Here is a 97,372-nt window from a genome sequence, read left to right as displayed (position 1 = left end):
GAGGACGATTTTTTTTCTTTGCATGATCTCGGTTGATTCGTTTTTTGCTACTCATAAACTGGTTCAATTATGGCTCAACTGCTTACCCGGTCAAGGTTTCATCCTATTTTACCTCTTGCAAGTCTACCCCCTTGACAATTTGCACTTTTTCTTAACTTGTCACAAATGGTCAACCGTCAACCGTCAACCGTCAACCGTCAACAGACTACTTTTGCGGGCGCTGATATTTACTCAATAAATCAGCAAAGCGTTTGTAATCCAAAGGCTTCCTCAAATACTCCGCCGCTCCCAATTCTAAACCATGATTTTGATCGTCCAAAAAAGTCAACATAATCACCGGAATATTAGCTAACTCCGGATCGGCTTTCAAGGCCGAGAGAACCGCCCAGCCGTCCATACTCGGCATCATCACGTCTAGAGTAATCGCATCAGGTAGCGACTCCTTAGCTAACTCAAGCCCTGCCTCACCGCTAGCTGACGAGAGTACCCGAAATCCTTGTTTCGACAAGCAGCGGGCGATCAAATCTCGCGAGTCAGGATCGTCGTCAATTACTAGCACAGTCGCAGCATCAGGAAGTTCCAGCGCTTGCGATCGCACTTCTTGCTGCGCCGTTTCTTCCGGTGTTCGATCGCCCTCGGCTTCTTTCTCGATTTTAATCGCCATCGGCAAGCGAATCGTAAAAGTAGAACCGCAATCAAACTGGCTCTCAACTGTAATATCCCCGCCCATCATCTGGCAAAACTTTCGGCTAATAGTAAGCCCCAAACCCGTGCCACCGTACCTGCGGGTAGTCGAATCGTCCGCTTGTGAAAAAGCTCCAAACAGCCTCGAAATCTGATCGTCAGTCATGCCGATGCCCGTATCGGTGACTTGAAACACGATCGAATATTTGTGAAATTCAGAGGCAATATCCGAGATATCCTCGGAATTCTCCACCGGCAAAACTTCCGATTCTTCCTTCCAAACATTAATTGTAATTTTGCCTCGATCGGTAAACTTAGCAGCATTGCTGGCCAAATTCAACAGCGCTTGCCGCAGCTTCGCCGAATCAGCGTAGATCGTACCAATATCGCGATCGCAATTGACACTCAAAGTATTGCCATTTTTCCCCACCAGCGGTTGAACAGTAGTCATAACCTGATCGACTAAATTCAAGACATCAAAAGTCTCCAGGAAAAGAGTCATCTTTCCTGCTTCTATTTTAGAAATATCCAGGATGTCACTAATAATGTTCAGCAACTGCTTGCCTGCCATATTAATGCTTGCCAAATCCATCACAAACTCTTCTTCGCCGAGTTCAAGAGCCTCTTCTTGCAGCAGCTCGCTGTAGCCAATAATCGCATTTAAGGGCGTCCGCAATTCGTGAGTCATATTTGCCAAAAACGTGCTTTTCGCGCGGTTAGCAGCTTCCGCAGCGTTCTTAGCAATTTCCAATTCACCCGATCGCTCTTCTAGCTGTCGTTGCCGCACCTCCAAACCTTTGAGCAAACTGCTAATTTGCTGAGCCATTGTATTGAGAGTAGAAGATAGAACTCCGATCGCATCATTAGACACCACAGGCGATCGAGCCGTCAAATCACCGCTCGCAATCAGTTGGGCAGTTTCCCGGAGCAAACCCAAATTCCGAATAATCGCCGACACCGACACACAAGCAACTATACCTGCGATCGAACTCAAAACCAAAGCCCCCACCAGCCAACTCTGAGTGCGACTCGCCACAGCCATAGTTTGCTCGGCCAGCACCGCCATTGTTGCCTCCGCAGCCCCCGCTGGAGCTGATGCTGCCTGCATCGCCAGCAAAGAGTTCTTCATCTCCAAAGAACCCATCCACCCGACTCCCACCGCCATCCAAGCGATCAGTACCATGATCACAAACAGCCCGAGCAAAGAAGCCCTAGTACCCACAGAAATCTGCTTCGGACTTAGTGCGGCCGCCCAAGGGTAGCTTTTGAGAAAAGGATCCGGCTGTACAGGTGCCCCGGAATTCCAAATCTCCTCAATTTGACCGTCCGATCGCACCTGACCAATCCGCACTGTTTTCCAGGTATGCTGAGTTTTGGCATCTATTTTTACCATGCCAGAAGGCGCTGCAAACTCAATATTTTTAGCAGCCGCCCTGACTTTAATTACATCTATCGAACCAGCTTTTTCTACTGCTTTCTTCCACAGATAAACCCCCAAATAAGCCGCTTCGATTGGGTCATCCGTGACACGATTTTCCCCGTATCTCGCTTTATAATCCTTAACAAATTTCTGATTTTCCGCTGTATCAACAGTTTGAAAATAGTTCCAAACCACCCAATGTCCGGCAATATTGGACGGCCCTATCGCCCGTATTTCCTCTTCTGCCACGCTAACCGACATCACCGGCAAATCCTCCGGTTTCAAACCAGCTTCCCGCAGACGAAGGAAAAAAGCCACATTGCTGTCGCCGTTAAGACTGTTGAGAATCGCATCCGGTTTCACTGCTAAAATATGTGCGATCGCCTCGTCCACCTCCCTCGAACCCAGTGGCAGATACACTTCCCCCGCCAACTCTCCTCCGAGTGCAGCCAGTTGAGCTTTCACAATCAAATTTGCCGTCCGGGGAAAAATATAATCAGAACCCAACAGGAAAATTTTCCGCTTCCCCTGAGCCAGCAAGTAATTCACCCCAGGTACAATCTGTTGGTTCGGGGCCGCACCAGTGTAAAAAATATTCGGACACTGTTCTAGCCCTTCATACTGTACCGGATAAAAGAGCAACCCATTGCCGTACTCAAAAGCCGGCAGTACCGCCTTGCGACTAGCCGAAGTCCAACAACCAAATACCACCGCCACCTGCGATTCTTGGAGCAATTGCTTAGCTTTTTGAGCAAAAGTCTGCAAATCGCTGGCTCCATCTGCTATCACCGCTTCCAAGGGGCGTCCGAGTACCCCTCCCGCCGCATTAATTTCCTCAACAGCCAACAGCGTCGCATCTTTTACAGAAATTTCGCTGATGGACATAGTTCCCGTCAGCGAATGCAACACGCCTATTTTGATCGGCTCACAAGTTTGGCCGGCTGCTTCGAGGGGGTTACTGCTGCTTGCTCCCATAGGGTTTTAGATACTTTTTACTAATAACAGAAATTTTAGTTCAATCCTGCGGGAAGTTAGTCCGGAGGCTAACTCTGGTTTAGCAGATTATTTCACCCGATCGCCACACAACTTGACAATTGCTGCATCTTGTTGATTTTAACGGTCAAACCTTCCTGCATTGACTTAATTCTGCACTAACCTGTCACCGATTTTTCTCTCAATCTGTGACGGAGGTCTAAGCAGCCTCATCAAACAAACGGTAGAACCCACTTGTGCAATGCAGCAGAAAAATTATCCCCCTCTTCCCTCTTACACTCTCCCACGCTCTCATCCATCTCCTCTCCCCAACTCATTCACCGCCTAGCTGCGTGCGAGTCACCAACTAATAGCACCTACTCAGACACTATTCCCATTCCCATATCTTGCTTCCGGGAGATGTAACTCTCGGTAGATTGCTCTTAGTATAATACTCAAACCTCAAAACTCACCCACTCTTCCCCAGCCCCTATCACCCTTCAGGCAGAGGGAACTCTCCGTGCTTTACCTTAGGATCGAGGTAAGGTCAACTTTGAATTAGCCTTGTTGAAAATATTTTTGGCATAAATTAGGGTTGTCAGCAGTTGCCAAAATACCTAGATTTACCTAGAAATAAAAGTTAATTCAAGGGTGGTCAGTAGATTTAAGATAGATGTTAATATATAAAAATCAAGTCAGGCGAACCCGACAACTATCGAACTCAATGACCAGCATCACTTACTGCAAAGCACTTTCTACACCGATAGATGAGTTGAACGCGATCGGTAAAACTCAGCTAGAAATGTTTTTGAGCGCTTACACACCAATATTTCACAAAGCAGTATGTGAAACTGTCAACTTTATGATGTTAGGAGAAGGATTTAACAAGTCATACTGGAACACGCACCTACAAAAAACTTACGGTATTAGCAAACGTCATGCCAATGGTGTAATCTCATCGGCTAAGGGTGCTGTTGATAGCGCCAAGGAGTGCCGGATTTCACACATAAAAACCTTAGAAAATCAAGCTAAATCTTGTGAAGCTTGGCTAACAAAAGCTGAGAGAAAACTCAAATTAGCTCGGAAGTTTTACGCTAAAAAGAACTGGCAAAATAGTAAAAGCGGTTGTGCATTTCCGTTATCTAGTGACCTAAAGTATAGACAAACTAACTGGCAAAACCTACGCTTTCAGATACACAATAAAAAACGTAAGCTGACCAGGTATCGGCAAATATTAGCCGTCCTAAAATCAATCCCTGTGCGGGTTCGTGTCCCCAAGAATCAAGCCTTTATCGTGGGTTCCAAAGATGAATCTTATGGTAATCAAGTGTGTCAGTGGGATGGGGATAATTTAATAGTTAGAGTGCCAGCTTGTTTAGAATCTAAGTTTGGTAAAAATGTAGATTCGTATATTGGCGATTTCCCTCGCAATATTAACCGATTACCAGCTACGGGCGCTAAAACTTGGCACTTCTATTATAAATCTGGTAAATGGTGTGTTGCTGTTAGTTTCACGCCCTCCAATGTTGAGCAGGTATCGCGTTCTGTAGATTATGGTTGTATTGGTATCGACATGAATCCCGGCTCGATTGGTTGGGCGTATATTGATACCGAAGGTAACTTGAAAGCACAGGGTAAAATTCGACTACAAACTGGTTTACGCAAGGGTCAACAGCAAGCTCAAATTGTTAAAGCTTGCCGAGAATTATCGGCATTAGCTATCAAGTTTCAATGTCCAATAGTCTGCGAGGAATTAGACTTTACCAGCAAGAAAGAGCAACTTAGAGAACGTGGCAAGAAATATGCTCGGATGCTATCAGGTTGGGCTTATTCTGAGTTGTTTAAGTTGTTAAACTCAATTCTTTCTAACAGAGGTATTGAGCTTTTAACGGTCAATCCTGCTTATTCTAGTATTATTGGTTTAGTCAAATATCTGAGGATGTATGGTTTGGCTAGTGATGAAGCAGCGGCGTTAGTTATCGGCCGTAGGGGAATGAGATTGTCGGAAAAAATACCAGGCTCCTTAACCGCCTTTGTTGAGGTGAACTCAACAAAGCACGTTTGGAGCCTGTGGAATCAACTGAATAAAAAAATCAAGCAATCTGGAATAATAACTAATAGACATAGTTACTATTCTAACTCTAACTGGGATTTCCTGGGCAACCTTGACATTGAGGAAGCGTAAGCGATAGGAAAGAATGCTTAAGAACCTTAAACCGCTGAGTCTTGCTAGGTTTACCTAGATTTTTAAAAGCGGTGAAAACTAATGAATATTGAAGAAAACCAGATCCACACTGTAAGTGGCAGCGAAGTTACATTACCAAAATCAAGGGAAAAATTGCTGGGCGAGGAAACAGAAAAAGCCCTCGGCCAGCAGAAACAAGAAAAAGCTCAAACTATGCGCGCTGTGGAACAGTTGAAAGAAGAACTTCAGCACAAAATAGATAAAGAATGTCATCACAAGGTAGATTAAAACTAATAACGTTTTTTTAGGGTGTGGGTAAGATGAAGTCTTGCCCACACTCTTTTTTTGAAGTCAGTTGTTAGTTGTTAGTTGTTAGTTGTTATTTGTTAGTTGTTAGTTGTTAGTTGTTAGTTGTTATTTGTTATTTGTTATTTGTTATTTGTCATTAGCGCGAGCGTCCTCGCTCGCGAACGTTTGTGAGTTGTCATTAGGAACGAAAAGTTAATAACTTACACAAGTTTGTGGGATGGGCGTCCCGCCCGTCCAGAAAGAATGGGCTCTCCCGCCCATCCCACAAGAACAATAAAAATTGTAAGTTATTTAATTCTCATTCCTTAGCGCGAGCGTCCCCGCTCGCGAACGTTAATTTCCCAAATCAGGATTTAAGTGTTTTGGTTTATGCTTCTGACAAAAAACTGATTTTGACTGCCAAGTACGACCAGCAATCAAATCAGATTGAAGACAAGTCTTGACTTGGTTAAAAAGCGGAATTTATAGCAGCGCGACGCTTTAATATTCCGCAGTTGTTTGAAGTCGAAGGAATCTCAATTTGAGACGGAACTGTTGTGTAGTTGGGAAAATAATTACCATGAGTAGCAGCGATAATTACAAGCGACAAATCATGAGCGATTTGGCTCAGGGCGATCGCGAAATGATGCCTGAGACAACGGGTGAAGAGTACGAAAATTTTGACGATTTTGCTCAGAGAACTTCCCCGGATCAGCGCAAACAATTATTCGGGCGTTCTTTTAATCACGAGTCTCTTCCGCCGGCACAGTTGGAACCGGAATTGCAAAAGGCGATCGCCCAAATCAAGCCGAACGAACTGGACGACGTGGCTCGGGAGTTCTTCAAGCAGTTGGACAAGAGAGGATTGAACGATCGCCAGTTGGAAAAGCAATTAGGACTTTCTACCCACCACGCGAGTCGCATGACTGCTGATGATGTTACCAAGCTTGCCTCGTTCACCTATCACAATCACCCGGATATTTTCCGAGAAGTGCTGGCAGAACAGCCTAGTTTGATGAAGTTTTTGGGAAATCCAGTGGTTGCGGGTATTTTGGGGATAGTTGCTGCTAAATGGCTCAACAGCCGGAAATGATTGAGGAAGGACTGAAGTCCTCACTACAAACCTTTAGAGATTGTTTGTAGCGAGGACTTCAGTCCTCTCTCATTTGATGAGGACTGAAGTCCTCACTACAGACTATTCGCTCCAATATCATACTAAATTTCGAGATTTTAAATCTTAATTATGCCGCTGGTTGCTGTTAGGGTGAGTAGGGAGCATCTCATTGTTGCAAGAAGCGTTTTTTATTGTAGTGCTGTCCCCGCTCGCGTGTTTGTATAAACACGCGAGCGGGGACAGCACTATAAATGCAAAACTGAGATGCTCCCGGTTAGTAAAACCCACTGCCAATTGCCCACTCCGAATTTGCGATCGCCAATTGCTAATTATTGCTTAGATATAAAAATAGCTGCACAGCACTAAACTGCGGTACACCTGACACTCCGCAAAATTAAATGTAGGATTAAGTCTTGCCGTAAACCAGGAAAAAAGATGAACATATCCACTATTTGGCGAAAATTCCGCAGCCAGCAAGCCTTCTGCTTGGCTGCACTGCTTGCGGGTTGCCTTGTATTTATCGGTTGTTCCCCCGCCCAGTCAGCGGCTGGCAATTCAGTCGATCCCAAGTTTAAAGAGCAAGTCTTGCAGGTGATCCGCGAAAACCCCCAAGCAATTTTAGATTCGGTACAAGCGTATCAGCAACAGCAGCAGCAGTCTCTCAAAGCAGCGCAGGAGTCATTTTTCCAGGAGATGAAAACAAATCCCAAATCGGCGATCGGGGATTCTCCTAGCACGGGTTCGGCTTCGCAGCAGATTGTACTTTTAGAATTCTCTGACTTTCAATGTCCGTTTTGCGCGCGCGCTCACGATACCGTTAAGCAGTTTATGGCAAAACACCAGGACAAAGTTACTTTAGCTTACAAGCATTTTCCCTTGAGTTCAATTCACCCTCAAGCGCTACCAGCAGCTAAAGCAGCTTGGGCTGCCCAACAGCAGGGAAAATTCTGGGAATATTACAGCGCTTTGTTTGAAGGGCAAAAACAGTTAGGCGAGGAATTTTACGGATCGATCGCCCAAAAGCTCAATCTCAAGTTAGATAAATTCAACAGCGATCGCAACAGCCCCGCCGCCGAAGCCGCGATTCAGAAAGACGTGCAACTGGCTCAAAAACTGGGAATCGAAGGCACTCCATTCTTTATTCTGAACGGCAAAACATTCTCCGGTGCGCTGGAGCTTTCTGAGATGGAAAAGATTCTCGCCAGTGTCTCCAAATAACAAGGTAAAAGATACGACAAACTTAGTTTTTCTGTCTTTTTCACTTTTTCGTTGCAATTTCAATTTGGAGTCGTTAAAGATGCATTCCCAGACTAAAGTCTGGGAACAATCAAAATTTAACTGATTAGCGGAATTCCCCATCCGTCTACACGGTGGGGATGGATAGCGCGGCTGTTGGAACTCCCCGATCCAACAGCCAATTAGCTTTGCCTTCGACCTAGAATATTTATTTACTGATTTAAGTTTTTCGTAGTAAGATAGAGACATGAAACACGCAGTCAAGGTACGAATTTATCCTAACGATGAGCAGCAAGTAGCGCTATCAAAAGCATTCGGCTGTGCCCGTTGGTTTTGGAATAATTCGTTAGCCATGACCAATCAACTTTATAAAGAAACTGGTAAAGGGCTATCCCAGGAAGGGAGAAACGACCGTCTACCTGCTCTCAAAAAAGAGTTTGGATGGTTGGCTGAACCTTATAGCCAAGTGTTGCAATCGGTGTCGCTAAACTTGTCTAGAGCGTTTATCAATTTCTTTGAGCGACGGGATAAGGAATGAAAATTTAATAACACAAGCAAGGTATAATAAACAAATGAGTGATTGCAAAGGATGTAACATTTCATTTTGTGGTCAAAACTCATCCTTAGGAATGAAAATTTAATAACACAAGCAAGGTATAATAAACAAATGAGTGATTACAAAGGATGTAACATTTCATTCTGGTGGTCAAAACTCATCCTTATTCGATGTTCACCTTCTTTGTTTTCCTAATAATTGGTTAGTTAATTTCCTTCATTTTGTTCAGGTAAATTTATGTATTACTCCTCTGAAATTACTGCTCAGATGCGGAAACTTTATCAATCTCTATCTGAAAAAGATCGACGAAGATATGCAGCAATAGAAGCCGAAAAACTTGGTTATGGTGGAATTAGTTACATATCCCGAATTTTGGCAGCAGACAGAAATACAATAGCCAAAGGCATTAAGGAATTAAAAAGTGAATCAGAGACTACTTTTGAGGGACACAGAATTCGTCAAAAAGGAGGAGGAAGAAAAACTAGCGAGTCTCTGATACCTGGCTTGAATGAAAGTTTTTTAGAAGTGTTAAAACATTATACAGCAGGCAGCCCAATGGATGAGAAAATTAAATGGACTAATCTCACTCAAGAAGAAATAGTTGAAGGTCTGAAAGTTCATGGCATAACAGTCAGTGTAACGGTTGTCAAAAAATTATTAAAAAAGCACGGATATGTGAAACGTCAAGCTCAAAAAAAACAAACAACAGGAATAACAAAGAATCGTAACGAACAATTTGAAAATCTTGCCAGAATCACTGAAGAGTATGAGTTACAGGGAAATCCTATCATTAGCATGGATACCAAAAAAAAGGAATTTATTGGAAATTTATATCGCTCAGGAACTCTGTATACTACCGAAACAGTTACCACACTTGACCATGACTTTTTCAGTTTGGCTGAGGGCAAAATAGTACCTCATGGAATTTATGATGTGCAACATAACCGAGGATATTTAACCCTAGGTATTAGTAAAGATACGAGTGAATTTGCTTGTGAATCGATTAAATCATGGTGGATAAATTACGGAATCTATCTCTACCCTCAAGCAAGTTCAATCTTGATTAAATGCGATGGAGGTGGCAGTAATAATTCTAATCACTATATCTTTAAATCGGATTTGCAAAAATTAGTCAACGTAGCTCCATATAGAAATCAGAATAGCACATTATCCTCCCTATACATTGGAGTATAATCCAATAGAGCATCGCTTATTTCCTCATGTAACGAGAGCTTGTCAAGGAGTGATTTTTACTTCTGTTGAGTTTGTCAAAGAGCTCATGAAAAAAACCCACACAAAACCGGACTTTCTGTGGTGGTAAATGTGCTTGATAAAATTTATAAAACTGGTAGAAAAGTAGCAGATGGATTTAAGAATACAATGAAAATTATTTTTGATGAATATTTGCCAAAATGGAATTACCGTGCTGTTCCGACAAATGAGTAGATAATGAAGTTATTAATTTTTCAGTCCTAAGGATAGGGATTTTGTTGATTTAGTAATTAGCCTTGGCAAACCGCCTCAAATTCTTTGGCTAACCTGTGGCAACATTACGAATAAAGATTTGCATCGTATTTTTACTCGTGCTTTTCCTGACGCAATTGAGCTATTTAATAATGGCGAAAATATTGTGGAAATTGGTAGGATAAAATATAGCCTTTCTCAAAAAGATGAGGTATGACAGACAGCTTACATAACCTCCCAGACAAAGAGGGCTCGCATCCCAACAACGTCCGCGAATCTTTCTGAGAACCGCTATAAATTACTTTCGAGTTTTCCAATTATCAATCTCCTTGGTCACAAACTTCTCTAAAAATGTGTTTTTAGTCATTAGTTAATAGAGTTAATAGTGAAAAACTAATAACTAATGACCAATGAATAATTAATCTAAAAATCCCATTAAGGTCGAGCTGTCGTCAATGTCGTTGGAAGCAATTGGCCGGTTGCCTCCCATGGTGGAGTAAACTTCATCAATGTGCAGATTGCTGATCGCAATAGGGCGCGCACCGGACATACTGAACATTTCGCTGACTTGCATGGCGCTGGAGCCGATCGGGCGTCTGCCGAGTGTAGCCACCACTTCAAAGTCGCTGGCTTCGATCGGGCGATTGCCTACAGTGCCGTAGGTTTCGCTGATGTGCAGGGTGCTAGCGCCGATCGGGCGATTCCCCGAGATCGAGACTGTCTCGCTGATGGTAAAATCGTTTGGGCCGACGGGGCGGTTGTCATGTAGGAGTTGCGGCTGATAAAGTTGAATGCCCGCTGATTTGGCTTCGCTGGCGGGTGGTAGGGCCTTGGTAGTGCCTTTGCCGCCGCGGGGGCTCGCTTTGACTTTGTCTTTGGGTGTGAGAGCCATAATTTTTTTTCCTTGCTGATTACTGGGTTCGGACAACTGCTTTTCTGGGCTTTCTGCTTTCTATTTGAACCGATAATTAAAATAATATTATAAAGTTTAACTATTTTCTTAACGAAATTGCAGAATCTCTGAATTTTTGTTAAAATTTATCGGTAATAGCGACATTTTCCTATGGTAACTGCGGCAGCATCTTTTCAATTGCAAGCGCCCTTCGATCCCACGGGCGACCAACCGCTAGCGATCGCCCAACTCGTCAAAGGCATCCAAGCGGGCGATCGATTTCAAACCTTACTCGGTGCCACAGGTACGGGCAAAACCTTCACCATTGCCTCGGCGATCGAAAAAATCGGTAGACCCACCTTAGTCTTAGCACACAACAAAACCCTGGCCGCTCAACTGTGCAACGAACTCCGCAATTTTTTCCCCAACAATGCAGTCGAATACTTTGTCAGTTATTACGACTACTACCAACCTGAAGCATACATCGCCGTCAGCGATACTTTTATTGAAAAAACCGCAGCAATTAACGATGAGATCGATATGCTGCGACACTCCGCCACGCGATCGCTCTTTGAACGCCGCGACGTAATTGTCGTAGCATCAATTAGCTGCATTTACGGTTTGGGAATGCCCGCAGAATACCTGAAAGCTGCTATCCCTTTGCAAGTAGGAATGGAAGTCAACCAGCGGCAAATATTGCGAGATTTAGTCAACGTCCAATACAGCCGCAACGACCTAGATTTAGGTAGAGGCAAATTTCGAGTCAAAGGCGATGTTGTAGAAATCGGCCCCGCCTACGAAGATCGAATTATTCGCGTCGAATTCTTCGGCGACGAAATCGATGCCATTCGCTACGTTGACCCCGTAACTGGTAAAATCATCCAAAGTACAACGGCTTTAAATATTTATCCTGCGCGCCACTTTGTGACTGCTGATGATAAATTAGAGGCAGCTTGCCAAGGAATAGAACTCGAATTAGAAGACAGGCTGCTAGCATTTGAAAAAGAAGGGAAACTATTAGAAGCGCAGCGGATAGAACAGCGCACCCGCTACGATTTGGAAATGCTGCGGGAAGTTGGATACTGTAACGGAGTAGAGAATTATTCGCGGCATTTAGCAGGCCGAAATGCCGGAGAACCGCCCGAATGTTTGATTGATTATTTTCCGAAAGATTGGATGTTGGTAGTAGATGAATCCCACGTCACAGTGCCGCAAATTCGGGGAATGTACAACGGCGACCAAGCGCGGAAAAAAGTATTGATCGAACATGGTTTTCGCTTGCCAAGTGCTGCTGACAACCGCCCTTTGAAAGCAGAGGAGTTCTGGGCAAAAGAGAATCAGTGCATCTTTGTTTCTGCGACTCCGGGGAATTGGGAAATGGAAATCTCGGAAGGGAGAGTTGCCGAGCAAGTAATTCGCCCTACGGGAGTCGTCGATCCGACAATTTTCGTGCGCCCGACGGAAGGACAAATTGACGATTTGTTGGGGGAAATTAAGCAGAGAGTCACTCGGGACGAGCGAGTTTTGGTGACGACTTTGACGAAGCGGATGGCGGAGGATTTAACTGAATATTTGCAGGAAAGGGCGATTAGAGTCCGGTATTTGCACTCGGAAATTCAGTCGATTCAACGCATCGAAATTATCCAAGATTTGCAGGATGGCAAGTTTGATGTGTTGATTGGCGTCAACTTGTTGCGGGAAGGTTTGGATTTGCCGGAAGTGTCGCTGGTGGTGATTTTGGATGCGGATAAAGAGGGGTTTTTGCGATCGGAACGTTCTTTGATTCAAACGATTGGGCGGGCGGCGCGCCACGTGCAGGGACAGGCTATTTTGTATGCGGATAATTTGACTGATAGCATGGTTAAGGCGATCGACGAAACGGATCGGCGCCGGGGGATTCAGCTAGCGTACAATAAGATGCACGGGATTACGCCGCAGCCGATCGCGAAAAAGCGATCGACTAATGCGATTCTGGCGTTTCTGGATGTGTCGCGCAAGCTGAACTCGCAGCAGTTGGAGGAGGTTTACGAACAGGTGGATGAGTTATCTTTGGACGAGATTCCTCAGTTAATCGGGCGGTTGGAGACGCAGATGAAGGCGGCGGCGAAGAAGTTGGAGTTTGAGGAGGCTGGTAAGTTGCGCGATCGAATTAAGCATTTGCGGGATAAGTTATTGGGACATTAGACATCGACCATATTTACCGTGGAACAGGCATCTTGCCTGTTCAAAATAGGCTTTTGATGTATATTAAACTCGGCGGTTGAAACCGCGTCTACACGAACAAAACCCGCCTTCGCGGGTTGAAGAATGGGGAGCAATGAGCAAATTTCAGTTATTCGATGCAGTATGTTTAACCGAAGCAGTCGCCCTCGGTGATGGCGAGATTGCACCGCCAGAAACAGCCGGGGCAATTGTTGAGGTATTCAAAAACGGTGAAGCCTATTTAGTCGAGTTATTTGGCGGATGGGTGAAAGCAGAAGTTGGCGGAGATTTTGTTACCGCAACTCAGGATGAACCAGAATCATTTATGGAAACGATAGGTGTTGAAACGGTTTATCCGCATCAGTTGCGATTATACAACTGACGCATGGGCCCAGAAACCGGGTTTTTGTGAAAATACTTCGTTGTGGCGAGTAAATTCGTTAAAAACCCGGTTTCTTTGTCGGAGTGCATAAATTCCGATCGACCTATTATATCGACCTATTATATAGATGAATGGGAAGGGCGATCGCATTAAGAATTTGCGCGATCGACTGTTAGGTTATTAATGGATAATTTAAAAGCCGAACATTAGCTTGAGTCCATTTGCGATCGGCTGATACTCTTCTGCGGTTAAACTGCCAAGATACCGCAATATTCGCCGGATATCTACAGTGCGTACTTGATCCAGCAATACTATCGAGTCGGCAGTTAGATTTCCCACTCCTGCCCGAAGACTTGGGTATAAAATTGGATTTTGTGCAGTCCAATCTCCTGATTGTCTGGTAATCGGCACAACAATCACAAGCTCAAAACGGATCGTACCTGTGTCGCTTGGGCTCCCCACTACTACAGCAGGGCGTCTTCCTTGTTGTTCGTGCAGTGCAGGCGTTTGAGGAGGGAAATCAACGAGTAAAATATCGCGGATGTTGAATGTATTAGTCACGCTTATTACTTTACCCTTTCGTCTTCAAGAATAACGGCACCTACTCCCGGTATATAGCGCACGGGTTGGCCAAGTTTCATCGGATCTACATCTCCCCAATCATATGGAGGAATTTCATTATCGACGAGGTAAAGTTGACGCCAAGGTGATTTTGCTAATGCTTCTTCGGAAATGTCAGGAAAAAACATGAGCACTTCTGCGATACCGACTGGAAAACCATTGAGTTTGCTCAAGCCATCTATAATGGCGGCTAGGACGGATAACTCTAGGTGGCTGAGGTTTTCTGCTTTTTCGATCAGTTGGTATACGGTTTCAGGATTGAGTGTTTCGCCGACAGCTTCGATTAAGTTTTCGGGGGTGAAGCCTCGACATTTCAAGTATTCGGCTAGTTGTAAGCGAATTGTACTCATGGGTTTAGTGGAGAAAGATTTTAGGGTGAAGGGCGATCGCCTTTTACCATTGTCTTATTTTTTGGATGGTAAGGGCGATCGGCTTTTTGTTAAATTCCTAGTCTATCCGTAACATATTCGCGATCGTGACAATCTGCGTGTGATGAACCATCGTTATCCCAAGGATTTGGCTGACAATCAAGTTCGTACTTCAAGTCATCTATTTCCTGTCGCTGTTCTTGGATAGTTTCGTCCTTGTCATCAAGCAGACTGCGGATACACTCTGCCCAAGCGGGGTTTAACTCCTCCAAAGCAGAGAAGATCGGAGTCAGGCTATGCTTGGCATACAATAGTCCATCTTGTGGGTTATAATTGTCGAACATATATTTCAAAAGTTGGGTTTAGTTGTGTGGGTCTGACGTTTACAGGTCAAATCAACTTAGCTACCTAGCTAAAACGAGGGCATTGTCTGAATTAGTAGTTCAGGCGGGCCTTTTTCGTATCAGGATAGGATTCGGTATTGCGAAAAATCCAAGATTGCAAAAAATACAAGACATTAGAGAGTTCTTATACTTGGCAATTTGAGGAGTTTTTGTCTTCTTTTGTCTTTTAAGACTTTAACACTGGCCAGCAGAATTGGCAACTATATTTTGTGCCGAATATCGATAAATATAAACCTCTCTACCTGATATCAGCGTCAATCCAATCTGGGAAATTTTCCCAATATTGGGAATAATGACTTGAAAGATTGTTGAGTTAGGTATGCTAAAGTTTAGATCGCTCCTCTATCCCATTTCCTCTGCGTCAAGGGCGATCGCCCAAAACACCACCAAAAACCAACTACTTGCTCAATACCACAGCATCCGTACTGCTAGCAAAAGCCGGATGAATAAACTCCTCCTTCTCGAACAGCGTGATGAAACCCTGATCTACAGCTAGCTGCATCACTTCCGTCAAAAATCCTCTGAGGGTATCTAATACTTGAGTGCGATCGCATTCAAACACCTTTTCCCAGCACGAAGTCCCAAACTCGATCCAAGTGCAGTTAATCTTATTGTCGATCGGTAGCAACATAATAGTAAACCAACTCTCACCAAAGTCTATTTCTATTGGTTTACCTTGCGATAGCTTCGCAATTTCCTTGGGAAAGTAATTGTCAATCATCATACAGACATCTGGATCTAAAAACACCTCTTTTTGAGCATCACCTATTTCTATGAAAACTTTATGGTTGTATTCAAAACAGAAACATCGCCATCCCATTTCAAAATGAGAAAGCTCTCCTAATGGATCTTCTGGAGGTTCTGCCCAGTCTTCTAAGAAACGCTCTCCTAATTTAAAATTAAATTTTTGACCGCTATTCATGGCTGCTACTCCTATGTTAGAACTTCGCGCTCTCCCGATTATGCAAAAGTATGAAAATATATGATATTCGATCGCACTTACAGATTTTTGCTCAAACGCTTCGACTATACACAAGTTTGTAAAGAATTTTTAAATAGATCGCCACTTTTCGGTATTTATGTTAGTGTAAGGCCAAGTCAGGGAAGCACAAAAAAATGATTGCTGTTTGGTTTGATGAAAAATTTAGCAAGCTGACAATATTACCCAATAATTGTATACTATGAAACGGAATTTATTAATCCTGACTTTAGGCGCGATCGCACTTTTTGGCTTGCCCAGTTGCTCAACAAACGCCAGTACCTCCACGGCTACAACGGTTGCAACGGCAGCAGCGCCAACTGATGCCTCGCTCAAAATCGGAGGTTCAAGCAGCACAATAGGTGTGATTCAGACGCTAGCGACTAATTATGAATCCACCTCCCAAAACACCAAAATTACTCAGTTAGAGCCGGGACAATCTGAAACAGTGATTGCAGGAGTCAAACAACAACTTATTGATATTGGTGCAATTTCTAAAACATTAAAGCCCGAGGAAAATGATGGCACATTAGAGTTTCGTGAAGTCGCCCACGATGCCCTTCTCGTTGCTACTCATCCCAGCGTCAAAGGGGTGAAAAACCTGACCACTAAAGACCTCAAAGCCATTTACAGCGGCACCTTGACCAACTGGAAAAAACTGGGCGGGCCCGATGCTAAGATTGTGGTACTCGATCGCCCAGAAGATGAATCTGCCAAACGCCTCCTCCGCAAACACTATCTCGGAAAAGATTTGAAGAGTTCACCGCAAGCAGTAGTGTTCCGCAAAGAAGGAGAATTAATCGAGGCGATTCAAAGCACTCCCTACAGCATCGGTACTTTTTCCCTGGCTTACGCCATTTCCCATAAACTACCCGTAAACCGTCTTAGTCTCAACAATGTTGAGCCTACAGCCGAAAATGTCAAAGCAGGCAAATATCAAATGGTACGCCCGATCGAAATTCTTTGGCATAAAAATGCTTCGGAGTCTACTCAAGGACTGATTAAATACATTTTTAGCCCGTCAGGAACCACTGCTTTGGAGAAGTCTGGGTTTGTTGTTAGTAAATAGCATCAACTTGAGCTGCGAACCTAGTGTCAGCTTACTGATGAGTTAACAATCTTCTCGATCCTTCTCTATCCAGCTTTGTTAAGAAGGGACTAGACGATCGATTCCCCCTTTTTAAGGAATATTTACTGGTATCGAGAGTGCGCGGTAAGCTAGATTTATTAAACAACTTGACGTTTAAATTGACACTACATGGTTTTAGCTACACTCAATCCTAGGTTGAAGTAGATATGTTACAGGGCTTCAGATATGTGCGACTCCCAATCTCAGTCAAGCTGTTGTCTCCTTTGTTGGTGGCATTCGTTAGCCTGTGGACTTTCGGAACCCTGGGCTTTGGTTATTTTGCCAGAAAGAACTTAGAACAAACGGCGCACAAGGAGATAGAAGATAGGGCTACTTTACTCCAACAAGATCTGAAGCAAAAGCAAGAATTGCTCTACTTAAAAGCTCGTTGGGTGAGCGAGGACAGGAATGTAATCAGGGCCGTTGCTGCGGGCGATCGCCCTTTATTGCTCCGTACCATGTTACCAATCCAGGCATCCTTAAAACTGGATTTGATCAGAATCGTAGACACAAATGGTGAACTCTTAGTATCTTCGCAGCAGGGAGCACTGACACAAGCAATATTAGAAGATACTGCCATCAATCGTGCGGCTCGTGCTGGACTAAGTTTATCGGGCATTCTGCTGGCAGAAAAAGGGGCTGTACCCTCCCTGGTGGGATTGATCTCGATCAAATCTTCTACACAAATTTTGGCTGGTTTGGTTGTGGGGGGTGCGATTGACGACGCACTACTTCAGCAAATTCGCGGTAACACATCCATGCACTTAGTTGCATTCCAGGGCGATCGCATAACTGCTTCTACTTTACAGCTTAATCGCGATCGACCCTGGCAAGCTCCCCAGCCTGAATCTCTACCTAAAGTCGCAAAGATTGCAGGCGAAAACTACTTGATTAAAACGATCGGGCTACCAGGATTCGATCGCGCAACCCTCAAAATCGCCGTACTCAAGTCTGTCATACAAACCGAACAAGCAGAACAAAAGTTGTGGTTTGTGGTGGGTGGCTTTGGGCTGCTGGGAAGTTTCCTGGTGACGGGAGTGACACTCTGGGGATTTCGCATCACCCAATCTCTGGGGCGTCGGATTCAAAGCCTAACCCAAGCAACCCAGCAATTAGCCCAAGGCGACTTAACGACTCGCATTCCAGTCAACAACGAAGATGAAGTGGGGATTCTGGCACAATCATTTAACGTTATGGCACAAGAGCTAACAAATCGCGATCGACAACTAAGCCAACAAATGCAGCAATTAGAAAGCACGCTGAAAGAATTGCATCGTACCCAGAGTCAGATGGTGCAGAGTGAAAAAATGTCAGCACTAGGGCAAATGGTAGCAGGCGTAGCCCATGAAATCAACAATCCAGTTAGCTTTATTCACGGCAACATCACATACGTCAATCAATATACACAAGAACTGCTGCGATTGCTCAATTCATATCAACAGCACTATCCGAACCCTCCCCAATCGCTGCAAACAGAACTAGATGATGTGGATCTAAATTTTCTGAGTGAAGATCTCACCAAGGTACTGCATTCGATGCAAGTAGGCTCCGATCGCATTCGGGAAATTGTAATTTCGCTCCGCAATTTTGCTCGCCTGGATCAAGCAGAATTGAAGTTTGTCAATCTGCATGAAGGCATTGATAACACATTAATGATTGTGCAACACCGCATCAAAGCGACAGCACAACACCCAACCATTGAGATCGTAAAACAATATGGCGATTTGCCGCAGGTAGAATGCTATGCAGGACAACTCAACCAAGTATTTATGAACCTGCTAGTAAATGCGATTGACGCCTTGGAGGAGAGCAACCGAGGGCGCAGTTTCGATCAGATTGCCACCAACCCGAACACGATCTGCATTACTACCTCTCGCACGGAACCAAATCAAGTGCAGATAGTGTTTGCCGATAATGGTGCAGGTATTCCAGAGAATGTGCGATCGCGCCTATTTGACCCTTTCTTCACCACCAAGCCAGTGGGAAAGGGAACCGGGTTAGGCTTATCTATTAGCTATCAGATAATTGCTGAAAAGCATGGCGGAAAATTATGGTGCGATACTGCACCAAACTGCGGCACAAAATTTATCATCGAGCTGCCAATATCGGGCAACCATCAAGTTCATTAGGGAAATAATTATAGCACTTATGGTGTAACATGAGTTACGCTTAGGTAATTGATAATTGGCAATTAGCAATTGCTCTGAAGGTCTGTAGTGAGGACTTTAGTCCGCATTCACCTGAGGAATAAAATCAAATCCGGTAGCATCCGAATTATGTAGTGCGAGCGTCTCGCTCGCGAGTGGATCGCGAGCGAGACGCTCGCACTGAACGATTCAAATATATAATTCCGATGCTACCGGAAACGATATAAAATCCGAACGAGCGAACCAATTTTAGGATGGCGATTCCAGCGAAAATGATATGATTTAACCTTAACAAAAACGGTTCGTATTGCCCTTCATTTTGTGTTTGGGCTGCGGACTGAAGTCCGCACTACGAACCTTACTGATTGCGGTCATTCGAGCGGAGGCTATATCACTTAACCGCAACCTACTAATAAGGATTACGGCGTGGGATTGGGATAATTCGCGTGTACCGAATTGATTTCTGCTACGATATCTCGATCGAGAGTCACCTCCAAACTGCTAAGATTTTCCTCAAGTTGTGCGATCGATGTTGCACCGATAATTGTGCTAGTTACGAACCAACGCGATCGCACATAAGCCAAAGCCATTTGCGCCGGACTCAAACCGTGCGATCGCGCAATCTCAACATAGGCTTTCACGGCATCGTTCAGATTAGTTTTATCGTAACGTTGACCGAATCCTGCGAACAAAGCCAGTCGGGAATTTTCCGGGATTCCATTTAGATATTTACCCGTTAAAAGTCCGAAACCCAAAGGACTGTAAGCCATCAATCCCACATTTTTAAATCTGCAAGTTTCTGCCAAATTCATGTGAAAAGTCCGATTGCTCAAACTGAAAGCATTCTGAATCGAAATAACCTTCGGCAAATCGTGTTTTTCGGCTAATTCGCAAAACTCGCAAACTCCCCAAGGCGTTTCGTTGCTCAAACCCAAATAGCGAATTTTGCCAGCTTTAATTAAGTCAGCAAATACCTCTAATTGTTCCAAAATCGGTACGGTTTCGTGTTCTTGGGCGATGTCGTAATCTGGCGCACCAAATAGCGGTACATAGCGATCGGGCCAGTGGATCTGATAGAGGTCGATGTAGTCTGTTTGCAGGCGCTTCAGGCTGTCGTTCAGGGCTTTTTCGACATTTGGGCGATCGATCTGATTTTTCCCTTCCCTAATCCACTTCAATCGAGTGCTTCTCCCCGCCACTTTAGTAGCTATAATGACTTTATCCCGCTGCTGTCGCGCCAACCATTCGCCGATATATTCCTCTGTTTTGCCCTGAGTTTCGGGTTTTCCCGGCACCGGATACATTTCTGCCGTATCGATAAAGTTGATGCCTCGGGCGATCGCAAAATCGAGCTGTTCAGCCGCTTCTGCAACCGTATTCTGCTGGCCGTAAGTCATCGTACCCAAACAGATTTCAGATACTAATAAGTCGCTGTTACCTAGTTTTTTGTATTCCACGATCGATCTCAATTGCCGAAAAATTATCTAATTCTATCTTACCGAAAAACCTTGATTTAATATACAGCTCAGAAAAGTGAGATCGGCTTTCTCCTCTATTCCTCTTTTTCTCTGCGATCTCTGCGCCCTCTGCGGTTAAAAAAAATAAAATATCTCCGCAATTAAGTGCTAATATAAATAATTACTCTCCCTCCGATGTATGAGCAGTCGCCAGCCAAAAGTTCCATTTGTAAACCTTTACCTGCAACACCAACCAATCGAATCTCAAATAGCAGCAACACTTGCAACAATTATCCAGCACGGAGACTTTATTTTAGGTGAAGCACTGGCAGAATTTGAAACAGCCTTTGCAGCAGCTTCTGGAGTAAAATACGGCGTAGGAGTGGCTTGTGGAACTGATGCGATCGCCCTTGGACTCCAAGCTTGTGGCATCCATCCGGGCGACGAAATCATCCTCCCAGCCAACACATTTATCGCTACTATAATTGGTGTGATTCAAGCCAAAGCAGTACCTATTCTGGTAGATTGTGACCCGGAAACCGCCCTGATTGACCTCACAGCAGCCGAAACAGCAGTCAGCTCAAAAACTAAAGCAATTATCCCCGTACACCTCTACGGTCAAATGGTATCGCCTAGGGAAGTTTTAGATTTTGCTAGCCGCCACAAATTAATGATATTTGAAGATGCGGCACAAGCCCATTTAGCCGAAAGAGAAGGATACCGTGCAGGTTCCTTTGGTAAAGCAGCAGCATTCAGCTTTTATCCCAGCAAAAACCTCGGCTGTTTTGGCGATGGTGGGATGTTAATTACTAACGATGCAGAAATCGCACAAAAAATGCGAACTCTCCGCAATTACGGAGCACCCAGCAAATATTTGCACGCAGAAATCGGCACCAACAGCCGCCTCGATAATTTGCAAGCCGCCGTGCTCAATTTGAAATTGCCTTACTTGGAAAAATGGAATCGCGATCGCACCGACGCCGCTCAATACTACAATACTCTACTAGAACCCCTGAAACCCAAAGGCATTGTACCGATCGCCAATCACAGCGGCACAGGTCACATTTATCACCTCTACGTAATCCAGATTACTGACAAAAGCCCGTTACGGAAGCCCTCCCCTACGGGGGCTACGCCAACGAAGAGGATCGCCCGCAACACCCTTCAGGAACATCTCACCCGAGAAGGCATCCAAACAGGCATCCACTATCCCGTACCTTGCCACCTGCAACCAGCCTACCAAAACTTAGGCAATCCGGGCGACTTCCCCCACACCGAAACCCTGTGCGAACAAATTTTATCCTTGCCAATGTATCCCGGATTGAGCAATACTCAGATCGAGCAGGTTGTAAGGGCGATCGAGAAATCAGTTGACAGTTGACAGTTGACAGTTGACAGTAGGAAGAGTTGACAGTTGACAGAAGAAAGACGCAATACTGAAGGAAGACGCAATACTCTAGATGGAAGAAGACATATAGCGGTTATCACAAACATGAGGTACGTTGTTGGGCTTGGGCCCTCTTAGTTTAACTGGTTGTATAAGCTGTCAGTCATACCTCATCTTTTTGAAAAAGGCTATATACAGTAAACTGTTTAGCGATCGGTATTTTACCTTTAATTAAGTTAATTTACTTAATTGTTTATAAAAGTTATGGTGAGGATGTTGCAAGCCATAGAGTAGAAATCTCAAAGCGTTGGAGTTGGGAATTAACAAATCTTTAACTCACCGTTCAAAATCGCTTTCGCGTTGCGAATCCAGCGCGGCCATGTCAAAACTTCTCAAACCATGCAAATCCAGCGCCGAATTCGCATTGTTCTCAAGCGATACCTCATGGGGGAAGGTATCACGGTACTCCTAGTGCTGCTTTACGCCCCCCTGCTAGTACACTGGTACGACGGCTGGTTCAACAAAAACATCAGCATCGAACACGAATATTTCAGCCACGGAATAATTGGTTTACCCTACGCCGCTTATATTGCTTGGACAAACCGAAACTGCTGGCGGCGCTTAGGCGACTCGCCACATCCTTTGGGAAGCTTTTTGCTGTTAATAGCAACGCTTTTTTATCTGAGTCGCTTAAGCGATTTGGTGAATTTATCTCTACCACTAATGCTAGCCAGTATTTGCTTGTCTTTAAAAGGATTTTCCGGCTTAAAATTGCAAGCAATGCCGCTTTTGTTCGTATTTTTTGCCTCGCCAAATCACATTCCTTACCTCATAGAACCCTACGCCTTGCCGTTACAGCACTTCATTGCTCAAGTATCAGGCTGGATCTTAATTAAAGTCGGTCTGAACGTGAGAATCGAAGAAATTTATCTGTACGTAAACGATCGCATTGTCGAAGTCGCCCCTCACTGTGCAGGCTTAAAAATGCTGTTTACCAGTCTTTATGTCAGCTTAATTTTGATAGATTGGACGGGAGTTTGGAGTTCCCAAAAAAGAAGCATTTTGTTTTTAGTGGCCACATCTATCATTAGCATCACTTCCAACATTCTCCGCAACACTTTGCTGACTTACTTTCACGGAACCGACAGAGAGAGACTTTTTACTTGGTTGCACGCCGGATGGGGCGGAGACTTGTATTCTGCTTGTATACTAGGCTTATTGGTACTTCTCATCAACGGGATGGAAAAGTATTTCCCAAGCCAGCCTGCCGATTAATGAAACAAATGATTTCAGCACGGAAACTACTGCGGCGCTACCAAGTATCTAAAATTGTGGTACTGGTGTTTTTGCTGGTACTGGTTGCGGGAGTAGCAATTCCTGGCTACGCGACGGGAAGGTGGCCTTGGACAAATCCGCCAACAGTTACAAACCTCAAGCAGTTAAAAAGTTTGCGCCAACACGGGATGACACTTCCTGACTGGGAGGTGATCCGCATCCAGAATAACCTTCAAATTGGCGGACACAGATGGTTAGTTGAAGAAATTAAAAATCATCAAACAATTGCCATTTTATTGCTAATGCCTCAAAATTCCCCCAAAAACCAGCCGCAAGTAGAATGGCTAGATATTGATGGATTTCACCGGTGGCAAACAGATTCTCATCGCACTTTGAGGTTTACAGTTAAATTAGCGCCAACATCCGACAAGCCCTCACCTACTATCGAGACGAGGTTTTTCCGAAGCTGGACTTCTCAACAAACTTTTGCTGTCGTGCAGTGGTACGCTTGGCCTAATGGGGGTTCTCCAGCAACCAGCCGCTGGTTTTGGGAAGATAGCATTGCGAGGCTGTCGAACCGCCGCGCCTCTTGGGTTGCTGTCAGTATCATAGTTCCCATCCAACCGCAGGGCGATATTAAGATAGTTGAACCGCTGCTGGAATCTCTGGGCCAAAGTGTTCAGACTCAATTAATGGCAGAAATTTTCTGAGTTTAATCAAGAGGGCGATTGAAATCGCTTCTACACAAACAAAGACCGCCTCCGCGGGCTAGAAGAATCAAGAGGAAAAGTTAAACGAATTTGGTATCAAGAGTAGATATTTATAGTTGAGAATTGCGGAGATGAAACTTAAAAAACAGCGAAACATTGAAAATATTACCCTTTTTTATTATTTCAAAATGCCGGATAAATTCATAATTAGAAATCGCGTCGCTTTTTCCTTGGCTGGCCTGTATTCAAGTGCTTGGACTCTATCTTTCGCTGCTGTATTGTGGGGCTTTAACGGCAAGGTTTTTTCAGAAACGGCTTTAGCCCAATCTGTTGTTCCTAGTTCTGAGCGACTTGTGCCGCCACAGCCACTGCGCGTACCGCCACCGCCACCTACTAATTTCAACAGGGAAATTAACCCAGCTTTTCGGAATCGGCCGTACCGCCTGGGCCCGGGAGACCAGATTTCCGTTCAAGTTCAGCGCTTTCCAGAGCTAAATTTTACGGGTGCAATCAGCCCTGAAGGGGTAATTGTACTGCCGCTAATCGGCACAGTAAATGTGCGCGGCCTTACCGTCGAAGAAGCACAGCAGCGCCTCCGCGAGCGCTTTACTCAATTTATCAAAAATCCTCAAGTCTCGGCTGCTTTGCTCGTTCAGCGCCCGGTAGTGGTGACGGTGACGGGGGAAGTGGCCAGGCCTGGTTTTTATCCGCTGCAAACTCCGCAGCTTCCGGCGGCTTTGGCTGCTGCTGCTGGGACGACTCCGACGGCTGAACTGCGGGCGGTGCGGGTGCGGCGGACTTTGCCGGGTGGTGCTGTGGCTGAGCAAGTTGTTGATATTTTGACGCCGCTGCAAACTGGTATTGCTCCGCCGGATTTGCGTTTGGAAGATGGAGATGCGATCGTCGTACCGTATAAACAGGTTACAGCCGATCGCAAGTCCGATCGAGATTTAGCATCCAGATACAGCCTAGCCGCTGCCGCTGTCCCCGTTCAAATCACAGTCACCGGAGAAGTCAGCAAACCTGGTTTTTACACGCTTCCGGCGGGTTCAGGTCGAATTTCCGCCGCTTTGACGATTGCGGGGGGAGTCACGGGAAAAGCCGATTTACGAGCCGTGCGAGTGCGACGGACGCTGGTGGATGGCTCCTCGGTGGAGCAACCCCTCGACCTCTACACTCCCTTAGCAAAGGCTAACGATTTGTTTGATTTTCCTTTGGCCTCGGGAGATGTGATTGTCATCCCAGAATTGGACGCTAGTATCAAAAACCTAGACTACGACAAAGCTTTGGTGGCGCGTTCTACGCTGATGAAGCCCAAGATCTACGTTCGAGTTTTGAGTTACGCTAGTGGTAGTTTGACCTCGTTTTACCTAGAAAATGGCAGCAAGTTTTTGGATGCTATCAACAACTTGCCTGTGAATCTGGCTGATTTGCGGAAAATGGCCTTGATCCGGTTCGACCAAAAGCAAGGTAGAGCAATCAACCGCAAGATAGATGCAAAAGCTGCTTTGGAGGGCAATGTTTCTCAGAACCCGATGCTGGAAGATAATGATGTGATTGTGATTGGTCGGAATCTGGTAGAGCGTATTGGTTATGTTCTCAATACCTTTACTCGACCATTCCGGGATACTTTGGGATTTATTCTGTTTTTTGAGCAGTTGAGAAATGGGGTAAACAATCTGTTTGGGCCATCCAACAACAATAATAATAGGTAGTTAGTGGTTAGTTGTTAGTGGTTAGTTGTTAGTGGTTAGTTGTTAGTTGTTGTTAGTTGTTGGTTGTTGGTTGTTAGTTGGTAGGGGCTGTACCCCGTGCCAGCCCTCAGTTGTAAGTTGTCAGTTGTCATTAGTCAGCAGTGCTGTCCCCGATCGCAAAAATCAGTCATTGGTCATTGGTCATTCAGTAGGTTGTTACACATAAACACGCTTAGGGAGAGGCGGTTTTGTACTCGTAAACTCGCTTCTATCAAAGACTGTTAGCTAAACCCGCCGAGACAAGATACTACAGCGGTTCTCAAAAAAATGAGGTATGCCCTGTTTGCCCAATGCCCTGTTGGCCCAATGCCCTGTTTGCCCTGTTTGCCAATGCCCTATTATGCACGTCTGGTACCTCAGATGGGAGCTCAAAAGGCTATAGTTTTTTTTCCATCACCTACTTAGTTAGGATTTATAGTTAGCAATTCTTCAATCTAAAATCTAAAATCTAAAATCTAAAATAGTTATGACTTTATCAGTTGTCAAACGTTATTTGATTGCTTTTGACCAATACAAGTGGGTGGGACTAGCCACTCTTGCGGTGACTGTGGGCGTGTCCGGAGTAGTTGCCGTGCAGCCAAATCAGGCGCCGGTTTACGTTGCTAAAGGTACGCTGGCCTACAGCAAGCCGACCGTGATTTTTTCATCAACCACTACCAAGATTCAACAGGAAGGACAAGAAATAACTAAAGATAAGTTGCTCAATCAACAGGTCATCCAAGCAGCCGCCAAAAAACTCATTAAAGCAGAAAACAAATTAAATAAACAAGCAGCAGAACTAAATTCAGAAGAATTGAACGAAAAAGTAAAAATATTGACTAAAAAGCTGAAAGACGGCGTGGAGATCAAGATGCCGACCAAGAGTAATGACCCCAGTGCTTTGATTCAAGTATCGTACAAAAATGCCGATCGCCAAAAAGCAGAAAAGCGAGCAGAGGCGTTGATGAACGAAATGGTGATTTACAGCGAAAATTCTAATAATTTCAGCGTCCGAAAAACGATCGCCCAAATTAACCAACGCTTGCCGAAAGTAACTCAGGAACTCAGAGAGGTGGAAGCAAAACTTGAATCCTACGAAAAACGAGAAGAAACTTCTATTTTAGCAGTTCAGAGCGGTACTTTGCCGCAAGCGATTATCGCCACCGAACAGCAGCAGCGGCAACTCCGGGTGCAGTTGGGAGCAATAGTAGCTCAAATTAAAAGCTTGCAGGAACGCTTGGGATTGAATGGAGAGCAAGCTTACGTGGCTCAAGCACTGTCTGCCGATCCAATTATTGCACAACTGCGAGTGCAACTGTTTTCGATCGAATCTCAGCTCAAAATTCTGCGTAGCGACTTGCAGGAGGAACACCCGAAAATTGTGGAATTGCTCAAACAAAAACAAGCTTTTGAGCAGCAGTTACAGCAGCGACAATCGGAGGTGCTCGGGGGGAACGGGGTGGCGGCTCCACTCAGAAGTGCCGATCGAATTCGGATAGACTCTTCTTTAGACCCGGCGAGACAGCAGCTAGCTCAAAGTTTGATTGCTTTACAAACGCAGCGGGATGTGGTGCAAGAACAACTCAAAGGAGTAGAGAACACTGAACGACAATTGCGCCAGGAATACGCGAAAATCCCCAACAAGCAGTTAGAACAAGCGCGGTTAGCCCAGCAAGTGGCGCTGAAAAAAGCTCTCTACGATAAGATGCAGGCGGCTTTGGTAGATGCTGAGGCGGCGAGAGCTGAGACAACGGGGAGTTTGACAGTCGCCCAGCCTCCCAAAATTGATGACGTTCCGCCAAACAAGAAAGGTTTGCCGGTGATGCTGGCGGTGGGCGGATTTGTGGGATTGCTGCTGGGCGGCGGGTTCATATTTTTGTTGGGAATGCTCAACGGGAAGTTTTACAGTTGGGAAGAAGTGCGGGCGGCTTTGGTGGAAAAAGAGGTGCCAATACTGGCTGTTTTGCCTGAAGTGATTGTGTTTGATTCCTATGGGGAGGAGATGCCGCTGGCTTTGGAACCCAATTCGCCTTATTTAGAGTTTTACGAGCGGTTGCGGACTAATTTACGCCGAATTGGCGAAAAGCCTGTAAAAGTGGTGTTGCTGACTTCGGCGGCGCCTTTGGAGGGAAAGAGTTTTAGTGCTTACAATTTGGCAATTGCGTCGGCTCGATCGGGTAAACGGACTTTGTTAATTGAAGCAGATTTGCGATCGGGTTCTAATGTGGAATCTTTGAAAATAGCTGCGGATCCTCTGGCGGCGGTGGAACCTTTGCACTATTACGGCAATATGAGCGAGTGCGTTTTGTTGGTTCCAGAGGTAGAGAACCTATATGTCGTGCCGAGTCCGGGCAGTTTGCGGCAGGCTTCGGCGGTACTGGAATCGAGCGAAATGCGGAGGTTGTTTGAGGATGTTCGCAATCGCTTTGATTTTGTGGTAGTGGATTCTCCGGCGTTGAGCGAGTGCAACGACGCGCTGACGCTGGAACCCTATACGGACGGTATAATTTTGGTGGCGCGGGCTGGTTATACTCTGGCTAGTATGTTGTCTGAGGCTGCGGATCAGTTGGTGGAATCTGATGATGAGGATTCGCACAAATCGGGGCCGCGGCTGTTGGGGGCGATTATTAATGGTGCTGATATTGCGGTGAAGTACCGCAATGATATTGATGAATTCGAGTTGCCTTTGAGTGCTGTGAGCGATGGGGCGATCGAAGTGCGATCGAGGCAATTACCGCAGCAGTCAAAGTCAAAAAACAAAGCTATTAATAGTAAATTCAACTAATTTTACATTCGATAGCATCTCAGTTGTGCAGAGGTACGTAGTTGCGCTTCAGCGCTCCTGGCATTTAAGGTACGTAGTTGCGCTTCAGCGCTCTTTAAAAAACAGGTACGTAGTTGCGCTTCAGCGCTCTTGGCCTCTACGGTACGTAGTTGAGTTAGGATCGCAAATTAAATAACTTACAATTTTAATTATTATTGTGGGATGGGCGTCCCGCCCGTCTTTCCGGGACGGGCGGGACGCCCATCCCACTTTCAAGAGTGGAAGTTATTTAATTGTGATTCCTTAGCTAGAGGGTTCGCATCCCAACTACATACCGTAGAGGTACGTAGTTGCGCTTCAGCGCTCCTGGCATTTAAGGTACGTAGTTGCGCTTCAGCGCTCCTGGCATTTAAGGTACGTAGTTGCGCTTCAGCGCTCTTGGCATTTAAGGTACGTAGTTGCGCTTTAGCGATCTTGGCATTTAAGGTACGTAGTTGAGTTAGCTAGAGAGCTCGCATCCCAACTACATACCGTAGAGGCACATAATTGGGCTTGGACCCTCTTTTGATTAAAACCCACTAACGCAAATTGCTATTGATACTCCCCAGCCCGCTCCGGGACGGGGATTCTTGAAGAGTCCAGATACGAACTTTCAAGGGCGAAATCAAAGCGCCCCTACCCGCTCAGCTTAAATAAATCTAAGCTTTGCGTATACTTTTAGCTTTCTATGCTTTCGGAGTCCATCACTAATGCCAAAGATACGGTACGCTCAACAACCTGCCATTATTTGCCCTTTAACTGTTCCGAATCGAAGTCGGATATGTCCGTTGCCTGGATTTCTCAGAACTAGGATGTCTCAACACGTAGATGGTTATTCTTACTTACTGTTCCATTGTATCACAAATACTGAAGGCGGTTGAAACCGCCACCGACTTATCCCCGTGTCGGTAGCCCGGGGCCGGGCGGGCTCGTCCTTCGGTCAAAAGAGCTACTTAGGCAAATTGGTTGTTCAACGCAACGAAACCAGGATTAAGCTTCGAGTCTGTGAGTGAATTCAACCAGCTATCGGCGACACCGAAGTTGGAGACTGAGTTGGAATTAATCCCGACATTAGAGGCTCCGATTCCGCCACCCAGTAGCTCGTCGGCGATAGATTTGTTCACCAAATCTGCTCTTCCCTGCGCCGGAGCCCCAGACAAGCTGGAAGTCTTTCGCAGGCCACCGTTGAGTAGCTCGTCGTTTGTCAAAGTGAGACTACTTGCCGTTCTATTCCCAAATTCTGAGTCATTATCGACGATCGTCAGAACGGCGCTACTTTGGGTTCCAATCGTGGCGCCTGTCGGGTTAACCAAACTTAAATTGACAGTTTCGTCAAGCGGAACGAAAAAGCCATCCGGGAAAAGGTCATCGATAATGGGAATAGTGATGGTTTTGGGTGTTGAATCCCGATTGGCAAAATTGACAGCGATCAAACCATTGCTGTAATCAGCAGGGGCTGTAGCAGTACCATCGGTCAAGTTGACAAAAGCTGAGACTGCACCGAGATCGCTGCCAGTGCGAGTGACTGTCACTGCTGCAACGGGCGTTCCATCTTCGTTGACACTGAAGAAAGGGGCACTAAATTGCAGGGTGCTGTCATTGTCTACGATCGTCGTAATGGCTGTGCTTTGCCCTCCAATCGTCGCATTTCCTGTCGGGTTGACCAAACTTAAATTGATAGTTTCGTTTGGCTCCACCAAAGTGTCGTTGACAATGGGAAGATTGACGATCTTGGGTGTAGAATCCCCAGCGGCAAAATTGACAGCGATCGGAGTATTGGCGTAGTCACCAGGGGCGATCGCAGTTCTATTAGTGAGGTTCACAGTAGCTGAAACTGCGTCAGCACTACTACCAGTGCGAGTGACTGTCACGGCTGCGATCGGTACGCCATCTTCTCTGATCCTGAAGGTAGGGGCGCTAAATTGGAGGGTGCTGTCATTGTCAATGATGTCGAAAGTGGCGGTACTTTGGGTGCCAATCGTGGCATTGCCTGTCGGGCTGCCCAAAGTTAAGGTGAGATTTTCGGTAGGCTCTACCAAGGTGTCGTTGACAATGGGAATGCTGACTGTTTTGGGTATGGTGTCCCCAGCGCCAAAATTGACCAAGATCGGAGTATTGGCGTAGTCAGCAGGGGCTGTAGCAGTTCCATCTGCCAAACTGACGGTGGCTGAGACTGCACCGGTACTAACACCAGTGCGAGTAACTGTCACGACTGCAACGGGTGTTCCATCTTCATTGGTGCTAAAGGTAGGGGAACTAAATTGCAGGCTGCTGTCATTCTCTGCGATGTCCAAAATGGCGGTACCTTGGGTGCCAATGGTGGCATTGCCTGTCGGGCTAACCAAACTTAAATTGATTGTTTCGTTACCCTCCACCAAAAGGTCGTTGACGATCGGAATATCGATCGTCTTGGGTGTGTTGTCCCCATCAGCAAAATTGACAAGGATCGGAGTACCGGTGTAGTCAGCAGGGGTTGTAGCAGTACCATCAGCCAAGTTGACGCTGGCTGAGACTGCACCAATATTACTGCCAGTGCGAGTGACTGTCACGGCTGCGATCGGTACGCCATCTTCTCTAACCCTGAAGGTAGGATCGCTAAATTGTAGGGTGCTGTCATTGTCTAAGATGTTCAAAGTGGCGGTACTTTGGTTGCCAATAGTGGCATTGCCTGTCGGGCCAACCAAACTTAAATTGACTGTTTCGGTACCCTCTACCAAAGCGTCGTTGACAATGGGAATGGTGACGACTTTGGGTGTAGAGTCCCCAGCGGCAAAATTGACAGGAATCGGAGTACCGGTGTAATCACCAGGGGCGATCGCAGTACCGTTGGTCAAATTCACGTTGGCTGAGACTGCACCAGCACTACTGCCATTACGAATGACTGTCACTGCTGCAACGGGCGTTCCATCTTCGTTGACGCCAAAGGTAGGGGAACTAAATTGCAGGCTGCTGTCATTGTCTACGATGTTGACAGTGGCTGTGCTTTGGGTGCCAATGGTGGTATTGCCTGTCGGGCTACCCAAAGTTAAACGGACAGTTTCGTTACCTTCTACCAGAGTGTCATTGACGATCGGAATATTGACCGTTTTGGGTGTGGTGTCGCCAGCGGCAAAATTGACAGCGATCGGAGTATTGGCGTAGTCACCAGGGGCGATCGCAGTACCATCGGCCAAGCTGACGGTGGCTGACACAGCACCAGCACTACTGCCAGTGCGAGTGACTGTCACGGTTGTGATGGGGGTTCCATCTTCGTTGACACTGAAGCTGGAGCCACTGAATTGCAGGCTGCTGTCATTGTCTAGGATGTTCAAACTGGCGGTACCTTGCGTTCCAATTGTCGCACCGCCTGTCGGGTTAACCAAACTTAAGTTGACTGTTTCGGTACCCTCTACCAAGGTGTCGTTGACGATCGGAATATTGATCGTCTTGGGTGCAGAATCGCCAGCACCAAAATTGACCAGGATGGGACTATTGTTGTAATCAGCAGGGGCTGTAGCACTACCATTGGCTAGGTTCACAGTAGCTGAAACTGCTGCGGTATTGCTACCAGTGCGAGTGACTGTCACGGCTGCGCTTGTTGTCCCATCTTCGTTGACACTAAAGGTAGGAGCACTAAATTGCAGAGTGTTCGCAGGGGCAGTGTCATTGTCTATGATGTTGAAAGTGGCTGTACTTTGCGTCCCGATTGTGGCATTGCCTGTCGGGCTACCCAAAGTTAAGCGGATATTTTCGGTACCCTCTACCAAAGTGTCGTTGACGATCGGAATATTGACGACTTTGGATGTGGAGTCGCCAGCGGCAAAATTCACCAGGATCGGAGTATTGCCGTAGTCACCAGGGGCTGTAGCAGTACCATCGGCCAAGCTGACAGTGGCTGAGACTGCACCAGAGGCTACACCTGTGCGAGTGACTGTCACTGCTGCAATGGCCGTCCCATCTTCGTTGGCGCTGAAGACAGGAGCACTAAATTGCAGGCTGCTGTCATTGTCTGCGATGTCCAAACGGGCGGTACCTTGCGTTCCAATCGTCGCACCACCTGTCGGGTTAACCAAACTTAAATTGACTGTTTCGGTAGCTTCGAGCAAAGTATCGTTGACGATCGGAATATTGATCGTCTTGGGTGCAGAATCGCCAGCGGCAAAATTGACCAGGATGGGAGCATTGTTGTAGTCAGCAGGGGCTGTAGCAGTACCATTGGCCAAGTTGAGGCTGGCTGAAACTGCTGCGGTACTGCTACCAGTGCGAGTGACTGTCACGGCTGCGATCGGTACGCCATCTTCTCTAACCCTGAAGGTAGGAGCACTAAATTGCAGAGTGCTCGCAGGGGCAGTGTCATTGTCTACGATGCTCAAAGTCGCAGTACCTTGTGTCCCAATCGTCGCACCACCTGTCGGGCTGCCCAAAGTTAACTTGACTGTTTCGGTACCTTCCACCAAAGTGTCATCGACAATGGGAATGGTAATAGTCTTGGATGCAGAATCACCAGCGGCAAAATTGACCAGGATGGGAGCATTGTTGTAATCACCAGGGGCTGTAGCAGTACCATTGGCTAGGTTCACAGTAGCTGAAACTGCTGCGGTATTACTGCCAGTACGAGTGACTGTCACGGCTGCAACGGCCGTGCCATTTTCGTTAACACTAAAGGTAGGAGCACTAAATTGCAGGGTGCTCGGAGGGAGAGTGTCATTGTCTATGATGCTCAAAGTGGCAGTGCCTTGCGTCCCAATCGTTGCACCACCTGTAGGGCTGCCCAAAGTTAACTTGACTGTTTCGGTACCTTCCACCAAGGTGTCATCGACAATGGGAATGGTAATAGTCTTGGGTGCTGTGTCCCCAGCGGCAAAATTGACAGGGATGGCAGCATTGTTGTAATCACCAGGCGCTGTTGCAGTTCCATTGGTCAAGTTCACAGTAGCTGAAACTGCGCCCTCGCTACCACCCGTGCGCGTCACGGTTACGGCTGCAACCGCTGTCCCGTTTTCGTTGACGCTGAAGGTTGGGGCACTAAACTGAAGGCTAGGCTGATTTGCCGTGCCTTGATAGTCAATCTTCCGCACCAGGTAGTCGGAACTATCGTCTTTGAAAGAGGTGGCGGTGTAGGCAGCGGTGGGGCTATCGTAGGGTTTGGCGGAGAACCGCAGTTCGTCAAAAGCAGTGTTGGTGAGAGGCTTGGCTTCTATCTTGAATTGGAAACTGCCATCGGTGCGATCGCCAGTGAAAGTCACTCCATCTGCACCCGCAGTAATCGCTTTTGGAGCGATCGGAGCGTTGAGACGAGTGATCGTAAAATTGCTGGCCGGTACCAGAGTCCCATTATTAAAGATTTGTAGCAAACCAACTTCATTACCTTGATCGCCAACTCCTGGGCTAGTTTTGGGACCCAAGGTGCTAAGGTCGATCGTGGCGCTAGTGATATTTTGGTTATCTGCCCATTTCAGCTTCAGCGCCTGAGATTGATTTGTGTTGGGATTATAGTTGATTTCCGCTCTAATTTTAGTGGTGTCGGTGAACCAACCATCATAGGAAGATGGGACACCAATACCAGGGCTACTGCCATAACTCAACCAGCTTTTAGGATTTTCATTAGTTGGTAAGGTGAGATTGGCGATCGCTTGAGGATTAAGGTAATCAGTTTCCACGCCATCAAAAGCTATCCCAGACAGTTTGATACCTTGATTCTGGGCAGCAGTCGGCCATTTTGTAATTAGGTCATTGACGCTGGTGAAATTAGTGGGTTGACCCAAAGAACCATTCAATGGAGTAGGCATAGCTTCTGTTTTGATAGTAATTAACGATTAAAAGTGACTGAAAACCAGAGAGTTTGGCTTTCTTTATAGTTATCGGTCACGATATGAAGTGTTTCATCGTCAATTACTGCGATCCGGATAAATTTCCGATAAATTTTTCAGCAATGCAAATAGCGGGTTTTCCACATACGTAGAGGAGAGTTTAAATAATTGTCAAGATACGTGAATTTACGTATAATAATTATCAAAATATGTGAAGGTGTAGTTGGACGGCAGCGGTGTTCTCTCTGGACTCTGAAGGTGAATACCGTTGGATTAAAGTTTTTTATCATTGCGAGGAACAAATTATTTGTAGGGTGCGTCAAAGTAAAGATCGTATCCAAAAAATATCGAAAATCTCACAGCTACGCACACCCGCGACAATATTTGAGCCAACAAACCCAAAAATTGTTTGGTAGCAATACTTTTAAAAATTGCTATTAAAAGATGAGGTACGTTGTTGGGCTTCAGCCCTTCTTGGCTTAAGTGGTGATATAAGCTGTCAGTTATACCTCATCTTTTTGAGAAAGGCTATATATATTTGAATCGTTGAGCGTGCGAGCGTCTCGCTCACGATTCAGGCCGCGAGCGAGACGCTCGCACTACATAATTCCGATGCAACCGGAAATGATATAAAAACAATACGCTTGGGTTAGAGGTTGTCCGAAGAGAGGAACGATTGGCGAAAACTAACATTCCTCGCAATGACCGAAATAGGTTACTAATCCCTAAAATCGCGTACTATCTAACACCCCGTGCAAACCAGCGCCGCATCAACTCAACCTGAAAACAATAACCATCACCAACTTCCTCAATCAACTCCCGTTGCAGAAGCAAACCGACAGCATCAAAATCATCAGTAAACTCTTGCAAAATAGTTTCCCGGCTCACGATTTCCCCTTCCCCTTGTGCAGCCAAAAACTGCAAAATAGCTAATCCTGCCGCATCTACTTGATTGTTTTGAATATCGGCAAAGACGAAACTGCCAACACTTAAAGCTGCTGGGATTGCTGCTTCGATATCAGCTAAAGTTGCCAGTCGGCGGATAGAGGGGTCTTGCTCGTTTTTGAGGGCGACAATTTCAGCGCAGAGGAGTTGTATTAGGAAAGGGTGACAGCGCGTGAGTTGCAAAACTCGATCGACCGCATTCGGTTCGTAGCGCAGGGTAAAATCTTGGACGGGTTGCTCAATTAGTTGACGCGCTTCAAGTTCCTTCAAATAGCTGATATGAATGACTTGGACATTGATTAAATAGCTGGCCCAACGCTGAAATTCTTCTATTGTATGACTGCCAGCTAGCATTACTTTGAATCGGGGACGATGTTGAATTAGGTGACGCAACATTCCCAAAACATCTTGCTCGTCGAAACGTCCTTTTCTGATGGCATCATCTAGCGCCTCGAATTCATCTAAGGCAAGCAGGGCAATATTTTGTGCTAGGGCTGCTTCTACTTTGTCCAGCCATTCATCAAAGCGGGTGAAAGGGTCATCTTGCAGTGTTTCGCGATCGAGAGATGGGAGAGTTAACGCGCTTTGGCGCTTCGCTGAGTTTGTCATACTCCTAGCGATATTGTAGAGAAACCCAGCAGAATCACTTGCTGATGAAACTGGGCTTTGCAAGTCTACAAACATGGGAATAATATTGCTCGGTAGCAAGCGTCCAAGGTTGTTGAGTAGGGAAGTTTTGCCCATGCGCCGTTGACCGTACAGTAGCAAGGGTGGGCGGCGGCGGTCTAGGAGTAATTGCTCGATGCGCGTGCCGATATCAGTACGCCCGGTGAAGATTTCCTGCTGTTCTGTCAGGGGTACGCCGATGATATAAGGGCTGTCAATTTCTTGGCGAAGTTCGACTGCTTCTGCTAGTTCTCGTATATGGTTGGTGACTATTTCCGACCAATTGGTAGCAATGGGGCGAAAACGAACAGAATATTTATCGCTGCTGCGGGTGAATTCTCGTATTAAATTGTTTAATTTTTCTGCTACCGAACTGAGAGCTAAACGCTGGTTGTAAGGACTTTTCTGGTTGAGGGCTGCATCTACGTCTTGGCTGATATAACTGAAGCTACTGAGTATGGTGCTGACTTGACTGTTTGGTTCGCCGATCGATATACTGCGGTGAGCGTTACTTATGGCTGTTACGTCTGCACAGATTTCTAGCCTTTGTACATCCTGTTTAATCTTTGTTAGCCGATCGGACGATCGCCGATAGCTAGTATATCCAAAAAATATAAGTAAAAATGCACAAATGAGTGCAAATACATAAAACATTAAAATATGAGCTGGCAATAAATTAATGCAGCTCGCTAAAATTGCTGTGTTAGATTTGCGTTAGGGAAAAAGAGAATAGAGTGCCCAGTACCTTTAGACTCTGGACACCCACGCTCCCCCTGAACATTACCGTTAAGCTACCGTTCAGAAGCTTTGATTAAACTTTTGAACAATTGGAGAGCTAAATGGCTAATTTTTATCGACCACTGTTAATTGTTGCAGTGGTGATTTGCGCCATCTTGAATGACGTACCTTTTAATGATCCAGTCGTGTTTCCCGTTATCATCCAATTACTCATGCCTATGGAGGATAGGAGCAAGGGCAAGGATGACGACAAGCATGAATAGCAACAGTGTGAATCGTTGAACTACTTTTTGTAATCAAGACCAGCTAAGTAAGGTGACAACTTACTTGGCTTTTTTGTTTTACACGATTACACCGCTTTAAACGAATACAGTCTGTTTTCGTTAATACATATTTGTATTATACATTTAGACGTGACTGACTTAAAAGTTTATGAAGTTGACTTGTGACTGACTTGTGACTGACTTGTGACTGACTTGTGACTGACTTATTGTTAACAATGAAATTATTGCATAAATTGGCTCCGCAAGACCGATTGCCAGCCCCCTAGAGGCAAGAGGCGGTTTCAGCCTCAAAATTATCCAACTTAACTGCGCGATAGCTTAGCTTATTTCTAGCACCATCTAGTAGCAAAAGGTGAGTAAATGATTCAGCTTTAGAGGCAAATTAGTTCTCACGGCATTTACTTTTTAAAATGAGCGAATAGCTTTATCTGTTGCAAACCTTCTTCATGCCAATTATCCCCTGTTTCCCCATCTTCCAGACTAAATAATCGTTCTCTACACAGGATTTGCATCAGCAGAGGCCAGCATTCACTTTGATTCAAAATCCACTCGACATCCTCATCGGGAAAAGGAATGGGCGAACTGGCTATCAACTCCCGTGCTTCTTCTTCAGTCATAGCTCCCAGAGTTGTAGTATATCCAAAAATATTGAAAAAAGGCGAACTATGTCCGGTGCTAGTCGCTAATTCAATCGGTGATTCAGGAGCAGCTAAAACAAACCCTAGATTCCCATTTGTTTGGTTGGTTGCTAAAGAACGCAAACTTTCCCAAAATCCATCATCTAATTCCGGACAGCGTTGTAAACCGACACCAATTTCGTCTAGTAAGATGACTGTCGGCTGATGTAAATTACGGCTAACTACATCCATAAATCTATCCAAGTCGCAAGGATTAGGCACTGCCATTTTCAGGGATTCTAAAATATATCGCAGCAGCCCTTCCCGATTCTGAAGTCGCGAATCTTGAAAATCTACGAATATCCAGCGATAGTTTTCTGGATTGGGCAACCAGTCAGATTTTTGATTGGGACGTAACTGTTCTATTGATGTGGTGGTAATGTTTTTTAAGTATTGCAGTAGAGAAGTTTTACCGCTGCGCTTTTTGCCGATAATGGCCGCATTTTGCAATGGAAGGCGTTTGAGCAAATTGAATAGGCGTTTGAGTTCTTTCTCGCGTCCAAAGAAGCAGCGCGGATGGGTGATGGGATTCCCAGTTATAAACGAAGAAGTTTCCTCAAAGATTTGTTGTGAATTAGGCTGAGGTGACTGAGGATTTGTTATTTCTAGAGTGGCAATGGTGTTCCACTTAAACCCCAATTTCTCGCTAATTTCAACAAAATTTCGATAATCAACAGGTTGTCCCGCCAGAAATTTCGTGACAGTAGATCGGGATAATCTCAATGTTTCAGCCAAATCCACCTTACTCGCAAAGCCCCTCATCACTACAGCCGATTGGACTTGTTCAATGCACCCTGGAGAAACTCTAAGCGATCGCCCCATAATTATTATCAGCAAATAATATTTATTCGATCGTTAATCTGCAATATGCTTGTAGATTTCCAGCAAGATAAATGTTTAATAATCATTTAAATATTAACCAACTATTGTCCTGCGATAATTCTAGCACAATCGATCGCACTCCTCAACAAGAACTTTTGCATCAAGCTCATTCCTATTCTCTGGCAATCCGTGGATTCATCATCACCAGTGTTTTGCTCTATCTTGTAGGTATCGGTTCCTTTGTGGCTGGCAAAGTTCCAGAAGGAACAATTAACACCGCCAGCGAGTTAACACTCAAGATCCTGTTTGTGCTCGTCAAGCTCGATCGACAAAACACCGATCGCCTAAATCGCCTATCCATAGACCAAGACTAACCACGGTATAACCGCTGGCGCGATCGCAAACTCCGGCAAAATCCAGCCAGGGCGATCGTCCGCCAGCTTATATCATCCGTCATTTGCCGGATATGATTAATTAAAACGTGTCGCACTATTGATTAGATTCCGGGCGATTCTGGCGCTTATTCTGGATAAACTGTTCCAAATCTGCGATCGCATCTTCAAAATCCGACAAATTAATTTTCTTAGCTTTAGCCTTCTTCGGCGGACTCGCAGACTCACTCGCAGGCTTAGCTTGAGGCGACGGAGACTGAGGCTGTGCTGCTTCTGGGTTGGAAGCTTCTATATAATCAAACAATTCATCCAGGGACTGAAAAAAAGCTTGAGCCGAGGCCCGGCGTGAATCTTTCAAATCATCCTCATCCATCATAAGCCACTCCATAGACTTCAAAACTTGCCTAGAAACTCTGCCCACCGGCACGTGCAGATATTAGACATCAAAACCTCAATCAACTAAAATCCTTGAGAAATTTCGCTTTTATCCTCTTGCGAGATCCCCCTAAATCCCCCTTAAGAAGGGGGACTTTGAGAAGAATCCTGTCCGCCCCTTAAGAAGGGCTTGACAAGGGGAACTTTGATCGCCTCTTGTTCCCCCCTTCTTAAGGGGGGCTAGGGGGGATCTGGGCCCTATCGTCAAACAGTAGACCGACACTGCATTTGACTTTCAGTTGACACGGCTTACGCATTGTCAGCCATCAATCTGTACTTAACTTTACACCCGCCGACAGGGTGATTTGAGACTTGGCGCACAGCCAGCTCAACATAATCGACCCTAAAAAAATCTCAGTTACTGTCTAATTAACCCTAGTCTAGTCGAGAATAAGGACACAGGACTTATGCAACTATTACCGCTGTTCAAAGGTTGCGATCGCAACGCACCACCTCGAAAGGACGGACAGACGGTGTTTTTTGCTTGAGTCCTAAGATTTCAAAGGCATTAGGAGATTTTAAGGTGACTCAAGGATTTGATTACGATTTAGCAATTATCGGCGCCGGCGTGGGCGGGCACGGGGCCGCCATACACGCGGTTAGCTGCGGGCTGAAAGTGGCAATTATCGAAGCAGGCGACATGGGCGGGACTTGCGTCAACCGCGGCTGCATTCCCTCCAAGGCGCTGCTGGCGGCTTCCGGGCGGGTGCGGGATATGCGGAATGCCCACCATCTCAAGACTTTGGGAATTCAGTTGGGAAGTGTGGATTTCGATCGAGGGGCGATCGCCAATCACGCTAATACTATTGTTAGCAAACTGCGGGGCGACTTGACAAACAGCCTCAAACGTTTGAACGTCGATGTCATCCAAGGTTGGGGCAAAATTGCCGCTGCTCAAAAAATTGCGATCGAAACCGACAAAGGCGAGAAAACTATTACCGCCAAGGATATTATTCTCGCCCCCGGTTCAATTCCCTTCGTCCCTCCGGGGATAGAAATTGACGGCAAAACTGTATTTACTAGCGATGATGCTGTCAGATTGGAATCTCTACCGAAGTGGATCGCAATTATTGGCAGCGGTTATATTGGTTTGGAGTTTTCGGATATTTACACAGCCCTCGGCTGCGAAATTACGATGATTGAAGCTCTAGATCAATTGATGCCAACTTTTGACCCGGATATTGCTAAATTAGCAGAACGAGTTTTGATTGCACCGCGCGATATTGAAACAAAAGTTGGTTTGTTGGCTAAGAAAATTATTCCTGGTTCGCCCGTAATTATTGAATTAGCTGATTTCAAAACTAAAGAAGTTGTGGAAATTTTGGAAGTTGACGCTTGTTTGGTAGCAACTGGTCGAGTTCCCGTCAGCAAGAATTTGGGGTTAGAAACAGTTGGCGTCGAAACGATGCGCGGTTATATCCCAGTTAACGATAAGATGCAGGTTTTGGTAGCAGGAGAACCGATCGCGAATTTGTGGGCGATCGGCGATGTTAATGGCAAAATGATGTTAGCCCACGCTGCATCTGCTCAAGGAATTGCCGCCGTCGAAAATATTTGCGGCCGCACTCGCGAAGTTGACTATTTGAGTATCCCAGCGGCGGCTTTTACTCACCCAGAAATTAGCTATGTGGGAATGAATGAACCTGCGGCGAAGGAGTTAGGAAAAACCGAAGGGTTTGAGGTCGCTTCTGTCAAGAGTTATTTTAAGGGAAATTCTAAGGCTATTGCGGAGGGTGAAACCGACGGTATGGCTAAGGTGATTTACCGGAAAGATACTGGGGAATTGTTGGGAGTTCACATTTTCGGTTTGCACGCTTCGGATTTGATTCAGGAGGCGGCAAATGCGATCGCCCAGCGGGATTCTGTGAACACTTTAGCATTCCGAGTTCACACGCACCCGACGCTTTCGGAAGTGTTGGATGAGGCTTTCAAACGGGCGGCTGGGGCGGCGGGCGGTCATTAATTTGTAGGGGCGGTGTTCTTGTTTGACAGGACTTATGCACTGCGCCCAAAGAAACCGGGTTTTTCACCTAATCTGTGGGTTGGAACGAAAGATTTTCCTAAAAAAACCCGGTTTCTGGCCCGCGCGCGTAAGTGCTATTTTTAGATACCCGACTTTTTCAAGAAGTCGGGTATCTAGGTATTCTAATTTTTCGGGTTTCATAAAGCTATTCCCTCTTTACGAATATTCCTCAATAAAGGCCCGTTGTAGTGCGTAAATCGCTGTTCGTCCATAAACTGGCAGCTAATCACTTCATCATTTTGCAGCGACAAATCTGCTACAATCTGAAGAGTTCTATCAATTTCGACCCCTGCTTGAACTGGCGCTTTGAGAACTACTAAAACATCTATATCTGAGTCGGGATCTGCATCGCCTCGCGCTTGGGAACCGTAGAGTACCATTTGGGTGAGGCGATCGCCGTAAAGTTGCTCGAAGTGCGATCGTAATTCTGTCAATATGTTCTTAAGTTTATGGTTAATGCTCATATTTGTTGTTGTAAATGATTGGAGGTCAATATATACTCTGTGCTAAAATTGCTGTATAGGAACAAGATTAAGCATAAACCAGGTGCGAGGTGATTTCAAGTCAAGATTGGACAGTCCCAGAAGCAGCCAGCCAGAAAATACCCGAATCCTGGGGCGATGCACAGCCAAACAAAAAGAAACCAGGTTGGCGGTGGCGAGATCCAGCAAATCAGGGAAATGGCGTGAGGATTGACAAAGGGGATGCAGATAGTCGTTTTCCTTCTCAGCAGATAGACCACGTTATTCTTAGAAAAGACGGTCAAGTTATCGGTAAAAATGGTCAACCCATCGCAGGTAGCATCAAAAATAATCCCACAGAAGCTCACATCCCTTTAGATGAATGGTTGCAATGGCAAACCTGGTACGCACCTTAGTCAAGGAAAAAGTTGTATGGTAAAGTATCCGAAAATGAGAGAGGAGTTGTTAGAAACTCTCCGCAGTTTGGCAGATAGAGAATATCAACATAAAGCTTGGCTAGAAAGCGATTATCCGCCCGGAATTGAGTCCGACAGTTTTGATGAGGCGGTTCATTTTCTTTACGACGATACTGTGTTGGCAGAAAACCCTGATGCGGCGATCGGAGTAATTATTGAAGATGAAAAAGAAGCTCGTTTGATGGAAGCAGTTTGTCAGGCTATAGATTTAGTATTTGAGGCGTTGGGGACAGAAGTTTCGGATGAGGATTATATTAAATCTTCTGAGTGGACAGGGGTAGTTGAGGCGGCATCGAAAGCTTTGCAGTTGATGGAAGTTCGAGCGCAGACAGCGGTTAAGGTTTAGGTGAAAGTGCGATTCCCGACGGGATAGCTACCCTTCACGCACTTTAGGCAGAATGCTGCAAACTGGCTGAATTTTGGCAACAACAAAAGGGGATTCGATATCAATCAGCCAGTTTTCATCAATCACTTTCAGATTGCCATCTAAAATCAGAGTCAGTTCGCCAATTTCATCATCGCCATTATCACTCACCAGGTTGTTTTCGCCAGCAGATAAATCAGCTTTGAGTAAAAATTTAAGTTTAATCCAGTGAGAAGTGGGATGATTGTTGATGATATTTGTGCCGATCGATCGGGCGATTAACTCAGCACAGATAGGATGAATGAAAGCTATTTCTTCATAAAACTTATTGCTATCCCAATAACCGCGTATTTTGTAATTGCAGGATTCTAGATGTTGGGGTGCGAGGAGACTTATATGAATAGGTTCTAAGATTTTAGCAAGTTCATCCCAATTATTGGATAGAGATTCCATTGGGTTGTGCGCGATCGGGATTCTTTGATTATACCAAAGAGCAATCGCACTTCAATCCCTTTTAGCTCTTTTCAGCATTTCGTTTTCCAGAAATTCTCTGATTGTGAGGCTGGGACGGCCAGATGGCATGACTTGCCTATAATTTAATCTCTCTTGTCTTTCGGCTTTATTGATGGAATTATCTTCTGTCCACAATGGTTCTGACTGTAAGTCGGGAATCTTATCAAACTGCCTTAAAACTGATTCGTTACCTGTAAATGTATAAATCTGTTGAGCTATCACTTTGCAGCAACTTTCAGGATAAAGAAATACCTGTCTTTCGCTAAAACGAATTACATACCAGTCATGCTGTTGAAAAAAGTAGTTACGGTTATCGTCTTGACCTATACAATGAGTTGGTATCAACGGAGAATTGTTAGGATATTGGCGTGGGGTGTATGGTTCATCTATTTCAATATCTATTGAAAACCAGTTGTTTTCAGGATCGACATAGGCAAAATCTGGTGTGTAATACAATACCCTTTTTAAGATGAATATTTTATCATCACCAAAATAGTTTCTGAGCAGGTTAGGAAATCGACAATTGTCAGGGTGTTCTGTGAATCCTCTTCTGTCTTCCGCTGGTTCTATGTCAAAATTTTGGGGGTTAAGTGATGAAAATTCTTTTTTGCAAGATTCCATCCTCCAATCACTGACTTTTTGGGGAGTTCGTAAGTTTTCAACTTCCTGTTGGTAGATTCTTTCTAAGTTTTGCTTTTGACGTTCCCCTTCAGCAAGCAACTCCTTATGTTTAATTTCCTCTTGATGTATGGATTGTTCCCAGTCTTTAATAATTTTAGGATAACTCTTTCGTTTTTCCTGGTAAGCTGCTAGTTCTTCCCGATATTGGCTAAGTCTGATAGGATAGCTTTTAACCTGGGTATAACCAAACCAAAACACTCCTAATGTTAACATTATAAAAAAAGTCCATCCGGCTCCCATGCTATTACTAGCACTACCAACTAAGGCACTGATTATAGATACTGCTAGTTCAGAAAGAAATAATGGAATTAATTTTATCCTGACAGGAGGTGATTCAATAAAAACTTCTGGTTCTTCTGGCTTAGGTAGTAGTTGAAGTATTGGCGGAGGAGAAACTTTAGGTGGTTCTGGTACTGGAGGTAAGCTTGCCAAAGCTTTCTCAATAGAAAGTGGATACAAAATCACTGGGTAAGTATTCATAAATGTTAGAAATTTAACTAAACTAAAGCGATAGCCATCATCTGAACAAAGATTATTTTTGTTTAAATAATCTGTATACCAGTCGAATCAGGTAGGCTCTTATCGAGGATAAGCCAGCTTTTAAGGACATATAAAAATTTAATTTGACAATCCTATAGGTGTTGCTTATTGTTTTTTAACAGCAGCGGCTATAACACCTCCTACTATTCCTATTCCCATCAAGAATAACCCGCCATTTTGACGTTCTTGATTATTATTAGATGTCATGTACTGAGTCATACCCTTGCCACCAATTCGATTCCAGCCAGCTTTCGATGGCTCGACGTTACCAAACAACACCATACCAATCGTTACTGGTAGGTAAAGCCCCAAAATTAATAGCCTTACTTTCATATTATTTATGTTGAAATAAACTTAATGAGTGCCTCATATAAATATTATTCTTTCGTAATTCTTCCGTTTTGTACAGTCGGCAAAAGTCGGAACAAGTAGGGAATTTTAATTTTGTTTTAGCTTATTAAGTCGGATAAAGCCGGATAAAGTAGGTCAGACCATAAAAAGTCGGATAAAGTAGGACATAATAGGTAAAACTCCTATACCACCGACCTATGGACGTTCAAGAAATATTAAAAATTGCAGACGACCTAGTTTTTGTCAATACGGGAAAACATTTAGACAATTTGCAAGAGGTGATACTGCGGGGAGCTTTACAAGGTCAGAAATACTCAAAAATAGCAGATGAATCTCACTGTAGTGAAGGTCACATTAAAGATATTGCCTCTGAACTATGGAAGCTACTATCAGAAGTATTAGGCGAAGAAGTCAATAAATCAAATTTTAGAGTCACGTTCGAGCGATTAAAATTCTCAAATCTCTGTAACTTCAATAATAAAGATTGTGTACACATTGGTAACGTCAACTTCTGTGAAAATAGTTCACCTTCTCCAAAAGTCTCATCACCAATTGATGAAGAAGTTCTCAATAAAGACAACACTGAACCCAAAGTGCGTCAATTCTTAGCTGAAATGCCTATGTCTAGCATTTTCTACGATCGCACATCCTCTCTCACCACCCTCAAACAGTGGATTTTACAAGAAAACACCCGCCTACTCGCCATACTGGGCATAGTCGGCATTGGCAAAACCGCACTCGCCGCCCAACTTGTCCAACAAATCAAACATGAATTTGATTTCGTCATCTGGCGAAGTCTCGCCACATCTCCACCCCTGCGAATACTTCAAACCAGTATCATTCAATCTTTCCGTAGGGGCGGTGCCCCCGTGCCCGCCCCAAATGCCGACGGCGTGGTTGTCCCAGAGAATGGGGCAACCACGGGGGGATTGCCCCTACTGAACTACTTGCAAAAATACCGCTGTCTGCTGATAGTTGATGACGTACAAATGGTAAATAGCAGCGGACAACTCGCTGGCAATTACCAACCTGGATACGAAGATTACGGCACACTCTTCAGACAGGTAGGAGAATTATCTCACAACAGTTGTTTAGTGCTGCTAAGTTGGGAAAAACCTAGAGAAATCGCCGCATTAGAAGGCAACAACCAGCCTGTTCGATCTTTACAAATGAATGGTTTAGGTGTAGAGGCGGCGGAAATCCTCAGAGAAAAAGGTTTAGCTGAAAATGAAAAATGGTCAGAAATAATTGAACAATACAGAGGCAATCCCTTGTGGCTAAAAATAGTTGCTACAATGATTCAAGATTTGTTTAACGGCAGCCTAGCTGAATTTTTGGATGACGGTACACTATTTTTAGGCGATTTAGAATCTTTACTGCATCAGCCATTTAATCGCTTATCCGAGTCCGAAAAACAGGTAATGTCATGGCTAGCGAGTGAAACCGCGCCAGTTTCCCTCTCGAAAGTGCCAGAGAATATGCAATTATCTCGATCGCAATTTTTGAAAGTTATGCAATCCTTGGGACGGCGTTCATTTGTTGAAAAAATCCCGGAGGGCGATCGCACATTTTTCACCCTTGGGCCCGTACTAAAAGAGTATGTCAAAACTAACTATTCCCGCCCAAACAGTGAGTAATAAAAATTATATAGCAAATCCAGCTAAGGACACGGCAATGCCGTTTCCCTACAGTGAATTTTCGGGAATTTGGAAATGTGCGATCGACCTTTGTTTATTGAATTGACTTTTCAGTCCTCTTTTAGAGGACTTTCGCTATGAGACGGGGGTTTTCAACCCTCGGCGGACTTGCGGGTTAGCGCGAGGATTTTGGCGGTGCAAAAGTGCGATCGATTTTAGATTAGGAATTATTGCCAAAAACTCGGTTTATCTAATTTTTGGTGTGGTCAGAAACCGGGTTTTTTCCGAGAATATCCTTACACCGCCTAAAAACTGCGAAAAACCCGGTTTCTTTGGTTTCTGTCGTAGTCACGGACGCGCGGGTGGCCAGAAACCGGGTTTTTTCGAGAATCTTTCGTTACAGTCGGTGATTTAGCAAAAAACCCGGTTTCTTAGATTTTGGGTTTTTTGCTAAATCGCCCTTAAATTTGATAAAATTAGGTATCTGCAAAACATCTGAACGATCGCTAAATGTTTGACTCTGACAGGTACAGCAGCTTGCTATCTCAATATCAACCTCGTATCATCAAAAATGAAGATGAAAACGAGATATTTTTAGAAATAGTTGAAAGCTTGCTTTCTCGGAACAATCTAACTCCCGAAGAAGACACTCTCCTAGAACTCTTAGTCAAATTAATTGAGGATTTTGAAGAAACACATTATCAAATAAATGCTTCAACTCCCCACTCAAGACTTCTTCATTTGATGGATGCTAGAAATCTACAGCCAGCGGATTTAGTAGAAATTATTGGCACAATTGAGATAGTAACTCAAATCATTAATAACCAGCTAGAAATTACCAATAAACAAGCTGAGGCTTTGGGAAAGTTTTTTCATGTAAATCCGGGCTTGCTTCTGTTTGATTAATCGCAATCTCTCATATCTCTTAGTCCACGGCGGCGGATTTCGTTTGGTTAGACGCGATTTCAATCGCCGAATAATCTATCGGCTTAGGCCGATCGCATAACAGCAGATTCAGCAACAATTTCTTCATCTTTGCAGCTCAAGCCAGTTCCAAATTCAGTGTACGGCCGCACTTGAGGATGGCGAAAACCGAGTACAATATCTTCATTAGGAACACCTGCTGCTAGTAAATCGGTAGCCACACCTTCTTCGGTATCATCATATTGAATCCAGATTTTATCGCCGATCAAATCGAGGTGGATTGGTGTGGCGTGTAGGTAATTGTCATCATTCCAACCAATATCCAAAACTAAATATCCTCCTCGTTCATCATCAAATAACAGTTGAGAATGATAGCCGTCAGGTATAGTATTGTAGAAGTTAGCGTGTTCCTGAAGTATGGTTTTGATAATTTCTTGGTATCTCAATCTGGTATCCATTGAAGTATTGCCTCACTTTTTTCATCAAAAACAATCAGTTTAACAATTTGATTTTTTAATAACACTTGCCCTAATTCTATGGTAAATACGCTCTTAAAAGCAGGCTTAGAAATAGCCAGATATAAATTTCTATCGATCTGCATTTCATTCAGCACTTGGCGGTAAAGAACGTACTGTCCCAAAGCCTGTTCCAAATCTCTTACATCCGATCGCCCTACAAAACTCTTGACCTCAACAACAATTTTTTCGGTTCCTTTTTCGGCATTAATTAGACGCTCTGCACCCAAGTCGGCAGATAAACGTTTGCGACCAATTTGCATGGGAAATGGATCGTGAGTAATTGTCCACCCATCCTTTTGTAAGGCACGCTTAACTGTCTCGTGATATATATCTTTAGCTGACACGCATTAGCTCTCAGGCTAGGAGGATTTACTGTAACTATTATATAATAGATTCAAACTTGTGCGATCGCCCTTAATCCCCCCTATCATGCTTCAAATCCGCCGCCGTCCGCCCAGCACCTCCGTCTCCGTACTCTACCTCAGCTACAAAATCGCCGTACCCGACGCCGAGCCCCGGCACATCCTCGAAGAAATTGTCTGGCAAAAAGAGGTTGAAGTAGCCCAAAAGCGCGATCGCACGCCCTTAGCCGAACTTCACAAAAAACTCCCCTTCGCACCAAAAATCCGCGACTTTCTCGCCGCCCTTAAAAACGGCAAAACCAAACCAGCAATCATCGCCGAAGTCAAAAAAGCTTCCCCCAGCAAAGGCGTAATTCGTGAAGATTTCGATCCAGTTGCGATCGCCCAAGCATACCAAGAAAACGGCGCCAGTTGCATCTCCGTACTCACCGATGAAAAGTTCTTTCAAGGCAGTTTCGACAACCTCGCTAAAATCCGTGCCGCCGTCGATTTGCCCTTACTTTGCAAAGAATTTATTATCTATCCTTACCAAATCTATCTCGCCCGGATTAGCGGTGCCGATGCTGTATTGTTAATCGCAGCTATCTTATCTGACAAAGACCTACAATACTTTGTGAAAATTGTCAAGACTTTGGGCATGACGGCCTTAATAGAAGTTCACACTCTCGAAGAACTCGATCGAGTATTAACCCTAGAAGGCGTCAATCTAATCGGCATCAACAACCGCAACCTAGAAGACTTTTCCGTCAGTCTAGAAACCACCAGCCAACTATTAGCCGATCGCCAAACCGAAATTCAAGGAAAAAACATCCTCACCGTCAGCGAGTCAGGAATCCATACAGCCGACGACCTCACCCAAGTTGCCAGCGCCGGAGTCCAAGCCGTCCTCATCGGCGAATCCCTAGTCAAGCAGCCAGATCCGGGTGCTGCTTTAGCCTCCCTTGCCAAGACACATCCGCCCATCACCAAAGGCGAGACTGCTTGACCAAAGAACGAGCCCGCCGGGCCCCTCGATGCGAGACATGGGGATAAGTCGGTAGCGGTTTCAACCGCCTAGAAGGGGTTGCACGGCTTTAGCCGCCGTGGTACAATAGATTCAAGCGAGTAGGAGCAACCATCTACGCGACGAAACATCCTAGTACTGAGAAATCCAGGCAACGGACATATCCGACTTCGATTCGGAACAGTTAAAGGGCAAATAATGGCAGGATGTCGAGCGTACCAACCTGGCAGAGTGATGGACTTTCCAAGCGATAGAAGCATAAAAGTATACGCAAAGTTTAGAGTAATCTAGACTGAGTGGGTAGCGGCGCATTGAACACGCCTGTGTGAAACCTTTATTGGAATCGCACGAATCCCCCCGATTCATCGGTGGGGTTAGTTCAAAAACACCCCCGAATTCTGATAAAAAATGATTGAGTAGGTAAATAATCAGAAATTCTAGCCTGCATCGACTCAAGCGCCTAACTGCAAAAAAAATAGCACTCAAAGCTATATTGCAGAGAAATATTTTGCCAGAAAGCAATTAAATCTATTCGCTGTCGCCAGTCGATCGCAAAATTTAGCGTTACCAACGCACCCAGCCCCGAATATTCGATCGGCAAAGCAGGGGTTTTTGTAAGGTTAGAAAACAAATAAGAAGTCGGGCATCTAATGTTCACCTGTGATGCCCCATGCACTTGCAATGGGGTATCGGTTCGCTGAGGTATGTTAGCTTTCATGGAGCCAATTCCCCTTCCTTCGTACATTCATTATGAATTGTTACTTCAATTGTTAGAACGCAAAACAATGTTTGCTGTCAGTCCACAATCGCCCCAACAGCAACAAGTTCACCAACTTATTATTACCCTGCGTAAAGCCCTTGCCATTCAAAAGCAATTAGAACAAAGCTGCGAGCGATCGAACTTGGCAGTAGAATACCGTTGGTCTTTAAATGAAACTAACCATACTGGCATTAAAAGTTAAAAAACTTAGAGTACCAACCGATCGTATTTGATTTATTCTGTAGAACTCCCATCGAAAAAGTTAGGACGACATAATGGACAACAAGTTAATGCTGATGATTCCCGGCCCTACACCGGTGCCGGAAGCGGCTTTGCTAGCAATGGCAAAACACCCGATGGGCCACCGCAGCAAGGAATTTGACGCGATTTTTGCCGAATGTACCGAAAATCTCAAATGGCTGCACCAAACCAGCGGCGACGTACTGAGTTTGACGGTTTCCGGTACCGGCGCGATGGAAGCTGGGATAATTAATTTCTTGAGTGCGGGCGATCGAGTTTTAGTCGGATGCAATGGTAAATTTGGCGAACGCTGGGCTGAAGTCGCACAAGCTTACGGTTTAAATGCCGAAATCGTCAAAGCTGAGTGGGGTCAACCTTTGAACCCCGAAGACTTCCGCGAAAAACTCGAAGCAGATACTGAGAAGCAAATCAAAGCTGTCATCGTCACTCACTCAGAAACCTCTACCGGTGTCCTGAATGACCTCGAAACCATCAACCGCCACGTCAAAGCCCACGGCGAAGCTTTAATTATGGTTGATGCTGTCACCAGTTTAGGTGCTGTCAGCGTGCCAATGGAAGCTTGGGGGCTAGATGTGATTGCTTCTGGTTCTCAGAAAGCTTACATGATTCCCCCGGGTTTGGGTTTTGTAGCCGTTAGTCCTAAGGCTTGGAAAGCTTACAAAACTGCCACACTGCCCCGCTATTATTTAGATTTGGGTAAATATAGCAAAGACGCTGCCAAAAATACGACTCCTTTTACTCCGCCAGTCAATATGTTTTTTGCGCTGCAAGCATCGCTGCAAATAATGAAAGGCGAAGGATTGGAAAACGTTTTCGCCAGACACAAGCGCTTGATGACAACTACTCGCGCCGCTGTAAAAGCTTTGGGTTTGCCATTATTTGCTGCTGATGATGCCGCCAGTCCTGCCATTACCGCAGTTATGCCGCCTGCGTCTGTAGATGCTCAAAAAGTGCGAACTTTGATGAGAAAGAAGTTTGATATTGCTCTCGCCGACGGACAAGACCATTTGAAAGGTAAAATCTTCCGCATCGGTCATTTGGGCTTTGTGTGCGATCGCGATATTCTAGCAGCAATTTCCGCTTTGGAAGTCGTGTTGCAAGAATTGGGTCATGAAGGCTGCCTTCCTGGTGCCGGTATCGCCGCTGCTGCGAAAGAGTTAGCTGGATCTTAATCTTAGTTATTAAAGGATTTTGGATTTTGGGTTTTATCTCAAATCTAAAATCCTTTTAATAGGCTTGGGATAACCAATCAAAGATTTTATCCAATTGTTCCAGAGTGACTAAACCGTACTGCCACAGAACCATCGGCAAGGAATTAGGGTCTCGATCTCGCTGCCGTTTTTCGTCACCGCCAACACGTTCGGCGACAGCGATGGACGCGGGAGAGATTGCCAAATCTTCTTGTAAAAATCGAATTAATCTAGTGTATGTAGCGGGTGCCATGTGATTTTGTCTCCATGTATAGGACACCATTTTCTGATGCGAACCTGATGTTTTTGATTAGTAATAAGCCAGTTTTAAATCTGTCTCTTGGCCGTCGATAGCTGTTAAAACAGTATTAGCGGTTGTGGAAAATCCCAAATTTACTGCTGAGTGTGACTCTAAAGCCAACCTTTCCCCAGAAGTGAAAGGTTTTGCACTTTTGCTGCTGTCTGCCCGATCGCCTGTTGAGCGCGATCGAACTTAAACTGAATACCTCGGTATTGTGCAACGCGAATCTGAAGAAATTCTGCTACCTAAACTAATTGCACTGTTGTTCAGAGTTTAACTTCATCTGCGAAAGTGCAGAATCCGCAAATCTACTTCGGCAATATTTGGTCAGATATGTCGATCGCAGCCGACCTTGCTACCTTAAGTTAACTTTGCCACTTAATTTGGCTTGTAGCATCTTACTTCCGACAGGTTTAGTAGATTCAGGTTTGGCGCCAGAAGTTCCAGAGAATTTCTTTTCGTGCCAGGAGCCCGATCGGCTAAGCATCGTCTCTCAGGATTGGTAACGAGTCGCTGACTCCTCTCATACCTGGAACTAACAATCTACAGCTTCTGCAAACAAGCTCAAGCCCAGACGAACTCAGATTGACATCGTAGCAAATCTTTTGGTCTTTGTGCTGTATCTTACATTAATACTTTAACAGATATTATCAAGTTTTGTAAAGTTTATTAATTTTTTGAGGTTTTCTCGAAGCCGAACTCAGCGGGAAAGGGAGAGGGGAGAGAGGGGGAGAGGGGAGAGAGGGGGAGAGGGGGAGTGACTTCAGAAACCGGGTTTCTACTAAATTTTGCGACTGGGAACCAGAAATACACCTAGAAACCGGGTTTCTAGCCCCATGTGTAAGCCCTGAAAATGTCCGAAGTGTTACTGGAAAAACTCGATTTCAATCCGATCTCCCACTTTGACACCAAGTTCAGCAGCCCGGCCACCCCGGATCTCGATTACTCGATCGACAGCAGTATCGGGCCCGTAGGTGGGACAAGGATCGGCTGTACAAGGAGGTGCCTCTGCTGCGATGGCTGTCACGACTCCATCCCGCAGAAAAATCATATCCAGAGAAATCTTGCAATTTTTCATCCAAAAATTGACCCAGCGCGCGGGTTTAAACTCAAACAGCATTCCTCTGTCATCGGCCAAAGAAGTTCTGTACATTAAACCCATAGCCTGTTGTTCGGATGTTTTGGCGACTTCAAGTTCGATCTGGCGATCGGCTATCCGAGCTCTAGCAGAAACAGGCAAAACTTGACCGGATGTTGTCGCCGTCGGAGACTGCGACGCCAAAGTACCAGTAACACCAGAATTTGCGACAGGTAAAGCCGGCGAACATCCAAGCAAAAATATAATTACCCCAATATTTAGGAAATTAGTTAAATAACTCATAAAGATTTTAGATTGGGAATGGGGAATTGGTAATGGGTAATTGGTAATGGGTAATTGGTAATTGGGAATTGGGAATTGGTAATTGGAATGGGACTTTTTAACAACTGTCAACTGACAACTGTCAACTGACAACTGTCAACTGTCAACTGACAACTGTCAACTGACAACTGTCAACTGACAACTGTCAACTGACAACTGTCAACTGACAACTGTCAACTGTCAACTGACTTCAAGCTTCGCGCATCACGTAACCAACACCGCGCACAGTCTGAATCAAGCGCTTCTCGCCATCATCTTCAATTTTGAGACGCAGATAGCGGATGTAAACCTCAATCACATTCGACTCACCCAAAAAGTCGTAACCCCAAACATTCTCTAGAATTTGTTCGCGAGTCAAAACGTCGCGGGGATGTTCCATCAAATACTTTAGCAGTTCAAATTCCTTCATCGTCAGGTCGATCGCCCGTCCGTTGCGTAGAGCTCGCCTAGACGCCAAATCCAAAACTAAATCACCAAACCTCAGTTGTTCGCTGCTGGTGTTATCCGGCTGCAAATACAAGCGCACCAACTGCATAAACTCCTCAGTGCGGTAAGGTTTGAGAAAATAATCATCTGCGCCAGCTTCCAGACAAGCCACGCGATCGTCCACTGTATCGCGACCGATCAATAATAGCACTGGCGCCCGATTGCCACCACTTCGGAGGTGAGAACACAGCGACAGCCCCGATTCAGGGCCAAGTATGCGATCGATTACAATCAAAGCTGGCTGCAATTTATGGGCTAAATGTTGGCCTGTGGCGATACTAGAAGCTATTACTGGTTCGTAGCCGGAGGATTTTAAGTCTAGACTTAAGTGTCCGGCGAGAACTTCGTCTGTTTCTACTAGCAGGACACAGGGATTGCGATCGAGAGTGAGTGCAGCCATTGCATTGACCGATTTAGACCATACCAGTTCTAGCACGTCTCAGGGGACAGTTGACAGTTGACAGTTGACAGTTGACAGTTGTCAGTTGACAGTTGTCAGTTGACAGTTAGATGGAAAAATCATGAAATAAGCAAGATAAGCCAATGACAATTCCCAATGACAATTCCCAATTCCCAATTCCCAATTCCCAATTCCCAATTACCAATTCCCAATTACCAATTCCCAATTCCCAATTCCCAATTCCCAATTCCCAATGCCCAAATTCAATATTAAACTCAGAGGACTGAAGTCCTCACTACAAACCTAATTACCAATTACCCAATTCAACAATCCATGAGCCTCATTGTATTTGGCAGTATCAACATTGACCTCGCAGCAAAAACTCCCAGATTGCCGCAACCTGGGGAAACTATCATCGGTAGCAATTTTTTCACTGCCGGCGGCGGTAAAGGAGCAAATCAAGCCGTAGCAGCGTCGCGTCTTGGAACTTCGACTCACCTGATCGGGCGTGTGGGCAACGATAAATTTGCTGAAGAATTATTGACAAGTTTACAATCCTATGGTTTGAATACAGAAAATGTATTAATAGATAAAAGCACTCATTCAGGTGTGGCAATTATTGCCGTAGACGATAGCGGTCAAAATAATATTATTGTGATTCCGGGTGCAAATAATAATGTTGGCGATGCAGATATAGAACGTCTTAAAAAACTGTTACCTGAAGCTACATCGTTGTTGTTACAGTTAGAAATTCCGCTGAAATTTGTTCAAAAAGCTGCGAAAGTCGCCCGTGAATTGGGGGTGCGAGTGATTCTCGATCCGGCACCGGCTGCGGGGGATTTGCCGATCGACCTTTATCCCCTAATTGACATTATCACACCGAATGAAGTGGAAGCTGGCCAGTTAGTCGGTTTTGGAGTGAATGACACAGAAACGGCGATTCGCGCAGCTAAACAGTTGCAGCAGCGCGGTGTCGAGAATGTTATTGTCAAATTGGGCGATCGCGGGGCGGTTGCTGTGACTGCGGACGAGAGCTTTTTTGTGCCTGCTTTTGCTGTGAGGGCGATCGACACAGTGGCTGCTGGCGACGCTTTTAACGGTGGGTTGGCTGCGGCGTTAGATGGCGGGCGATCGCTGTCGGAGGCGGTGGTGTGGGGCTGTGCAGCGGGTGCTCTGTGTGCAACTAAGGTGGGTGCTCAGGTTGCTATGCCCGATCGCACAACTTTTGATAAATTTTTGCAGCATAATTTAGCAGCAGAATTTAGATAAGACGGCGGTTGAAACCGCATCTACACAAACGATGTCCGCCTTCGCGGACTGAAGAGGATAACATAATTTTAACTGCCCACTCTTCAACCCGCGAAGGCGGGTTTTGCTTGTATAGACGCGGTTTCAACCGCCAAGTCTTCTTGAATTTGTAAGGTGCCCCGAAGCACAGCCTACTGTGGCCGCTGAATAATTGTTTCAACTACCCGGCGCTTGACTTTTGGATCGATACCAATCAGCCGCACGTATTCCCCGCCGTGTTCCGCCAAGCAAGTTTCTAAAGATGCAACCACATCTTTTTCCTGTGCCGTTTTAATTGTCGCACAACTTTGCCAGGAACCTGTTTTAAATCGGCGATTGTCTGCATATTCCATCCCTATTTTGCAGCCCCTTGCTAATAACTGTTGCACTTGTTCCAATACCTCGCCGCTCAGCCGCGCAGCTTTACTGTTACTAATAGTTGAAGTTGGCTCGACATAAGCCTTATAATATTTCGATGAGGGGTCGTTTTGTTGATTTTGTGTTGGCGCCACAGCCGGGACATTGACAGTTCCAGGAACGTTAAACAGCCGTGATTGGTTGTATTCATCTACCAAGCGCATTTCCTGTACCCGCTTTTGTTGACCAACCATTGAACTACCCATTTCTAATAAATGAGCGAGGCTGAAATTAGGGTTCGGGAAATCTGGCTGTGCTTCCAGAGTGTTGACTAAACGCTTGGAAACTTGCTCGATTCCTATCTTGTGGATGAATTCGCGGATTTGTTCGTCGTAAATGCGCGATCGCAAAGCGCTAAAAAAGTCGATCGCCTGATCTGCAAAATTATCTACCAAACCCACTATCTCGGTTTGTGACAAATTGTCAGACTCAAAAATTCCGCTGACAATCCCAATTTTATCATCCCGGCTGGGTTCCCAATAAAACTTTTCCATCCGCCCGTCGCGAATCAGCGGCGCGTAAAGCGTAGCAAAGTCATTTCCGGTGACAATAATCGGCACTCGGTGCAGTGGCGTGCTGTCATAACTTCCCGGTAACTGCACGTTAGTGGGATTGTCCGCAATATTCATCAGAGTGGCATTGACCATCTGAGTATTTACAGTATATTGAGTCGTAGTATCGAACCTGCCAGCACCGGCATCCAAATCGTTAATAAAAATTGCACACATCTCGCCCCGCACTCGAATTTGCTCCGCAGCTTCGCGGTAGCGCAAACGAATTAAACGCGCCGGATCTCCGGCATCGGGACTTTCTAATTCTCCACCAGATATCATCACCGGTTCAAAGCCCATTCGCCGAAAAACCAGTTCGGCTTGAAATGTTTTACCTTCTCCTTTGCGGCCGTGAATTCCCAAAATTAGGGGAACTCTTACCCCAGGCAAATTTAAAAAGTTCTTAGTGACGTGCACCGCAACTTTATCGAGAAAGTTAGGAGAAATGTAATAACTCATCAGTAGATTTGTGAGGGATTTATTGCTGTTACTGTTACAATTTTATGACAAAATTAACAGCCTGCAACGCGAAGCTGGATTTTTACCGTACAATCTAGTTCTACATATTATGTGTTAAGGAGCGATTCGTGAGTCCAGAAACCTTACTAAAAGAACCAAGCGTGCAAGCCGAAGCCAGTTTGTTCAGTTCTGAGGGCTTCGACAGTTATGTAATGACTACTTACGGGCGTTTTGCGATCGCCCTGGAACGAGGCCTCGGCTGTCGCGTTTGGGATACCGAGGGCCGCGAATATCTCGATTTTGTGGCGGGTATTGCTACCTGCACTCTGGGACACGCCCATCCGGCGATGGTGGCAGCGGTAACTCAGCAAATTCAGACGCTGCACCACGTTTCTAATCTTTACTACATCCCCGTACAGGGCGAGCTGGCAAAGTGGCTTGTAGATCATTCTTGCGCGGACAGAGCTTTCTTTTGCAACTCGGGTGCGGAAGCTAATGAAGCGGCGATTAAACTGGCGCGCAAGTACGCCCACGAACAATTAAATATCTCGAATCCGACCATAATTACTGCTGTTGCTAGTTTCCACGGGCGGACTTTGGCGACGATTACGGCGACGGGACAACCTAAATATCAGAAGGGTTTTAGTCCGTTGGTTCCTGGATTTCACTATGTTCCTTACAATGATATTAGTGCGATCGAACTGGCGATCGAGCAACTCGACAAAGACGAACGCCAAGTAGCTGCAATTATGCTGGAAGCGCTGCAAGGTGAAGGGGGAGTTCGTCCCGGAGATATCGCCTATTTCCAACGGATTCGGGAAATTTGCGACGAAAAAGGCATTTTGCTAATTCTCGACGAAGTGCAAGTCGGGATGGGACGCAGCGGTAAATATTGGGGTTACGAAAATCTCGGTATTGAACCGGATATCTTTACCTCTGCGAAGGGATTGGGCGGCGGTATTCCGATCGGCGCTATGCTGTGCAAGTCTCACTGCGATGTGTTTGAACCGGGAAGTCACGCGAGCACTTTTGGCGGCAATCCTTTTGCTTGTGCTGTCGCTTTGTGCGTGTGCCAAACTTTAGAACGGGAAAACCTGCTGGAAAACGTCCAACAGCGCGGAGCACAGTTGAAAGCTGGCCTCAACCAACTGGCGGCTGCATATCCGAATTTGATTGCTGAGGTGCGGGGCTGGGGCTTGATTGTCGGGCTGGAATTGCAGGCTGATATTGCACTGACATCGGCTGATATTGTTAAATCTGCGATCGCCGCTGGTGTGCTGTTGGTTCCCGCCGGGCCGAAGGTGTTGAGGTTTGTTCCACCTCTAATTGTTTCTGCTGCTGAAGTCGATCGGGCTTTGCTTGCCGTTGAGGAAGCGTTGCGCTCTCAAGCGGTACACTAAAATCTACTGGGTTGATTTTTGTGAGCTGTAGCGCTGCAACTGGCGCAATATGCAGAGGCGCTATTCCTGAGAAACCCGGTTTCTTAGCCTCCTGTCGTGTTCGATCATCGCAATCAGATGCGTTCGTAGTGCGGACTGAAGTCCGCAGCATCAGAGCGGACTTTCGGGCGCACTACAAACCGTTTTTGTTATGGTAATCGACCGGACATGATATCAGTCCCTATCAGGGTAAAAGTAAACCCGCCCCGCTGCAAGTCTGTCGGGGCGGGTTTTATCCAGTTTAGGACTTGCCCGGAAACCAGTTTTTTAGGCAAATACACTGCGCTGTGACGATGTGTATGCTGCAAAAACCGGGTTTTTTTAATACTTCTAGATAAGTCTTAAAGTTAATAGACTCCCGGTTGGGAATTTTTAACCGCTTTTGAATGCCGATCGACACAAAAAATATCTCAAGATAAAATTGAGTTTTATCCTCTACTCGAATATTGTCTGTGAAACCCGCCCCGAAACACTGACGACGCATTAGACCGGAATTTGGCTAAAGACAACGGGCACAATAATACTATTAGTGATTGTAGGTGCTAATCTCGCTATCAGCCTGTCTGTTGCCACTTGTGAATCCTGGTTTAACTGATTTCATCCTTTAAGGTCTATAATCCGTCGGAGACTCCTACCTCCGGTTCGAGAGCCAAATTGAAACAGTTCCTAATTTCATTGGCTGCACAGAAGCAGCAATCCTATCGTTAATAGTTCGGCGGAATGCACGATGGACGAACAGCGTCGCGAAACTGATGTTAATATGCTCCGAGCGCTGCTGGAAAATCCTGTGGACTCAGGAATAGATTTGATTTTGAGGACTGACTCAAAGTCGATCGACTTTGAGTTTGTGCAAATGCTTTACTTGGAAGAGCCGGCACTGACACGAGACAGCTTGCTCAAAGCTGCAAAATTCTTTCAAAGGACGATCGCACCCTTAGAATCTGCTAAGAGCAATGCTAAATTGCCCGGAACCGGGGCAGCATATCTGGCTTTTTTAGCAGAAGTATTGCAAGCAGTGGCGCGCAACCCTGATTCGCAGCACGTGTACGCGCTGCTGAGAAACAATTTAGACAAACTAGACCAGAATTTCGCAGATTTGCTGCGCCGCTGGGCAACTTTGGTACTCCCTACTGCCCCAGAATCAGAGGCGAGGCGCATTGCGGCCCTAATTGGCAATCTGAGCAACAAAATTGGGCGGTTTCCCCTCGGTAGCAAGGCGAATAACTTGGAAATCGAAATCGCCGGTTACGAAACCGTGGCTAAGGTGTTTACCCGCAAAGACTTTCCCCAAGAGTGGGCAGTCATGCAAAATAATCTGGGCAATGCTTATACCGATCGCCCCAAAGGCGATAAGGCTCAAAATATCGAACAAGCCATTGCTTGCTTTGCTAATGCCCTGCAAGTGCGAACTCGCGAACAGTACCCGGAACAGTGGGCGACGCTGCAAAACAATCTGGGAAACGCTTATAGCGAGCGCCTCAGGGGAGATGCGGCCGAAAATCTCGAAATTGCGATCGCCTGCTATCAAAACGCCCTACAAGTTCGCAACCGCGAGGGTTTCGGAGGAGATTGGGCAAGCACTCAAAACAATCTCGGCCGCGCTTACAGCCGCCGACTGCGCGGTGACAAAGCCCAAAATCTCGAACAGGCAGTCGTTTGCTACCACAATGCCTTGCAAGTCTACAACCGCAAGATGTTTCCCCGGCGCTGGGCGACGACTCAAAATAATTTAGCAAATGCTTACTATGATTTCCTGCGGGGGAATCGGGCAGAAAATCTCGAATACGCTGTCAACTGCTACCAGAGAGCTTTGCAAGTGCGGACTAAGGAAGCTTTTCCGCTGCAATGGGCGACGACTCAAAGGAATTTGGGCCGGGTGTTTATCGATCGAATTAAGGGCGAAGGAGTCGAAAATCTGGAAATGGCACTCACCTGCTTTCAAAATTCTTTGCAAGTCTACACTCGCATCAAATTTCCCGAAGCCTGGGGTTCGATCCAAACTTACCTCGGCAGGATCTACAGTCTGCGGGTGAAAGGGGAAAAAGCGGAAAATCTGGAAATGGCGATCGCCTGCTATCAAAATGCTTTGCTCTTTTGCAACCGCCAAAAAACTCCCGAACGCTGGGCAATGCTCTGTGCCTACCTCGGACGCGCTTTCAGCCAACACGTGAAAGGCGAAAAAAACCGCAATCTCAAAAGCGCGATCGCCTGTTATCAAAATGCAGCCCAAGTCTACACCAAACACGGATCTCCCCACCGCTGGGCCATGCTGCAAATTTATCTGGGCCGAGCTTTTTCGGAACTGACGGAGACGGAAAACTCGTCTCGCATCGAAAGCGCGATCGCCTGCTATCACAGTGCCGGCCAAATCTACACTCGCGAAACCTATCCCCACCGTTGGGCACAAATTTTATTTTATTTGGGTGAAGCTTACCGAAGGCGAGGCGAGTTGCTGCGCGCCTACGGCGTTTTTACTACTGCTGTCGATACTGTGGAGTTCTTGCGGAGCGAAGTTGGGGTTGATGCGGCCGATTTGGGCGATCGGGGAAGTAACTCAAAAGCCAAATTAGTCAGCACCTGGAGAGGACTCTATAAATCCCTCGTACAAGTTTGCCTAGAACTCGGCCCGGGCCAGCCGGAATATTACGCTAAAGCCCTGGAATACGCTGAACGCCACAAAAATCGGAATTTGGTAGAACTCCTGGTTAAATCCCCCCTGACCCCAAAAGGCGACATTCCGGCAGCGGTACGCAGCGAGTTGGAGTCATTGCAACTGGAAATAGCAAGGGAACAGCGGCAGCAACAACAGCGACAACCCGAACCCAGCACTAGCTTGATTTCTGAGGGCGACAGCCCTGGTTTGAACAGCGGTTCTCTGATGCCGAACTCCGATTTTATGCACTTAAATCAATTGTGGCGGCAGTTTGATGGGTTGATTGCGCGCGAGGTGCAGGCAAACGACCCTTTCTTCAGCTTAGCTCGCAAAGTTGAACCCATTACTTTCGAGCAAATTCGCCAATTGTTGCCTGATGCCAATTGTGCTGCTGTGGTGTGGGCGAGTTTGGAGGATTTGGTAGTGGCTTTTGTGGTGGTGAAGAGTGCAGAATATCCCGCCGTTCACCTCTGTGCCGCGGGAAATGCTTTAGCTGCCGAAACTTGGGCCGGAGAGTACCTCAGCGCTTATTCCGAGCAAAAAGGTCGCTGGATCAATCATCTCCCGGCTCGCCTCAAACGCTTGGCCGCGCTGTTGGAAATCGATCGAGTGGTGGCGCTGATTCCGGAAAATTGCGATCGGCTAATTGTGGTGCCGCACCGATTTTTGCACGCTTTGCCGCTCCATGCTTTGCCTTTGGGGGTGAGAGACGGGTTGGAGGACACCGGGGCAATTTTCAGGTCTCATGGCGGCGATCGCAGCGGTTTCGATCTGTTGGATACGCACAACAGTTCGGATTTTTCTCACAGTTCGTCCTTTGGGGAAATTTCACCTCCTCCTGCTTATTTGATCGATCGATTTGCCGGAGGAATTCGCTATGCTCCTAGCTGCCAGCTATTGCGGTTGAGACAAATCGCGCGCAGCGCAGCTATCGGCCGCTACAGACCGAATTTGCAGCACCTGTTGGCAGTTCCCACTTTCAGCAGAGATGCGCTTTACAGCAACCTGGAAATCGGCAATATTTCCCAGTGTTTTTCCAGTACAGAAATTTTGCGGCAGAAGCCAGCAATTAAAGAGGCTTTTTCTCGATCGATATCTGTAAATGATGGGAATTCATCCGCGAAAATAGGACAAGTGCAGCAGAAAAAATGCGCTCACTTTGCTTGTTTGAGCGTGCTTGATTTCGCTTTCCCGCTCAAATCAGGCGTATTTGTGAGAAATGATACTATGACTTTGGAGGAAATTTTTAATTTCGATTGTCGGCAATACTTTTTAGTTACTTTATCGGCTTGCGAAATTGCAGCAGGCTCAGTCAGCGGTACTGAAGATTTTGTCGGTTTGTCCGCGGGTTTGTTGTATGCTGGCACATCTAGTGTTGTCAGCAGCCTGTGGAAAGTGAATGATGTTTCAACGCTGCTGCTGACGAGCAAGTTTTATGAAAATCTCGGGCGTTTTCCTCGATTGCAAGTGGGAGATGTGGCGCGATCGCTTGCGGAGGCTCAAAGGTGGCTGCGGGATTTGACAGGCGAGGAATTGGAGGTGTTGCTGGCGGATTTTCAGCCTCAAATTTCGCAAATGTTCGATCGGCTTTCACAAAGTTCTCGCCTGATTGCTGAAGCATCTTTACAGCAAATTCGCAACCGCAAACCCTGTCCTTTTGCCAATCCTTATCACTGGGCAGCTTTTACTGCTGCTGGAGTTTAGTCAGTTGACAGTTGATAGTTGACAGTTGACAGTTGTCATTAATTATAGCCCAGATTCCGCAGATATTTAAACAGAATTGATGGTTGTCAAGTTGAAATATTCAAGCCTGAAATATTTATCCAGCAAGCATTTCAGGCTTTTTTGGTTAAAAAATATTGAGTCAGGATAAAAGAGGTAAAAACCATGAATGATCCTCAAGGAGCCATAACGCTCTTTCGTCACTTTCATGAGAGTAAATTCTCGAAGACACGACAGCAAAGGATCTCTTCCCAAACGATCCCAACAAAGGAAGGTGTTAGAAAATCGCTCCACAAAGCCATACTAGATAAGCATTATCAAATTATGGTCATATTTTTACTGTCTGAGAGTGATGAAGGAGCGATAACAGTCCTAAATTTAGGCTATTTAGGAATACTAGGGCGTCGGTTCAGTAAAAGAAATTGACACTCCTCGGCATAGTATGTATGTTGATGTAGACCTTGGCCCGGCGTTGCATGAGGACAAAAAAATGGTTGGCGATCGCGATCTACTGTCGCCCTCATGCGAGAACCCCTACATAATACATATTTCGTTCTTTTTGTCAAAATATTCTACTGTACCGACGCTCTAGTATGAGAAATTAGGTTAAGAAATCAACAAATAAACCGACAATACGGTCGGTATTTCAGATGTTTTAAGCCGTACACTTAGTCAATCTAAATGGAGCCGAACAGGTGAGCAACTTAACAAAAAACAGGATATATTGCAATACCGTTTACTTAAGACCGCCCTGAGGGTAAAACCCTATGAGAAATAGATACGGAGATTGCTTTCCTTCGGATCGCGAAAGCTAACGTTCCTCTCTTCGGACTATTCTAAGTAAACCGTATTGGGATATATTGAATTATTTAGGAAACGTTTGCAGTGAATATTTTTTAATAGTTGAAGATGGATAAGGATGAAAATAAACCTGAGAATATAGTTGAATAAATCCCAATAATTAGCAAGGCAAAAATCATGTTGCAGGAATTGTGATATCTAATTTATGGCAAATTAGCTCAAAGATTCCACAAATGAATATATTAGGAAATATCTGTAAATTCAAAATTCTTGTATATCTCAAAAATCTGACAATAATGATACCAAAAGTAGAAAAGGTAGGCGCAGATGTTTTTCATACAGTGAATATATGAAAAACCTTAATCATCAAAGCCAGAACTGCGGAATGTGGGCTAAAAACTCTTTCTTAAAAAAATAGGGCAAGCCTAAGCCCGCCCTACAAATCAGATTAAATCACTTTACACATTAATAAGTTTCAACGTGCCAGCGATGCTCTTTCTTCAACTGTTTTTGATAGCCAGCCCAGTCAATGCCGTGCTTGCTAGATGCAGCAGACATTCCCTCATCAATGCCGCCTTCCATGCCCTTCAAACCACAGATGTAAGTGTGAGTTTTCGGCTTTTGAACCAATTCCCACAGTTGGTCTGCGTTCTCTTGAATCCGGTTTTGAATATACATCTTACCGCCGTCAGCAGTCTTTTGCTCGCGGCTGATCGCATAAGTTAAGCGGAAATTATCGGGGAATTCGCGCTGCAATTGCTCCAATTCTTCTTTATAAAGAATGTTGGGAGTGTAAGCAACTCCAAAGAACAGCCAAGCTAAACCTTTGAACTTGTAACCAGGATTATTTTCTTTAAACATCCGCCACAAATAAGCGCGGAAAGGAGCAATACCCGTACCAGTAGCCATCATAATCACGGTGGCATCTTCGTCATCGGGTAACAACATTTCTTTCCCTACCGGGCCAGTGATTTTGACATCAGCCCCAGGTTCCAAACCTGTGAGAAAAGTCGAACAAACGCCGAATACTCTTTCGCCACTTTTCGGGTCATTGTACTCCAGCCGGCGAACGCACAAAGAGACAGTTTTGTCGTCGAGGTTGTCGCCGTGACGGGTAGAGGCGATCGAGTAAAGTCGAATTTTGTGAGGTTTACCGTTTTTATCGGTTCCATCGGGAATAATCCCGATACTTTGACCTTCTAGATAGTGCAAATTGCCACCAGAAATGTCGAAAGTGACGTGACGAACTGTGCCGTCGCCGCCTTCTCTGACCATTTCTTCTGTAGAGATGCACTTACCAATATAGGGATTGGCCGGTTTGTAGAGGTTAACAGGAACCTGAACTTTTTCCTTTGCTTGAGTCATGGGCTTAGTTTTTTCTCCAGATTTCTGACTCTGTAGCCCTGCTTCTGGTGCGACTTTGCCATTAGTAGTTTCGGGAGCGCCGTTTGAGGGGCGGATGCTGACGATTTTGCCACCCATGCGAGCAATTCTGCGCATTTCCTGATTCATGCGATCGTACGGCACGGAGATAAACACGCTGCCGCTACGGCGAATCGGGTGATTTGTTTCGTCAGTTGCTTTGCTCTGACGCATACCCTCCACTTCGTAAACAAAGATGCGGCTGCCTGATTCTGAGTTGGCCGCTACACCAGATATGCTTGGGCTGTACATTTGTTGCTTGTCCTTCACGATACAGAGTTATAAAGAAAGAGAATGTGACGTTAGACTCAATTTACTTTTTTCTTAAGGCCACCTGGACTAATTTGCCCGCGCGAATCTTTGGGCATTGCCGCGCAGGCGGGAGTGTCAAGTTGAGATCGCTCTGCCTCTAATTCCCGATTAGCCGATCGCCGCCCTTGGTCTCGCCCGGCTGCATTCAGGTGTTGACCTATAGCTATTGTTGTCTGCGTACTGCCAATATTTTACCCGATCGGGGGATCTGCCCCGATAACTCGTTCTGATTTGGGGAGAGGGGGAGAGGGGGAGAGGGGAATACGGCTCAAGAAATATACAATTTAAATGCTGTCTTGCTGAAAGTAGGATTTAGCTAAATGACGTTGAGCTTGTAGGGGGCGGACGCATTCTGGTAAGATTAACCACTAAAGTTAGTATTAATTTCTTGCCTTGAAGATTGCTTGGGTCTTCCCGGACAGGCAGTCAACTGACTGCTGTATGCTGGTTAGTCCTCGATCCTCTCGGGGTAGCAAACCCGCAGAAAGCCTGCTTGTAGCTACCTGCGGGCTGAAATTTTTTGGAATCTAGACTTCAGTTACTTAGTAAACAGTGATTTTGTTAGAGGGAAACTATGACCAGTAAGCCGGATCGCGTGGTTTTAATTGGCGTTGCCGGAGACTCCGGCTGCGGAAAATCTACTTTTTTGCGCCGATTGACAGATTTGTTCGGGGAGGATTTCGTGACTGTAATCTGCCTTGACGACTATCATTGTCTCGATCGCAAGCAACGCAAGGAAACAGGGATTACCGCCCTTGACCCCAGAGCGAACAATTTTGACCTGATGGCCGAGCAAATGAAAGCGCTCAAAGAAGGTCGGGGAATAGACAAGCCGATTTACAACCACGAAACCGGTCTGCTCGATCCTCCTGAGCGGGTAGAGCCGAATCACGTGATTGTGATTGAGGGGTTGCACCCCCTTTACGACGAGCGAGTGAGAAATCTCATCGACTTCAGCGTCTACCTCGACATCAGCGACGAAGTAAAAATTGCTTGGAAAATCCAGCGCGACATGGCGGAACGGGGCCACCGTTACGAAGACGTGCTGTTTGCGATCAATGCTCGCAAACCAGATTTCACAGCGTACATCGACCCACAAAAGCAATATGCTGACGTGGTAATTCAAGTATTGCCGACTAACTTGATCAAAGATGACAAAGAACGGAAGGTTCTGCGCGTCCAAATGATCCAGCGCGAAGGTATCGCCAACTTTGAACCTGCGTATTTGTTTGACGAAGGTTCGACAATTAACTGGATTCCTTGCGGCCGCAAACTGACTTGTTCCTATCCCGGAATTAAGATGTACTACGGCCCAGATGCTTTCTACGGCCACGAAGTCTCGATTTTGGAAGTAGACGGTCAGTTCGAGAATCTCGAAGAAGTGATTTACATCGAAAGCCACTTGAGCAAGACTTCTGCGAAATACGAAGGCGAGTTGACTCACCTGTTACTCCAACACCGCGAATATCCTGGTTCCAACAATGGAACTGGTTTATTCCAAGTATTGGTGGGATTGAAGATGCGGGCGACTTACGAAAAGTTGACTGCAAAAGAATCAAAAGTTGCTGTTAGTGTTTAGAACTCTGACTTGACATCCACCCCGACCTGAAGGTGCGGGGATTCCCAATCATCGCTAATTGGGTTTCTGCTTCATAGCACCAGCCTTCCGAGACTTACTCTCTTCGGGTCTTACAGTTGCTCCGCAGACTGAAACGGCTAGCCCAGCCGCCAAAATGTTCTTTGCAGCATTGATGTCACGATCGTGGTTTGTCCCGCACTTGGGACACTCCCACTCGCGAATATTCAACGGCAATTTCTCAACAATGTGACCGCAGTTTCCACAGCGCTTAGAGCTGGGAAACCAGCGGTCTATTTTTATTAATTCACGCCCGTACCAATCGCATTTGTAACTTAGCTGGCGAATCAATTCACCCCAACTAGCATCGCTGATGGCAAGAGCTAACTTATGGTTTTTCACCATATTCTTGACAGCCAAATCCTCAACTACAATCGTTTGGTTTTCACGAACGAGTTGAGTCGTTAGCTTGTGCAAGAAATCTTTACGCACATCGACTATCTGTGCGTGGACTTTTGCCACCTGTCTCCGGGCTTTTTCCCGATTGTTGCTTCCCTTTTGCTTGCGTGCTAACGTTTTTTGCTTTCTTTTTAACTTTTTGCGAAGTCTCTTAAAGTGTTTGGGATTGGCGATTTTATCGCCGTCGCTAGTAGCAATCAAACTCGTAATCCCCACATCCAATCCGATAGTTTTATCTGTTTTTGGAAATGGTTGGATTTTATAGTCGTCTACTAATATGGATACAAACCAAAGCCCAGCAGGCGTTAATTTCACTGTAATCGTAGACGGAATGCACCCTTGGGGAATTTGTTTGCTCCAGCGGATAGGTAGTGGCTCGTTACATTTAGCCAAAAATACCTGTCCGTTTTTCCAGCGGAAGGCAGATTTGGTAAATTCAGCACTGCCACCGTTATGCTTTTTCTTGAAATTAGGATATTTGGCTCGTCCTGCAAAGAAGTTGGTGAACGCTGTCTGAAGGTGGCGCAAGCCTTGTTGAAGAGGTACGCAGCTAACTTCATTCAAGAAATCAAGTTCTTCCTCTTTCTTCCAGTTCGTCAGCATAGAGGAAGTTTCGCTGTAGCCAACTCTTTCTTGGCGTTCGTACCAAGATTCCGTGCGGTAAGTCAAAGCCTTGTTGTACACTAGCCGGGTACAGCCCATTGTCCGTCGCAAGAGGTTTTCTTGCTCGCTGGTGGGATAGAATCGGTAGCGATAGGCTTTTTCCATATCTTCACAGCCTAACACGTCTTTTGTGATATTAGCTCTGTGTTGTATGTTTTTGTAAAGCCGTCGAGCGAAGGACGGGGTTTCCACCCACTTTTTTTGATGAAAGATTTGAGAGGCGCGAGTGCGCCTCTTTTTTTTGTGGGTGAAATGAACGGCAGATGGTGATATTGGCACAGCGAATAATTAAGGCGTAATACGGTTCATTTAAGAACTATCTGACTTTTTAAAAATGCCTGTATTGCCTATGAAATCGTGAGACGAAATTCGTAAAAAATCTTTAAGCCAAGCCTATTGAGTTAGGGTAGAGTATTTGGCAATAGAGAGTTTAAAAATGTTTTTCCGGCTTGATTGAGGGAAGTTCTACTTTTTTGAATTATCTAATTTGATGCAACCCTGTGTGAATATCGATTAAGAATGCCAAAAACTTTACTGCTACACCATTACCTCCTCCAGTAATAGCTTCATTCGATTGCCGATCGCCCCGACATTGGGTTCCAGTAAAATACTGAGATGGTCTCCAGGTACATCGTAAATGGTCAGACCGTCTTTGAGATAAGGTTTCCAGCCTAGATCCGGATCGAGACTGACACTTACGCCATCTTGAGAATCCTGTGCTCGAAACATCACTACTTTGCCAGCATAGGGTTTTGGCGCGTAAGCTCGTTCTGCCAGATCAATTATCTTCTCTCTGATCAAATAGTCGGTGGTGTAAGACATTGACTCTGTAGGTTCTTTCACCTTGTTGTCTCGCCCGATCGTCTTGCGGGCCAGCATTGTCATTCCGTCTGTAACTGTCGTTATTTTATCGACGACACTACTGACGATGTAACCTACGCCCTGCTTAGCAATTTTTTGGACATGGAAGCGCAGCCGCTGCTGAATGGGTAGGGGCTTGTAGGCAGAGGGCAACATGGAATCAAACATCACCAATAACGCTGTTTCCTGTCCTTTAGCTGCCAATTTTTGAGCAACCTCAAAAGCAACAATACCTCCAAATGACAAACCACCCAAATAATAGGGGCCTTCTGGTTGCACCTTCACGAGTTCATTGATGTAATAGTCTGCGATCGCCTCAACCTGATTGACTGGCCCGTGCACGCCATCTTTAACAACAGCAATTAAGCCATATATCGGCTGATCTAGCCCTAAATATGGAATTAACGGATGATAAATAGACACTCCTTCAAACAGAAAGAGTGGTGGCTGAGAACCTTTCGGTTGAATCTCGACAAGGGAAAGGCTTTGGTTGGGGATATCGCCTTGACGTAGAATCTGGGATAGTTGCTTGATGGTTGGGGCTTGGAAGATAATCGATAGTGGGACTTTCTGCTGGAACTTTTGGTCAATTTTGTCAGCTAAGCGAGCGGCTAACAGGGATGTACCGCCTAAATCCATGAAATTATCCGTAGTGCCGATCGGCTTAATATTGAGTATCTGCTCCCAAATTTGAACAAGTTGAGCTTCTAGTCCATCAATAGGCAACACAACTTCACTATTTGTAACCAGATCGGCAACCTGAGGTTCTGGAAACCCACGGCGATCGACCTTACCATTGGGCGTCATCGGGAAAGAGTCCATCACTACAACCGCTGCCGGAATCATGTATGCCGGTAGTTTGGTTTGTAGAAAACTACGCAATTCAGACACCTGAATTGGTTGTCCGGGCTTCGGAATGATATATGCCACTAAGCGCTTTTCACCGGGTACATCTTCCCGTGCCAAAACTATACCTTGCTGCACAGATGGGTACTGTTCCAAATAGGTTTCAATCTCTAGTAACTCAATCCGAAAACCTCGAATTTTTACTTGAAAATCGATGCGACCAATAAACTCCAACGTTCCATTGGGTAAATAGCGGCAAGTATCCCCTGTTATGTAAAGTTTGTCTCCAGGTCGATCGCTAAATGGATTAGCAATAAACTTACTTGCAGTGCGTTCTGCCAAGTTGAGATATCCCCTCGCAACCCCTGGGCCGCCAATATACAGTTCTCCAATGTCGCCATCGGGCACAGGATTTAGGTTTTCATCCAGAATGTAAATTTGGCTGTTGGGAAGGGGACGACCGATCGGAATGTCTGCTTCACTACTGAGATCGTAGCCTTCAGCGATCGGGTCAAAAATGGTGGCCGTCACTGTAGTTTCAGTCGGCCCGTAGGTATTGAGCCAACGAGGATATTCCCCAACCAATTGTCGCCATTCAGCATACAGAGCGCGAGAGGCTTTTTCTCCGCCCACAATCACCAATCTCACATCTGGGGACATAGGAACACCTAGCAATGAGAGTCCGCTGACGAGACCATGCCAAAAAGCAGTTGGCAAGTCCAGAATAGTAATGCGTTCTTGCTCAATAAATTCGAGGAATTGGCGAGTAGAGCTAATACAGTCTTCAGTTCGCAGCACGATTGTTGCACCACTTACCAAGGATGGAAAAACTTCCTCAATGATGATGTCAAAGCTCATGCTAGAGAATTGCAGTACCCGATCGCCCAATCCAAGATTAAATGCTTGTGCGATCGCCTTGCTGTGGTGAACAATGCCCCGGTGAGTAATCATTACACCCTTGGGATTTCCCGTCGAACCAGAGGTGTAAATAACGTAAGCCAAATGCTCGGGCGTTGTCAGCAGAGACAAATTTTCAGTGCTGTATGGCGCCATATCGTGCCAGTCTGTATCTGGACAAATCACGCGAGCATTGTGTTCGGGCAAAAATTTAACCAGATCCTGTTGAATCAAAATGAATCGCACAGCGGCGTCTCGTAACTTGTACGCTCGACGTTCGTGGGGATAGGCTGGGTCGATCGGCACATAGGCCGCCCCAGCCTTCATCACCCCCAAAAAGCAAATCACCATTTCCATGCAGCGATTCATAGAGATAGCAATCAGTTCATCCGGTTGCACTCCTAGTGCTTGGAGGTAATGGGCGAGCTGGTTTGCGCGTTGATTTAAGGCATCATAGGTTAATTCTTGCCCTTGAAATGAAAGGGCGATCGCATCAGGAGTCTCCTTAACCTGTGCTTCAAACCATTGATGGATACTCACATAGTCAGATGGAGTTCGATCGACTTGAGAGTCCTCGACAGAGGAAATATCCTGACTATGTAATGGAAGATCGACACAGACATCGTGGGTAGTTTTTAGTGCATCAGTTTCCTGGTTGGGTAAGTACCCATCACGACTCGTCAAAACATCTTGAGAATTCATCATATTTTTGATTTAAGTAGAGTGAGGGAGATTAAGAGAGGCACCCTAGGGAAAATTCCTTATCGCGCATTGATCCAGATCACAGCTTTTTGTGGATTGCTTATTTAGCAGTCTCGAAACTGTCACATTGCAGTAATAATACGTATATGACGGCGCGAATCAATGTGCTTTTGGGGAACGGAAGTTGTTTCTGGATAATTACTTTTTGTCCTGTTTTAATTATACGGCTTATTAATTGATCTGGTCTAGATCAAGACTGTTTTGGCAATCATCTCATTGGCGATCGGGGGCGATCGGGAGCGATCGCAGTAAACAAGCAAAGCACTTTAGCTACCTTACTCCTTCAGTAGAGCTAAACTGCTTTGCCTGTAAGTATTTCAGCTATTTACATTTTTTTGTATGCCTTAAAAATTTGTACCTTTACTTAAGTTGTCACCAATAGGAGACGGTGCTTGGAAGTAGAGAGGTTAAGAATATTTGTCCGGCTTCATTGAGATCGTCATTTAGGGAAAAGTTTAGACTGCGAACTCGCAGATCGCCATTTTTTATGTCTAGTGGCTGTTTGAGGTGTTCCGGGTAGATAAGAATTGCATTTTTACACTTTAGTGCATTTGCGTAGGCAACTATTTGATGGCGGTCTCCACTGTCTGCTCGATCGGGAGCTTTGTATTTGGTATCGAGGACGTATTGGACTTTACCTGTTTCTATATCGCACAGCAGTAAGTCAATGCGATCGGAGTAATTTTGGTCATGTGTGACCGTGTGTTTTTTCTTGACAAAGAAGCCTTTTGGTGTATTAGCCTTGAGCCATTCAGCGACAAACTGTTCATATAAACTAGCCATGTTGATCAGAAAAGGGAGCATTTCGCGATCGCCCATTTCGTGACTGGGCCCTGTGTTATCTAAAAAAAACCGACAGAGGGCGTGTAAAAGTTGATAATCTTGATTAAGACGGTGATAAGTGCGATCGATACAAGCTTCTGGTTTAAAAGATGTTAGAGTAACAAATCCTTGGAGTGCGTGAAAAGCTTTTCGCACCCTCGATGAGACAGATTCGCGGCACAAACCGCTACGGCCAATAATGAAAAGTGTCCAAGCCAGAATTTGATTATCTTCGATATCGCCTGTTTGTTCGTTATAGTGACATTTTAGTTTAACCTCCCAAGGTTTTTGCACAGCTTCCCGGACATCGATGCGACCGCGAATATAGGAAAGTTTTTCTATTTTTGGTAAGTAATCGCGATATAATCCTTTGCGACAGCGTTCGAGAATTTTCAGCGCCAGGATGTTAGCTAATCGTTCATATACTTGTTTCAAAGATTCGCACTCAATCTGTCCTTTCGGAAAACTTATCTTAAGTTCGTAGGCATACTCAAGCATTCCGAATAAATTTGCGATCGGAACTTTGGGTTTGATCACAATGTGAAATTGTGGAGTAATTGGAATATTGCCAACTCGGCCTTGAGACTTTAATTGCCATTTATATTTTGTTTTAGGGTTGGGAAATTCAATATCTATTTCCTTAGCATAATTATGGTAGATTTTCTCTCCTACTGATTGGGGGATTGCATCTCGCTCAAAGGTCGCTAATTGATATTCTGTGAGTTCGATAATTTGGGGTGATTCTCGTTTCATAGAAATACGGTTCAGTCAGTAGTTGTCATTGCGAGGAACGTTAGCGAAGCGATCCGTAGGAAAGCAATCGCAGTATCTATTGTTCACACAGTTTTCCCTCTAGGACTCTCTTAAGTCAATCACATTGTTTCATAGATGCTGTAACGGCATATTTTTGGTAATGGTAGCGTTAGATGCTCAATTGCTCAATTTGTCTTTGATTTTATCCCAGAGAAATTCATCCATTTTTGCCTGGTCATCAAAAAAGTATTCTTCGAGATATGGCTCAATTTCCATTTGCCAAATATCTTGGATATCTTCAGCTAAGGTTTTTGTCAAAAAGAAGGAGATGCCTAATTCATAATGTTTGTTGTTAATTGCCCGATTGACATTTTCTAGAATCCTAGTTAATTGATCGACTGGGAAAACCGTTTTCTCTCTCTGGTGATACTGTCGCAGGACTTCATAGTTGGGATAGATGGGAATGAATGCAAAACGGCGGCGGAGTGCGTTATCGACTAAGGCAATAGAGCGGTCTGCGGTGTTCATTGTGCCGATGATGCGGACATTTGTCGGGATTCTGAATTTTTGACCGCTGGCTAGTGTAATAAAGCGTTTTGTATCTTGTCGGTCATCTAGGAGATACATTAACTCGCCAAAGACTTGAGATAAATTTGCGCGATTAATTTCATCAATAATCAGAACACAAGTGTCTTCACAGACTTCGGCTTTTTCGCAAAATTCAAGGAATCTACCGGGAACTATTGGATAAGTTAATTGCCCATCTTGACTTTGTGGGCGAAGGCCTTGAATAAAGTCTTCATAAGTATAAGCTGGATGAAATTGGATCGTGTCTGAGAAACCGTCACCGCCGCCGATTAAGTGTTGGGCAAGTTTTTGCGCGAGGAAGGTTTTTCCAGTGCCGGGCGGGCCTTGGATGATGGTTTGACCTTTGCGGTTAATGGTGTGTATCCATTGGGCTAGTTGGGTTTCGGTGAAGCCAGTTTCTTCGGCACATTGGTTCAAAAGATATTCTGGTTGCAACTTTACTTCTTCTACAGCGTATTTAAACATAATTTCCTCATCTACCAGTGGCACTTCGTTACTAGGAAAGTCATATTTTTTTATCTCGACAAGCCAGTGGCAGAACATATCAAATAGATCGTCATCTCGAATAGAGGGAGCGCCATTTTGGTGCATTTCTTTAGTTAATTCTTCAATGAGCTCGCGTCCGGTGAAGTTAGCAGATGAGTAGTCTATTAGCTTTTTGCTATACGAAGTATTGGCGAAATAGTTAATCACCTGTATTGACTTGTCATTAATCGCAAGAAAGTCATCGGGATGGAGAGCATTCAGGATAGGTGTTAACATTCCTATCTCGCCGAATAAGGAGGCTGGCATTTCTTCGGAAAAGTTTCTACAGGCAGAAGATAGTTGACTCGGATCGTCGTTACAACAGCAGACTAAATAGATAATTAATTGGGCAATTCTTACTGGTGTTATTAATGACAAATTTTTATACAATTTTGAATTCCATAATAACCCTTGTGTTATGCACGGATTAATATGAACCCAGGCTCCTCTTTGTCGATTAGCAGGAGAGTCTTGGTAAGGTAGAAGTTGCAAGATTACGGATTCAGTCACATCCTCTCCAGACTCAGCAGCAGAAGCGATCGCTTCAAAATTTCTACGTCCCTGCTGACGCTGCTCCTCGTAAGCCACCCTATGACGTAACCCATCTGGAGTGTAGGGATATGAACTGACAAATTCCTGAAATAGCCTGACAAACTCAGCTTTTTTTTTCGCTAGCATACTGCTCTTGCCAACTATTGATTAATAAATTATTGTAGTAAATATTTATCTCGAACATTCTCCTAGAGAATAGACTATTCTCAACTGTTTATCGGTGATGTAACGATAACTTTGTGGTGGTTTAAGCTCAGGCAACTTTTTTCTTAAACGGTGTAAGTCTACTGGTTGGCTAAACCTGTGAATATCTTTAAGAAAAATTCCAATACCTGTTTTTGTACCTTGATAATAATCATAAAATTTTTCAGATGAAATGCCCGCTTTATCTTCAACTTCCTCCCAAAGTTCCGCAATTGGTTTTTCTATGATAGTATCCACTTTGAATGAACCGAATACAGCTTTAGTCGGGGAAGAAATGTAAATTAATACCAAATCGCCTTCGTTCAATAATCGAGGGCGGACGCGCCGCAATTCAACAGTCTTATTGCTATCAAATATTTTGTTGGCATATTCCGGTCGAATAGATAATAGCAAGATACTTGACATGGGTTACACTCCTTTATTTATGTCGCGGTTCCTTCATTATATATGATACCGAATTGTTCCTTTGAAATCTTAAATAAACTTTGAACGGTTGTTTTATTTTCAAGTATTTCCCGAAGCCTATTTAATGTCAGTCGTTTAGTAAAAATCTTGGTATAGCTAAATCTGATAGCCATAATATCTTCATCTGGTTTGTCTCTTGCTAGATTCATTAAATCTTTTAACCCATATACACCTAAGTGGCGGAACTGTCTATATAGTTTTTCAGGTTTGTCTATGATAACTTCATCTAACCTAGAACAAGCTTTAACCTCTTGTGTCCCAGTAAATGCTCTGTCGGAGCTAACATACCATAAAATTCTACCAATAACACCAGGTTTTAGACCGCCATTATTTCCCTTATAGTACACCAGTTCGCGTCTGAGTGCTAGATCAGTTTGAGATTCAAAGAGGCAGAGGCACTGGTTAGCCAAGTGTTCATCAAACAAATCTTTTGCCCATCTGGGTTGAATAGGAATAATGAATGTAGGCAAGTCAGCATTAATAACTTTAGCAGGCCAAAGGTGACGTTCTATCTCCGATATAGTCTTTATATCTTGAGTTGATTCGCTGATAGTAAGAGTTTCTGCGAGCTGAATGCAAAAATGATATTCTGGTTCCATATTACCTAATTCGGCAAGGTACTTAGATAGTTCTGTTGATGTTTTTGCAACAGCAAGATTCGCCTTTAAATACCCATTATTAACTCGAACAAAAGCATCTTCTTGAATAGCTTGTAAAACAGTTTCTTCCAGATATGGGTCAATAATTCTGGTAAATTGTCGCTTTTCATCGGCTGAGAGTGATATAGAATAGAAAATCAAATACCGTGCCAGCGTAGCCGCTATAGCGCCTGGACGAACTCGCATGATTTTCACTTTTAGTTCGTAAGTTTGGTGTCGATCAAAAACAATTAAAGCAAGGGGTGTATTTTCATTTTCTAAAAAAACATAACATTGAAATTTATCTGGATTAGCAATAAGGTGGCGCAGCCGTTGTTTAAATTCTCCCTCTGTTTCGCCCTTTTCACTAGCATGAAAACTATCAATTAATCGAAATTGTTCAAATTTTTGGATGAGTTTCATCTTTATAGATGTACCTGCCAAGCGAACAGGTTGATATTCAACATTTCTGCGAATATCATCGAATTTTAAAATTAAATTAGTTGGGCTAATTACTTCCAGTGTAAATTTCTTATAAATCTCATCAGCTAAATTCAAAATTTTTATGTTGCGAGTTACAAATACCGGAGAATCAGAAGCAATAGTTATAGCTAATTGATTTATTGTACCTTGGTCGAAAGTTATAGATTGGCCGACCAACAGTTGAGCGATAGAATATAAAATACCTTCAAGTCTAGTTTTGTCATACAACAACTGAGTAAAACTATTAGCGAGGTAACGTTTGCTATCTCTTAATTTAGCATCATCTATTCTGTTGATTGATTTGAAAATTTCATCAGTGATGCACAACTCCAAGTCATCCTGCAACCAATCAGCGAGTAGAGAGTCGGATTCTGTAGTTTTAAGCTCTTCATTTCCGTGCAATTCCAAGAAAACGCTTGTGTCGATGACTGCACAAAGTTTAGATTCAAGCTTCTGATTAGCAGCATAAGAAAATATTGTAGGATGATTGTGTTCTAGCCACCAAATTGTAAGAAGTTTACCATCCTTACTTTTGCCTGTCTTTTCATCTAAGGGAACAAAGCCTAATTTATACCACATCCCGTCTATTCCATAGTCTCGGCGGCATTTAAGCTCAATCCTATAAAAATCCTGAGTTTTTTGACTTAAGTAATTGACTAGCTTTTTAGCAACATCTTTGCCACGCCATGAGGGAGCGATGCAGAGATGAACAATAACAATTGCGTGTTTTCGGATCACCTTCCGGTATAGCAGATAACCAATACAATTTTTATCGGGATCAATAGCCACAAGAATCGTGCGCTTGATTGCATATTCTGTAAAAGCATCTCTTGGTAACAAGCCAAGAGTTTTTTTATTGGCATCGCTTAATGCTATAACGGTTTGTAAATGAGGGGATCTATGATCGATTGCTTCGATCGTTATCTGTATATTTTTTGTCATTTTGTTACGGTTCCCTCTATTTCATAACGTAGTTGCATGATTAGACACTATTGAGCAAACTCACGATCGCCCTTTTATGCCTACCACGTATCAGATTACCAGTAAATTGGGGAGTGAGAGAGTCAAAAGTGCGATCGCCTCCACCGCCGCCACTTGCCTTCTCAAACCACAAGCGCGCAGCCAAACAAATGCGAAACTTGTGCCAAACTTACTGAAAAGTGTTATATTCAACTCCGTAAACCCTGAACAGCGCTTTCAGGTATGCCAAAATTATCAACGAGTCAACTAAATGCCCTTTACTTTCAAGAAATTAGCCGCCATTGCAATCTTCTTCGTAGCCGTAAAAATTTTAGTTGACTCTGGGCACTTCCAACAAGCCGCCAATGACATCACACACAGAAACCCAGCCAGCGCCACATCAGATACCGAAACTATCCGGCAAAAATCCAGCAGCCCGCCCCCAGCAGAACCCCACAAATCACCGGATCAAAAGTTTGATGTAGTAGTATATGGCGATGAAGTGCCGGGGATATGTGCGGCTATATGGGCAAAAAAGACTTTAGGTGAAAAGGGTAAAGTTGCTGTTGTGCGATCGAACTACGCAACTGCTCTTTTGGGCGGCGTACTCACCCGCGGCGGTTTAGGTTACGTCGATTTAGATAAAATCCCCGACTGGTACCGCCAACCCTACGCCCAATGTTTCCGGGAATTCCTAGACAAAGCGAATGTTCCTGAATCTTGCTTGGAACCAAAAACCGCTGATAAAGCTCTGAGAGAGATGCTTTCGGAAGCCGGAGTTAAACTTATTTCCCACTCAACTCTGACTCCTCACGTAGTTGATAAAAAAATAGAATATGCCGAAGTCAAAGAGAGCAATATTAAAATTCAAGCTAACTCTTTTATTGACGTAACTCAAGACGCGGAACTGGCAAGAAAAGCCGGATTATCTTATTATACAGGATATGAATCGCAAAATATTAAATCCAAAAATGAAACTTTAGCAGTATCTGTAGTGCCGACAATTACGGGGCTAACGATGGCAGACTTCCGCAAAATAGAAGATGACATTCTCTACGACACGCCTTTAGTCGAAAAAATCAAAGCAAGCATTACCAAATATAAAGATCCGGCGAGTACAGAATTCTGGATGAGGAATTTCTTGAGTCCGATTTATCAGGCATATCGAGACGGCTACAACATCAGAAGCGTAGCCCTAGGTGCGGCATATCACGTAGACAGGAACTTGCCCTTTACTCAAGATAAAGGATTCTTCTTTGACAAAGCCAATGTTTGCGTTTATAAAGATAATTCGCTGTCGTGGAACGGGTTTTTATTTAAATATCAAGTTGATGAATTGATGAAGATGGAAGCTAACGGCAGAAAACCGAATGCTGAGATGGTGAAAGAAATGTCACATCTCCAAGAATGGCTGCAAAAAAAATCTGGTAAAGATGTGAGAGTATTTATCCCGGAAGAGATTTATATCAGACAAACTTTGAATGTTCGGGATGTGGTGGCGCCGCTAAGTGGGAAAGAGATTATCAAAGGAGGAACAGAGCCCTCCAAGTCGATCGGCAGTTTTTCCTATGATTTCGACTTGCGGGGGGGAGTCAAGGATTTGGAATCGAGAATTCCGCCGCTGCCGACCTATAATTTTGGGATAGAGAGCGCTTTGGCGAGTAAAGTGAGTAATTTGGCGATCGTAGGGCGATCGTCCGGTTATGTCGGGATGGCGGTATCAGTCGGGCGAATTGCGACGGTGAATATTTATCAAGGACAAGGCGTGGGCGTGGCGGCGGGTTTGGCTAGCAAGTTGGGAGTGCCGCTAAATACGATTACTTCGAGTAAAACAAGGGAAACTTTGGAGACTTTAACGGGGAAAACTACTTATTTGTCGGGGAGAGATACGAGTTATGGCGTGGATTATAAAGAGGTGAAATAAATCTTAAGAGGATTTTACCACAGAGAGCGCAGAGAGCGCAGAGAGGGAAGGGATGAGAGGTTTTTTTACGACATCAAAAACCCTCGGAACACTCTTCCCTCTGCGTCCTCTGCGCCCTCTGCGGTTAAAAACTCTTCTCTGGATGCGTGGATTATAAAGAAGTGAAATAAATCTTAAGAGGATTTTACCACAGAGAGCGCAGAGAGCGCAGAGAGGGAAGGGATGAGAGGTTTTTTTACGATAGGATGATACGGCGGATTCCTTCTTTTAAAAAGCGGACATTGAAGTTGATGAGAAGGGCGAGAGGATGACCTGTCATTTTGAGGTAGGATATAACTTGAGCTTCATGGATAGGAAGTATAGTTTGGACTGACTTTAATTCCACAATGAGAGTGTTGGCAACCAGCATATCGTATCTGCCTTCCCCAACGACAACACCCTTGTAAAATACATTCACTGTCGGTTGAGGGTCAAAAGGAATTCCCCGGAGAGCGAGTTCTTCACGCAACGAATTCTCATATACCGCTTCCAAAAACCCCGGCCCCAACTCCTTGTGAACCTCCATCGCCGCCCCAATCACAGCATAAGTCAACTCATTCAGATTCTCTTCCAACACTCTTCTATCCTCTTCTCAAACCAATATCAAAATAATAACCCAAAACCCTCGCAACACTCTTCCCTCTGCGCCCTCTGCGCCCTCTGCGGTTAAAAACTCTTCTCTTCCCCCCGCTATGGCACAATCATAAATAAGATCAAACCTTCAAGCCACCATGACCGGAAACCTACCACCCCAATACGACCCCAAAGCCACCGAAACCAAATGGCAAAAATACTGGGAAGACAACCAAACCTTCAAAGCTGACCCAGAAGGCGGCGGCGAACCCTACTGCGTCGTCATTCCGCCGCCCAACGTGACCGGCAGCCTCCACATGGGACACGCCTTTGAAGAAACCCTAATTGATGTCCTCGTCCGCTATCACCGCATGACTGGACGCAATACCCTGTGGTTGCCGGGAACGGATCATGCTAGTATCGCAGTTCAAACTATTCTCGAAAAACAACTCAAAGCACAAGGCAAAACTCGCCACGATTTAGGTCGAGAAAAATTCCTAGAACGGGCTTGGGAATGGAAAGCTGAGTCTGGCAATACTATTACTAATCAATTACGCAGTTTGGGCGTGTCTGTCGATTGGTCGCGGGAACGCTTTACGATGGATGAAGGCTTATCCGCTGCGGTTTTAGAAGCTTTTGTCCGCCTCTACGATGAGGGGCTGATTTATCGCGGCAATTACTTGGTGAATTGGTGTCCGGCGAGTCAGTCTGCTGTGTCTGATTTGGAGGTTGACCAGCAGGAAGTTGAGGGGCATTTGTGGCATTTCCGCTATCCTTTGACGGATGGTTCGGGTTATTTGGAGGTGGCGACGACTCGGCCGGAGACGATGTTGGGCGATACTGGCGTTGCTGTGAATCCAGAGGACGATCGCTATAAGCATCTTATCGGTAAAACTGTCACTTTGCCAATTATAAATCGCGAAATTCCAATTTTTGCCGATGAATTAGTTGACGCGACTTTCGGAACAGGTTGTGTCAAGGTGACTCCCGCCCACGATCTGAATGACTTTGAGATGGGTAAGCGCCACAATTTGCCGTTTATCAATATCATGAATAAAGACGGCACTTTAAATGAAAATGCCGGAGAGTTCCAGGGACAAGACCGATTTGTTGCCCGCAAGAATGTGATAAAGCGGTTAGAAACAGACGGAGTTTTGGTAAAAATTGAAGATTACAAACATACAGTTCCCTACAGCGAACGCGGCAAAGTTCCTGTCGAACCGTTGCTATCTACTCAATGGTTTGTGAAAATCGATCCTCTGTCTCAGCGCGCTTTGGAAGCCTTAGATCAAAATAATTCACCTGTCTTTGTTCCTGAAAGATGGACAAAGGTTTATCGCGATTGGTTGGTGAAGCTAAAAGATTGGTGTATCTCCAGACAATTGTGGTGGGGACATCAAATCCCGGCTTGGTATGCTGTTAGCGAAACTCACGGCGAGATTACTGATACAACGCCGTTTGTGGTGGCGAAAACTGAAGCTGAGGCGAGGGAAAAAGCGGAGGCTAAGTTTGGCACAGATGTCCAGCTAGTAAGAGATCCAGATGTATTGGATACTTGGTTTTCGTCGGGGTTGTGGCCTTTTTCAACTCTGGGCTGGCCGGATGAAACTAAGGATTTGGATTTTTACTATCCGACAACTACTTTGGTGACTGGTTTTGATATCATCTTTTTCTGGGTTGCTAGAATGACGATGATGGCTGGACATTTTACGGGAAAGATGCCTTTTGAGACTGTTTACATTCACGGTTTGGTGTTGGATGAAAACGGCCACAAAATGTCTAAGAGTAAAAACAATGGTATTGACCCGCTGCTGTTGATTGCGAAGTACGGGACTGATGCTTTGCGCTACACTTTGGTTAAGGAAGTGATTGGGGCCGGGCAGAATATTCGCATGGAGTACGATCGCAAAACTGATGAATCTAAATCAGTTGAGACTTCCCGGAATTTCACGAATAAGTTGTGGAATGCCGCCCGGTTTGTGATGATGAATCTGGAAGGACAGACGCCGCAGCAGTTGGGAAGTCCTACTGTGGAAGGTACTGGTTTGGAATTGTGCGATCGCTGGATTCTTTCTCGCTATTATCAAGTTGTGCAAGAAAGTCGCACTTGTTTAGAAAATTACGGTTTGGGAGAAGCAGCGAAGGGGCTTTACGAATTTATTTGGGGCGATTTTTGCGACTGGTATATTGAGTTAGTCAAGTCTCGCTTGCAGCAGGATGCTGAACCAAATTCTAAGAAAGTTGCACAGCAAACTTTTGCTTTTGTTTTGGAAGGCATTCTGAAATTGCTGCATCCTTTTATGCCGCACATTACTGAGGAAATTTGGCACACTCTGACTCAAACGGGTGATGGTGATTGTTTGGCTTTGCAAGCTTATCCTGAAGCGGAGACATCGCTAATCGATCCAGAATTAGAACAGCAGTTTGAGTTGTTGTTCGGGACAATTCGCACTATTCGCAATTTGCGGGCTGATTCGGATATCAAACCCAGTGTGAAGGTGACGGCGATTTTGCAAAGCGAAAATGAAAAGGAACGCCAAATTCTCTTGGATGGAGGCGTTTACATTCAGGATTTGGCGAAAGTCGAAAATCTGACGGTGACAGCTAGTTTAGATGCAGATTTGGGACAGACAATTGCTGGGGTTGTTGGTACTGTCCAAGTCTTGATTCCTTTGGCTGGTGTGGTCGATTTAGCGGCTTTGCGCGGTAAGTTGGAGAAGAAACTGGCCAAGGTGGAAGCTGAAATTAAGCATACGGCGGCGCGTTTGACTAATCAGAAGTTTGTGGATAAGGCTACTCCTGATGTGGTTCAGGGCGCGAGGGATGCTTTGGCGGAATCGGAAAAACAAGCTGAGATTTTGCGCGATCGGCTAAAGTTGTTTTAAGGAGTCATTAGTCAGTTGGCAGTTGGCAGTTGACAGTAGTGGCGGGTGGGGTGAGAAACCGGGTTTTTACCGAATCTCTGCATAACAACGAAGTATCTTCGTAAAAAACCCGGTTTCTGAGCTCCCGTGCGTAATTCCTAGGGCTAATTCACGTCTTCGGATACGCCTTCAATGAAAGCAACAATTCCTTTACCCCAGGGGTTTGATTCGGCGAAGTGTTCACCAACTTTCACTGCTGCATTTTTGCCACCATTGTAAAGCCGTTTGAGGCTGATTAGGTTTTGCCACTCGATGGGTTTTTGCTCTTTGATTTCCTTAAATTCTGCATCAATAATATGACGTGCTTGTTGTTCGTCTTGCACGTAGGTATACTTTTTTTCTAATGCCTGAATGATTTGCACCACTGCATTCAGTGCAGCTTCAGGAGAGGATTCCTGGGCGGCTTCGACTTTTTGAATAATCTTGGGATTGCTGTTTTCAGCGGCATAGTTAACGCCGATGGTGGCATTTTGTTGGTTGAAGATAGGTGGTTCGTTTGACATAAGTTTCTCGACAGATTGTATGTTGTATATGCTAGCAGAAGCATTCGCCGGATGCTTGCCAATTTCCGGTGTTAGGGACAACTGACGAATCGAGTAGTTGTAGTATTTGCAGGCGGCTTGGATGGCGAGGATGAGGCGGTGAACTTCTTTGCCGGATTTGGGGAGAATTAAGGTGAGGAGGTGGGGGAGATGGGGGACGACTTTCTCTGCGTGCTGCTTAGCGATATTGGCGATCGCATCTGCCGCACTCGCTCGCACATCAGAGTCTGGATCTTCAAGAAGTTCAAATAATCCCGGAATCGTCGGATCAGAACCGATTTTTCCTAAGATATCTACCACACTCAAAGGCAGATAAGAGCTTGAATCTTCAGCGAGTTCAATTAATTTAAAAATTGCCGACTCATAACAGATATTTTCTAACGCATCTCCCGCCATCAAACGTACATCCGTATCTGAATCTTCAACGAGTTGAAGTAAGCCCGGAATGGACTCTTCGGAGCCGATTTTTTCTAACGCATATATTACATTTAATCGTACATCCGGGTCTGAATGTTTGACGAGTTTAAGTAAACCAGGAATCGCCTCTTCGGAACTGATTTCACCTAACGCATCTGCTGCTGTCCAACACACATCAGGTTCTGAATCTTCAAGGAGTTTAATTAAGTCAGGAATCGCCGCCTCGGCCTCATAACCGATTTTACCTAACGCATCTGCTGCCATCTCACGCACATTCGGATCTAAATCTTGAAGGAGTTTAATTAAGCCAGGAATTGTTTCCTCTGATCCAATTTCGCATAACGCATCTGCTACCATCCAACGCACATCTGGATCTGAATCTTGAACGAGTTGGACTAAGCCCAAAATTGCATCGTCAGAACCGATTTCGCCTAACGCATATGCCACGCTTGATCGTACATTAGTGTCTGAATGTTTAAGTAATTTAAGTAAGCCTATAGTAGCAGCCTCAGAACCAATTTCACCTAACACATCTGCTGCAATCCAAGCCACATCAGAATCTGAGTTTGTAACTAATTTAAGTAAACCAGAAATCGCCTCGTCAGAACCAATTTCACTTAGTGCATCTGCCGCACTCCTTTGCACATCAAAATCTGAATCTTTAATTAGTTTAAGTAATTCAGGAATTGCCGCTTTAGAACTAATTTTACCTAAAGCATCTGCCGCCTTACTACGAACATCAGAGTCAGAATCTTTAGCGAATTTAAGTAAGCCATAAATTGCCGCCTCAGTATCAATTTTTTCTAACGCACTTACTGCATTTTTACGCACATCATGATCTGAATCTTTAACAAGTTTAAGTAAGCCAGTAATCGCAATCTCAGAACCAATTTTACCTAACGCATATGCGACATGAGATCGCACTTTCCAGTCTGAATGTTCAAGGAGTTTCAGCAATCCCGGAATCGCCGCATCCGATCGCACTTCCCCCAAAAGCGCAACCTTCAACCACCCCGGCACATCCAACCCATCCACCAACCCAACCGCGCGCTTCTGAAACTCACGCTTCACCTCCCCCGCCAGCCGCGCCCCCAACATCACATCCACATCCAAAGCCAGCCGCACCACCCGCACCGCCCGATCCTCATCCGCCAACAACGACAGCATGAACGCCAGAGGCTCCGTCCATTTAAAATAATTTAAATAGAAATGCTGTAACCGCTCATCATCCGTCACATCATCATGCTTCTCAACCAACAGTTTCAGCAACGCCCGCCCCGCATAATACTCCTGAAATAATTGGTGATGAAACTCAATTTCCTCTGGCTTTGCCGCCACCTGCAACAGATGATGTTCCAGCAAATCCTCTAGCCATTCTTTCGCCTTGGTTGGCGCATCCAGCACCCCTCTATGATGCAACCAGCGCTCCAAAATTCCCTCAGCCCGATCGCGAGAAATCGCCACAAAACCCTCCGTAGGCTGCTGCAAATCGCCCTGCAACATCACAAAAGCCAACTGCTGCAAAAGCTCTGATTTGAAGCGCCGAGAATCCTCCGAAACTGGGATATTGCCCTTAAACTTTTCGTACTTGTAATGGAATTGATCAAACAATTCGCCCTTACTCTGAGGAATTTTCAGGGTAGGTTCAAATACTTCACACATCATCCACAGCAGCAACGGCGTTTCCGCAATTTCTCGCAGGCGATCGCGCAATTGTCGCAGCAGCGAATCCCCATGTTGTGGCAAATGTTTGTGCACAAACTCTTCCATCTGCGGTTTCGTCAGCGCGCACATCTCCAGTTGTTTCTCAATTCCCAAAGATCCGCCAAGCGCCAAATCCCGCGTCGTGAAAATCATCCGCGTATCGGAATTGTCGTCGCGAAATAGCTGGAATTCATCCCGCCGTTGTGGCGATGGCATCTCATTCACGCCATCCAGCAACAGCAGCAACTTGCCATCCAGCAGTAAATCATCCACGTCTTCCGGGCTAACCCTGAGTTTTGCTTGTCGAAATTCGGCACAGATTGCTTGTACGATCGAGCGATCGCTCCTCAACTGCACTAATATCGGAATCGGGCCACCATCCTTGAGTGCTTCCCGTGCCAATTCCCACCGAAAACGCTGCAAAACCGTCGATTTTCCCGAACCTGGCTTACCCGCTAGCAGCACATTTCCGTCGCGCAGGTATTTGCGGATTCCTGCGAGCACTTCCAGGCGAACTATTTTCGTTTTTGGTTGATTTTTTGGGGTTTGGGGCGATCGATCTTCCGGTGAAATTTCCACCCGCACCTCCACCTGTAAATCTGTCAGCGTGTAGAGATCCGGTTGGCTTTCATAGGACTTAATTAGGGATTGCAGATATTTAGGAAAATCAACTGGTGTTGCCATTTGATTGTAGATTTTAGAATATAGATTGATTATAGAATTTCCAGGTATGTAGTTGCGCTTCAGCGCTCTTTGCTTATATAAAGAAAGAGCGCTGAAGCGCAACTACGTACCTAATTCCTGTGCTCTTTCATATATAAAGAAATAAAGAGCGCCCAAGCGCAACTACGTACCTAACAACTACCAATTCCTAACCGTGCAATTCTCCATTAGGCATAATCGTGCCGCGGAATTGAGCGCCCGCTAAATTAGCCGTGCTCAAATCAGCCCTAATCAAACTTGTACGGTGCAAAATAGCATCCCGCACATCAGTTCGAGCCAGATAAGCATCAGTCAAATCAGCTTCACTCAAATTCGCTTGATTAAAATTAGCACGACTCAAATCAGCCCGCACCAAATTAGCACGACTCAAATCAGCCATCACCAAATTAGCATTACTCAACTTAGCATCAGGAAGAAACGCACCGCGCAAATTAGCACCAGCCAATTCAGCATCAATTAACACAGCTCTTTCCAACTTAGCATTTGTCATCACAGCCCAGGAAAAATTTGTTTCTACCAAAGTTGCTTCAGTTAAAAATGTGCCATCTAAAATAGCTTGGTTCAAATTTGCCTGAGTCAAATTTGCTTCCCGCAGAGATGCTTCAGTCAAATTCGCTTGACTGAGATTAGCTTTAGTCAAATCTGCACCCAGCAAATTGACACCCCGCAAATCTGCACCTTGCAAATTTGCACCGCGTAAATTTACACCCTCAAAAATCCGCTGTTCCTTCCGGAAATTCGCACCACGCAAGCAAGCACCGCGTAAATCTGCACCTTGCAAATTGACGCCTCGCATATCTGCATCAGTCAAATTTGCATCGATAAAAACTGCCAAAGAAATGTTGGCTTTGCGAAAATCTACACCTTGCAAACTAGCTCCGTGGAAGTCGGAATCAGACAAATTTGCTCCGCTTAAGTTTGCCTGATTTAAGTTAGCACCCGAAAACTTGGCATTAGTTAAATTGGCGCGCTGAAGGTTAATTCTGTTCAGGTATGACATCGTTAAGTTGGCACCCCAGAGATCAGCACTGCTTAAATTGACGCCAATTAAATCTGCACCGCTCAGATGAACGCCTCTCAGATTCATACCTTGAAAATCAAGTTCTCCTGATGTATATCGCCTTAAAATTTCGCTAGCATTCATGTTGTTTTGTTGTTAATTATTGAGAAACTCTACTTGCTATTTAGAGATTGATGGTAGTTATAGTCTCTTAAAGAAGGACGAAAGTTTGTGCAACCCCAAATTTGTATCTGGGAATTTAATTAGTTTTATTCACAAATTCTTGAGTCCAATCGACTGTTTTGTTGCCTAACTGACGCCCGTGAATTTTTACATGAGTCAGAGATGGTGATTTTAAAGTACCCAGTTTTTTGTAAATGTATGTAGCTGTATCCTGTTGGCTTGGGACTTCGGCAGACTCCAGAATGACGTGGAGCCAACCCTCTTTAAATCCCGCTGTGGCAGTAATTCCCCTGGGTTGTAGCAATTGATTGATCAAAATGGCGATCGCCTTTGGTTTGCCTTGTTTTGCCATTTCCACAAGCTGATACTGATTTGGTTTGTGGCTAGAGTTTTGTGGCTCTGTTGCTGAACTATTTTCGGCAATATTCTCCTGGATTTCAGCAGGAGAACCCCCGCTTTCTTTTGACTCAACTTCGCTCAGCATTTCCATTAATTTGTCAGTAAATCCCTGAACTTTTGCTACATAATTTCTGAGATTTTTATATTTCCAATACAAACGCTCCTCGGCACTTTCTGTAGAAAATTTTCCGTTCATAGCAGCTTCTAAGTCGCTGAATATTTGTTCTATTTGCGCCGTTGTGAAGTTAGCACTTTGGCTGACTAAGCCTTTCATTTCCTCTTCCAATCCCAACTTGCGTTTGATGGAATCGGTAATATTGATAGTAACAGGAGCGGCTGGTTCTACACTTTCGACAATGGTCGGCATTTCTGCAACTTCGTCTGTTTCTACCAATTCCTGTCTGACATCAGCAGTGGCATTATTGCTGCTGGTTTTTGAGTCTTTAAACTGTATATTTTCTACCGGAGCAGGCACTAAGTAACTCTTCTGGGGGTCATAATGATAGTGAGCCGGAGCAGCTTGAATGATCTGAGTAATATCCCCAGGTTCAAAATATTCGTTGCGCCTGTCAACCGGGACAATATCTTCATAAAAACTGTTGTTTAAATGCGTCTGATCGTAGTCTTCGGTAGACGAATCTTCGCTAACCGAATCTTCGGCTATATCGCGTTCTTCCTGTTGCAATTTTGCGTAACAAGGATTCATTGCTTTGATGATTACGCTAGCTGCTTGGTCGCATTCGTCGGTGTTGTCGAGTTTGCCCGCAGTTCCGTACAAATTAGATTCGAGTTCGGCCAGGCTGCCACAGACATTAAATAGTTGTCGCAGCAGCTTGTCAAGTTCTTGGGTTTTAAGCAGCAGCCAATCGCGCTCGCTAAAAGTGAAGTCGTGATAAAGAGTAGAAAAAATGAGGATTTTTGCTCTCAGCGGATTGGTTTGCTGTACAATTTTTTGTCGGACATCAAACAAATTTCCGGCGTCTCTTTCTAGCGACTCTCCTGCGGGCAGTTGCGAATTGAAGTGGTCATCAAATGCAGGTGCTTCGTGACCACCAAAATTAGATATATTTGTTTCTAATTTGGTAAAATCTTGGTACTCGTAAAGCCTGCTCAGTTGGCAGACGATTTTATCTGCGACTAAGGCGTACTCGGTTTTTTTGTTAACCTTGGCAACGATATTGTTTAAAACTGTTTCAATATCTTCTAACCTGCTGTATTTAGCACAGATTTCTTCGATCAACTTTCCTACATCTGCGCTGGCGAGTTTTGCCGGATCGTTTTCCCAACTTTCTTTACAAGCAAAAAATATGATTTTTTTAATGCGCGAAAGATTGAGATCTTGTTCAAATTCGCGAACAACTTCATCTAAAATAGATAAAGATTGCATAGTTTTCCTCTCCCAAAAAATACCCTATTAGTCGATTTTAGATTTTAGATTTTAGATTTTAGATTTTAGATTTACTCTCACATTGAATCAAAGGAACCCGAACAGGAGTGTAAAATCTTAGTATCTCCACGACTTAAGTCGGGGACTTGTACCCGTTTTTGGGCGAGTCAAGAGTCAGCGATAAATAATAAAATCATACCACATTTGATAAATGCAAGACTTTGATGCGATCGTAATTGGCAGCGGTATTGGCGGCTTAGTGGCGGGTGCGATGCTGGCTCGCTACGGCAAAGGGGTACTCGTCTGCGAGAGCCACACCATAGCGGGGGGGGCTGCTCACAGCTTTTCGCGCCGGGGATTTCATTTTGATTCGGGGCCTTCTTTTTATTGCGGTTTGAGTGACCCCCAGTCGCTGAATCCTTTGCGGCAAGTCTTGAATATTTTGGAGGAATCGATCGCAGCTATTGCCTACGATCCCCTGGGGCATTACCATTTTCCTGAGGGAAGTTTGCCAGTTTATGCTGATGCGAGAAATTACTTAGATGCTGTAGCTAAATTCGCACCGCAAGGCGCTATAGAATTGCAGCAATTTCAACAAAATTTATTAGTTTTGTATGAAGGTTTGCGGGGAATTCCGGCTTTAGCACTGAGATCCGACTGGCAGTTGATACCCGTGTTGCTGTCTCGCTACTCGCCTGCTTTGCTGAAGCTTTTGCCGTCATTAGGTGCGATCGCCAGTTCGGCTGGTACATTAATGGATAGGGACGTGCAAGATCCTTGGGTGAGGCGTTTGATCGATTTGGAGTGCTTCTTGCTATCGGGCTTGAAAGCGCATGGAACCGTCGCGCCAGAGATCGCTTTTATGATTGGCGAACGATCGCGATCGGCGATCGAGTATCCTGTAGGTGGCAGCGGTGCGATCGTCGATGCTTTAGTTCGAGGCTTGCAGCGCTGGGGTGGAAAATTGCGATTGGGAACACCAGTCGAGCAAATATTAGTTGAATCTGGTAAAACTACGGGAGTTCGCTTGCAAAATGGCGAAATTATCCGCGCCCCAATTGTGATTTCAAATGCTACAGTTTGGGATACTTATACAAAATTACTGCGCCCTGAAGATTTGCCGGAAAGTTACCGAAAAACTGCCTTATCGATGCCCGCCGTAGACAGTTTCATGCACCTGCATTTAGGCATTAAAGCCGAAGGAATCGAAGGCTTGACCGGCCACCACGTCGTCGTTCATGACAGCAAGGTTGACATTACAGTACCCGGAAATACCTGCATGATTTCGATTCCGACTGTGTGGGATGCAACTCTTGCACCGCCGGGACATCACGCGATTCACGCCTATACATTGGAACCTTACGCAGGCTGGGAGTATGGCGGCGGTTATCAGGAAAGGAAACAAGAGCGATCGCAATCTCTGTTCAAAGCTTTAGAAAAAATTATACCGGATTTGCGATCGCGAATAGTCCTGGAGTCGATCGGCACACCGCTAACCCACGCCCGATTTTTGCACCGCTATCAAGGAACCTACGGGCCTGCAATCGCCGCCGGCAAAGGCACCTTTCCGGGGCCGCAAACCCCAGTCAAAGGCTTGTATCGAGTGGGAGACAGCACCATGCCCGGAATCGGGGTTCCCGCCGTCGCAGCATCGGGTATTTTGTGCGCGAATACCCTAGTCAATTCCGACATCACAGCACAATTTTTGTAAACCCAGCCGCCACAGGTTCGTAGTAAGGACTTTAGTCCTCTTATAATTTTAAATAGGACTAAAGTTCTCACTACGAACACTTTATCCACCAGCGGCAAAAGCGCCCATAACTGCGATCGACAAAGCCAAACCGGGCAACAGCAGCATTCCTAACATCAAAGCATCATGTCCGCTCATAACTTTCTCCTGATACCGACGTTCGATAGCTTATCATACCCACCCAGATTTCGCCACCGCCTTAACAATTAAAACCGACAGATTGATTCAGGAGTCACCGGGCAAATCTTATTTACAATCGAATTTCCGCGCAAGTCAAGCGTCGTTAGCTTTTGCAAAGATTGCAGTGGACTGATATCGGAGATTTGATTGTTGTACAAGTCGAGTACAAACAAATTATTCAAAGCTTGCACCGCGCTGATATCAGCAATCGGATTATTGAACAAATAAAGTTGAGTCAAATTAGTTAATGATTTCAGCGGAGTAATGTCTGAAATTTGATTGTTGCCAAGGTTCAGCTCAACTAAATTAGTCAAACCTGCCAAAGGACTAACATCAGATATTTTATTTTCAAACAAAACCAGTTTATTTAATTTAGTCAAAGCTTTCAGCGGAGTTAAGTCCGATATTTGATTCTCGAATAGAAACAGCGTAGTGAGATTTTTCAAAGCAGCCAGCGGACTGATATCCGATATTTGATTTTTGTAAAGGTAGAGTGTCTGAAGTTCAGTTAAATTTGACAGAGGAGCGATATCTGATATTTGATTTTTGTACAGAATCAGCGCCTTTAAGTTGGTTAAAGTTTTCACGGGACTGATGTCAGAAATTTTGTTATCAAACAAGACAAGTTCGACAAGATTAGTTAGACGCGCCAGGGGACTGATGTCTGATATTTGATTGGTATCGAGAACGAGTTTAGTCAGATTTGTTAGAGATAAAAGCGGACTGATGTCTGATATTTGATTGACATCTATTATCAGAGTTTTCAGGTTGGTTAAAGATTTCAGGGGAGCGAGGTCAGATATTTGATTGCTACTAAGATTTAGATTAGTAAGTTGAGTGAAAGATGACAGGGGACTGATATCGGTAAGTTGAGCAAGTTTAAGATTTATTTCTGTTGTATTAGCAAGCACTTCGTTAGCTCGATCGCACTCGGTAGTATCTGATATTTGCAACAGTATTTCTACGGTATGTTTCGCGCCGGGAGAGAGATTATCTTTGTGCTTACACCAATCGGGAAAGTTATTATAATTTGTTGTCATAGGTTTTACCTGTTAGTTCTTAAGGTACGTAGTTGCGCTTGAGCGCTCTTTCTTTATTATATGAAAGAGCGCTCAAGCGCAACTACATACCTGTACCTGCACGTGTAAATCTTACATTTCCCGTAAATCTAGCAATTATGTCTAATTTGTGAATCGGATTTTTGCGGATTTTGAGAAATGTTAGCAAAAATTGTGTAAAGTAATCTTAACATCGTTTATTGCATTCATTTACAGGAGCCAACAGCCGACTATGACGCCAGAACTAATTTTCGATGTAGGTAATGTCTTCGTTTTGCCTTTCTGGGCAATTATGATTTTATTGCCCAACTGGGGAATCACCCGCAAAGTGATGAATTCCTTTATTCCGTTTGCCGTGCTCGCCGTCTTGTACATATATTTGTTTGGTAGCAGTCTGACTCCAGAAAATGCGGCTGCTTTGTCCAATCCTAAGTTAGCAGATATTGCTAAGTTTCTGGGGGAGGAAACGGCTGCTGCTACGGGATGGATTCATTTTTTAGTGATGGATTTGTTTGTGGGACGCTGGATTTATTTGGAAGGACAACGGACGGGTGTTTGGACTGTTCATTCTTTGGCTTTGTGTTTGTTTGCTGGGCCGATGGGATTGCTTTCTCATATTTTAACTGCTTGGATTACTGACAAGTTTTTCCCTAGTTCTGATGTGGTGGAAACTGCTAGTCCTTCGGTTTAAGCAGAGGGTTTTCAATAGTTTGGATGTTAATCATCCATTTCTTGATGCAGGTTTTAGTGGTGAGGATTTAAGTTGAGATTTATGGATGCGGACTGAAGTCCTCACTACGAACCTGGAAGAAGGACTGAAGTCCTGACTACGAACCTGCTAGAGGTAGGACTAAGCGGGCGACAATTAAGTTATTTTCTAAGATTTCTAAGGAAAAGTCTCCCCCCATTAAACGTACCGCTCGCTGACAAATTAAGAGATTTTGCCCGATCGACCTATTTGACGTAACGGCCAATATATCGCCGTGGAAACCGCCGTTGAAGCCGGCAAGTAACTGTCGATCGCACTCGCCACTATCAATCACAGATAATTCTAGCCATTCTTCCCCCAAAAGTTGAGAGCGAATCTCAATCTTATCGCCAGCTCCAGAACGCCTGCAAGCCATCGCCAGCAACTCGCACAGGATCAAATCCAGCTTGATGCTATCTCCGCGAACTCCCAAAGTCTTACCCGCAGGCAGCGACACAGCGGTCTCTCTGTTCACTTCCAGCAAGATTCCCGACTGTTTGACCAGGGGGGCCGTGCGATCGAGCGATCGCCTCAGCCAAGCGCTCACAGGAACCGCATCTTGTCCGAATTGCGGCCGCCACTGTTCCTGTTTCAGCACCAAATGAATTGACCCCAAAGCATTGCCAATTTGCCGCAAAACCTGTTGGTAGCGCAAGGTTTTCAGAGCATCTTTTTGTTCCTTCGCCGACTGCAAAATCGACTGGCTCAACTCTCCCAACTCCTTGAGGCCCGCTGCCACAGTGCGGTAAAAATCCTCGAAACGGCGCTGCTTGTACCAGTTGAGCATCTCCAGATCCAATCGCTGCGACTCCTGCGCCGATTGCACTGCCACATACCTGCGCCGCCAAGCCAACTGAGATGCCATCGAACTCAGCAAATTCACCGACAACTCCGACCACTGGCGGCCCGGAGCGTCCGCCACCACCACAATGCCCAAGGGAGCGTGTTCTGGGGCACTCCGCAGCGCCACTGTCATAATTTCGCCAATTCCTGGACTCCGCAGCCACCGCTTTGTCGCCAGCAGCACTTGGCTCATACTCTGTTGCAGCACGCCTCCTGCCGCCAGGGTTTGTTGGATCAAAGCGTCTGTTTGGACAGGAATCAGCGCCTCGGGATTCAGGGCAAATACGGGATTGGCAGCTACTGCGGCGGAGATTGAAGCTGCCTCGTAGCCTGGATTCCAAGTAATTACTGCCACTAAAGGACAGGCAATTGTCTGGGAAACGTGTTCGGCAAAATGACGATCGAGCTTTTGCAGCGGCAACTCTGGGAACATATTCGGCGAAGCAACAGATTTCTGTTGTGGAGATTGTGGCTCGCCCGAATGCTGCAACAGCGCCAAACCCGATTTGATCGATCGCTCAAATTCCTGATATTTGTCAATTTCCGAACTCTGCTGCCAGGAGTGCAGAATCAATCCTAACTGTTGGCTGACTACTCGAACTAATTCTCGCTCCGATCGCCTCCAAGTGCGAGTTGCGCTGTGCCCGACAACCAGCAAACCCTCGATCGATTTTCGATTTTCGATTTTCGATTTTCGACTGGGGTTTTCTCCCTCGGACTGTTTTGTGCGAGTGCTCGATGCCAAAAGCGATCGCACCCCCGCTTCCGCCAGCACTTCCCGCCAAGCGCCCAACCGCCCGTCTTCCTCCCAATTTTCGATCGCCAGAGGTTCCGCGCTTTCTTGCACCAGCCCCACATCAGCCACATCAAGGGCGTTGAGTGGCGACGGTACTTGTCTGCGGTTGCGGGGCAGATTTTGGGAGACAATTTCAAAGCGATTTTGTTCTTCCCTGTACAACAACAGCAAAAAGTATTCGCACTTGAGCCGAGAGCACAACTGCTCCGCCGTATTTTTCAAAGTCGCCTCCCAGTCAGCATCGCTGTAGATGGCGCGAGCGATGCCGGCAGTTAAATCTCGATCGAGCTGTGTTTGCTCAATCCTCTCCTCCATTTCCGACAGAGGAGCCGTCAGAGCCACTAATTGCGCCGCTCCCCGCAGGTACTGTTTTTCATTGTCTTGCCAAATCCGCGGCTCGCCAGCTTCCACTGCCAAAAATCCCAACAATTCCCCTTCCAAAACAATCGGCGCCGCCAACAGAGAGCGAGCGCGAATTTGCTGCATCAACCGCCCCGTCAGCTCAGTTTTCAGAGAACTGTGAGATTCACCGATCCAAACTATTTGTTGGGCCGCTAAAGCCTGATAAAATTCGCCCAAGTCTTGCACAGTAATGCCCGAAGCCGGTCGGATCTGGCCCAAACCAGGAGCAATTTGGCGGTTGCTAACTCGGCGCCAAAAATAGCGCCGCTCTCGCTCGAACCAATAAACATTAGTGCGCGTCGGCTCAATAAATTCATGGGCTTGTTCGACTACCGCTTGCAAATATTGGTCGAGCGATCGCAATTCCCGCAACTGCGAAATCAGTGCTAACAGAGACTCATCCGGGCGTTTGACCTGTTGTCGCTGCCAATCTTTTTCTATTTGATAAAGAGCAGTTGCCAGTGCTCCAAATACGATCGCCAACTGCGTTTTTTCTGCCGAATTTGGCGCAGAACCCCACACGTCTGTCCCCAGCAGAATCACACCGTAGCAGCGGTCTTTGTAGCGCAACGGAAACAGAGTCGTGCCTTGAATATTGTAAGTTTGAGCCGCTTTGCGCCATTCTCCGGCCCTGTTTTCCGATCGCAAATCCGGGACTCCCACGGGCCGGAGCTGAATCACCACTTGTTCCAGCAAATCCCCCGGAGTCAGGGAAAACCGCTGTTTGAGAAAAGACAAGTCGCCATTAGGAGTCATGCCGCCTTTCCCTAACAATCGGTGCGCCTGTCGATCGTACAACCCGATCCAAATCAACCGCCAGTCAAATTCCGCTTGCAAATAACCGAGTGCCGTCTCCAGCAGCACTTCCACATTCTCCTCTTCTCGGAGAGTCTGGAGCACGCGCTCCAGCCCCGCGATTTGTTCGTCTAAATCCTTCGCTCTTTGCTCCTGCCCCATGTCCCAGATTCCCCACACCTTTGTCCAATTTCAACTTACAAACTTAAAAATTTCAAAATTTAAAATGGAAAAGAATCAACCTATAATATAGTCGTCTAAATTATGCTTCAATCTAAAATGTCGATCCGGTCGATCGCAGTAAAAGTAAAAATCTCACCTTCCCAGGGGAGTAGCTCATTTTTATAAAAAGCATTTTATTGTATATATATAGTGCTGTCCCGGCTCGCTTGGTTATAACCGCAAGCGAGCGGGGACAGCACTATCAAGGCAAAACTGAGATACTCCCCCTTTCCAGTCTCCTGCTGACTATTTTTATTTCCCTTCTGATTTCTCATTTGTCAATAGCCCCAGGACAAGTCATTGGATATTTATCAATTAGGTGTGCGCCCGCTGTTGTTTTCAGTATTGAAAACCGATGCCGAGTGGCTGCACAACCGCACTCTTCAAGTTCTAGAAATAGCAGCCCGAACCCAGTCTAATCCTGCCACCAGTCAAATGCTCTCTCGATTGCAGAAATCTTTGGGAGTCCAAGATTCTCGCCTCGAACAATCGAAGTGGGGACTGAGCTTTAAAAATCCTGTCGGCTTAGCCGCAGGATTTGATAAAAATGGCGTAGCTGCGGACATTTGGGCAAATTTTGGCTTTGGCTTTGCCGAACTCGGTACAGTCACCTCCCAAGCGCAGCCGGGAAATCCCCAACCTCGGTTGTTTCGCTTGTCTGCTGACAGTGCAGCCCTCAACCGCATGGGATTTAACAATCAAGGAGCCGCGGCAATGGCAGCCCGGTTTCAGGAAGCACAGAAAAAGTTAAAATTAGACGGCTCGCGCCCCATGCCTGAGCCTCCTTTCCCCTTGGGCATCAATCTTGGTAAATCTAAGGTAACACCGTTAGAGCTGGCCGCAGCCGATTATTTGGAGAGTTTTAAGCTGCTCAAAGATTGGGGCGACTATTTTGTAGTCAACGTTTCCTCTCCCAATACGCCTGGATTGCGATCGCTCCAAGATGCTGCTGGGCTTAGCACAATTTTGGAAACTTTGCAACAAGAAAATCGGGGAATCAAGCCAATTTTAGTCAAGATTGCGCCGGATTTGGAACCAGAGGCGATCGCATCCATCCTCGACTTAGCAAAAACCTACCAACTAGCAGGAATTATCGCCACCAACACCACGATCCGCCGCGACGGATTGAAAACCCAAATCTTGCCAGAAACAGGCAAACCCATCGCCGAAGAAGCGGGCGGAATTAGCGGAATACCAGTGCAAGTGCGATCGACAGAAGTAATCAGATTTATCTGGCAATATACCAAAGGCGAATTACCAATAATTGGAGTAGGTGGCATTTTCACCGCCGAAGATGCTTGGGAAAAAATTGCCGCCGGTGCGAGTTTAATTCAAGTTTACACAGGTTGGGTTTACGAAGGGCCTTGGATGGTACGCCGAATTTTGGCAGGCTTGCTGCAAAAGTTAGAAGAAAAAGGATTTAATTCAATTTCAGAGGCCGTTGGTTCGGAAAATATTAAATAGTCGAACATTTTTCAAGGTACGTAGTTGCGCTTCAGCGCTCTTTCATAGATATAAAGAAAGAGCGCTGAAGCGCAACTACATACCTGGATCTGAGTACAGCACTTAAAAAAAATGCTTACATAATAATCTGACACCAAAATAGCAGCTTATCCAAGCACTTTTTCAAGAGTAATAAAATAAAAGTTATGAGCGCTGCGTTCAAGATTTTAGCCCTTAAAAATAGGACTAAATCACTCACTACAAACGGGGTTGTTTAGGCTCTTCTGGCTTTTTGGTGAAAAGTGTATAATGAGATACTACTAATTGATTTCTACCGTATGGATCTTCATCTTGACAGACTGCTTAATCTACCCGA

General features: G+C 45.3%; 70 protein-coding genes and 2 pseudogenes. 35 read left to right on the top strand and 37 right to left on the bottom strand.

Features of this window, described 5'->3' with window-relative positions; genetic code table 11:
* Window positions 1-205: 205 nt before the first annotated feature.
* Entirely contained in the window at window positions 206-3,079 is a 2,874-nt protein-coding gene (urtA, locus tag JGK11_RS02190; protein ID WP_293210411.1) for an urea ABC transporter substrate-binding protein, read from the bottom strand.
* A gap of 721 nt (window positions 3,080-3,800) precedes the next feature.
* Here urtA and JGK11_RS02185 point away from each other — a divergent pair.
* From JGK11_RS02185 to JGK11_RS32790, 8 genes and pseudogenes are all read left to right on the top strand, one after another.
* Complete coding sequence (locus JGK11_RS02185; RefSeq protein ID WP_293174179.1) at window positions 3,801-5,261, top strand: hypothetical protein; 1,461 nt, start codon at window positions 3,801-3,803, stop codon at window positions 5,259-5,261.
* 81 nt (window positions 5,262-5,342) lie between these two features.
* Window positions 5,343-5,549 carry a hypothetical protein gene (locus JGK11_RS02180; protein WP_293174182.1) on the top strand — a complete coding sequence of 69 codons (207 nt, stop codon included), beginning with the start codon at window positions 5,343-5,345 and terminating at the stop codon, window positions 5,547-5,549.
* 580 nt (window positions 5,550-6,129) lie between these two features.
* Window positions 6,130-6,642: a hypothetical protein gene (locus JGK11_RS02175; RefSeq protein WP_293174185.1), complete on the top strand. Its 513-nt coding sequence runs from the start codon at window positions 6,130-6,132 to the stop codon at window positions 6,640-6,642.
* A gap of 456 nt (window positions 6,643-7,098) precedes the next feature.
* Window positions 7,099-7,881: a DsbA family protein gene (locus tag JGK11_RS02170; protein ID WP_293174188.1), complete on the top strand. Its 783-nt coding sequence runs from the start codon at window positions 7,099-7,101 to the stop codon at window positions 7,879-7,881.
* Window positions 7,882-8,146: 265 nt separating this feature from the next.
* On the top strand, window positions 8,147-8,437 hold the full coding sequence (locus JGK11_RS02165) for a helix-turn-helix domain-containing protein (RefSeq protein ID WP_293189355.1): 291 nt from the start codon (window positions 8,147-8,149) through the stop codon (window positions 8,435-8,437).
* Between the two features lie 255 nt (window positions 8,438-8,692).
* Complete coding sequence (locus JGK11_RS02160; RefSeq protein WP_293202696.1) at window positions 8,693-9,649, top strand: ISAzo13 family transposase; 957 nt, start codon at window positions 8,693-8,695, stop codon at window positions 9,647-9,649.
* Window positions 9,639-9,901: pseudogene (locus JGK11_RS32795) on the top strand (hypothetical protein). The gene JGK11_RS02160 and the pseudogene JGK11_RS32795 overlap by 11 nt, the downstream one beginning before the upstream one ends.
* A 40-nt stretch (window positions 9,902-9,941) precedes the next feature.
* A pseudogene (locus tag JGK11_RS32790) lies at window positions 9,942-10,136 on the top strand (DUF5615 family PIN-like protein); the annotation flags it as partial.
* A 201-nt stretch (window positions 10,137-10,337) separates the two neighbouring features.
* Here JGK11_RS32790 and JGK11_RS02145 read toward each other — a convergent pair.
* The gene (locus JGK11_RS02145; protein WP_293174197.1) at window positions 10,338-10,811 is read right to left on the bottom strand and encodes a hypothetical protein; all 474 of its coding nucleotides are present in this window, start codon (window positions 10,809-10,811) and stop codon (window positions 10,338-10,340) included.
* A 171-nt stretch (window positions 10,812-10,982) separates the two neighbouring features.
* Between JGK11_RS02145 and uvrB the strand changes: the two genes are divergently transcribed.
* Both uvrB and JGK11_RS02135 read left to right on the top strand, forming a co-directional pair.
* Entirely contained in the window at window positions 10,983-12,995 is a 2,013-nt protein-coding gene (gene uvrB / locus JGK11_RS02140) for an excinuclease ABC subunit UvrB (RefSeq protein WP_293174200.1), read from the top strand.
* Window positions 12,996-13,071: 76 nt separating this feature from the next.
* Window positions 13,072-13,395, top strand: a complete 324-nt coding sequence (locus JGK11_RS02135) for a DUF4926 domain-containing protein (protein WP_293174203.1) — start codon at window positions 13,072-13,074, stop codon at window positions 13,393-13,395.
* 192 nt (window positions 13,396-13,587) lie between these two features.
* Here JGK11_RS02135 and JGK11_RS02130 read toward each other — a convergent pair whose 3' ends face one another.
* From JGK11_RS02130 to JGK11_RS02115, 4 genes are all read right to left on the bottom strand, one after another.
* A complete protein-coding gene (locus JGK11_RS02130) occupies window positions 13,588-13,956 on the bottom strand; it encodes a type II toxin-antitoxin system PemK/MazF family toxin (RefSeq protein WP_293174206.1) in 369 nt (122 codons plus the stop codon).
* Between the two features lie 5 nt (window positions 13,957-13,961).
* A complete protein-coding gene (locus tag JGK11_RS02125; RefSeq protein WP_293197917.1) occupies window positions 13,962-14,366 on the bottom strand; it encodes a hypothetical protein in 405 nt (134 codons plus the stop codon).
* A gap of 89 nt (window positions 14,367-14,455) precedes the next feature.
* Entirely contained in the window at window positions 14,456-14,728 is a 273-nt protein-coding gene (locus tag JGK11_RS02120) for a hypothetical protein (protein ID WP_293174212.1), read from the bottom strand.
* A 457-nt stretch (window positions 14,729-15,185) separates the two neighbouring features.
* A complete protein-coding gene (locus JGK11_RS02115) occupies window positions 15,186-15,710 on the bottom strand; it encodes a hypothetical protein (protein WP_293210409.1) in 525 nt (174 codons plus the stop codon).
* A 259-nt stretch (window positions 15,711-15,969) separates the two neighbouring features.
* Between JGK11_RS02115 and JGK11_RS02110 the strand changes: the two genes are divergently transcribed.
* Together JGK11_RS02110 and JGK11_RS02105 are read left to right on the top strand one after the other, a co-directional pair.
* Window positions 15,970-16,836: a substrate-binding domain-containing protein gene (locus tag JGK11_RS02110; protein WP_293174217.1), complete on the top strand. Its 867-nt coding sequence runs from the start codon at window positions 15,970-15,972 to the stop codon at window positions 16,834-16,836.
* A gap of 227 nt (window positions 16,837-17,063) precedes the next feature.
* Complete coding sequence (locus JGK11_RS02105; protein ID WP_293197916.1) at window positions 17,064-19,025, top strand: ATP-binding protein; 1,962 nt, start codon at window positions 17,064-17,066, stop codon at window positions 19,023-19,025.
* Window positions 19,026-19,462: 437 nt separating this feature from the next.
* Here the strand turns inward: JGK11_RS02105 and JGK11_RS02100 are convergent, their stop codons facing one another.
* Window positions 19,463-20,500 (bottom strand): NADP(H)-dependent aldo-keto reductase, encoded by a 1,038-nt coding sequence (locus JGK11_RS02100; RefSeq protein WP_293174223.1) that lies wholly within the window; start codon window positions 20,498-20,500, stop codon window positions 19,463-19,465.
* Window positions 20,501-20,699: 199 nt separating this feature from the next.
* Between JGK11_RS02100 and JGK11_RS02095 the strand changes: the two genes are divergently transcribed.
* From JGK11_RS02095 to JGK11_RS02075, 5 genes are all read left to right on the top strand, one after another.
* Entirely contained in the window at window positions 20,700-21,881 is a 1,182-nt protein-coding gene (locus tag JGK11_RS02095; RefSeq protein ID WP_293174226.1) for a DegT/DnrJ/EryC1/StrS aminotransferase family protein, read from the top strand.
* Between the two features lie 405 nt (window positions 21,882-22,286).
* Window positions 22,287-23,162: a cyanoexosortase B gene (gene crtB / locus JGK11_RS02090; RefSeq protein WP_293174229.1), complete on the top strand. Its 876-nt coding sequence runs from the start codon at window positions 22,287-22,289 to the stop codon at window positions 23,160-23,162.
* A complete protein-coding gene (locus tag JGK11_RS02085; RefSeq protein ID WP_293174232.1) occupies window positions 23,162-23,872 on the top strand; it encodes a cyanoexosortase B system-associated protein in 711 nt (236 codons plus the stop codon). Before crtB ends, JGK11_RS02085 begins: the two co-directional genes overlap by 1 nt.
* A 131-nt stretch (window positions 23,873-24,003) precedes the next feature.
* The gene (locus tag JGK11_RS02080; RefSeq protein WP_293174235.1) at window positions 24,004-25,587 is read left to right on the top strand and encodes a polysaccharide biosynthesis/export family protein; all 1,584 of its coding nucleotides are present in this window, start codon (window positions 24,004-24,006) and stop codon (window positions 25,585-25,587) included.
* 505 nt (window positions 25,588-26,092) lie between these two features.
* Window positions 26,093-28,390, top strand: coding sequence for a tyrosine-protein kinase domain-containing protein (locus tag JGK11_RS02075; RefSeq protein WP_293197912.1), 2,298 nt, complete (start codon window positions 26,093-26,095; stop codon window positions 28,388-28,390).
* 971 nt (window positions 28,391-29,361) lie between these two features.
* Here JGK11_RS02075 and JGK11_RS02070 read toward each other — a convergent pair.
* The 3 genes from JGK11_RS02070 to JGK11_RS02060 all read right to left on the bottom strand — a co-directional run bounded on the left by JGK11_RS02070 (window position 29,362) and on the right by JGK11_RS02060 (window position 38,344).
* Window positions 29,362-34,176 carry a Calx-beta domain-containing protein gene (locus JGK11_RS02070; RefSeq protein ID WP_293210406.1) on the bottom strand — a complete coding sequence of 1,605 codons (4,815 nt, stop codon included), beginning with the start codon at window positions 34,174-34,176 and terminating at the stop codon, window positions 29,362-29,364.
* Between the two features lie 759 nt (window positions 34,177-34,935).
* Window positions 34,936-36,462 (bottom strand): AAA family ATPase, encoded by a 1,527-nt coding sequence (locus JGK11_RS02065; RefSeq protein WP_293210404.1) that lies wholly within the window; start codon window positions 36,460-36,462, stop codon window positions 34,936-34,938.
* A 766-nt stretch (window positions 36,463-37,228) separates the two neighbouring features.
* Entirely contained in the window at window positions 37,229-38,344 is a 1,116-nt protein-coding gene (locus JGK11_RS02060; protein WP_293174244.1) for an ATP-binding protein, read from the bottom strand.
* Window positions 38,345-38,400: 56 nt separating this feature from the next.
* Here JGK11_RS02060 and JGK11_RS02055 point away from each other — a divergent pair, with 56 nt between their 5' ends.
* Window positions 38,401-38,703 (top strand): hypothetical protein, encoded by a 303-nt coding sequence (locus tag JGK11_RS02055; RefSeq protein WP_293204718.1) that lies wholly within the window; start codon window positions 38,401-38,403, stop codon window positions 38,701-38,703.
* A 115-nt stretch (window positions 38,704-38,818) separates the two neighbouring features.
* Here the strand turns inward: JGK11_RS02055 and JGK11_RS02050 are convergent, their stop codons facing one another.
* A complete protein-coding gene (locus tag JGK11_RS02050) occupies window positions 38,819-39,109 on the bottom strand; it encodes a hypothetical protein (RefSeq protein ID WP_293174248.1) in 291 nt (96 codons plus the stop codon).
* Between the two features lie 570 nt (window positions 39,110-39,679).
* Between JGK11_RS02050 and lpdA the strand changes: the two genes are divergently transcribed.
* The gene (gene lpdA, locus JGK11_RS02045; RefSeq protein WP_293204714.1) at window positions 39,680-41,119 is read left to right on the top strand and encodes a dihydrolipoyl dehydrogenase; all 1,440 of its coding nucleotides are present in this window, start codon (window positions 39,680-39,682) and stop codon (window positions 41,117-41,119) included.
* Between the two features lie 197 nt (window positions 41,120-41,316).
* Here the strand turns inward: lpdA and JGK11_RS02040 are convergent, their stop codons facing one another.
* Window positions 41,317-41,643, bottom strand: a complete 327-nt coding sequence (locus JGK11_RS02040) for a nucleotidyltransferase domain-containing protein (protein WP_293210402.1) — start codon at window positions 41,641-41,643, stop codon at window positions 41,317-41,319.
* 89 nt (window positions 41,644-41,732) lie between these two features.
* On the opposite strand from JGK11_RS02040, the gene JGK11_RS02035 reads away from it, so the two are divergent.
* Window positions 41,733-42,056 (top strand): hypothetical protein, encoded by a 324-nt coding sequence (locus JGK11_RS02035; protein WP_293210400.1) that lies wholly within the window; start codon window positions 41,733-41,735, stop codon window positions 42,054-42,056.
* A 16-nt stretch (window positions 42,057-42,072) separates the two neighbouring features.
* Window positions 42,073-42,462, top strand: coding sequence for a hypothetical protein (locus JGK11_RS02030; RefSeq protein ID WP_293210397.1), 390 nt, complete (start codon window positions 42,073-42,075; stop codon window positions 42,460-42,462).
* 27 nt (window positions 42,463-42,489) lie between these two features.
* Here JGK11_RS02030 and JGK11_RS02025 read toward each other — a convergent pair whose 3' ends face one another.
* The 3 genes from JGK11_RS02025 to JGK11_RS02015 form a co-directional block, all read right to left on the bottom strand.
* Window positions 42,490-42,933, bottom strand: coding sequence for a hypothetical protein (locus JGK11_RS02025; RefSeq protein ID WP_293210395.1), 444 nt, complete (start codon window positions 42,931-42,933; stop codon window positions 42,490-42,492).
* 51 nt (window positions 42,934-42,984) lie between these two features.
* Window positions 42,985-44,154, bottom strand: coding sequence for a hypothetical protein (locus JGK11_RS02020; RefSeq protein ID WP_293210393.1), 1,170 nt, complete (start codon window positions 44,152-44,154; stop codon window positions 42,985-42,987).
* A 165-nt stretch (window positions 44,155-44,319) separates the two neighbouring features.
* On the bottom strand, window positions 44,320-44,547 hold the full coding sequence (locus JGK11_RS02015; protein ID WP_293210391.1) for a hypothetical protein: 228 nt from the start codon (window positions 44,545-44,547) through the stop codon (window positions 44,320-44,322).
* 215 nt (window positions 44,548-44,762) lie between these two features.
* On the opposite strand from JGK11_RS02015, the gene JGK11_RS02010 reads away from it, so the two are divergent.
* Window positions 44,763-46,202, top strand: coding sequence for an NB-ARC domain-containing protein (locus tag JGK11_RS02010; RefSeq protein WP_293210389.1), 1,440 nt, complete (start codon window positions 44,763-44,765; stop codon window positions 46,200-46,202).
* A gap of 510 nt (window positions 46,203-46,712) precedes the next feature.
* Window positions 46,713-47,108, top strand: coding sequence for a transcriptional regulator (locus tag JGK11_RS02005; RefSeq protein ID WP_293210387.1), 396 nt, complete (start codon window positions 46,713-46,715; stop codon window positions 47,106-47,108).
* An 83-nt stretch (window positions 47,109-47,191) separates the two neighbouring features.
* Here the strand turns inward: JGK11_RS02005 and JGK11_RS02000 are convergent, their stop codons facing one another.
* Complete coding sequence (locus JGK11_RS02000; protein WP_293210385.1) at window positions 47,192-47,584, bottom strand: XisI protein; 393 nt, start codon at window positions 47,582-47,584, stop codon at window positions 47,192-47,194.
* Entirely contained in the window at window positions 47,569-47,988 is a 420-nt protein-coding gene (locus tag JGK11_RS01995; protein ID WP_293210382.1) for an element excision factor XisH family protein, read from the bottom strand. The genes JGK11_RS02000 and JGK11_RS01995 overlap by 16 nt, the downstream gene beginning before the upstream one ends.
* A gap of 85 nt (window positions 47,989-48,073) precedes the next feature.
* Between JGK11_RS01995 and trpC the strand changes: the two genes are divergently transcribed.
* Window positions 48,074-48,991 (top strand): indole-3-glycerol phosphate synthase TrpC, encoded by a 918-nt coding sequence (trpC, locus tag JGK11_RS01990; RefSeq protein WP_293210380.1) that lies wholly within the window; start codon window positions 48,074-48,076, stop codon window positions 48,989-48,991.
* Window positions 48,992-49,469: 478 nt separating this feature from the next.
* Here the strand turns inward: trpC and JGK11_RS01985 are convergent, their stop codons facing one another.
* Window positions 49,470-49,727: a hypothetical protein gene (locus tag JGK11_RS01985; RefSeq protein ID WP_293174266.1), complete on the bottom strand. Its 258-nt coding sequence runs from the start codon at window positions 49,725-49,727 to the stop codon at window positions 49,470-49,472.
* Between JGK11_RS01985 and JGK11_RS01980 the strand changes: the two genes are divergently transcribed.
* Both JGK11_RS01980 and JGK11_RS01975 read left to right on the top strand, forming a co-directional pair.
* Window positions 49,726-49,971 (top strand): DUF5340 domain-containing protein, encoded by a 246-nt coding sequence (locus tag JGK11_RS01980; protein WP_293144225.1) that lies wholly within the window; start codon window positions 49,726-49,728, stop codon window positions 49,969-49,971. The two genes, JGK11_RS01985 and JGK11_RS01980, sit on opposite strands and share 2 nt — an antisense overlap.
* A 73-nt stretch (window positions 49,972-50,044) precedes the next feature.
* Window positions 50,045-51,202, top strand: a complete 1,158-nt coding sequence (locus tag JGK11_RS01975; RefSeq protein ID WP_293174268.1) for an alanine--glyoxylate aminotransferase family protein — start codon at window positions 50,045-50,047, stop codon at window positions 51,200-51,202.
* Window positions 51,203-51,257: 55 nt separating this feature from the next.
* On the opposite strand, the gene JGK11_RS01970 is transcribed toward JGK11_RS01975, so the two are convergent.
* The 3 genes from JGK11_RS01970 to nblR form a co-directional block, all read right to left on the bottom strand.
* Window positions 51,258-51,473: a DUF2949 domain-containing protein gene (locus JGK11_RS01970; RefSeq protein ID WP_293144219.1), complete on the bottom strand. Its 216-nt coding sequence runs from the start codon at window positions 51,471-51,473 to the stop codon at window positions 51,258-51,260.
* 913 nt (window positions 51,474-52,386) lie between these two features.
* Window positions 52,387-52,902 (bottom strand): DUF192 domain-containing protein, encoded by a 516-nt coding sequence (locus JGK11_RS01965; protein ID WP_293174386.1) that lies wholly within the window; start codon window positions 52,900-52,902, stop codon window positions 52,387-52,389.
* Between the two features lie 229 nt (window positions 52,903-53,131).
* A complete protein-coding gene (nblR, locus tag JGK11_RS01960) occupies window positions 53,132-53,827 on the bottom strand; it encodes a response regulator transcription factor NblR (protein WP_293144204.1) in 696 nt (231 codons plus the stop codon).
* A 333-nt stretch (window positions 53,828-54,160) separates the two neighbouring features.
* On the opposite strand from nblR, the gene rbsK reads away from it, so the two are divergent.
* Window positions 54,161-55,096: a ribokinase gene (gene rbsK / locus JGK11_RS01955; RefSeq protein ID WP_293210378.1), complete on the top strand. Its 936-nt coding sequence runs from the start codon at window positions 54,161-54,163 to the stop codon at window positions 55,094-55,096.
* Window positions 55,097-55,266: 170 nt separating this feature from the next.
* On the opposite strand, the gene JGK11_RS01950 is transcribed toward rbsK, so the two are convergent.
* The gene (locus JGK11_RS01950; protein ID WP_293174274.1) at window positions 55,267-56,541 is read right to left on the bottom strand and encodes a ribulose bisphosphate carboxylase small subunit; all 1,275 of its coding nucleotides are present in this window, start codon (window positions 56,539-56,541) and stop codon (window positions 55,267-55,269) included.
* 128 nt (window positions 56,542-56,669) lie between these two features.
* On the opposite strand from JGK11_RS01950, the gene JGK11_RS01945 reads away from it, so the two are divergent.
* Complete coding sequence (locus JGK11_RS01945; RefSeq protein WP_293174276.1) at window positions 56,670-57,941, top strand: aspartate aminotransferase family protein; 1,272 nt, start codon at window positions 56,670-56,672, stop codon at window positions 57,939-57,941.
* 280 nt (window positions 57,942-58,221) lie between these two features.
* On the opposite strand, the gene JGK11_RS01940 is transcribed toward JGK11_RS01945, so the two are convergent.
* Window positions 58,222-58,464 carry a hypothetical protein gene (locus JGK11_RS01940; protein ID WP_293174278.1) on the bottom strand — a complete coding sequence of 81 codons (243 nt, stop codon included), beginning with the start codon at window positions 58,462-58,464 and terminating at the stop codon, window positions 58,222-58,224.
* A gap of 243 nt (window positions 58,465-58,707) precedes the next feature.
* Here JGK11_RS01940 and JGK11_RS01935 point away from each other — a divergent pair, with 243 nt between their 5' ends.
* Window positions 58,708-62,337 (top strand): CHAT domain-containing protein, encoded by a 3,630-nt coding sequence (locus JGK11_RS01935; RefSeq protein ID WP_293174280.1) that lies wholly within the window; start codon window positions 58,708-58,710, stop codon window positions 62,335-62,337.
* Between the two features lie 1,284 nt (window positions 62,338-63,621).
* On the opposite strand, the gene petH is transcribed toward JGK11_RS01935, so the two are convergent.
* Window positions 63,622-64,830 carry a ferredoxin--NADP reductase gene (gene petH / locus JGK11_RS01930; protein ID WP_293174283.1) on the bottom strand — a complete coding sequence of 403 codons (1,209 nt, stop codon included), beginning with the start codon at window positions 64,828-64,830 and terminating at the stop codon, window positions 63,622-63,624.
* 634 nt (window positions 64,831-65,464) lie between these two features.
* Here petH and JGK11_RS01925 point away from each other — a divergent pair.
* Entirely contained in the window at window positions 65,465-66,469 is a 1,005-nt protein-coding gene (locus JGK11_RS01925) for a phosphoribulokinase (RefSeq protein ID WP_293174286.1), read from the top strand.
* 54 nt (window positions 66,470-66,523) lie between these two features.
* Here the strand turns inward: JGK11_RS01925 and JGK11_RS01920 are convergent, their stop codons facing one another.
* From JGK11_RS01920 to JGK11_RS01890, 7 genes are all read right to left on the bottom strand, one after another.
* The gene (locus tag JGK11_RS01920) at window positions 66,524-67,693 is read right to left on the bottom strand and encodes an RNA-guided endonuclease TnpB family protein (protein ID WP_293174389.1); all 1,170 of its coding nucleotides are present in this window, start codon (window positions 67,691-67,693) and stop codon (window positions 66,524-66,526) included.
* A gap of 432 nt (window positions 67,694-68,125) precedes the next feature.
* Window positions 68,126-70,897: an amino acid adenylation domain-containing protein gene (locus JGK11_RS01915; protein WP_293210376.1), complete on the bottom strand. Its 2,772-nt coding sequence runs from the start codon at window positions 70,895-70,897 to the stop codon at window positions 68,126-68,128.
* A 429-nt stretch (window positions 70,898-71,326) separates the two neighbouring features.
* A complete protein-coding gene (locus JGK11_RS01910) occupies window positions 71,327-72,529 on the bottom strand; it encodes a restriction endonuclease (protein WP_293189300.1) in 1,203 nt (400 codons plus the stop codon).
* A gap of 177 nt (window positions 72,530-72,706) precedes the next feature.
* Window positions 72,707-74,320: an AAA family ATPase gene (locus JGK11_RS01905; RefSeq protein ID WP_293189298.1), complete on the bottom strand. Its 1,614-nt coding sequence runs from the start codon at window positions 74,318-74,320 to the stop codon at window positions 72,707-72,709.
* A 45-nt stretch (window positions 74,321-74,365) separates the two neighbouring features.
* Window positions 74,366-74,803 (bottom strand): ASCH domain-containing protein, encoded by a 438-nt coding sequence (locus tag JGK11_RS01900; RefSeq protein WP_293189296.1) that lies wholly within the window; start codon window positions 74,801-74,803, stop codon window positions 74,366-74,368.
* 17 nt (window positions 74,804-74,820) lie between these two features.
* Window positions 74,821-76,926, bottom strand: coding sequence for a GNAT family N-acetyltransferase (locus JGK11_RS01895; RefSeq protein WP_293189294.1), 2,106 nt, complete (start codon window positions 76,924-76,926; stop codon window positions 74,821-74,823).
* A 90-nt stretch (window positions 76,927-77,016) separates the two neighbouring features.
* The gene (locus tag JGK11_RS01890; RefSeq protein WP_293202694.1) at window positions 77,017-77,157 is read right to left on the bottom strand and encodes a hypothetical protein; all 141 of its coding nucleotides are present in this window, start codon (window positions 77,155-77,157) and stop codon (window positions 77,017-77,019) included.
* 58 nt (window positions 77,158-77,215) lie between these two features.
* Here JGK11_RS01890 and JGK11_RS01885 point away from each other — a divergent pair, with 58 nt between their 5' ends.
* The gene (locus tag JGK11_RS01885) at window positions 77,216-78,868 is read left to right on the top strand and encodes an FAD-dependent oxidoreductase (protein ID WP_293174301.1); all 1,653 of its coding nucleotides are present in this window, start codon (window positions 77,216-77,218) and stop codon (window positions 78,866-78,868) included.
* Between the two features lie 235 nt (window positions 78,869-79,103).
* Here the strand turns inward: JGK11_RS01885 and JGK11_RS01880 are convergent, their stop codons facing one another.
* Complete coding sequence (locus JGK11_RS01880) at window positions 79,104-79,484, bottom strand: GxxExxY protein (protein ID WP_293210374.1); 381 nt, start codon at window positions 79,482-79,484, stop codon at window positions 79,104-79,106.
* A 154-nt stretch (window positions 79,485-79,638) separates the two neighbouring features.
* Between JGK11_RS01880 and JGK11_RS01875 the strand changes: the two genes are divergently transcribed.
* The gene (locus JGK11_RS01875; protein ID WP_293210372.1) at window positions 79,639-82,365 is read left to right on the top strand and encodes a valine--tRNA ligase; all 2,727 of its coding nucleotides are present in this window, start codon (window positions 79,639-79,641) and stop codon (window positions 82,363-82,365) included.
* 143 nt (window positions 82,366-82,508) lie between these two features.
* On the opposite strand, the gene JGK11_RS01870 is transcribed toward JGK11_RS01875, so the two are convergent.
* The 3 genes from JGK11_RS01870 to JGK11_RS01860 all read right to left on the bottom strand — a co-directional run bounded on the left by JGK11_RS01870 (window position 82,509) and on the right by JGK11_RS01860 (window position 88,759).
* Window positions 82,509-85,751, bottom strand: a complete 3,243-nt coding sequence (locus tag JGK11_RS01870; RefSeq protein ID WP_293210370.1) for a HEAT repeat domain-containing protein — start codon at window positions 85,749-85,751, stop codon at window positions 82,509-82,511.
* A gap of 187 nt (window positions 85,752-85,938) precedes the next feature.
* Entirely contained in the window at window positions 85,939-86,934 is a 996-nt protein-coding gene (locus tag JGK11_RS01865; RefSeq protein WP_293210368.1) for a pentapeptide repeat-containing protein, read from the bottom strand.
* A 115-nt stretch (window positions 86,935-87,049) separates the two neighbouring features.
* On the bottom strand, window positions 87,050-88,759 hold the full coding sequence (locus tag JGK11_RS01860) for a hypothetical protein (protein WP_293174356.1): 1,710 nt from the start codon (window positions 88,757-88,759) through the stop codon (window positions 87,050-87,052).
* A gap of 211 nt (window positions 88,760-88,970) precedes the next feature.
* Between JGK11_RS01860 and JGK11_RS01855 the strand changes: the two genes are divergently transcribed.
* The gene (locus JGK11_RS01855) at window positions 88,971-90,470 is read left to right on the top strand and encodes an NAD(P)/FAD-dependent oxidoreductase (RefSeq protein WP_293189280.1); all 1,500 of its coding nucleotides are present in this window, start codon (window positions 88,971-88,973) and stop codon (window positions 90,468-90,470) included.
* 245 nt (window positions 90,471-90,715) lie between these two features.
* Here the strand turns inward: JGK11_RS01855 and JGK11_RS01850 are convergent, their stop codons facing one another.
* Complete coding sequence (locus tag JGK11_RS01850; protein ID WP_293210366.1) at window positions 90,716-91,729, bottom strand: leucine-rich repeat domain-containing protein; 1,014 nt, start codon at window positions 91,727-91,729, stop codon at window positions 90,716-90,718.
* Between the two features lie 250 nt (window positions 91,730-91,979).
* Between JGK11_RS01850 and JGK11_RS01845 the strand changes: the two genes are divergently transcribed.
* The gene (locus tag JGK11_RS01845; protein WP_293174365.1) at window positions 91,980-92,438 is read left to right on the top strand and encodes an ABA4-like family protein; all 459 of its coding nucleotides are present in this window, start codon (window positions 91,980-91,982) and stop codon (window positions 92,436-92,438) included.
* A 136-nt stretch (window positions 92,439-92,574) separates the two neighbouring features.
* Here the strand turns inward: JGK11_RS01845 and JGK11_RS01840 are convergent, their stop codons facing one another.
* Window positions 92,575-95,493 (bottom strand): GAF domain-containing protein, encoded by a 2,919-nt coding sequence (locus tag JGK11_RS01840; protein ID WP_293210364.1) that lies wholly within the window; start codon window positions 95,491-95,493, stop codon window positions 92,575-92,577.
* A 360-nt stretch (window positions 95,494-95,853) separates the two neighbouring features.
* Here JGK11_RS01840 and JGK11_RS01835 point away from each other — a divergent pair, with 360 nt between their 5' ends.
* A complete protein-coding gene (locus tag JGK11_RS01835; protein WP_293174371.1) occupies window positions 95,854-97,017 on the top strand; it encodes a quinone-dependent dihydroorotate dehydrogenase in 1,164 nt (387 codons plus the stop codon).
* Window positions 97,018-97,372 lie beyond the last annotated feature (355 nt).

The organism is Microcoleus sp. PH2017_34_RAT_O_A (assembly GCF_020737885.1).
GTDB lineage: Bacteria > Cyanobacteriota > Cyanobacteriia > Cyanobacteriales > Microcoleaceae > Microcoleus.
The sequence above is the reverse complement of the archived record's forward strand: the minus strand, read 5'-3'. Positions and strand labels throughout refer to the sequence as shown.

Coding starts and splice junctions, on each gene's coding strand:
- urtA (WP_293210411.1), bottom strand. CDS start 3,079: ATGGGAGCAAGCAGCAGTAACCCCCTCGAAGCAGCCGGCCAAACTTGT.
- JGK11_RS02185 (WP_293174179.1), top strand. CDS start 3,801: ATGACCAGCATCACTTACTGCAAAGCACTTTCTACACCGATAGATGAG.
- JGK11_RS02180 (WP_293174182.1), top strand. CDS start 5,343: ATGAATATTGAAGAAAACCAGATCCACACTGTAAGTGGCAGCGAAGTT.
- JGK11_RS02175 (WP_293174185.1), top strand. CDS start 6,130: ATGAGTAGCAGCGATAATTACAAGCGACAAATCATGAGCGATTTGGCT.
- JGK11_RS02170 (WP_293174188.1), top strand. CDS start 7,099: ATGAACATATCCACTATTTGGCGAAAATTCCGCAGCCAGCAAGCCTTC.
- JGK11_RS02165 (WP_293189355.1), top strand. CDS start 8,147: ATGAAACACGCAGTCAAGGTACGAATTTATCCTAACGATGAGCAGCAA.
- JGK11_RS02160 (WP_293202696.1), top strand. CDS start 8,693: ATGTATTACTCCTCTGAAATTACTGCTCAGATGCGGAAACTTTATCAA.
- JGK11_RS02145 (WP_293174197.1), bottom strand. CDS start 10,811: ATGGCTCTCACACCCAAAGACAAAGTCAAAGCGAGCCCCCGCGGCGGC.
- uvrB (WP_293174200.1), top strand. CDS start 10,983: ATGGTAACTGCGGCAGCATCTTTTCAATTGCAAGCGCCCTTCGATCCC.
- JGK11_RS02125 (WP_293197917.1), bottom strand. CDS start 14,366: ATGAGTACAATTCGCTTACAACTAGCCGAATACTTGAAATGTCGAGGC.
- JGK11_RS02120 (WP_293174212.1), bottom strand. CDS start 14,728: ATGTTCGACAATTATAACCCACAAGATGGACTATTGTATGCCAAGCAT.
- JGK11_RS02115 (WP_293210409.1), bottom strand. CDS start 15,710: ATGAATAGCGGTCAAAAATTTAATTTTAAATTAGGAGAGCGTTTCTTA.
- JGK11_RS02110 (WP_293174217.1), top strand. CDS start 15,970: ATGAAACGGAATTTATTAATCCTGACTTTAGGCGCGATCGCACTTTTT.
- JGK11_RS02105 (WP_293197916.1), top strand. CDS start 17,064: ATGTTACAGGGCTTCAGATATGTGCGACTCCCAATCTCAGTCAAGCTG.
- JGK11_RS02095 (WP_293174226.1), top strand. CDS start 20,700: ATGAGCAGTCGCCAGCCAAAAGTTCCATTTGTAAACCTTTACCTGCAA.
- crtB (WP_293174229.1), top strand. CDS start 22,287: ATGCAAATCCAGCGCCGAATTCGCATTGTTCTCAAGCGATACCTCATG.
- JGK11_RS02085 (WP_293174232.1), top strand. CDS start 23,162: ATGAAACAAATGATTTCAGCACGGAAACTACTGCGGCGCTACCAAGTA.
- JGK11_RS02080 (WP_293174235.1), top strand. CDS start 24,004: ATGAAACTTAAAAAACAGCGAAACATTGAAAATATTACCCTTTTTTAT.
- JGK11_RS02075 (WP_293197912.1), top strand. CDS start 26,093: ATGACTTTATCAGTTGTCAAACGTTATTTGATTGCTTTTGACCAATAC.
- JGK11_RS02070 (WP_293210406.1), bottom strand. CDS start 34,176: ATGCCTACTCCATTGAATGGTTCTTTGGGTCAACCCACTAATTTCACC.
- JGK11_RS02065 (WP_293210404.1), bottom strand. CDS start 36,462: ATGTTTTATGTATTTGCACTCATTTGTGCATTTTTACTTATATTTTTT.
- JGK11_RS02055 (WP_293204718.1), top strand. CDS start 38,401: ATGTTTAATAATCATTTAAATATTAACCAACTATTGTCCTGCGATAAT.
- JGK11_RS02050 (WP_293174248.1), bottom strand. CDS start 39,109: ATGGAGTGGCTTATGATGGATGAGGATGATTTGAAAGATTCACGCCGG.
- JGK11_RS02040 (WP_293210402.1), bottom strand. CDS start 41,643: ATGAGCATTAACCATAAACTTAAGAACATATTGACAGAATTACGATCG.
- JGK11_RS02030 (WP_293210397.1), top strand. CDS start 42,073: ATGGTAAAGTATCCGAAAATGAGAGAGGAGTTGTTAGAAACTCTCCGC.
- JGK11_RS02025 (WP_293210395.1), bottom strand. CDS start 42,933: ATGGAATCTCTATCCAATAATTGGGATGAACTTGCTAAAATCTTAGAA.
- JGK11_RS02020 (WP_293210393.1), bottom strand. CDS start 44,154: ATGAATACTTACCCAGTGATTTTGTATCCACTTTCTATTGAGAAAGCT.
- JGK11_RS02015 (WP_293210391.1), bottom strand. CDS start 44,547: ATGAAAGTAAGGCTATTAATTTTGGGGCTTTACCTACCAGTAACGATT.
- JGK11_RS02010 (WP_293210389.1), top strand. CDS start 44,763: ATGGACGTTCAAGAAATATTAAAAATTGCAGACGACCTAGTTTTTGTC.
- JGK11_RS02005 (WP_293210387.1), top strand. CDS start 46,713: ATGTTTGACTCTGACAGGTACAGCAGCTTGCTATCTCAATATCAACCT.
- JGK11_RS02000 (WP_293210385.1), bottom strand. CDS start 47,584: ATGGATACCAGATTGAGATACCAAGAAATTATCAAAACCATACTTCAG.
- trpC (WP_293210380.1), top strand. CDS start 48,074: ATGCTTCAAATCCGCCGCCGTCCGCCCAGCACCTCCGTCTCCGTACTC.
- JGK11_RS01980 (WP_293144225.1), top strand. CDS start 49,726: ATGGAGCCAATTCCCCTTCCTTCGTACATTCATTATGAATTGTTACTT.
- JGK11_RS01985 (WP_293174266.1), bottom strand. CDS start 49,727: ATGAAAGCTAACATACCTCAGCGAACCGATACCCCATTGCAAGTGCAT.
- JGK11_RS01975 (WP_293174268.1), top strand. CDS start 50,045: ATGGACAACAAGTTAATGCTGATGATTCCCGGCCCTACACCGGTGCCG.
- JGK11_RS01970 (WP_293144219.1), bottom strand. CDS start 51,473: ATGGCACCCGCTACATACACTAGATTAATTCGATTTTTACAAGAAGAT.
- JGK11_RS01965 (WP_293174386.1), bottom strand. CDS start 52,902: ATGAGTTATTTAACTAATTTCCTAAATATTGGGGTAATTATATTTTTG.
- nblR (WP_293144204.1), bottom strand. CDS start 53,827: ATGGCTGCACTCACTCTCGATCGCAATCCCTGTGTCCTGCTAGTAGAA.
- rbsK (WP_293210378.1), top strand. CDS start 54,161: ATGAGCCTCATTGTATTTGGCAGTATCAACATTGACCTCGCAGCAAAA.
- JGK11_RS01950 (WP_293174274.1), bottom strand. CDS start 56,541: ATGAGTTATTACATTTCTCCTAACTTTCTCGATAAAGTTGCGGTGCAC.
- JGK11_RS01940 (WP_293174278.1), bottom strand. CDS start 58,464: ATGCGTCGTCAGTGTTTCGGGGCGGGTTTCACAGACAATATTCGAGTA.
- JGK11_RS01935 (WP_293174280.1), top strand. CDS start 58,708: ATGGACGAACAGCGTCGCGAAACTGATGTTAATATGCTCCGAGCGCTG.
- petH (WP_293174283.1), bottom strand. CDS start 64,830: ATGTACAGCCCAAGCATATCTGGTGTAGCGGCCAACTCAGAATCAGGC.
- JGK11_RS01925 (WP_293174286.1), top strand. CDS start 65,465: ATGACCAGTAAGCCGGATCGCGTGGTTTTAATTGGCGTTGCCGGAGAC.
- JGK11_RS01920 (WP_293174389.1), bottom strand. CDS start 67,693: ATGGAAAAAGCCTATCGCTACCGATTCTATCCCACCAGCGAGCAAGAA.
- JGK11_RS01915 (WP_293210376.1), bottom strand. CDS start 70,897: ATGATGAATTCTCAAGATGTTTTGACGAGTCGTGATGGGTACTTACCC.
- JGK11_RS01910 (WP_293189300.1), bottom strand. CDS start 72,529: ATGAAACGAGAATCACCCCAAATTATCGAACTCACAGAATATCAATTA.
- JGK11_RS01905 (WP_293189298.1), bottom strand. CDS start 74,320: ATGCTAGCGAAAAAAAAAGCTGAGTTTGTCAGGCTATTTCAGGAATTT.
- JGK11_RS01900 (WP_293189296.1), bottom strand. CDS start 74,803: ATGTCAAGTATCTTGCTATTATCTATTCGACCGGAATATGCCAACAAA.
- JGK11_RS01895 (WP_293189294.1), bottom strand. CDS start 76,926: ATGACAAAAAATATACAGATAACGATCGAAGCAATCGATCATAGATCC.
- JGK11_RS01885 (WP_293174301.1), top strand. CDS start 77,216: ATGCCCTTTACTTTCAAGAAATTAGCCGCCATTGCAATCTTCTTCGTA.
- JGK11_RS01875 (WP_293210372.1), top strand. CDS start 79,639: ATGACCGGAAACCTACCACCCCAATACGACCCCAAAGCCACCGAAACC.
- JGK11_RS01870 (WP_293210370.1), bottom strand. CDS start 85,751: ATGGCAACACCAGTTGATTTTCCTAAATATCTGCAATCCCTAATTAAG.
- JGK11_RS01865 (WP_293210368.1), bottom strand. CDS start 86,934: ATGAATGCTAGCGAAATTTTAAGGCGATATACATCAGGAGAACTTGAT.
- JGK11_RS01860 (WP_293174356.1), bottom strand. CDS start 88,759: ATGCAATCTTTATCTATTTTAGATGAAGTTGTTCGCGAATTTGAACAA.
- JGK11_RS01855 (WP_293189280.1), top strand. CDS start 88,971: ATGCAAGACTTTGATGCGATCGTAATTGGCAGCGGTATTGGCGGCTTA.
- JGK11_RS01850 (WP_293210366.1), bottom strand. CDS start 91,729: ATGACAACAAATTATAATAACTTTCCCGATTGGTGTAAGCACAAAGAT.
- JGK11_RS01845 (WP_293174365.1), top strand. CDS start 91,980: ATGACGCCAGAACTAATTTTCGATGTAGGTAATGTCTTCGTTTTGCCT.
- JGK11_RS01840 (WP_293210364.1), bottom strand. CDS start 95,493: ATGGGGCAGGAGCAAAGAGCGAAGGATTTAGACGAACAAATCGCGGGG.